The following is a 98,163-nucleotide window of genomic DNA, read 5'->3' on the forward strand; positions in this document are numbered from 1 at the left end:
ACTCAAAACGAAATGGCCGAGTGGGATGGGAAAGGCTGTGGCAAGGATGGTTCATGTTACAAACCATCCTTGAAGGTTATTTACTGTCCAAGTCTCTTGATCTATGAAATATGATCAAGAGACAGATCTGACAATGGGGCTTTCTGAGCTTTTGATGATTAATTACAACCAAGAAAGGCTATTATTGAGCAGATTGTGCTTGAGTAACAACCTCTTTAGTACCTTGAATTTCGATCTCTACACGACGATCTGGTGCCAGGCAGTTGATTAGGTTAGGTTTGCGAACCTTATCACAAGTAGAACCAGTGACTGGGTTTGCTTTACCGTGACCTTCCGCGCTGATGCTGCCGGCAGGGATACCTTTAGATACCAGATAGTCAACTACGCTTTGAGCGCGTTTCTGAGACAGTTTCTGATTGTAAACATCTTTACCGATACGGTCAGTGTAGCCTAAAACCAGTACTTTGCCCTGATTTGGGTCGATATTTGCTAACTCAGTATAGAGTTGATCCAGATTGTGCTTACCTTCGGCTTTCAGCTCAGAACTTGCAAATTCGAACAGCACATCAGAACGCAGGGTAAAACGTTTATTTTCAACAACGGGTGCTGGAGCTGGCGTTGGAGCAACAATCGGAGCTGGAGCAACAATCGGGGCTGCTGCTTCATCTTGGCCGAAGCGATAAGAAACACCTACGCTCAACAGACCGTTATCAGGACGTGCGCCTACTGAACCTGCATCTCCGACATTGTTAACCCACTGGTAATCCAGACGAGTAGCCCAGTCTTTAGTTATCGCATACTCAACGCCGATAGCTGCCAGTGGAGAAACACCGGTGTCGTGATTTTTCAGATGTCTGTTGGTTGCGCCGTAAGTTGCTTTGGAATCTGCCCGCCAAACCATACCACCCAGACGGGTATAGATATCCAAGTCATCCATAATTGGATAACTGAGTTTGGTTGCCAATTGGAAACCGTGAGCTTTGAAGGCACCATTATTGACGCTGCCTTTGTAAGACATACGACCTAACCAGTCATAACCTATTTCAAAACCTAGGTACGGATTGGCTTGATAACCTAAGAAAGCACCCGCACCCAGTTGGTTTTTGTGAGTAGGGCCATTACCGATTGCATTGGTATAATCGTTGCCGTAGAAATTTACGTCATGGTATTGGGACCAACCCAACTTACCACCGGTATACCAAGTGTTGTCTTTTGGAGCTGCTTGCGTTGCAGTTGTGAAAGCGGCCACTGTCACTGCTACCGCGATAGCTGTCTTTTTCATTTTAACGCCTCGTTATTATCATCACCCAATAGGCAAGTGGCTTTGGGAGCCTTTTTACTTACTGCCTACCCCATTAGGCTATTTCATTTGCCATCTTCGTAATAAAAGCAAACGCTGAGTTGGGCTCAAATTCTTCGGTACCCTTATTGTGTGTACGTTTTGAATTTTACGCATTTTCGTGTTCACTATTTATCCATAAGAATGGCCTGCACTAAATTTAATATCTACTAAGATAGGTTGTTGAGCCATATTGATTAAAAAACTCAGTTAGGAATACTGCACTATCATAAAACCGATAGACCAAACAATACCGCGGTACTAAGTGCAGTAACCTTTAATGGTGTAAAGTCTACAACGAAGTTAAAAAGTTACAAGTGCCCCTTGATTAATAGAGTAAAAAATTTAAAAGATAATGTATGATTTCAAAAAAACTTTACTATTCTTTACAACTAATCTTACCTTAATTAATTGATTTTAATTGTGATTAGTGGTTCTTGGTCTGAATTGGTTATTTTGTGTTATGAATATTGCAATAATTTCTAGCTTTGGTCAATGATAGTGAATGGAATGGATTTTTAGTAAATCTGATCGCGATTCAGCACGGTTAGTTTCTTTATTTGTATCTTGTGGGCGCATAATAAAGCCCAGTGCATTACCTTTTTGTGCCGCAGCCCGTAATCTTACGGTATCTTTTTCTGATAACTTTGGTAGCCAGCCAAGTACCACGCTGTAATTACCACTCGCCAATGCTCTTTCCATTGCCTCTACCGTTGTAATGGAGCTAATGCGATTTAATTGGATAACCTTATCTAAAGGTAATCCAGAGTTAATTAACCATTGGCGGCTCAGTTTTTTATGTGGACTAACCCATAGCAACCAGCGGGCTTCATTTCCTGATTGGCGTAACAACGGTAGTAATATACGATTAATGACCGCTTGGTTATCGCTATATTGGTTATCACTATAAATCAATTCACTCACTATGCCTTCTTTACCTTCTTTACCCGCTTTCACTACCCCATCTCTTTTGGCTGAATCATCTTGTACAGGTGAAGAGAGTGATAGCCGCTTTTTGGTTGACTGGTGTTTAGAAGGGTAAACCCAGGATGATTGAACGCCCATAATGAACCTCGCCACAATTAACTGTATTAATATACAGTATCTTCATGTCAGGCTAAGATCAAGTCTATTTTTTCAAAGAGCTTCGCAAATATTGATTGTAAATGGCTGTAAACTCATTTAACCATTGGCAGATAAAATTGGATTGCGTATGTTTTTAATTGCTTGTTCCTGTTATTTATTTTACTAGTAATTGGGACAAATCTATGGATAAGAGATTTATTTGCACAAAACTCATGGAGTGATCTGTATGTTTTTGTCTGAGGTACGTTTTACTCAACTCAAAAATGGTTTTTCTTCGTTTGGGGCATTGACAAGGAAGCCACAGTTTGGTGGTTACAGCCTGTTAGCTGATGGGATTATGTTCGCTATTATTGCTGATGGAGAATTATATTTAAGAGGAAATGGCCATGCTGAAGTATTATTTAAAGCCAGAGGAATGAAAAACTATATTTACTCGAAAAAAGGAGTGCCTGTAACTTTGCGTTATTATCAAGTTGTTGAGTCACTTTGGCAAGATCAAGAGTTGTTATCTCAATATGCGTATTTGGCTTATCATTACTCATTTATTGAAATGGCAGGTAAAAAGAAGATGCCAGAGCGTTTGAAGGATTTGCCTAATCTTGGAATGTCTTTGGAACGTCAGTTATGGAAAGTCGGAATATGTAAAGTTGAAGATTTGCGGTTGTTAGGTGCGAAAGCCAGTTATTTAAAACTGCATCAATATAAAAGAAATTCTAATGTTAGTTTATTACTTGCTTTGGCTGGTGCAATTGAAGGATGTCATTCAGCCGTTTTACCGGTACAGATCCGTAATGATTTATTACGCTGGCACAAAGAATTGGCTTGTTAGATCTTTATCGTGAACAGCTAAAGGAAGGGGCAGTCAACTGCCCCAGTATGTCAATCTGGTTATAATTGATTAATTCTTTTAATGATATTGGCGATTTTAGGTAGCAATTCTATTAATAAACTGATTTGTTGCAGTACCAGTTGTTCTTTACTATTTCTTTCTACCGGCGCTTGCTCAATTCTTTTCACTATGTTGACAGGTATTTGCTTAATTCTATCATCGTCTATTAATATCGATTTTAATGCTGTATCGACATAACAAACAGCATCATTAAGAATATCCAAAATAGCTTTATTATCCAATTTATCTCGATGTGCTCCCAGCGCAGAGATGTAACTTAGCATAGTGTGATTTAGGCACAATAGCCGGAATGCTTTTTCTTGAGAAGTCTGGTCACTTTTCGGCTCGGCAGACATGTTTGAAATAACGGATACCAGTTCTGCATCACTATTATGGGCATCACGGCGGGCAATTCGATAGGTCAATCCATTATCTTTTCCCTGATAATATTGAACTAAAATGGCATCAAGGTAGCGACAGTTGGTATTCATCGTCCGGTTTATCACTTGTGATAACTGGCGGAATTTCCAGTCTGGCCAAATGAAATTTACCGCTAACCAGGCGCTACCACAACCGATTAATGTATCAATAATTCTTGGTAGTGCGACTTCAAAGCCTTCACCTAACAAATTGAAGCATAATAATACCAGTAATGTGATAAACAGGGTTGCATGCGCATACTGGGTATTGCGGAAGGTGAAGAACAATACGCCAGAAATAACAATTAACACCAGTTGCCCCTCAATAGATGGCACAAAGTAAAGGATTGGCAAGCCGATCAATACGCCAGCAACAGTTCCTATGATTCTCAGTATCAAACGGCGGCGGGTAGCGCTGTAGTTGGGTTGGCAAACCAATAGACTGGTTAGTAAAATCCAATATCCATGTTGTAAATCTAGCAACTGGATCATGGTGTAACCACTACATAGCAGAACAGACATACGGATTGCATGACGGAACAGGGCTGATTGTGGGGTTAGGTGACGGTTGAGCCTTAAACAGATATCACGCCAGCCAGTCAACGTTTCGTCAGATAGTTGAGTCTCATCTTTTCTATCTCTGGAAAGATTGTATCGTCCAGAACTCATGCTTGCTAATTGTGCATCAATTGCGCGCAGGTTTTTCAGCAAGTTATATAAGGCGTTAATCTTGAGGTTGTGTTTCTGTTGTTTACTGAGTTGTTGTAGGGAACTTTCCAAATAGTTAAATGCACGTTCGACATGCGGATTGTGTTGGTATGGTTTGTGCCAAAGTATCGATTGAGCAATTTGTTCACATACACGGGCTTGCATAGAGAGAAGACGTTGAAAGCGAAACAGAATATCGCTGTAACGAAAAGTATGTAGTAAGCTCTGATATTGCACATGGGATGAACTTGCATGTTCGTGAATATCTTGTGCAACGAAGTAATAGTGCAGAGTGTGGTCGGTTCCTCGTTGGCTGCTATCGCCTTTCAGACGGGTCAGTAGGGAGGCTTTGGCTTGATTTAGCGTGTTAACTAAGACACTGTTGGCCATTGCCACATTAACGACGGATTGCTGGTATCCTTCTTCTATTATATCGGGATCAAACAGATTAGCTTTAGCATCAAGGTAAATTGCAAGTTGTTGGTAACAACGCGCTAGATTGTCTTGTAACGGACGGATGGGGAACAGCAAATGACCGGTTAGGGTTAGCAGGTTATACCAGATTGCACCTGTCAGCAGTAATAGAGGTTGTTGATACCATAGAGGGAAAATAGACGAACCAAGCATGGTATAAATCGCGATCAACAACGCACCAAATGCAATAGTGGCATAACGTTGTCCGAGGGCTCCCAGTAAGATAAAACTGCAAGTGGATAACGCCAGTCCAATGGTAAAAAGCCAAGGATAAGGGAACAGTAATTCAATAGAGGCTGAAGCGATAAAGAAAGAAATCAGCGTGATCACTAGGTTACGTAAACGGCCAGTCAGACGATCATCAAGATCAGCGAGTGCTGCGGCAACAACGCCCAAGGTCAATGAGATAGTTATTTTAGGCTCTTTATTCAGAAGCCAAGGCACTAGTGTTGTTCCAGCCAAGGCGATTAGGATACGGTTATAGTAGAGAAAATGACTGTTATAAAGAAAACGGCGCAGACCGGAGAAAACAGTTAGCACAAGATACCTCTGAGGTAATAATAACGGCCATAAATAACTATTATGATAAAAGGTTTATTGGTGATAAAAAACTCTTATAAGACATAATTCAACTATTTTTTAGATACGGCGCTCGATAATGGAACTTAAAGCAACACAAATTGGCCAACGCCTTGCTCAGCATCCTTATAATCGGGTGCGCTTGCTGAATGCAGGTATTGAAGTCAGTGGTGAAAAGCATCAATACCTGATCCCATTTAACCAGTTAACTAATATTCAGTGTAAACGGGGTATCATCTGGGGTGAGTTAGAGTTTGAACTATCCGATAGACAAACGGTTCGTCTTCATGGCACTGAATGGCAGCAAACTCAGCGTTTTTACCATTATCTGCTTAGTGAATGGCAGAAATGGAGCCAGGAAATGAGTGATATTAGTGCTAATGTACTGGCAACTCAGGTTAGTGAAATCAACAGCATTGACCAACAGAATCGCTGGCTTAAAAAAACGGATTTGTTCCATTTGCAACAGCGGATTCAGGCAGTGTTGCAGGCTTTACCATTGCCGTTACAACGTCTGGAACAATTTGATAGTTGCCGGGATGGGTATCAAACGTGTTTGCGCTGGCTTGAGAATGGTGAAAAGCTTGTTGAAAAGATGAACCTGCAATGGACAGAACGTATGTTGGAGCAGCATCGTGACTTTTTTCAGCGGGTAGAAACATCTCCGTTAAATCTTTCTCAGAGTTTGGCTGTTATTAATGGTGAAAATTCAGTTCTGGTTCTTGCTGGTGCGGGGAGTGGAAAAACATCTGTGTTAGTTGCGAGAGCGGGCTGGTTATTACTTCGCCAACAGGTAATTCCCGAACAGATATTGCTGTTGGTGTTTGATAATCAGGCTGTAAGTGAGGTGAATGAACGGATTCATACCCGTCTTGGTGTGAATGATATTAAAGTAAAAACGTTTCATGCTCTGGCGTTGCATATCATTCAGCAAGGAAATAATAAAGTACCAAAAATCAGCGAACTGGAAACTGACGAGCAAAAAAGAAGAGATTTTTTGGTTAAACACTGGCAACAACAATGCAGTGAGAAGAAAGCACAGGCCAAAGGTTGGCGGGAATATCTGACGGAAGAGTTGCAATGGGAAGTGCCGGAAGGTGAATTTTGGCATGATGAACAGCTTGCTAATCGCTTGTCAGACCGGCTTGAGCGTTGGTTGGGTTTGATGCGTATACATGGTGGTAGTCAGAAGGCGATGATAGAGCAAGCTCAGGAAGAGTATCTGAATCGGTTTCAAAAATGTATTCGCCTGATGGGGCCTTTATTAAAAGCATGGAAATCTGAATTAAAAACAGAAGGTGCTGTTGATTACTCAGGGTTAATCCATCAGGCCGTGAATATTCTGGATAAAGGGCGGTTTATCAGCCCTTGGAAGCATATTCTGGTCGATGAGTTTCAGGATATTTCACCATTAGGGGCCAAATTGCTCACTGCATTGCGAGCACAAAACAGCCAAAGCTGTCTGTTTGCAGTAGGGGATGATTGGCAAGCAATATATTGTTTCAATGGTGTGGAGCCGATGTTGACTACCGTATTTGCTGATTATTTTGGTAAAGATGCTGAATATGTATTGGATATCTCTTATCGATTTAATGAAAGGATTGGTGAAGTTGCTAATGCGTTTGTGCAGCAAAACCCAAATCAATTAAGGAAGCCATTAAATAGCTTGATTAAGGGTAATAAAAAATCAATTGTTATCCTGCCAGAAGATCAGCTTGAATCTTTATTGAATAAAATGAGTGGTTATATCACTGAGCAGGAAACGATTTTATTACTGGCACGTTATCACTATTTGAAACCTGAATTACTGAGAAAAGCAGGAACTCGCTGGCCTAAACTGAAAATAGAGTTTATGACTATCCATGCTTCCAAAGGGCGACAAGCGGATTATGTAATTATTCTTGGTTTGCATCAGGGGCAAGATGGTTTTCCTACACCAGCAAGGGAATCTGTGATGGAGCGGGTTTTATTGCCGCCGCCGGAAGATTTTCCGGATGCGGAGGAGCGTCGCCTTTTGTATGTTGCATTAACACGGGCGAAGAAGCAGGTGAGGTTGATGCAGAATAACAAGAATCCATCGGTGTTTGTGCGTCAATTAGAGCGGCTAAATGTGCCTGTTCAACGTAAACCTTGAGGTTTTGCTTTGGCTGAAATATTCAGGGCTATCATGGGATATCTTTGCTGGAGATCCTACTTTGTTTTTTCTTGGTATCTGACTTGGAGAAAGCACGTAGTTATAGGTATATACCCGTTATCTTTCAAGTTGCCTCTTTGTTGGCTGCACTCGCTCACCCCGGTCACATAGTTTGCTATGCTCCCGGAGATTCACTCCCTTGCCGTCGCGATGCATCTTGAAATCCATAGGGTATATATATGTTGTAAAGACTTATTTCAGACGGTCATTCAAATAGTGTTGATAATCAGGTATTTGAATATTTACTGATTCAGAAAACAGAGGGGAACCAACAATAAAATCCGCAGACGCCAGATTGGTTGCAACTGGGATATTCCATACTGTAGCAAGGCGCAGCAGTGCTTTTACATCAGGATCATGAGGCACGGAATTAAGTGGATCCCAGAAAAATATCAACACATCAATTTTCCCTTCTGAGATTAGAGAACCAATTTGTTGATCTCCCCCCATTGGGCCACTAAGCATATTGGTAACGGGTAATCCGGTTTTGTTCTGAATCAGATTACCGGTTGTGCCGGTAGCGTATAAATGATGTTTCTTGAGTAAATTCTTATGTTTTTTGGACCAGGTTAATAGCGAAGTTTTACAGTGGTCATGCGCAATAAGCGCTATATTTTTAGCGGTTGCCATTGTGCGGGTTGTCAATTCCATGAGGATACCTTAGTGATCATTATTATGTTTTCGAATGCAGTGAACTCAATTGATAACAATATTTATCATATACATTGTAATAAATAAACAAAGTAAAAATATCGAATTTAAGGAGGAGTAAATGAGTGACCGGAAAATTGCAGACATCTTAAAACGAGTAAAAACAATCGCTCTGGTCGGTGCGAGTGAAAAAACGACTCGTCCAAGTTATAAAGTTATGGCTTATTTACTGGAACAAGGTTATCAGGTGATTCCTGTCAGCCCGAAGCTTGCCGGACAAACACTGCTTGGGCAACGAGTGTATGCACAACTGGCAGATATTTCACAAGTTGTTGATATGGTTGATGTGTTCCGTAATGCTGAAGCTGCATATGACATTGCGCAAGAAGCTATAGATATCAAGGCAAACGTTCTTTGGTTGCAACTTGGTGTAATTAATGAGCAGGCAAAAGTGTTGGCAGAGGAAGCAGGTCTGGATGTTGTTATGGATCGTTGCCCAAAAATTGAAATTCCAAGATTAGGACTCGAAAAATAATATTTTTCAGCTTGTAGTTATTTGGTTTCTAATCAATGGATGAATGGAGCCTTGGCACTAATATCTAATGCAAACTTAAAGTGTTGGATGAGAAGCGGTGTCTGGGTTCCAAGAGTTCAAATCGTGTCTGAGTTGGATATTGAGTTTATTTTTCTAGACATCTTATAAAATCTACTTTCACAGTTATTACAATATGTTAAGGCAATTTTAATTGCTCTTATGGCTACTAAATTTTGCCAGAATCTACACTTTTATTGCTATAAGATATGGTGCTTTTGCTGTACCTCAGTTTTGACCCTTTTTTATCATCAAAAAATAATTTATTGATTTAAAAAGAAAATTAGATATCTCCTAAAAAAAGGGTTTTTTCATTTTTTATCACTATATTCTTTAACAGTCAGCAACTTAAGGTTAATATGTAACAGTGCACTGCCGTACAGGCAGCTTAGAAAATTCCATTTGCTTGTTGCGCATGTTGTGTGCTGTGCACTGCCGTACAGGCAGCTTAAAACACGATAACTGCCCTAGGTTGTTTAGGTATAAATGGAGGATTAATTGCGCAGCCTTGGGGCCAATAGCTGATTGCGGATGGATTCTGCTAGCTCATCGAGAGAAGGTTGCTCTGGATGTTCATCGGATGTTTCATAGGCTAATTGTGCTTCAGCCAAATAAGTATGTACAGGTTGACCATTGTCATCTTCCATCACAACGTGATACCAGGGAGCGGAACGCAGGGTAGCATTAGATGCAATGTCATCCTCTTGGGGTTGCTCCAGAGAGTATTCCACATCAATATCCACGATGACTCCCAAATAACCCAGAAGCTTGTGACGTACTTGTTGGCCGATACCGAATTTGCTGGCGATAATCATAGTCACCTCCAAAGAAGTCTTGTATTGACATTGATATAAGGGCAGTAAGGTGAATTACAAGAGCCGTACCCGGTGGTTGAAGTCTTTTTTTGCTTTAATTGCGAGTGTGACTTCATCTATTTCAGGTTAGCGGTAGTAAATATAAAATACAACCAACAGTCGTGTGCTTAACTATATATGTGAGCGATACCGCAAGGTGATTGGGTTGATAGGGGGTAATTATGATTAAATATGGGATAACAATTTATGTTTATGGCCGGGTTCAGGGAGTTGGATTCCGCTATCAAACTTTTCGTTGGGCGAAATTTAATAAGCTGGCAGGTTATGTCTGTAATTTGCATGACGGTAGTGTCAAAATCGTAGCTTATGGTGACAGTGAACAACTAAATAAATTAACCCATTGGCTGGAACAGGGTGGTCCACCCGGAGCACAAATAGATAACCTTTCTTCTCACCCCTGCGCAGTGGAGGATGTTGCAGATTTTAGTGTCCGCCACTGAGCTGGATTATTGATCAGATACATTTTACCGGTTTCGGCAGTCCGGCAATTTTAGTTGCCTGTTTTGCCGGCCCTTTGGGAAACAGACGGTAAAGGTAGCGGCTATTGCCTTTTTCTTCGCCATACTTTTGTGCGATTGCTTTTACTAACATACGGATAGCCGGGGATGTATTAAACTCCTTATAAAATTCCCGGATAAAACGAATGACTTCCCAATGCTGTTCAGTCAAAGTGATTTCTTCTTGTTCGGCGAGGAGTAAAGCTATTGCTTCCTGCCAGTCACTACTGTTTTTCAGATAACCTTGCGCATCGGTTTCGATTTCTTGACCTTCGAATACCAACATAATCATTAATAACCATCAAAGAAAAGTAGCCGTAATTTAGCAAAAATCACTTCTGTACCCAAGGATAGTATGCACATATGCGGATAAAATAAGCCAACGATAGTGAAAAAGGGTAAATTTACGGCAATCGAACAGAAGGATACTTTACATCTGTTTCGGTGCTGTTTATAGTGCACGCCATTGCGGAGGGGTGGCCGAGCGGCTTAAGGCAGCGGTCTTGAAAACCGCCGATGGGAAACCATCCGAGAGTTCGAATCTCTCCTCCTCCGCCACTTCTGCTTCTACTCACATCTTGTAAATTCTACTTTTCCAATAAAATTAAAGAAATATCCCAGACCAGGCTCTACTCTTGTCTACCCGTATCTATTCAATGTACCTCTATAGCTGTGAGGGAATTTATGAAGCTATCTGATGGTGGTAGCTTGTATCTATTAGTAAAGGCAAGCACAAGAGAAAGCACTATCCTCACCTTAGTATCAATGAACTTCCTGATTTTCTGAAATTTTACCCTGAAACTTAAATATAGAAGGAGTTGCAGGAAGATATGGATTGGAAAAGAATGGATAGTTGATAAAAACCTCTTAAAATCTCATCAAATCAACGATGCAAAACAACAGCAAGCAGAATTGTTACAACAAGAAAATGAAACACTTCATTGCTACACTGAAAGAGATTCAGTCTATAACCTGAAATAAAAAAATTGTAGTAAGAAATGAAAGAGGGGAGAGAATAGTAACTGCTTGATATTGAATTGCTTATTGTAACCAATTATACAAAATTAGTTAACCTTATAAGGAATAAGAACAACACATTATTATTTTTCTAAACTAGACTTTGATTGGCATGAGTTGCAAGGGGATTATTTTTACAATGATTTAAATATATTGATTATGAAATATACCCTATGGATTTCAAGATGCATCGCGACGGCAAGGGAGTGAATCCCCGGGAGCATAGATAACGATGTGACCGGGGTGAGCGAGTGCAGCCAACAAAGAGGCAACTTGAAAGATAACGGGTATAGCATTATTTGATTTAAGGAAGGTGTATGAACCAACAAAATGATTTTAAAGCATTTTCTATTATTGATGATGCTAATGTAGTGAGTCAGGAAAAATATGAAGAAAGTCAGAGTTTACAGATGGGGTTTCCACCAGAGAATGTTTCTACTCATGTATTAAATAAGGTATTACGCCAATCCTCAACAATATCATCTGTTGTAGCTGGTTTTATTGCGGAACAATCTGGCGCTGATATTTTGGATAATGGAGACATAGCCAAACTTACTGAGCAATTAAATCGAGCATTAGAACAAAAAATTACAACAGATATTCCCAACGCTTCATTAACACAAGAAGGTGTAGTCCAGCTTACAAATGTGATTGGCGATAGTGACACATTGGCAGTTACACAAAAGCTTGCTCAGGAAATAGTAAATTCATTACGTGAATATACAGATAATCGAATTAAAACAGCCAGTGAAGTTCCTGTTGGTTCTCCTATTCCTTGGCCATTGTCCCATCCACCTGTTGGCTATTTCACTTGTAACGGTTCAGCTTTTGATAAATTACAGTACCCAAAGTTAGCAGAAGCTTATCCTGACGGTAAATTGCCCGATTTAAGAGGAGAATTTATTCGAGGTTGGGATGATAAACGAGGTGTGGATAGTGGCCGTAGAATTTTAACTTCTCAGGGAGATGCTATCAGAAATATTCAGGGCTCGTTCGCCGGCATGATAGCAACAAACTATCATTTGGCAACAAGAGGGGTTTTTTATGCCAGCCAAGTTCTTGGAATAGCTACAGATGGCAGTTTCAAATCGCTAAATGTTTCTGATACGGATACTCCATACGGTTTTGGATTCGAGGCGTCAAGGGTTGTTCCTGTAGCCTCAGAGAATCGCCCTCGCAATATCGCATTTAACTATATTGTAAGGGCAGCATGATGATAGGGCCATTTGGCCCTTATTGCTTACAGCGATAACAGCTTACTTTCCCATTATTCAATAATTTCTCTCTTTTCTTTCAGGTAGTCGTAATTTAATAATGATATTTTTTATCATTTCAGTTAGTTATTTGTTATAATATATTACAAGTGGTTTTATCTGTAAAATTAATGTTTATTCTGAATGCTTAAATGCTTAAATGCTTAAATGCTTAAATGCTTAAATGCTTAAATGCTTAAATGCTTAAATGCTTAAATGCTTAAATGCTTAAATGCTTAAATGCTTAAATGCTTAAATGCTTAAATGCTTAAATGCTTAAATGCTTAAATGCTTAAATGCTTAAATGCTTAAATGCATTGATGATGTAAAAGTGGTTTAGTGAATATAATTAGATGTGGAATATATTCAGGAACTCACAAATATAATATTTGTTGACTTAATTGATAGGGTTTTAATTAATCGATTTAATAGTGAAATATGTACATTGTATCCAAAATTATTTATTTTTTTCATAATGATATTGATGCTTGATAACCGTCTATTCTATTAATCCTTATGTGTATACCCGTCATCTTTCAAGTTGCCTCTTTGTTGGCTGCACTCACTCACCCCGGTCACATAGTTATCTATGCTCCCGGGGATTCGCTCCCTTGCCGCCGCGATGCATCTTGAAATCCATAGGGTATAGTAAATTCAAATAATATTTTTATAATTAAATTTTAATTGGAATGCATGTGATTTTTTAGAATTAAAAATAGGTTTTTGTTTTTTAACGCAAAGGATTAATTTGATTTTTACATAAAAAATTAATTTATTTAAATGGTTTTTACTTGCAATAATATGGATGATTTAAAATTATCTTTTTAAAATGTCAGGGTTTAATAAAGTTTTTGGCTGATGGGTGAACTTATTTATAAGCGGATTTAATAATTTACTATAAAAACATGGAATGGAAAAACTAATGAGTTATTTAAAGGAATATGAAATTGTTTATTCATAGAGTAATAATATTGCGGTTGTTAGTTAAAACCGGAGTGGTTTAATTCTATTTTCATACAATAACTATACCAAAGGAGATTGAAACATGATGTATTCAATTAAAGGTGTCCAATATCAAACGTTGGTAAATATCCCTAAAAATATTGGGTTAGGATATTCGAAATGGAGTGATGGTAAAGTTCACCTTATTAATGGTGACTTCCTATTTTATGGCTCTATTGATATTAAAGGTGAGAATGGGCCTATCAATAAAGAAACGGAAGTTGATGCTAACTGGACAGTGAAATTTAATGAAATGCCTTGTGATAGTCAGGGTAATATCTTGCTCAAATCTCACTGGCTTAGTCCGGCGAGCAATGATAGCTGGCTTATAAAAGATAAAATGCGGCTCATGATCCTTTGCTCAAAAGAACCAACTCATCGATTGATTCTTGAGACCGGTGAAATCATTGATAATAAAGTTGACAACGATTATCTTCGTGACATGATATTTTCCTACACCATACTACGGCGCTAATAGAAAACAATGTGTTGAATTTAAAAAATGCTCTGATATTTTCAGAGCATTTTCTTAATTATAGAGATAATCCACCATTGTTCAGATAGAGTGGAATATGAGATACATGAGAAAACAACCTAATGTTTTTATTTAATGATGGAAATGGCTACTGAAATGGTTTATATAAGTGATTGATGTAATGGTTATATTTTGGAGGTGAGTCATTATAATCTTATTGGCTAATAAGATAAGTGAGTAGAAATAAAATAACTCATGATTAGGGAACGAGATGACACAGGGGAATGTTCACCTTTTCAGAACTTAGTCGATCTTGAACATCAACGTTTGTGGGAGGAGCTTCAAGGTGGTCCTGATGATGAATATCGTTACTGTGCTGCTTTTTGGTGGCGTAAACAAGCCTCGTGGTGTGCGGAACTCCAACGTTATAAGCCATTTCGTCAGTCAGAACCTGACGAATTACATTATTTGTGGCTTGAAGAAGAAGGTGAAGAAGCGAAGTTTATGGCTCTGGACAGCGGTCCGGTAGGGATAAAAGAAAGTGGGGCGTTTGATTATGTGCCTGAATTAGAGTTCGCACCAGGTGTGAGTGCCTGGATTGAACTTGATACTGAGACGATTTACCAGAATTTGGCTGATACCAATGATATGGAGTTAAAAAATGTAAGCCAACATTTTGGTGAGATTCGTCTTAGGAAAAAAGATAGCGGAGAAGCATGGCGCTACCACCCATTTTTAGGGGTGTTTAGAGAAGTTAGTTGAATAATATGCGGTGTTTTTAGGTAATGATCGTGGTGATTGTTGTTCGATTCGATCAAACTAAGCGAATCGAACGATATTTGCGAAACTACAAATATGTATGCACTTTCTGCCAATGAAGCTAAAACTCACTTTGGTGATATGTTGTTAAGAGCACAGCGTGCCCCGATCCAGATTAATAAGAACGGCAAGCCGGTCGCTGTTGTTTTATCAATGGATGAATATGAAGACATTGAAGCGCTTAAGCTTCAGCTTTTGAAATACAGAGCAGTCCAAGTCAAAGCTGATATTGAGGCAGGTAACCTAGTTGATGGTGAATCGTTTTTTGATGAACTAGAGACAGGTAAGTACGACTAATGTCGCTCTTCTATTGTTTAACACCGGATGCCCAAAGAGATCTATTCGAAATCCGCCGATTCGAGTGAGAAGTGATTTAATGTGGCTGATTGTTTTGAATTGAGGCTAGAGATGGAAAACATTAAATGTATTTTCCTGTTCGTATGGTAGTCGAAGAATTTTATGCTCGTCTGAGCTTAATGCCTATGGATAACGCCCAGTGTTTTGTATTAAGCCTATTTAGAACGAGCAGTACTATGAAAATTCTATATAAAATTGCGAGTTGCCCCTTAAAAGTACTTAAAAGAGGGAGACTTTTTTAAAATAAATTGAACGTTTAAAGAGATAAACTATCCAATGAATATGTCATTGATGATGAAATGTTTCATGGGTATATTCATCTTGAATTGGCAGAAGAAATAATTTTTATTGCTAACCAATACCATGACTTGATTTATACCCTATTTCTCATTATCACAGCGATAATTTTGGGTGAGAATATAGTGATCTTTAGGTATTTTGTTGTGAAATATACAGAGGCAAAATCTTGGCAAAGGGAATGAACGGAGTAAATTAAAATACCTTGGTTAGGGTGATGAATGCAGGACTGGAGTATTTATTGGTCGGTGGTGATGTACCAAATCATGTTTTCGCGCTAAATTTAGCAGGCAACCAGATAATCATTTTGATAAGGTAGGTAAGAGCCTATGAATGAAAATGGATTGAGTCGATTTATTGTCGATTATATTGAAAGCCGTAAACAATCAAAGCTGGAGGCTTTTGATAAAGAGGCTGAAAAAAAATTGTCAAAACTAACCTCTATGGAGGATATTACGCTAGTTAAACAAAAGTTAGCTGAACAGCGTAAGGAATTGGAAGAGCACTATGAAGTTAGAAATTGGCTGGATGATGCGGTTAGCCGAGTAGATCAAATCCGCTTAGTGACACATGTTCTGAAATTTACCCATACTTATGCAAGAGGTAGCAGTATTTTCGCGGTACAATCAAAAACAAATGTAAAAAAAGATATTAAATATCTTACCACGGCAGCTTTAGACAAACCTGCCATAGATGCGGCGGGAAATGCGGCTGCTCTTGATATTGCGAAATTATTATTAACAGAATATCGGGAAGGTGATTCATTACTGGCAAATATAAATCGGGCAGACTATTCAGCACTAGCTGAACTGGCGAAAAATGAGCAGCAGCTTGAATTATGGGTCAATGGGTTTAGGCAAATTTTATCAGATAAACGACTTTCTTCACATAGACTAGCAAAACAGCTTTATTTTCCTGTCGGCTATGATAAATATCACTTATTAGGCCCACTATTTTCTTCATCTCTGGCGCATACCATACATCAGCGTATTACTGAAGCACGCTTTGGTGAATTATCTAAAGAAATTAACAAAGCGAGAAAGGAAGAATCTTGGCGTTCTGAAACTATCATGATTTATCCTAATACTGCTGTGCAGTACTTTGGTAGCACTAAGCCACAAATTACCTCTTATCTTAACAATATGCGGGGTGGACGAGTTTATCTTTTACCATGCTCAGCTCCTGAATGGAAAAATATAACTAAACCACCTATGAAGCACAGGTCTATTTTTGATCTGGGCTGTGAGTTTGTATCATTAGTCCGTAGCACTATTTGGCAGATGCAACGGTATTTGTTGAATGTACAAAAATATGAAAACACGTTAGAGATCCGGCAATGTCGTCAGGAATATGTTAATGAAATTATTGATATTTTGTTTAACTATGTCGTCGACATACAAAATTTGATTGAGCTTAAAGGCTGGAGTGCTAATGAAGATTGTGAGTTAAAACGTGCTCAACAGCTTTGGCTTGATCCTTATCGCTGTCAGCAAGATGAAACGTTTAAATTTGAACGCGAAGGTGGTGATTGGAAAAAAGAAATAGCCGCAGATTTTAGTTACTGGCTGAATCAGAATTTAAAACATGAGCGGTTAGAAATGGGGTTATCTGAACGTCGTGAGTGGGCTTCTGTGTTTAAAGAGCGGCTACGTGAATTTGAGGATGAATTGCCAGAGGTACAGTTATGAGCCATTTAATTATTTTACATCATATTCGAGTAGAGAATGCTAATGCTATTACTGGCTTAACCTATGGTTTTCCAGCAATTACTCACTTTCTTGGATTTACTCATGCTATCTCACGTAAGCTACAAAAAAGCCATAATCTAAAACTGGAAAATTGTGGTGTAATTTGCCATAACCACCAACTTCATGCATATCGGTCCGATCCAATTAAAGATAAAGTTTTTGCATTAACTCGCAATCCGTTAACTAAAGAAGCAAAAACGGCAACGATTAATGAAGAAGGTCGTATGCACATGATAGTTTCTTTATTAGTAGAATGTTCTGGTGAAATTGCTGGTGATGCAGAGGCTAACGACTTGGAACAATATTTACTAGAAATATGTCCAACTCAGCGACTAGCAGGTGGTACTATTACTGAAATTACTAAAGTTAATGTTATTGCTTTTCCGCAGGAAGAACGGGAAACCCGTAAGTTAATGCGTCGTTTATTGCCGGGTTTTATCTTGTTAGATCGCTCTGAATTGTTAGCTAAACACTACGAAGAATTAAAACAGAATAATTCTCAGATAGAAATGATTGATGCCTGGCTTGATTTTTCAACGATAAAAATGCGGGCTATTCCTGTTCGTGAAGATAAGCAACCTGAAATTGGTGATTCTGCCTATTGGGAATATATTCCTAAACCCGGTTCTGGATATTTAGTTCCTCTGATGACAGGTTATCAGACAATATCACCGTTATATCCCGCCGGGAAAGTAGATAAAACCCGTGATCCTAATACTCCATTTTGTTTTGTAGAAGCAATTTACGGAGTAGGTGAATGGAAAAGCCCACACCGTATTGATGATATTCGCCAGTTACTCTGGTGTTATGACTATCAAGAGGGAGAGGGTGTCTACAGGTGTTGTAATCAACAGACTATTTCCCGTCAATCCAAACCCAATAAGAAAGTAAGAATAATCGACTGATTAATTTAAAGAAGGATATCTACATGTCTAAATCAACAATTAAAACGGCCTCTGTACTGGCATTTGAACGTAAATTTTCTAATTCTGATGCTGTTATGTTTGCTGGAAATTGGAAACAAATTGACGGCGAATGGCAACCTATCGCTATTCAGGAAAAAGCTGTCCGGGGGACGATTTCTAACCGCTTGAAAAACGCTTTAACCAGCGATCCAGCTAAATTGGATGCAGAGATCCAAAAAGCAAACCTGCAACGTGTCGATGTTGCCGCATTGCCTTTTGATACTGATACCCTAAAAGTCAGTTTCACATTACGGGTTTTAGGCAATCTTTCAACACCATCAGTATGTAATGACCAGGATTATCAAGCTGAACTGGCAAACGTGATCAACGGTTATATTGCTGAACAGGGTTTCAAAACGCTTGCAGCACGTTATGCAGAAAATCTGGCTAATGGACGGTTCTTATGGCGTAACCGAGTTGGAGCAGAAGAAATTAAGGTTCGCGTAAGTGGTAAGAGTGGCAAATGGTGGGAGTTTGATTGCGAAGATTTTAGCTTACGTGAATTCAGTCAGGTGGAAGGTGATTTAGCTAAACTTGCTGCTGAAATTGAGGAAGGATTGGCTGGCGATAGATCAACATTTTTCAACGTTGAAGCTTTTGTTCGTTTGGGGCATGGGCAGGAAATTTTCCCTTCTCAAGAGTTGATTCTCGATAGTAACAGTAAAAAAAGCAAAGTGTTGTATCAGGTCAATGAAATTGCTGCATTGCATTCGCAAAAAGTGGGTAATGCGCTCCGAACTATTGACACGTGGTATCCAGATGCTACGGAGTTGGGCCTTGGCCCAATAGCGGTTGAACCTTATGGTTCTGTCACCAGTCGTGGTAAGGCTTATCGTCAACCTAAAGTAAAAATGGATTTTTATACTTTGTTAGATAACTGGGTCGTTAAAGGAAAAGTACCAGAAGTAGAGCAACAACACTATGTTATGGCGACGTTAATTCGTGGCGGTGTTTTCGGTGAAAAAGGTGAATAAGGGGATCAGATGGATTATTACTTTGAAATCCGCGTTCTTCCTGATCTTGAATTCAGTCAGCAAGATCTTATGGCGGCGCTGTTTGCTAAACTGCATCGGGCTTTGGGGCAGTTAGGAAATGGACAGGTTGGTGTCAGTTTTCCCCGAGCGGGGAAAACGTTGGGGAACACGCTGAGAATTCATGGCTCAAGTGAAACGCTGAATGATTTACAAACATTACCTTGGTTAAAAGGACTCAGGGATTATACTGAGGTGATTGATAGCCAGCCAATTCCTCAAGAAACTAAGTACCGTTGTGTCAGTCGAGTACAGGTTAAAAGTAGCGCGGAACGGCTTCGTCGTCGCGCTATTAAAAAGGGATGGTTAACGGAGGAACAAGCTCGGCAGCGTATTCCAATCAGCAAAGAGCAACGTTCTCATTTACCGTTTCTGAGTCTTAAAAGTTTGTCATCAGGTCAAAGCTTTCTGTTGTTTGTCGAACAAGGGCCCATAGAAGACAAACCAACGTCAGGCGTTTTCAGTTCTTATGGATTAAGTTCATCAGCTACCATTCCTTGGTTTTGACCCTTTTTTAGCGGCTAATTATAACTTATTGATTTTATTAAGGGATTGGCCGCTGCTAATAAAAAGGGTTTTTCTGCTTTTTATCATTATGTTCTTTAATAATCAGCAAATTAAAGTTAGTATCTAACAGTTCACTGCCGCACAGGTAGCTTAGAAATGTGCATATTGCAACATTAACTCAGCGTGCACGTTCACTGCCGTACAGGCAGCAAGAATAAAAGAGTTTTGCTTTAATGGCAGAACTCTTTTTTCCCTTGGATTTTGTATTAATAATACCTATTGACGTGTTTATCTTAAGAAATATTTAGGGGATTGAGGACGATGTGCCCGTAGGAAAATAATGTAGCTTTTCCTAATAAATGTATCCGATCTCCATGCAATTCACACATAATGTCTCCACTACGTTTTGACAATTGGCGTGCATACAATCTCTGTTTATTTAAACGGTCGCCCCAAAATGGGGCCAATACACAATGTGATGATCCTGTGACTGGATCTTCTGGCACGCCTTTGGCGGGTGCAAAATATCGGGAAACAAAGTCAATCTGTTGTTCACCATGTGCTGTTATGACAATTCCCGGTAAAGGTAAAGCCGCTAGTTTGTCAAAATTAGGTTTTGTATTTAGGACCTGTTCTGCGGTTCCAAGTAAACAAATGTAACGATTATGGGAGACAAAAAGCTCGGATATTTTCTGGCCCAATGCATTTTCAATATTTTCTTGCAGAGAAGACTCTTTTTTGTAAGTAGCTTTGGGTAAATCAAGTGTATAAGTATCGTTGTCATGATAAACGGCAATATCACCGGAGTGAGTTTGAAATACGATGGGATTATCAGTAACGGATAAATATTCAACCATTACGAAAGCTGTCGCTAATGTTGCATGTCCACACAAATCTACTTCAACTTTGGGTGTAAACCAACGTAAATGGTTACCGACAAGAAAAGCAGTTTCGGAGAGATTTATTTCCGTAGCAATAGATAATAGAGTTTCATCAGGAAGCCAATTATCTAATATAACAACGGCGGCTGGATTGCCAGAAAATGGGTGATCTGTGAATGCATCAACATGATAAATGGGTAATAAAGTCATTTGCATCTCTCTTAAACAGATTTAGCTATGAAAAGGGGGATTGATATTCTTATTCAAAAACTACTCGCGCTAGTTTATAGCAACTATACCCTATGGATTTCAAGATGCATCGCGACGGCAAGGGAGTGAATCCCTGGGAGCATAGAAAACTATGTGACCGGGGTGAGCGAGTGCAGCCAACAAAGAGGCAACTTGAAAGATAACGGGTATATATGTAATAGAAAGGGGAATGAGCTATGCAGCTTTAAGTTATTTAGTAAGTTTATTGAAGCGTTGAATATCATTATGTTAACCATATACAGCCAGCTTTTTTTGACCCTTTTTTAGCAACTAATTATAACTTGTTGATTTATTTAAGGGATTAGCTTTTGCTTATAAAAAAGGTTTTCTTAGTTTTTGTCAATTTACTCTTTAATAATCAGCAAATTAAAGTTAGTATCTAACAGTTCACTGCCGCACAGGCAGCTCGTGGCTGGCGACGTTGCATCTCAACGGTCTTCTCGGGTATGCCACAACCGCAGCACGTAGATCATCGAATCAAGAATTTCGTAACGTACCTCGTACTCGCCAACCAAAATACGCCTTACCTCGCGTGGCTCGAACTGAAATAGTTGCTCTCCAATACGCGGATTAGTTAGCAAAATCGTCGGTGCCTGGGTCAGCGACTGTACCGCCCGAGCGGCAGCTGGCTTATTAGCCAGAGCCAGAAATTCATACAAACGCGCCAAATCTGACAGCGCCTTAGTGGTCCACTTAAGCTCCATCAACGCGGCATCGGCAGTTGATGGTCGGTACCGAGGCTGTCAGCCCAAGCCTGCACCGCCTGGTGATCGATAACTCGACCGGTATCCACGTCTGCCAACGCTTCTTGGGTCAGACGATCACGTTCCTCTTCTTGGGCGATCCATGCGGAAAGAGCCTGTTTCATGATCCAGCCACGTGAGCGTTCAAGTCGGGCTGCCATCTGGTCAACTTTGTCAGCCATCGGGAGTGGCACGTGTGCGGTCAGTACCTTGGTTGCTGCTTGTGTCATGCTACTCTTCATTCTAATGACTCCTCTTGTTTTATTTTAATCAAAGTTAATCATAGTGATTGGCTTTGATTTGGTCAAGAGTGTCAAATTGAACTATAGTAATGAAATGACAGATTGGCTTATAAAAGAAGAGAATATATTTAAATTAAATGATTTAATAATTTCAAAAAACACGAATGAAAAGGATTCTTAATATGATTAACGTTGCTATTGCTGGTGTTGGAAATTGCTGTTCGTCTCACTATCAAGGGATTTATTTTCACTTAGATAGCGATCCAATAATTAATGATCTAGGTATTTCAATCAAAGATATCAATGTGAAAACTGCATATAATGTTGATTGTAGGAAAGTTGGTTTACCAATATCAAAAGCAATTTTTGCAAAACCTAATTGTGCAAGGGTATTCTGTACTGATTTGCCAGAAGGTCTGATTGTCGAGAAAATTGAAGTTTTTGATGGTGTATCTTCGTATATGAGCAATCAACCTGAAGATCGCGGGTTTCGTGTATCGAGTGATCAAAAACCAATTGACTTGGCTTCTAGCCTTAAAGAAAACGAAATAGATATATTGATAAACTATTTACCTGTTGGCTCTCAAAAGGCTACCGAGTACCTTGCTGAATGTTGTCTGGAATCTGGTGTTTCTTTGCTTAATTGTATTCCAGTGTTCATAGCGTCTGATCTTGAGTGGGATAGAAAATTCTACGATAAAGGCATCCCTATCATAGGTGATGATGTGAAGAGTCATTTAGGTGCTTCAATCTTGTCGCAAGTATACCAGGAATTAGCACATTCAAGAAGTCTAACTGTTGACTATCGCCAGCAAATTAGTATTGGCGGAAACACTGATTTCAATAATATGATGGTTCAAGAAAGATTAGCATCCAAAAAAATTTCGAAAGAGAACGTTATTAGAAGTCAAAATGAAATTTCCGGAGTGGGTGTTCCCGAGGATTCCCTGATTAAGTTCGAGGTAATTTATGTTTATGCTTCAGCATCTCGTAGTGGTGATTCTTAACGGAGTCTACAATTTTTGCCAGACTTTGCCTTTCTGGACCAATCTCCACCGCCTAATCCTTCACTTTCTCAATATCTTGCCACGAAGTAGTTTGGGGTTCAGGGTCATCTAAAAGATAGGAAAATAATAGTTCTAGGCTGTGTCCCTCAATTAAATAATCGTCTTAAGAAATAAACGGATACAACCTAATTTCACCATAGCTATATAGTTTCTTGCGGTTTTTTCATAACGTGTGCCAATGCGACGATACTCTTTGAGTCGACCAAAACCTCTTTCTACAACATTTCTTCTTCGATAGGTTTCATGGTCGAATTTAACCCGTCCATCTGTTCGGGCTTTTTCGTTTGATTTATACCCGTTATCTTTCAAGTTGCCTCTTTGTTGGCGGCACTCACTCACCCCGGTCACATCGTTATCTATGCTCCCGGGGATTTGCTCCCTTGCCGTCGCGATGCAACTTGAAATCCATAGGGTATATAGGGAATTATCACTTTTATTCCCTGACGTTTTAACCGGTTGCGTAATGAGTGGCTGGCGTAACCTTTATCAGCAATCACCGCTTTTGAACGCCGTTTCATAAAACCGTTTTTACGCTGAATACCCAGACCATCCAGCAGGCGTATTGCATATTGACTTTCGTGACATTGACTGGCACTGAGTACCACATTCAGTGGGTGTCCTTTTCCATCGACCGCCAGATGGATTTTGGAACCATAACCCCCCTGAGAGCGACCCAGGCCATGGTCTCCGGTGATATCGGGATGTTTTTTTGGGCGCCAGCCGCACAATGTACCTCATCCAGTATTGACAATAACTTATTGAAAATGAGATTAATTATTCCTGATTTTGACCACCGATTAAAGCGGTTATAGACGGTCTTCCAGGAACCATAACGTTCGGGTAAATCCCGCCAGGGGGTGCCGGAACATAGCACCCAAAACAGGCCGTTGATAACCCGGCGGTGTTCAACATAAGGGTGTCCTGGCCGTTGAGAATGTTCAGGGGGCAATAAGGGGAGCAGTAACGCCCATGCTTCATCAGGAAGGTCGTAACGAGCCATAACATGTTTTGTCCGAAAGTCAGAGCCAGATTGATTATCCTATCTCAATCTATTGCGGGACACAGCCTAGTATATTCACGACATAACGCTGTTCACTGCCGCACAGCACAGGCAGCGGCGCACTCGATTGAGTGCGCTAAAATTAAAATAAAGAAGTCTATTTTCTACCTGATGAGCATCAATTCTTATGCTTTTGAGCATATGTTTCACTATTAACCCATTGATGGTCTTTTTCCCAGGTAAATAACCACTTACGGGTTGGTCCGGCCATTACGTTGAGATAATAGTTGTTGTAACCGGCAATGGTTGCTACTGGGTGATAGCCTTTGGGGACCATGACCACATCTTTGTTGTAAACAGCCATTGATTCATCTAGTGTGCGGTCATCGGTATAGACGCGTTGCATGCAGAATCCTTGAGATGGGTTCAAACGATGGTAATAGGTTTCTTCCAAATAGGTTTCCTGTGGCGCATTGTCGGTATCGTGTTTATGGCTAGGGTAGGAACTGGTACAGCCTTCATCGGTAAAGACTTCAACCACCAACAAGCTATCAGCAGGTTTGTTATCCGGTAGAATGTTGTGAACATAGCGCTGGTTGTAGCCATTTCCACGTTGTTCTGCACCAATATCCTGTGGCGTAATCAGGCGAGTCGGGTAACTTCCTTTACCCGGTGCCTGGCATACCGCGAGTTCGAGAGCGGTATCGGCAATGATTTCAACAGATTCCCCCGCAGTGATGTAAACGGCATAAGGTTTTTTGCGTTCAAATGGCTGCATGCGATCGCCAATATGCTCAAATCGTTGATGTGTCGTCGTTACTGTGGCTTTTCCCGCCACCAAAACCAGACAGGTTTCATTTTTTGATGCGGGTAAAGTGATTTTTTCACCCAAGGCCAACTCATAAACATCAAAATGGACATACTTCCAATTGGCAGATTCTGGTGTGATATGTTGAGTTCGTCTATTCTGATCCGGTGCATGATATTTTGATAATAATTTGGACATATTACCTACCTCAGCATTGCTTTTGTATAAATCGAACGGCGACTATTAAAGTAATCCTGCATCTCTAGCTAGTTGATGTAAATTGTTATAACCCATTGTTGCGTAGGTGAGTGGATGGGCAATAGCAGGATCTTGTTCTGCTTCAACTACCAGCCAGCCTTTATAATTTTGTTTTTTCAACACTTGAAAAATTGCCGGATAATCAACGCAACCATCTCCCGGTACTGTGAATACACCACTCAGGACTGCATCAAGGAAGCTGGTTTTACGGTTTTTTATATCGTTGAGTACATCAGGACGGATGTCTTTACAGTGAACATGATTAATGCGTTTTGCCCAGCGTTCTGCGATAGCCAGTGGATCAGCGCCAGTAAAGGTTAAATGGCCGGTATCCAGCAATAATCCAACTTCATCACTGGTATTTTCCATCAGATGATTAATATCTTCCTCAGTTTCAATAACCGTTCCCATATGGTGGTGATAAGCAATTTGAACACCTTGTTCTTGGGTGTAGCGGGCAAATTCAGTTAATTTTTCACCGTATTCTTGCCAGCGGTTAGCTGGAAATTGAGGGCGAAGATGGACTGGCTTGTTTTGATCGCCATGAATGCAGTTTGTCACTTCCGCAAATACCATGACATTAGCCCCCAGCTCGCGTAGCAGGGTCAGGTGAGATTGTACCGCTTTAATCTCTTCCGCCACTGAACGGGTGAGTAATTTGCCAGAGTACCAGCCAGATACCAGCATGAGATCGTGGGCGGCAAGAATGGGGCCCAATATGTTGGCCTGACGAGGGAATTTGTTGCCCAATTCAAAACCGGTAAAACCTGCCTGGCGGCCTTCTGTTAAGCAGGTTTCCAGTGGCGTATCTGCGCCGAGGGTGGGTAAGTCATCATTAGTCCAAGTCAGAGGGTTGATACCAAGTTGAACAGCCATGATGGTGCTCCTAGTTGAATAAAATAATTTTATTATGTTGCTATCCGCGCTGACGCCATAAGCTAATCAGGTTGTGATAGTTGGTTTTTATTTTCTGGATCAAACGGTTATCATCAATCTCATTTTTTAGCCATTTTAGGGATGGTTGACCAAATAGGGTTCTTCCGACAGCAAAACCTTTGACGATGGATTTGCCGGCTGCGGCATTAAAGCCCATTTCCAGCTCTTCTTGTGGAGCATCAAGGCCAAGAATAACGACGCCACGGCAATAGGGGTCTCTCTGCTCGATGAGATAGTCAATGTTGTCCCAACTTTCAGAACTGAGAGGTGGGAGTTTCCACCAATCCGGTTTAACGCCAAGGTTATAAAATCGTCTAAGCGCGCGAATATAGAATTCATCTGAGTGTTTCATTTCCGCAGGTAGAATCACTTCCAGTAAAAGTTCGTGACCAGATTTACAGCATGCGGCATAAATTTCCCGAACTTTTTTCTCTTGTTCCAGACGGAGTGGGTGAGCGTCTTCTGGATGGAAAAACACCAGGCATTTGACGATGTGTTCCAGTGGCCAGTCAATAAGTTGGGAACCTATGTTGCCATGTTCCAGACAAAGCGGGCGAGAGCCGGGTAGCTCAATTGGGCGGCCTATCCACCAACCTTGACCGGTAATTTCGTTTAAAACATCCTGACCAAAAGTGCTGTCACATAACAGGCCTATTTTTCCTTGTAACCCTGCTTCTGTGGCAACTTCTTGGCTGGCGCGCAATAGAAGTTGTTTTAATGATGAAATACGCTTGATACTGGCATTTGCTTGTCGGGCTAATTCAATAAATTGAATACGATGATCAAATGCCATTACGCACAGTTCGTCCCATTGATTTTTACGGGCGCTGATACGGTGAAGGTGATTAAGTGTTTCATCCAAATCAGGGCGTAGTATTTGATTGGCGCGTGATAAATAGTTATCAAGCTCTGTTTTATCTGGCATTGCTGGCGCGCAGCCATGACGAGAAACAACTAATGCGCCACAAGCATTAGCGTAGGTACAGGCTTTTTCCCAACCTTCGTTATTTAGATAGCCGCGTAACAGGCCGGACATAAAAGCATCCCCGGCGCCGAGAACGTTAAGCACATCGACAGAAACGCCCTGTATGGTAATGCTATCATTCAGATCATTAGGAATTTCAGCGGTAAAAACAGAGCATCCCAGTGATCCCCGTTTGCAAACTAATGCAGCGGACGTGAGTTTACGAATGTTGTGTAGTGCTTCGATAGTATCTGTGGAACCACCGGCAATATGGAACTCTTCTTCTGTGCCAACAATGAGGTCAAATAGTGATAACACTTCCTGTAGCTGAGCTGTCACCTGCTCCGATGCGATATAACGTGTTTCACCATCTCCCAGAGAAGTTAACCCCCAAAGTACCGGGCGATAATCAATATCTATGACCGTTTTCACACGGTTACGGCGGGCGTAGTTGAGGGCCGTCAGCACCGCATCGCGAGTGTTAGGATGAGAAAGATGTGTTCCGGTGATAGCCAGACAACGAGCGGATGCAATGTATTCTTCACTGAAATCATCACGGGTAATTGCCATATCGGCGCAGTTATCACGATAGAAGATCAAGGGGAAAGTGGTCTTATCTTTGATTCCTAGCAGCACCAGTGCCGTAAGGCGTTCTTTATCCGTGGTTAGATGGCTGGTATCACAGCCAACACTTTGCAACTCTTCCCTAAGGAAACGTCCCATATGCTCATCACCGACTCTGGCTAGCATGGAAGATTTAAGCCCCTGACGAGCGGTACCATAGGCGACATTACCGGAAGAACCCCCAAGATATTTTGCAAAACTTCCCATGTCTTCCAGACGTGCTCCGATTTGTTGGCCGTAAAGGTCAACGGCGATTCGTCCCATGCAGATGACATCAAATTTTTTTTGCTGCTCCATTGAACAATTCCTTATTAAGTACAACATCAAGTGTTGCTATGATGAGCTCCGACAGTGGAAGATTGATAAAAATAATTAATTAATTTCAGTGACATTCACCCAACGTTGTTCTTGATAAGAATGAGCAATGGCATCCAGAATACGTGAGACTTTCCAACCTTCGGTGAAATCTGGCCATATCTCTTTATTGCTGGCGATACCATTGATCAAGTCTCTGATTTCCACTGTTTTTTGATCATTGAAGCCGATGCCGTGACCTGCACCGAGACAGAATGGTGCATAGTCAGGATGTTCCGGTCCAATAAGAATAGTTTTAAAGCCTTGGCGGTTTGCTGGTTCATCGTGACGGTAAAGTTTTAGTTCGGCCATTCTTTCTTGCGTAAAGCTCAAAGTACCTTTTGTTCCTGTAATGGTGTAGCTCAAACCCATTTTGCGGCCGCAGGCAATACGGGAGGTTTCAATAATACCCATTGCTCCACCGTTGAAACGCACCATAGCATGTGCTTGATCTTCGTTTTCTACCGCAACCATAATGTTAGAACCGGTTTTTTCCGGGCGTTGTTTGATGATAGTTGCCATGTCTGAGCAAACAGTTTGGATATCACCAACCAGGAACTGCGCCATATTGATGATATGAGCAGCAAGATCGCCTAATGCACCTAATCCAGCTTTATCTTTGAAGCAGTGCCAGTGAATAGGGATGAGTGGATCAGCCATATAATCTTCGTTATGAGTGCCGTAGAAGTGAATGACTTCACCGATTTCACCATTCGAAATGATCTCTTTAGCCAGTTGTGCGGTAGGGTTTTTCATATAGTTAAAACCGACTAATGTTTTCACTCTGGCTTTTTTGGCGGCTTCGACCATTAATTTTGCATCAGTTGAGTTTAGTGCCAGTGGTTTTTCACAATAAACATGCTTGCCATGTTTGATCGCTTCGAGAGCCATCTCTTTATGAAGAAAATTTGGTGAGCAGATATCAACAACATGAATATCGGGGTCTGCTACTAATTTGCGCCAATTATCAGTAAAGCGCCGGAAACCTAACTGTTCAGACCGTTTTGCGGCGAGTTCAGCAGAAACTTCGGCTACCATTTCACAAACTAGTTTGCCTGCCAGAGGGAAAACCGTAGGTGCTTGTGCGTAAGCAATGGCATGTGTGCGTCCGATGTAACCAGTACCGATTAGGCCGATACGAATCTCTTCCATATAGCTGTTTCTCCGAATAGAAGCGGATAGGTCGTTTGTTGTTGCAGTCAATTCTTTAGTGTTTGCCAGTTAGCCTTGGTTGCTGTCATACACCTGTTATAGGAAACATTTATTTCATTTTCAACTTAAATAAAAATATTGATTTCAAGTTGTGATCTGATAAGGGTTTTTTATGTAATTCATTGTTATATGGGGTTAATTTTATAATGAGTTAGGTGCCATTCAGTGATAAGAACAGAAAAAATAGAATATTAGAATTTTTATTTTATTTATGGCTTGGTATATACCCTATGGATTTCAAGATGCATCGCGGCGGCAAGGGAGCGAATCCCCGGGAGCATAGATAACGATGTGACCGGGGTGAGTGAGTGCCGCCAACAAAGAGGCAACTTGAAAGATGACGGGTATATATGGAGCGTGTGTTAGTTAGCAAAGGGAGCTGTTATCTCTCCAGGATTTCCTCTTTCAAATATAGGATGCAGGGAAATCCTGGCAGTGAGTTATTCTGATAATAATATTGGAGTAATAAAGTCAGTTATTTATTTTATTTACCTGATCTTTTTGGTGTACTATTTATTACAAGCTTCCTGAATAGCGTTTTACCTATCTGGTATAGTGCATAAGATAGTATTAATACCGCAGACAGGTAATAAATAATCATAATTACCTTGGGAACATTATGTGCGAGGAATATATATATCGAGATTGAACAGAGTGTAATTAACCATGCAACCGGTTTCACCATAGACCACGGCGTAATATTTACCTGTTCGGTATAAACATCTTCAAATGGTTTAGCTGGAAAAAAGTAGCCAATAGCCAACATGAAAATAACATTGAGGACAAATAAAATGCCAACCAGATGAAAAAAGTGCAGGTTAATTTTTAAAATGAAATTACAGACAATATAGGCAGACATACCGAATAATAGGCCAAGTTTAGCGGCAATAGGCGGCACTCGTTTAGTCATCAGACCAACTAATACCACGCTGAGAATTGGCGCATTAAAAATCCCCTGTAATTGTTGAATGAGATAGAACAGACCATCCGGTGCATTAGCGACTAACGGTGCGACGATCATAGTGATTAACGCTAGCCCGATCCCCAAATATTTACTCATAGCGACTGTTTGCGTTTCGGTGGCATTTTGATTGATTCGCTGTTTGTAAATATTGACGATAAACAGTGTCACAGATGAATTAAGTCCGCCGCTGAATGTGGAAAATACCGCACCGACGACCACAGCGGCAAAGAAACCAACCAATACTTCCGGTAGAATTAAATGTACTAATTCTGGGTAAGCGTTATCTGGATTATCTATTTGTCCTTTGAAAATATGGAAAGCAATAATGCCAGGTAGAATAATAATAGACGGCATGATGAGTTTAAGTAAAGCACACAACATGACGCCTTTTTGTCCTTCTGCTAGATTTTTCGCACCAAGAGCCTTCTGAACAATGGATTGATTGGTACACCAAAAAAACATATTGGAAACAATTAGGCCGGTAAATAGCGTAGAGAAAGGGACCAGAGAATCTTCACTGCCGATGGAGTTAAATTTATCAGGATTAGATTGATAAACTTCAACTAATCCTTGCCAGGCATTGCCATTACCGACATAGAGCAGGGCAAAAATAGTTACCATTAATCCGCCAACGATTAAGCCAATGCCGTTAATAGTATCCGCGGCGGCAATGGCTTTAATACCGCCAAAGATGGCATAGACCGCACCTAATCCACCAACGCCCCAAACCATAATCCATAGCGCTGTAGTTTTATCAATACTGAATACATTGGAAACCTGGAATAGACTTTCCAATGCAATCGCGCCGGTATATAGCACAATGGGGAGTAGTGAAATGATATACATGGCCAGGAAAAGAATTGAGGTAATAAGCAGCGTATTTTTATCAAATCGGCGTTCAAGATATTCCGGGATGGTTGAAATACCGAGTTTCAGATATTTAGGCAGAAAATAAATAGCGAATAGAACGATGGTCACAGCGGCTATTACTTCCCAAGCCATAACGATAAATCCGGTTCGGAATGCTAATCCATTCAAACCGATTAAATGTTCTGTGGACAGGTTCATTAATAACATAGAGCTACCAATATAAACACCTGTGAGAGATCGTCCGCCAAGAAAATAGCCTTCAGTAGATTCTGTCAGACGAGTATTATGGGTTTTGTAATAAGCGAAGCCAGCCACTAATAGGGTAAAACCAATAAATGAGAGAAAAGCTAACATACTATCCTCCAAGCCTGATTGACTGTTTTCAGGCAGCAATATGCTGACGGGAAAGTGGTCTTTCCCGTTTTTAGGGTGAAAATAAATGTGAGTCAGTTATTTAGAGATATGGAGCTGTTTTATAATCTGATTTCTTTACCTGAATGTAGGGATTCGAGAGCTTTATCGGCCAGATAAAGTGCCTGTTCGCCATCAGCGCCACTGCATTCTGGTGTGGCGCGACCAGCCATGACATCGACAAAATGGCCCCATTCAGTAATGTAGGCTTCCCGGTAACGTTGCAGGAAGAAATGCTCTGGCTTGGCAGTTAAACAACCGCTGTTTTCCCAGAGCTCAACGCTGTTTTCTTTGATATTACCGGCGCTAAGCAGCCCTTTTTCACCATGCAATTCAATCCGTTGATCATAGCCATACCCGGAACGGCGGCTGTTGGTAATGGTTGTCATTGCACCTGATGGGAATTTCATAACAATAAAGGCAGTATCGATATCACCTGCTTGCCCGATAGCAGGATCAACCAGGTTACTGCCTTGGGCGTAGATCGAGCAGGGTTCCTCACCGATAATAAAACGCGCCATATCGAAGTCATGTATTGTCATATCCCGGAACATACCACCAGAAACTTTGACGTATTCAGCGGAGGGAGGAGAGGGATCGCGGGAAATAATCAGCAGAGATTCGGCTTTTCCTATCGTACCAGCATCAAACAGGGTTTTTACTCGGCGGAATTGCGGATCATAACGACGGTTAAAGCCAACAAATAAGGGCACCTGATATTGTTTAACGATTTCAAGGCAATGACGAATACGTTCAATATCAAGATGAACCGGTTTTTCACAGAAGATTTTTTTATGATATTTTGCTGCGAGTTCAATTAGGTCTGCATGAGTATCTGTTGCTGAGGCAATAAGAACACCATCTATTTCAGGGTCAGACATTGCCTGTTCAATAGTTTGTCTTTTTGTTTGGTATTGCTGTACTAAAAGTTCAGCACTTTTCTGATCGGGATCGACAACGGAATAAAGACAAGTTTCTTTATGATGAGAGATATTCACTGCGTGTACTTGCCCAATTCGTCCAGCGCCAAATAATGCAATGTTGAACATGGATGCTCCTTGATACCTAAGTATCTGCTTATGAGATACTTTAAAATATATCAAATAAAATATTTATTTCAAATTATCAATATTTGGAAATTATATTTTTGAGTGTGGCGTAGCATTTTGTTAATAATAATATTAAATTTGTGTTAATTAGATCACGTAAAGTAAGATTGATACTGGATGGAGTGGAAAATTTGTCCTTTAAAAACAAATTATAATATGCATTCGACTAAGTATATGGTTACGCTTAGTTATAGAGATTAATGAAAGGAAAAGAGTAACTTATTTCCAGAATAAAAATTCCAAAAATGGCATTGAAAATGGTGAGGAAAGGGAAAATGGCCCGTAAGATAACAGGCCACTCACTTCTAGTACTGACGTACTCTGGTTGCAACCATCTCCTTTATTTTCTTTGCGGCAGATTCTATGGCTGGATTTTTGGCCACTTGTGCTGTGCCTACTCGCCACCATGATTCATAATCATGCGTCATTGTTTTAGGTAACACTTTGATATCTATGAGTACTGGTACCGTCTGTTTTTGGGCTTCCTGTAACGCACAAAGCAGTTGTTGCTCATCGTGGACTCGGTAACTTTTACAGCCGTAGCTTTCTGCATTTTTGGCGAAGTCGACTTTAATCAGTTTGCCATCCATGTTGCCGCTTTCTGGGTTACGATAACGATTTTCTGTTCCGAAACTGCCCATCCCTTGGCTCATTTGCAGATTATTGATGCAGCCAAATCCCGCGTTATCAAATAGCAACACGGTGATTTTGATATTTTCCTGTACTGCGGTTTGCAGCTCTGAATGAAGCATCATATAAGCGCCATCACCGACTATGGCATAAACCGGTTGGTTGGGGCAGGCTAGTTTAGCGCCAATAGCAGCGGCTATTTCATAGCCCATACAGGAATAGCCATACTCAAGATGATAGGTATCCGGTTGTTTGGGTTGCCATAATCGCTGTAAATCGCCAGGGAGGGAACCTGATGCACCAACAATAATCGCTTCGGGCTCAAGATATTTGTCTAATAATCCCAATACGCTGGTTTGTGTCAGGCGGGTTTGTAATGTTTGGCTGTATTCTTCCAATTTATCATCGAGATGACCGGGAATTTCTGGTGTGAAATCTACCTGATACTCAATATTGAACAGACGATTTAACTCTTTTCTCCATGTTTCCCGTGCCTGATGAATCTCATCTTGATAACCACTGTGATAATGCAATTGAATAAGTTGTTCTGCAATAGCGTTTAACCCTGCTTGGGCGTCTGATACAACGGGTATTGCATCCAGTTTGCAGGCGTCGAATTCCGCTACATTGATAGTGAGAAATTCAACTTCTGGGTGCTGAAATAGCGATTTGGATGCAGTGGTGAAATCAGTAAACCGGGTGCCAACACCAATAATTAAATCGGCCTCTTTGGCGATCAGGTTGGCAGCAAGACAGCCTGTTGTGCCTAAGCCACCACAATTAAGGGGATGGTCGGCAATTACGGCGCTTTTACCTGCCTGTGTTTCAGCAAAAGGAATATTGAAGTGTTCTGCGAATTGACGAAAAGCGTTATGAGCTTCTGAATAGCGCACTCCACCACCGCAGATAAGTAAAGGTTTTTTTTTGCGGTTTATGAGTGCCACCGCATCGTTAATCATGGCAACAGAAGCAGGGCGGCGTTCAATGCGGTGAATTCGTTTTTGGAAGAAATAGTCAGGAAAATCCCAAATCTCGCCTTGAACGTCTTGTGGTAGGCAAACTGTGACGGCACCAGTATCGGCTGGATCGGTCAGAACTCGCATCGCATTAATCATAGCGCTCATTAGCTGTTCTGGTCTGGAGATACGATCCCAATAACGAGAAACAGGGCGGAAACAGTCATTGGTGCTGATAGTATGGTCGTGGAACGGTTCAACCTGTTGTAAGACTGGATCAGGTTGACGGCAGGCGAAGAGATCACCGGGTAATAACAGCAGAGGAATGCGATTAGCTGTGGCAGTTGCCGCAGCGGTTACCATATTGGTGGAGCCAGGGCCAACAGAGGAGGTTACGGCAAAAATCTGTTTGCGCTTTTTCTGTTTAGCAAAACCTGTGGCGATATGGGCCATACCTTGCTCATTGCATCCTTGGTAAACGGTCAAGTGACCAGGATCTTGCTCCAGTGCTTGCCCCAATCCAACAACATTACCGTGACCAAAAATGGTAAAGATTCCTCTGATGAATGGGTATTGCTCTCCGTCTGCTTCCACATATTGCTGGTTCAGGAATTTCACCAATGCTTGAGCTGTCGTCATTGTTGATTTGTTCATGTTACAGGACTCCATTTTATTCCATTGTTGGCATCACAAAATTGCTGGAATGATGTTCTAGCCTGATACTTGCTGGCCAGCGGCTGGTAACAGTTTTCATGCGGGTGTAGAAGCGAACGCCATCATTACCGTGAACGTTAAGTGGGCCAAAAATTGAGCGTTTCCAGCCCCCGAAGCTGTGGAAGGCCATTGGTACCGGAATGGGGATATTGATGCCTACCATACCCGCTTGTACATCTTCGCTAAACTGGCGAGCTGTTTCTCCGTCGCGGGTGAATATCGCGGTACCATTACCATATTGATGGCAGTTAATTAATGTTAGCGCGGTGGCATAATCGGGTACACGGACAATTGACAGAACAGGACCGAAGATCTCTTCTTGATAGATTTTCATCTCTGGCGTGACATTATCGAACAGCGTCGGGCCAATAAAATAGCCATTTTCATAACCGGGAACCTTGAGTTGACGGCCATCAATTAACAAGCTGGCCCCCTGTTTTTCGCCATTATCGATGTAATCACAGATTTTAGCTTGGTGTTGGGCGGAGATAACGGGACCCATATCGTTTTCTGTAGTTGCGACAATACCGGGACCGACAGATATTTTGTTGATCTGTTGACGTAATTTTTCAATTAATGCATCTGCCGTTTCATCCCCAACCGCTAATACAACAGACAGTGCCATGCAACGTTCACCTGCTGCGCCAAATGCTGCACCTGCAATAGCACTGCTAGCCATATCGAGATCGGCATCTGGCATCAGAATACAGTGATTTTTTGCGCCTCCCAACGCCTGACAGCGTTTCCCGTGAGCTGAGGCGGTAGTGTAGATATATTCAGCGACAGGAGTTGAACCCACAAAGCTGACAGCTTGCACGTGTGGATCTGTTAGTAGTATATCGACAGCTTCTTTATCGCCGTTGATAACATTAAATATGCCATTGGGTAAACCGGATTGTTTAAGTAGTGATGCTAATTCAAGCGCGAGAGAGGGATCTTTTTCTGAAGGTTTCAATACGAAAGTATTCCCTGTCGCTAATGCGATAGGAAACATCCATATAGGAACCATTGCCGGGAAGTTGAAAGGGGTAATGCCAACACAAACGCCTAAAGGCTGCATTAATGAATGGCTATCCACTCCCGTCCCGGTATTCGCGGAATGTTCACCTTTTTGTAGATGAGGGATGCCACAGGCAAACTCAACGACTTCCAGACCACGAGTTAATTCACCAATAGCATCTGAATAGATTTTTCCGTGTTCTTCTGAAATCAATCGTGCCAGCTTGTCTATATTAGCTTCCAGTAATGTTTTGAACTGGAACATGACACGAGCACGTTTCAGTGGTGATACTTTAGACCATTCTCTGTAAGCTTGATGAGCGATTCCAATTGCCTGTTCAACTTCATGGGCTGTGCTTAGTGCTACCTGACGTATCTGTTTTCCTGTTGCTGGATTGAAAACCGGCGAAAAACGGGTGCTATAACTGAGAATAAGTTGCCCATTAACATAATTATGTACCTGTTCCATTCTGAGCCTCTTTTGCGGATTTGATGTTAGTACTGAATCGGAAACTTTGATAATAGATATATGAAATATATGTTTTATTTTCAATGTGATTTGGAACAAAAGGCAATTAATGTGATCGGAGTAAAGTTTTTATGAATTACCGATAATTAGGTGACTAATTAGATGTTAATCAATATAGTGGTAATAATAAATTATTACAATGAATGGATTATGTATTTCATTTTTAACTATAAAAATGAAATATGATTCAGCTTATACGGTAAAACGATTACAATTGCTGGCGATAAATTTTATGGGGGATTTATGTCTGTCGCATCGAATCTGAATGAATTTCAAGAACAAGTCCGTTCACGCTATAGTGAATTGAGTAAACGCCTGCAACAAGTAGCTCGATATGTGCTGGATAATACGAATAGTGTCGCTTTTGATACTGTTGCTGTGATTGCCAGAGAAGCTGATGTTCCTCCATCAACATTAATTCGTTTTGCTAATGCGTTTGATTTCAGTGGTTTTAATGAAATGAAACAGCTATTTCGTATGCATATGGTGGAAGAAACCGCCAGTTATGCAGACCGGGCCAGATTATTTAGAGAATTGGATGGCGAACAGGAACTGCCAGAAGACCCTCAGCATATTTTGCAGGAATTTGCTCGTTCAAATGTGCAGGCTATGCAACAGTTAGCTGCCAGAACAGCCCCCGAAGATTTAAGGAACGCGGTAGACTTATTGGCTCAAGCTAAGAATATTTACATTATTGGGCTGCGTCGTTCTTTTAGTGTGGCGGCTTATCTTTCTTATACATTGAATCACTTGGAATGTCGCCCTTTACTCGTGGATGGTTTGGGGGGGATGTTCAGGGAACAGATTAATTTAATTGGGGAAGAAGATGTTGTTGTTTCAATCAGTTTTACCCCTTATGCAGAAGAGACACTGATGGTCAGTGAACGGGCGGCAAAAGCCGGGGCAAAACAGATTGTGATTACAGATAGCCAGATTAGCCCGCTTGCCAGTTTTAGTGATGTTTGTTTTGTGGTTAAAGAAGCACAGGTGGAAGCATTCCGTTCTCAGTCTGCTACTTTGTGTTTAGTGCAATCTTTGGCGGTTTCTCTGGCTTATCGGCAAGGAAACTTGATTTAATTGTGATATAATGCCTTATATTCCCGACGAACCTCTAATGACTATTGACCCGCAAATTACGGCGGGTTAATGCTTTATCAGGTCAGTAGAAAGCACATATACCCGTCATCTTTCAAGTTGCCTCTTTGTTGGCTGCATTCACTCACCCCGGTCACATAGTTTGCTATGTTCCCGGGGATTCGTTCCCTTGCCGTCGCGATGCATCTTGAAATCCATAGGGTACAATTTAAATAGAGCGTAAACCTGATATTGATAACTGGTTTGTTAGACATAAATGTTGTTGATTCTTATTGGTGATAATTATTTAATAATTATTCTGAGTTATGGTTTTGAAAAGGGATCAATATGATGAGTAAAGGATCGCGTTACATTTTTGTCATTTTATCTGCAATTTCTTTCCAGGCATTTGCCTCAAATTTTGACTACAAAAGTGATATTCCTGCTGATAATAAGCCATCTACGGAATATTTAAAAAAACGGGAAAATCTTAAACCTAAGCATTGGAATGTGGATAGACTCATTACAGATAATAATGCGGCGGAGAAGCGGGAACTGGCAAGACAGATGAAAGAAGATGAACTTAATCGGAAGAGCCGAGAGTTTAATGATCGTGTCAATGATAAAATCCGTCGAGATCTTGAACGCGATGCTCGTATTAAAGAGAACGGGGGCATGACCAGAAGTAACTTTTTTGATCGGGAATAACCGTGACTTAAAGCAACTCGATAGTGAAGTGAATGACCTGTCGGGAAAAATAGGCAGTTTGTCGACAATTGTTGACGCTCTTTCGAAAGAATTTTCTCCATTAGCATGTGAGTATAATGACTTCGTACTAAAGGAGAAGAATATATGGAACAGATCGAATGGACTGACTTTGAGAAAGTTGACATGCGGGTTGGCACAATTATTTCAGTAGAATTGAATCGTAAAGCTAGCAAGCCTGCCTATAAATTACAAATTGATCTTGGCGTGTTGGGCGTTAAAAGCTCAAGCGCCCAGATAACTGTGCATTACACACCTGAACAATTAATTGGTCGTCAGGTTCTTTGTGTATGCAATTTTCCACCAAAACGGATTGCTGGTGTTAAATCGGAGGTATTGCTAACCGGCAGTGTGGATGAAAATGGTGCGGTGGTGATCGCAGAATTTACTCTTCCTGTCCCGAATGGTCATAAATTATTGTAAATCACGCTATTTTGTTGTCGAATGAATGGAGTGTATTTTAATCAGCGACAATGAATATGGCTCTTCAATTACCTTCATTACATTTACGCCGGTATTCTGCTGAAACTATTAGCCATAGCCATCAAGGGTTATGGCAGTTCGTTTTTGGCTATAACGGGCAACTTGAGTTAAACGTAGAAGGGCAACAACGTACCGTTAGTTTTGGAAATGTTGTTATGATCCCACCGGATGCGAAACACAGCTTTTGCGCTAGTGGTGAAAATCAGCAATTGGTGCTGGAGTTGCCTTCGGCACTGTTTAATCCATTACATAGTGATGCTTTCTGGCAACCATTACCTGATTCTGCGCTTGCTCTTATTAAGTGGTTGCATGATTACCCGCCGCCACCCGCTAATCACGCTGATGCTGCCCGTTTGCTGCTGGCTCAGCTACCACAAGTAGGTTCATCTTCAGCGTTGATAGTAAAACTACATCAAGGGCTTGTTGGGCGTCTGCATGAGAAAGTGACGGTGATGGATATGGCTGATATTTGCGCAGTATCTGCCAGTACCTTGCATCGTAAACTGTTTATTGCAACAGGGATGAGTCCAATGACTTATTTGAAAACGTGCCGGATGGAATTTGCCTATAATCTGTTGGCTTACAGTGATAGGCCTTTGGCTGACATTGCTTTTCTGTCTGGTTATGCCTCCCAGTCAGCTTTTACCTTTGCATTTAGTCAACATTATGGTTGTACTCCAGCTAGGTTACGTAAAGCCAAATGATATTTTCAGCATTTTATGACTTGATGCACAACATAATTGTGCGTAATATACAAACAACGAGGATGTTATGGCTGTTGAATTCAGGGATAGATGGTTAGAAAGATTTTATGAGCAAGATTTACCGCACAAATGTATACCTGCATCTCTACAGAGTGCGTTATACCGAAAACTACAAATTCTGGATGCTTCGGTTAAAGAGGCTGATTTGAGAATCCCTCCGGGAAACCATTTTGAGCACTTGAATGGCTATTTGAGGGGATGGTGCTCAATAAGAGTAAATAGGCAATATAGGCTTATTTTTCAGTGGACTGATGGTGTTGCGGTTGATACATATCTGGATCCTCATAACTATTAAACTGAGGGAAATAAATGATGAGAAATACAAAACGTCGCCCGGCAACAGTTGGTGAAATATTGGTGAGTGAGTTTCTGGTGCCCTTGAATATCGAAATTAATGTGCTTGCGGAAGCAATGGCTGTTCACCGTAATACATTAAGTCGAATTGTGCATGATAAAGGTTCGTTAACCGTTCCTATGGCGATTAAATTGGCAGCGGCTTTGGGGAACACTGCGGAATTTTGGCTTAATATTCAACATGCAGTCGAACTATGGGATGTGCGTAATCATGCATATCAAACGGAATTATTGAATGTAAAACAGATAGTTAAGCCATCCGCTACAACGGCAATGCACTAATGTGTTTGTTTTCAAGAGCACAAATGCGTTGAAATACGTAAAGCCATTTTATAGTGAGATGGCTTTACGTTAGCGGTAAATATTATTGAGCTTTCGCTTCTGACTTATCAGCATTATTAAGCAGGCGGCGAATGGGGACAATTAACACCATCAAGACGACTGCACAAATAACCAGAGCTAAAGATACACGGGAGAACAGATCAGGTAGGTTGTCCAGTTGATCAGCGCGTACATGTCCACCAATCAAGCCGGCAGCTAAATTACCTAAAGCGCTTGCACAAAACCACAAGCCCATGACTTGACCACGCATTCGAGATGGGGCCAGTAGCGTCATCGTTGCGAGACCAATGGGGCTAAGGCACAGTTCACCGAGTGTCAGCAATAGAATACTTGCGACCAGCCAGAATGGAGAAACGGTTTCACCTGTTGCGAGTACATTCTGTGCTGCCAGGATCATCAGACCAAAACCACCGGCACCGAACAGAATACCAATAATGAATTTACTGATACTGCTTGGATTGATATTACTTTTTGCCAATACGGGCCATAGCCAACTAAATACGGGAGCCAGTAGGACAATGAATAGTGCGTTGATTGACTGGAACCATACTGTTGGGATTTCAAATCCCATGACTAAGCGGTTAGTATAATCATTGGCAAATAGGTTAAATGAGGTTGGCTTCTGTTCGAATGCAGACCAAAAGAAGGCGGCAGATACCAGTAAAATAAAACAAACCAGTAGGCGAGAACGGTCACTACCGCTCAAACCAGCAAACAGGAACAGATAGACAAAGTAAAGTGTTACACAAGATGAGATGATATAGACCATCGTACTGGCTACAGCCACGGGATTAAATGGAATAATACCGAGGATAAGTAGGGCAATAATCGCAATCATAGCAATAATAGCGGTAAAAACCCATTTGCCGACATTTTTACGTTTGACTGTGGGGCGATCCCAGTTTGAATCCAATCCCCCCTCTTTGTCATAACGGCGCATCAGAGGAACAGCGTAAAATCGGAATATCAGTAGGGCAATCAACATCCCTAGCCCACCAATACCAAAACCCCAATGCCAACCATAATCTTGAATGAGTAAACCGGTAATTAATGGAGAGATAAAGGAGCCCAGATTAATCCCCATATAAAACAGAGAGAAACCACCATCACGACGTGGATCATCTTTTTTATACAGTGTGCCGACCATGACGGTGATACAGGTTTTAAACAGCCCTGTACCTAATACGATCAGTAGTAAGCCGATAAAAAACAGGTGATGACTCAAGAAAGCGGAAAGAGCGATAGACAAGTGCCCTAGTGCAATAATGATTGAGCCATACCAGACTGCTTGACGTTGACCTAACCAGTTATCCGCTAGCCAACCACCGGGTAGTGCGGTCAGATAAACACTGCCTGCAAAGATACCGACAATGGCAGCGGCCTGTTCACGAGGAATACCCATACCACCATCATAGATGGTTGCAGCCATGAATAAGATCAGCAGTGGACGAATGCCGTAGTAAGAGAAACGTTCCCACATTTCTGTGAAGAACAAAGAACTTAATGGATAAGGATGCCCAAAGAAAGTTCTGGTTTTCGTATTGTTAATGGAGGATTGCATCTAAGTTTTCCTATAAGACTACACTCTAAGAGTGCAGTGTGTGTGACAAATAAAGCTTTTAACAAGCTCTTTCAAATTTAGGTTTAGAGCAAACAAAAAAGCCACGTTTTTATTAAATGATGTCCTGTTTTGTTAATATATTTTTAACATATTTTTCGGTCAATTTTATTAACAAGTAAGATATCTCTTACTTTATATTTCATTTTTCAGAGCAAAATCCGACATAAATCTCATTTCTCATCATTGATTGGTTAAAATGAGGATAAGACCTATTGACTTACTTCTATTTATATTCGATGTCTTTTTATGGGGAAAATATTTTAAAATAATAAATTAAGTAATAACTATAATATATAAGACATCTTTTCAAAGGCTAGATATTAACGGTGATAATGAAAGATAAAGAAAGTAAAGTAACCTGATTGTCAACTTAGTATTTATTAGGAAATTTTAGATTAGTCCTTGTTTCTTATATAAAAATTGGAAATAAATTAGATTAAAAAATATGGCATCAGCATTAAGATGAGATAGTGAATTATTGGGGGGATACGAAAGTGATTATGGCTGTTTCCTGGATGAAGAAACAGCCATGAATAAATTTAATGGACTTTATCAGCTTGTCCGTACAGAGAAGGCATACCCTTAGGCCGGGTTTTAAAGCGACGATGCAACCACATATATTGATCAGGTGCCTGTAAAATTTCCTGTTCGACAACTCTATTCATGAAAGCAGCCGCTTTCACTTCATCATCTTTTGGAAATCCTGCCACTGCTGGTTGAATAATCAGTTCATAACCTTTTCCATCAGGCAGACGACGGGGAGTAAATGGGATCATTGCCGGATCAGCGAGGCGTACAAGTATCGACGTGCCTGTGGTGGTTGCAGCGTGTTCTACAGCAAATAGTGGTGCAAATACGCTTTTTCGTGGGCCGTAATCATGATCGGGGGCGTACCAGACAATTTCGCCATTTTTCAGACAGCGGATCATGCCTTTGACATCTTTTCTATCCAGCATATATTTGTTGGAGCGCAGTCGTCCCCATGTTTGTAGCCAATCCATAACTGGATTATCATTTGGTCGGTAGACTCCAATTCCAGGATTGAGCAAACCGAGAATGCGGGCACCGAGTTCCAGCGTCAGGAAATGGATACCAATAACAATAATTCCTTGCCCAGTAGTTTGAATTTTCTGAATATTTTCTCGCCCAATAACTTTAAACCAGCGTTCTATCCGCCAGTCAGGCCAAAACCAAGCCATACCCGTTTCAAATATTCCCATTCCGACGGATTCAAAGTTTTTTATTAATAGCGCGTTGCGCTCCTCTTGTGGCATATCAGGAAAACATAGCTCAAGATTTCTTTCGGCAACTTTGGCACGTTTTTTCAGAAAGCGCATAGAAAATCTGCCCAGACGAGTGCCTATCCGGTAAATAATGGGGTAGGGGAGCAGAACCAGTAAGTAAAGCAGGCTGATACCAAACCAAGTAGGCCAATAACGGGGATGAAGTAGTGAACGTTGAAAAGAAGGTGCTTGTATCATGGATTCTCAGGTTTTTATAGTTCCAATAAGATGGACAAAACAATTTTTCTATTGTGACATTTTTTAACGGGATATCGAAGTTTTCAAGTATGAAATGTTTATGATCTCAATTTTGGTGCACTTAGCTCTTGTCATTGGTAAAGAATGATAGCTCATAATTTACTGATAAATAAAAATTAAAATAGTTTTACAGAGCTATTTACAATTCATGTAGATAATATTACTGTTTATATGAACAGTGTTGTTTGTGGAGGGAAAAATTATGCATGTAGAAGTCACTATCGATAAATCTAAAAAACTGCCAAAAGGTGCCGTCCCTGCGCTTGCTGTAGAACTGGATAACCGTCTTAAACGTCGCTGGCCTGATATTAAAACCAATGTGAAGTTGGCAAGTCATGATGGGCTATCTATTCGTGGTGGCACTCCTGATGACAGGAAAGCCGTTGAAGAGATTCTACAAGAGACATGGGAAAGCGCTGATGATTGGTTCCAGCCTTGATAGAGATTAAGCCATTGCCAGTTAAACTTGCTGGTTGCTAGTCGTTTGGCGTATCTATCTTTGTCCTGTGAGCAAAGGGCTGCGTAATCAATTGATGGGAGGAGGGCCCTCCCGTTTTATTATTACTGATTTCCTATCATTGCGTTACAAATGACTACTCGTTGAAAATCATTTTCGTTATCATATTACGCTTGATAGCGGAGGCTATCACTTATATACCCGTTATCTTTCAAGTTGCCTCTTTGTTGGCTGCACTCGCTTACCCTGGTCACATAGTTCGCTATGCTCCCGGGGATTCGCTCCCTTGCCGTCGCGATGCATCTTGAAATCCATAGGGTATACATCCCTATTTTATGACTTGAAATTCAGGAAAGTACACCATGTCAGTGTTACACAACCGCATTTCTAATAAAGAGCTGAAAGCACGTATGTTGGCGGAGACTCAACCTCGTACGACCATCTCTTTTTATAAATATTTTAACATCTTAGATCCTCTGGCTTTTCGCAACAGCTTGTATCAACAATTTACTGATCTTTCAGTATTTGGCCGGGTTTATATTGCTAAAGAGGGGATCAATGCTCAGATAAGTTTACCAACTCATAATTTAGAAGCATTTAAAGCTTTGCTGTATAGCGTTGATCCTGCATTGGATAATTTGAGGCTGAATATTGCGCTTGATGATGATGGGAAATCTTTCTGGGTTTTGCGTATGAAAGTACGTGACCGCGTAGTGGCTGATGGGATTGAAGATGAAACTTTTGATCCATCAAAAACCGGCGAGTACCTTAAAGCTGAGCAGGTCAACCAGATGCTGGATGATCCTGATACGCTATTTGTTGATATGCGCAATCACTATGAATATGAAGTCGGGCATTTTGAAAATGCAATTGAAATTCCTTCTGATACATTCCGTGAACAGCTGCCAATGGCTGCGGAAATATTGCAGGATAATAAGGATAAAAATATTGTAATGTACTGCACCGGTGGTATTCGCTGTGAAAAAGCCAGTGCTTATATGCTGCACAATGGCTTTAAAAACGTCTATCACGTAGAGGGCGGTATTATCGAATATGCCCGTAAAGCGAGAGAACAGGGATTACCGGTACGTTTTATTGGTAAAAACTTTGTCTTTGATGAGCGGATGGGAGAGCGTATTTCAGACGATGTGATTGCTCATTGCCATCAATGTGGCGTGTCTTGCGACAGCCATACTAATTGTAAAAATGAAGGTTGCCACTTGCTATTTATTCAGTGTCCAGAGTGTGCAACTAAATTTGAAGGCTGTTGTAGTGAAATGTGCAGAGAAGAAGTCAGGTTACCGGAAACCGAGCAGCGTGCTCGCCGTGCCGGTCGTGAAAATGGAGCAAAAATATTTAATAAATCCCGGCATCGTCTACAGGATGGGTTGAACAGTACTTCACTACAGTCTGTTGAATAACGTGATTAATCGCTGGCACAGCGATCAATGTGCCAGTTTATTTGATTTATACCCGTTATCTTTCAAGTTGCCTCTTTGTTGGCTGCACTCACTCACCCCGGTCACATAGTTATCTATGCTCCCGGGGATTCGCTCCCTTGCCGTCGCGATGCATCTTGAAATCCATAGGGTATAGTTAATAGAATACTTTAATAGAGGTATTTAAATACATTGTAAATAAAGCAGAGTTCAATTCTATTATGCACATTTATTTTTTCAGTAATGTGTCTTTTATGAGAATAGACTGTGCTATTACTGATTTTTAACTTTTTTGATATCTGGTAATTAGGGATTTCTTGCATCCAGTAATCGATAACTTTGTGCTCTTGAGGGCTGAAAATAGAACAGCATTGGTCAACTGTTGTTTTATGTCTCTGAATTTCCTGTAATGTAATTTTGCTAATCTTATTAAGCAGGTAGGTAAGATTTCTCTTTGCCAGAATAAAAACACTATCCTTCAATGTAATATAATGGTCACAATAAGGATAGGCGCTATCGAGGTATATATAAATACGAGTGTTATCTATAAGTGTAATGAATTTCTGTAAATCGGAACAGTAACTGGCATGATGACAATAATGTGTCAAATTAGCTAAAACAATATCAGGAGCAAAATGAGTGACAATATTTATAGCCTCATTAATTGACGGTGAGTCAACAATTTCAAGATCTTCGGCATTATCATTTTTCTTTAAAAACTCTCTGATACCTGAACGGGTATAATAGCACTCTTCAACAATTAAGATTTTCATTATTGTACATCCCTGTTCCTGTTTGGCCAAACTCACAATAAACGCCCCATCTATTAGTAGTCAACTCGGCAATTGTGATGGTTAAGTTAACTTAATCCGAAATTATTATATAGTGATATGGTATTCCAGACAAAATCTTTGAGATGAATTGATGTGTCTCCTGCCCGGACACCCATTTGTACGGGTGTCCGGGTTTAAGATTATTAATGTTTCGTATGGGTTAGATCACTGTATTCTGAAGATTCGATCTTTTCAATTCCTGCTTGGAGGATGTATATCAATTGCTTTGCAATGTCAGTTGTCAACCATAAGGTTCGATCTACCATGACATGTTCTGGTGTTTGATCTTGGGAGGACAAATAGTGAAGGCGTAGCATCATTGCATCATATGTATCAACGGTACTGACATCCCAACCTACAACAGGATGCGTTTGAATAACCTCATCTTTACTGCCCATAAAACCTCCTAATCAGATCACTGCATTATTTATTAATATCATTGACTAAGAGCAAACTACCTCATTCTTGAATGAGTCATTAGTTAGTATATGCTTTTTAATGAAAGTAAGAAGGTTTTTTGTTAGGAATTGTAAGTCAATTTGTTGGTGTGTTGATAACTATGTAAATTAATGGGGATGATGACCATCCCCATGTTATATCAGTCTGCTACTTTCACATCCCAACGGGCATCTTCGCCAGCCAAAAATGGAATAAGCCTTTCATTATTACAATCGATATATTCAATGATGGTAGAGGATTTGCGAGTCAGTTCGATAAAGCCCTCATTGACAGGTAGCCCGTAAAATTTAGGGCCATTAAGTGAACAGAAAGCTTCAAAATGCGGTAATGCATTCATCTCCTCAAACACTGTTGCATAAGCAGGTAACGCTGATGGTGCGTTAAAGACGCCGGCACAACCACAGGAGGATTCTTTCTTGTGTTGAGCATGTGGTGCCGAGTCTGTGCCCAGGAAGAAGCGATCACAACCACTGGCGATGGCTGCTCGTAAAGCTTCTTGATGCACATTACGTTTCAGCACAGGCAGACAGTACAGATGTGGACGGATCCCACCAACCAGCATATGGTTGCGGTTGAACATGAGATGCTGTGGAGTTAATGTCGCTGCCAGATTGTTATCGCTTTCCAGCACATATTGCGCAGCTTCTTTGGTCGTTATATGCTCAAACACAACTTTCAGTGCCGGGAACTGGTTACGTAGTGGTTCCATAACTTGTTCAATAAAACGGGCTTCTCGATCAAAAATATCAATATGAGAAGCAGTAACCTCACCGTGGACGAGTAGAGGCATCTCTAATTTTTCCATAACGGCTAATAGTGGATAAATATTCTTTATATCAGAGACGCCGTGGCTTGAATTGGTTGTGGCATTGGCAGGGTAGAGCTTACAGGCGGTAAAAATGCCTTCTTTATAACCTATTTCTATCTGAGAACTTTCAGTAGTGTTAGTAAGATAACAGGTCATAAGGGGCTGGAAGTTATGCCCTTCGGGAATGGCTGCCAATATTCTGTCTCTATAGGCCTTAGCACTGACCACTTCTGTAATCGGCGAAAGCAGATTAGGCATGACGATAGCACGGCCAAAGTAACGACTGGTATAGGGAACGACAGTTTTTAACATTTCACCATCACGAAAATGAATGTGCCAGTCATCAGGGCGGCGGATTTTTATTGTGTATGATTCAGTGGTCATGAGAAACCGGCTCCAGTATATATGATAGGAACGAAAGATGCTGAGTTCAGCATATCCAGGCCGGGAATGGATGATAAAGCTAAAATGGTTGAATAGCTATTAATGAATATAATTTTTAGAAAAAAATTCAGCCAAATCAATTAGATTAGGGTAGTCAGAGGTGGATTTTCTTATAACAAAGGAAAAATAAAATATGAGGGTAAAAAAGAGATGAAGTTGGCTCCTCCAACTGGATTTGAACCAGTGACATACGGATTAACAGTCCGCCGTTCTACCGACTGAACTATGGAGGAACTCCTTCACAACGGGGCGTATATTAGTGATATGTTTCGGCTTTGTCAAAGTATAAAACAATAGAAAAAGTTTGTTTGCTGGCAAAATGCACTTGTTGTTATATTTTTATGCTAGTTACTTGAGATTTGATGGAATTTTATTCCATTAACGTAAGTTGAATAGAACTACCGTGCTTATGTTATGAGTAAATAGTTGGGAGAATTAAGTAGAGAAGTCAGAATAGCAAAAATCCCGCATTAAGCGGGATTTTCATAATTTGGCTCCTCCAACTGGACTTGAACCAGTGACATACGGATTAACAGTCCGCCGTTCTACCGACTGAACTATGGAGGAACTCCTTCACAACGGGGTGAATATTAACGATATGCTTTTGCTTTGTCAAAGCAGAAAATAACAAAAATGGTCTGTTTGCTGTCAAACTGAACTTTTTGATCTATTTTTATGCCAAATAAGGCTTATTTGCTGGAGATGTATGCTATAGAAGCGGATTGATGTTGATTAGAATTGTTATATTACGTTGTAAGCGACGGGTGGAATTAGGAATGCAAGAAGCCCGCACTTGGCGGGCTTCTTATGAATTTGGCTCCTCCAACTGGACTCGAACCAGTGACATACGGATTAACAGTCCGCCGTTCTACCGACTGAACTATGGAGGAATTGTCCTTGACAACGAGGCGAATAATATCTGGGTATTTTGGGCTTGTCAAAGGGGAAAAGTAAAAATTGAGTTTGATTGGTTAACTGATGTTCAATAATGATGTTTTTTACCATTTTTTTGTCAATTAAATTTTTCAGCGCAAGAAACACGAGAGTTAACTGATATTTACCCATGATAATTAGATGGTGAAAATACCATCTATATTTTTATTTAGAAAATAATTAATTATGAGCATTAAAAATATAATTAAATATATATTAGATAATTTTTTCTTTGTGTTATTTATGATATTTTTATATTTCATGGTAATTTTCCTATTTTATCTGTTTTAACAGATCACTTATTGTATTTTGATATTTATTATCGGATTTACTTGTCTATAATTATTAACTGAAAAAGTAATTTATTATTTAATATCTGATTTGGCAAACATGATATTAATCCACGCCAAAGCGAATGATAAAGAGTTTGACATTAATAATGAAATCTCATTTTCTGCTAGTATACTAAGATATTCTCGATCTAATAATGTATTTGCATATGCATATAAAATGCAATGAAATGAATAAAAACTATTTCAAAAAATATTTTAAATTAAATAATTGGTAAGGAGGTGGAAATAATTTTAAATATAAAACAAGCAGATAATATTCCCCCCGAAAAGAGTGGTTAATTTTCTGGTGATTTTTATAAAACAGATGAGGAGAAGTCATGAAGTTTTTAATTAATACTGATGTAACTAACTGGGTTTCACATAAAGACTGGTTTAACGTTCCATTACGATTGTTTGTAGTTCTACAGGATGATGATGGTTCTGTATCATTAGAAAATTACAAAAGTAAAATTGTGGTGAATGGCTTGAATGAAGGCGAATATGAAATCGTAAATAACAATAGCATATTTGATCCCATTAGTAGAGCATCTGAAATATTAGTAAAAATCAAGACAGATCAGAGAGTTAATGCAACAATTGGCTTTGATGCCGAAGTAACGGATGCGAGTGGTGGTGTGGTAGCGAAAGCCGCTCTGAGTCGATTTAAACTAAAGTCAGTGGGATTGGCAGCACCTGTATATCCGGCACATTATGATAATGTTATTAGCGGTGATGATATAAAAGCAGGAGTTAGAGTACTTTTTACTGATTCTAATATTTTAGATAAACATGAACTGAAATTTGTTTTTGATAATGATAATGTTGAAGTTGTTCCTGGTGTGCAAAATAGCGGTGATATTCGTAGTTTGCCGGTGAAAAATGATCTCCTTACTGAAGGTAAACATGATAGCCTTTATTATACTATTAGCGAAAGCGGTACTGCTAGATTTTCTGCTATTCAACGTGTGCTTGTAGAGCTTGATGAAGATTCTGCAACAGTCCAGGTCCGTCGTGATTTAGAAGTGCCTTATATTGAAGAGTATGATGAAAATAGGGGCCGACCAATTGGTGAGAGTATTATTGATTATGACATCAATATTTTGGTCAACGATGTAAAACTTAAAGATAAGGAGTTGAAAAAAGGTACAGTACACATAAGAGGGTATTCTGCTGACAATCGAGATACAGGGGAATTAGTATTAAAGATAGATTCTTTACAAGGTAGTGAAGATAATATTTTTCGGTTAGCTGTAATTAAGCCTGAAGAAAATGCAGATGGTCAGCCGGGTGGAGTTGATTTCTTTAATTATATAGGTAATGGTCAGGTAAGAATTCACTACGAAATATCATTTGTTGGTGAAGTGAATATATTGCATAAATCTAAAGAGAAGATTTATAAGGTAGTTCTGGATTGATTATTTTGGTGCCGGCGAATGTGTTGTTGCTTACATAGAAAAAAAGCCCAATTCTTATTGGGCTTTTTTGCATGCTAGCCATATTTTTTGTATACCAGCTATTCTATGCGTACTAGAGATTCTCTTTAACATCTCCAGGCTTGAATTTGGCTCCTCCAACTGGACTTGAACCAGTGACATACGGATTAACAGTCCGCCGTTCTACCGACTGAACTATGGAGGAATCGTTCTTGAGAACGGGGCGCATACTAGCGATCAATTGAAACGCTGTCAACGCAAAAAAGCTTACTAGTTTATTATTTGCTTGCCATATGAGCGCATTGTCTTATAACTGTGCTATTTCACTGAAGTTGAGTACTTTTGTTCATTTTATCGGCTATTCATGATCGGTAACGATGTTGCTATATGTGATTGCTCAGGAAACACCATGATATAAACATCATAAAAATGAATTTCACCTTTCATTTGTATAATGCGCTTGATTTCATCTTTTATTGCCAATGGAACATGAGGGTGGGAACAAAGCTCTTTGATTGCGCAGTCTGAGATTTTTTCGCTGACGAACCATTCGCCGTTGTAACATACCCGTAGATCAAGTACGCCGATATCATCAAACCGATACACAGGTTTGATTTCGAGTAATAAAACCGCCGACATAATAATGAAGAGTACTGTAAAAGCTAGCAGTGAAAGTAAACTAAAATATGGGGCATACCAGATAAGTGCAGCGAGAAACAGGTAGGATACAAGCATAGCCAGGCAGAGATAAGGATGGTTGCTGATAAATTGGCTGTTAAAACGGGGTTTACCATCACGTTGTTCTTCGATGTTGATTCGTTCAAGATCCTGAATCAGTATCTGTTTAATGATATTCATATATTGACCTGATTAAGCAAAAGAAAAGTGAAATATTTTCATAACTATACCCTATGGATTTCAAGATGCATCGCGGCGGCAAGGGAGCGAATCCCCGGGAGCATAGAGAACTATGTGACCGGGGTGAGTGAGTGCAGCCAACAAAGAGGCAACTTGAAAGATGACGGGTATATATTGCCCTTAAGGCTAGCATGGGGGAGGTGATCTTACGTAGATCAGTTGTTTTATTTTAATCTGCCAATTGTTATTGACTAAGATTAACTCTAATGCTTTCATTAAGATAAAGGTTGAATAAATCAAAAAAATTTATAACTAATGACATTGTTTGTTAAATTATTGCTTTAATAATGAGCATAAATATTTTTTTTAAAACACCAATGCATAAAAAGGTTGCTATTCCTTTTCTATCATGAGTTAATGCAGCCGGCCTGATTAACAGACCTACTTTATGTACGACATCTTGAGTTAATGAGTTATGTGTAAGTGTTATCCTCAGATAGCCTTTGTTGACGCGTTTCCTTCTTAGTGCCTCCATAAGTAATAGCTGATATAACTGGCCAATACATGCCCAATGGTGGCAAAATTTTTTTGATATATAGGAAAGTCACAATGTCTGACAAAATGAAAGGTCAAGTGAAGTGGTTCAACGAGTCTAAAGGCTTCGGTTTCATCACCCCAGCTGACGGTAGCAAAGACGTATTCGTTCACTTCTCTGCCATTCAGGGTAACGGTTTCAAAACTTTGGCAGAAGGCCAGAACGTAGAATTCACCATTGAAAATGGTGCAAAAGGCCCAGCAGCAGCAAACGTAATGGCTATCTGATTGCTTGGATGATTTTGAAGCCCGTCACTATTTTCTATAGTGACGGGCTTTTTCTTTGCTAAAGCCATATCCTTCTTTACTTATTAATTACTCCTGATTATACTTCGTACGAATTTTATTGGAGAGATAGCCATTGGATAGTCAAAGTTTTCGGTTAAATAGACAATAAAACGGCAAGCTATTTATTTCCTTCCGATTTGCTGCTTGCCAAATAAAGCGGGCAGTACCACTCAAAATATCTGAGCTGTACTTACTCAAAGAATGATGTTATCCGGTTTTGGTCAAATAACCGGGATAGTATGTTGGGTTTTTATTATGCTGTTATATATTTACGCTTTGTTACCTCCAGGTATGGACAGAAAATAGGGCTGAATTAAATATTCAGCATACATTTCTGTGTGCAAAACAAATGCACATGATTATTTATCCATTTGGTTGTATGGAGAATGTCATGTTAATAACTCCTTTTGTCTTTCATTTATTATCGGCTATGTGTTTTGGCGCATTAATTGGTGCTGAGCGCCAATGGCGTCAACGTATGGCAGGTTTAAGAACCAATGCATTAGTTGCGACCGGTGCAGCAGTTTTTATCCTCAGTTCAATAACAACTTCACCCGATAGTGCTGGTCGTATTGCTGCACAAGTTGTTTCAGGTATTGGTTTCCTTGGTGCGGGTGTCATTATGCGGGAAGGTATGAACATTCATGGATTAAATACCGCAGCAACTTTATGGTGCTCGGCTGGAATTGGTGTGCTGTGTGGCTTGGGACAATATTGGCTAGCAGGGATAGCGACAGCGATTATTCTTTGCGCAAATATATTGTTACGTGAAGCAGCTTTGCGCATTAATTTACAACCCAGGCAGCAGGCTATTGATCAAGTACAGTGTTATAAAATTCACATAGTGTGTGACAGTGATGACGAAATTCTGGTGAGAACTTTGGTGTTACAGGCTCTCAATGGAGTCGCTGTGAGGCTACGATCACTGAGTTTCGCTGCTAGAGTTCAATCTGGAAAATTTGAAGTGTGCGCTGAAGTGTTAGCAACTCTGGATGAGCAAAAAGAGATTGAAGCAATTGTTTGTCGTATAAGTCTGGAAAAGAGCGTTAGCTCAATAAACTGGAAAATTGTTTCTGAACTACCGATCTGAAAGTCTTTTGTGTAAAACAGTTATCACTAATTTGATAAGGAATCATAATTTTCGTCATAAGAAACAAACAAAGCGTTGCCTATGGTGTGTTTCCCCAGTTAGGCAACGTATAATTAAGAAATTATTTAGAACTATTTTCCAAATAATTAAGGTGAATATTTCGTCCGTAATGCTTTTATTTATATGCTGGTGATTTTGGCAAGGATAAATTATAAACAAAGCTGTGAAGCTTGTGATTAGAGTGGTGGTAACAGTACTGCGTTGTAGTTTTACAGATCCTGGTACTCAGAATGATTGATCGCATATCTTGTACCAAGAGAGATTATGTTCTTGCTGCTATTTGAGGCAGATACGCGAAGTGGTATTGGTCAAATAGTTACTATTGTTACAATTAAATCTATTGTTGATTAATGGCTTCTCCAAGTAAAAATCGTTCGATGCGGTATTTTTAGCCTTGGTTTTGTCACTGGACTGACTGTTGAACATTGCTATTCTCATATCAGAATTTAGCCGTGGTAAACCTGATATAGGTATCATACGCGGGTACAGAAAAATTGATGAGTTGATATTTAATTTGGTTCTCCATCAGCTGCTCATTATTGCTCAGAATTTTCAGTGAAAATATCAATTATTTTCAAAGGGTAAGTAGAAGAAGTGATCTAAGTTTGTTCTTATATAAGAGTAAAATAGATAATAATTCTGCTTGATGGAGAATGTCGTGAAAAAATAATGGAAGTGGCTGATGGTTACCATCAGACAAAATTTTAGAGTATTAATTTAACAGTTCGATATTTATCCGATGATAAAGTAAAAACGTTTGTCATCTTTATGGTGATGAAAGAGTGATGATATTACAGGAGTTGCTAACTTTCCTTGATCCAGTGGAGGGGAGTGTGGTCCCTGTTATTTCTGTATTAAGAAAGAGTAACACAGCAGCAGGAGTTCTTACCGTGGATAATTCTGCTATTACTGTCAGGATTTGTCATGATGTAGGGTTAGAACTCAAAGTTATTTTAGCATTCTAACAAACAGAGTTGATGGTGACTGAAATCTTGAGAAATGAAATCAGATTGGTATTTAGCAAACTGTGTATCGTAAAAATCCTGTATTGCAAAAGAACGGGCATACAGTTGGTTTCTTGATGATAACATTAATGGTGCTGTGGTATTGAGATACGCTGATGTAGGAGTTTTTGTTAGCAAAGGTACAGATAGTGCAAAAAAAGCGATAGATATTACTAGGCTTGATAAGAGTTTAGGGGTGTCAAATGAAGGGCCGTTAAGAGAAGAGAGGCGAGTGGGAGTATTATCAAGTGCTTGAATATAACGGCAAGTTTGAATTTTGGAATGTTTTTTCAATATTGGTTACCAGAGTCTTTATTCCATTCTTTTTGGCGCAAAATATTCATTTACTAGTACAAGATCTGATGTGTGATATTTCTTGGTTTTTTTACATTGAGGTAAAATGGATTAAACGGTTCTTGAGAAGATCATTATAAATGAGGTATTAAAAATGTTGGATATTCTATGGTATTGGTGGAGCTAGTTTGTTTTATTTTTATCTTATAGATATATATGTTGATATTTATAATTTTTTAGTGAAAAATTTTGTTCATCAGGTTTTATTTTAGCCAGATTAGTGTATTGAATTGTTATTTTTTCAGATATCTTTTGTTCATATATTGTGCATATAAAGGATGTGTTTTGTCCAAAAAACAGATGCATTTCCAGTGTTATTGATTACATAATTGATAATGATTCTCGATAGCTATATTCCCTTCTTGTTTGATGAACTATTGGGTTTAGTGCCTTTGTTCTGAGAGTGTTTCTGTGATTAGGTTAGGTTGTAATCTGTTGTTGCATTAACTGTCATATTTGAGGAATAGTTATAATTACTCGGAAAATTATCACTATTATTTATATAGGAAAATAAATTTCTTATCAAAATCCTATTTTTTCATCTTTTTTATGGAATATCAGGATATTTATATCACCAATGATTATTGATTTCATTATTCTGATGGGAAATGATATTGATTTTTATCTCTATTCCTATTAGTTATTTGTGCGGTAAATCTCAATTAATTATTTTGTTCCTATAGAGTTAATTGTTTTATCTATTCTTATCATTTAAGAAAATGACATTTTTGATATATGTTAATGACATTATTAGCTGTGTTTTTTATATGTATAAATAATGTTTTTGTGATGATAGTCGTAAATATTACATGAAATAATGAAAAATGGAAAAAATGACTTTTAATATTTCACTTGATTTGTATCATAAGAATATGAATTGGGAAATAGCGTGTGTTTTTATTTAAATATTAATGTGTAAACTATTCATTTCTTGTATTATATAAAGAGTGGTAATTTAATTTATGATAGGTATTTAATAGGATTATATATTTATGTGGTTTGGAGGTTTTATTTCTGGAATTGTATTTCTTATATAGAACTTTAAAGCAGATTGTAGGGATAATAAATCATATTCAATTCGTTTAAAATGCCTAATGTTTTTAAAATATATATATTGACCATGTGTAAATTTAATTAATGGTTAATTTTAAGTATGAAGACTAAAGATGAAAAAGATAAAGTAATTGATAGAGAGGTTTTGCGTATTATTATATTATGAAATACAATATTTGATAAGTTTTTCTAATTAATTTTGCTGCTATTTGGGTTGTCAGGAGTCGAAATAGGCCGATTTTTCTGGCTATCTCTGTGCTGGATATTGATTGTTATGCAATCAATAAAATGTTGTTATAGTTGTTTTTTTATTCATTATCTTACTGTATTTTATGCTATTTTTGTATGGTTAGTGTTATCTGTGCATTGAGGTATGCATTTTTAGTTAAACCTTTTGGTTAAAGAAAGTACAAATCTAAACGAAAAGTGATCATACCAGTATCTTTTTTACAACCAAATTTTACATAAACCCAATCTGTTTTATCGTACAAATGGAGATTCTGGATCTCAGAATAAGATTATTGTTTACACTTATTACTCAGGGATAAAACTGTCTTTTTTAGTGTTAGTTTGACTCAGGATAGGATTTTTTATCGTTATTTTAAATTTATAAGTTTAATAGATCGTATAAAATCAAAAAATATATCTAATATTTTTATTTAGATAATTTAACTTATTAAAATTGAGAATTCGGATTTTATTTAATTGTTTGAATAGTTAATGAGCAATTCATCGATTAAATGCATATTAAAAGCCCTTGTTTTTGTGAGTTATGTCACATAGTATTTAAAATTGCGCCCTCTTTCCGTTGTATAAGTTGATGATTCAGGAGTAAAGTTGTTCTGCATTAAGAATATTCTTAATCGCTAATGAAAAATGTTATATCAGGTAACGCAATAATACTTTTGCAGCTCACTACCGCAATATTTTTGAAGTTGGATGAATCAAAAGTAATACAAAGGATGGTTACTGCTCTGACTAAGCCTGTATATTTTAGTTATGTAAGAGATTATTAATCCCTAAGCTATTTTAGGAATTTTGTCACGAGTGGTTTTTCGAACACTTAACTGATTTTTTAATGTAATCGGACGGGATAGAGAAATGAGTACGGTTGAATTGCTCAAACATATTTATGACATAAATTTATCGTATTTGCTTTTAGCTCAGCGATTAATTAACCATGAAAAAGCGTCAGCGATGTTCCGTTTAGGTATTAGCGATTCTATGGCTGATACGTTGTCTGAATTGTCATTACCTCAGTTGGTCAAGCTCGCTGAGACTAATCAATTAGTCTGTAATTTCCGGTTCGAAGACAGTGAGACTATTCAGCAGCTTACTAGGGAATCTCGAGTGGATGATTTACAACAAATACATACAGGCATTTTGTTATCTACTCATTTATTTCAGAAGTTATCTTCGAAAGACGATACGTCAGTGAAAAAAAGAGCATAAGAGATGGCCGAGAAAAGTATAGTTCAAGAAGCTAAGGATATACAGTTGGCGATGGAACTCATCACTTTGGGGGCACGGTTACAAATGCTTGAAAGTGAAACGCAATTGAGCAGAGGGCGACTAATTAAACTTTATAAAGAATTGAGGGGGAGTCCTCCGCCAAAGGGGATGCTGCCTTTTTCAACAGATTGGTTTATGACGTGGGAACAGAATATTCATTCATCGATGTTCTATAATGCCTATCGTTTTTTACTCAAGAGTGGTTATTGTGAAGGTGTAGAGGCTGTTGTTAAAGCGTATCGACTCTATCTTGAACAATGTCCTCCTGTTGAAGGGGACGCACCGGTTTTGGCGTTGACTCGTGCCTGGACGTTGGTACGTTTTGTGGACAGTGGCATGTTGCAACCTTCACAATGTCGGACCTGTGGTGGAACTTTTATTACTCATGCTCATCAACCTGTGAATAGCTTTGTTTGTAGCCTTTGCCAACCGCCATCACGTGCAGTAAAAAAACGTAAACTTTCCTCTGAGTCTGCCGATACTAATTCACAACTGCTGGATGGACTTGCTCAGCACGCAGTGTGAATTTAAATGGGAAAATTATTCCTACAGGTTACAGATTTTACTTTTTCTCCTGTAACCTGTATTGAAACCACAACCATTCTGGATTCAAACTGCTCAACTTCCCATCCGCTCACCAACTTAGCTAAAGGATATCGCGTGTTAGTACTTTTAGGATATATCGTAGTTTTTGGTGCGGTAATCGGTGGTTACCTGATTGTAGGTGGTCATTTGGGCGCACTTTATCAACCCGCTGAATTTTTAATTATCACTGGTGCTGGTATCGGTGCTTTCATTGTTGGTAACAACGGAAAAGCGATTAAGGCAACATTACGTGTTTTGCCAAAGGTAATGCGTAGATCTAAATATAACAAGGTGATGTATATGGATCTGATGGCGTTGCTTTTTCGATTGTTAGCAAAATCTCGCATGCAGGGTCTCTTAGCATTAGAGCGAGATATCGAACATCCTCAGCAGAGCGATATTTTCACCCAGTATCCGCGTTTGCTTAAGGATAAGCATTTGATGGATTTTATCACTGACTACATGCGATTGATTGTCAGCGGCAATATGAATCCCCATGAAATTGAAGCTTTGATGGATGAAGAAATTGAAACTTATGAGCAGGAAAGCGAGATTCCGGCAACCAGCTTGATGATGGTTGGAGATTCTCTTCCTGCTTTTGGTATTGTCGCTGCTGTTATGGGGGTTGTTAATGCTTTGGGTTCGGCAGATCGCCCGGCAGGAGAACTTGGCGTGCTGATTGCTCATGCAATGGTTGGGACATTCCTCGGTATTTTGCTGGCATATGGTTTTATCTCGCCATTGGCAACATTGTTACGTCAGCGCAGCGGTGAACATCTTAAAATGATGCAATGCATTAAAGTGACATTATTATCCAGCCTGAATGGTTATGCTCCGCAAATTGCGGTTGAATTTGGCCGTAAGACACTGTATCTCACAGATCGCCCTTCTTTCACTGAGTTGGAAGAACATGTTCGCCGGGTAAAATCACCTGTTCAACAAGAAACTGAAGAACAGGCATGAAGGCGCGTAACGTCTCTGTCATTAGGGTAAAAAGACGTAAAAGGAATGGCATCAAACATCATGGTGGTTCATGGAAAATTGCTTATGCTGATTTTATGACCGCCATGATGGCATTTTTTCTGGTTATGTGGTTGTTGGCAATTTCCAGCCCACAAGAATTGACCCGAATTGCAGAATATTTTCGTACCCCGTTACAAGTTGCAATCAATAAAGGGGAGCGTAGCAGTGATAGCTCGAATCCTATTCCCGGAGGGGGGGAAGATGTGCTTCATCAGGAAGGCGATATTTTGCGTCAGGTTGAAGTCGTTGAAGCTAATGATGAGGCTCGCAAGTTAAATAGGCTGCGTGAGCAACTCGATCAGTTGATCATTACTGATCCTCGCCTTAAAGCATTACGTCCACATCTGTTGATTGACATGATGGATGAAGGGTTACGTATCCAGATTATTGACCGGGAAAACCGGCCAATGTTTATGGTTGGCAGTGCAAAAGTTGAAAGTTACATGAGTGACATTTTGCGGGCTATTGCACCAATCTTGAACGATATTCCCAATAAAATCAGCCTATCAGGTCATACTGATGACTTGAAATATGCTAATGGTGAGCGTGGTTACAGTAACTGGGAACTCTCCGCAGATCGGGCGAATGCATCAAGGAGAGAGCTGTTGATAGGTGGGCTGGATGAAGTAAAGATATTGCGGGTGGTTGGTATGGCTTCAACGGTTCGTCTGAAACAGGAAGATGCCAGCGCACCGGTTAACCGTCGCATCAGTATTTTAGTGCTCAATAAACAAGCGGAAGAGCGGATTGAACAGCAAAACACCGGCAGCGATTCCTTGATTATTAATGATAGTAAGGAAATTCACGAGGTGATTGGAAAGGATTCAGCTGAAAGTAGGCCAACACAACAGTCCAATGAAATCACAGTATTGGCCCAGCCAGCACCAGCGTCGTTGAGTGCTGAGCCTAATCGTGTACCGACCAAGGTGACAAAGTAACGATGGATATTACCGCGTTTTATCAGACTTTTTTTGATGAAGCAGACGAATTGCTGGAGGATATGGAACAGCATCTATTGCAGCTCGATCCTGATGCGCCAGATCAGGAGCAATTGAATGCTATTTTTCGTAGTGCTCACTCAATAAAAGGTGGCGCTGCGACTTTTGGTTTTATCAAACTACAGCAAACCACGCATGTTCTGGAAAATTTGCTGGACAGTGCCAGACGAGATGAAATGAGTCTGACGACTGATATTATCAACCTGTTTTTAGAAGCGAAAGATATTATGCAGCAACAGTTGGATGCCTATAAAAGTTCTCAGGAGCCGGATGAAAGTGCGTTTACCTACATCTGTGAGACTTTGCGCCAGCTTGCATTGGAAGTACAGAGAGAGAATGAAGGCGGGGTTGAGTCTGTCATAGATGCGGTGATGCCAGAGGTGACTGAATCTGAACCAGAATTAAAATCGGAGCCTGTTGCGACTGAAAATCAGCAAGGTAGAGTTCGGGTTCATCTTTCTGGTCTGAAAGAGCGTGAAGTTTCTCTGATGCTTGATGAGCTGAGTAATCTGGGGGAGGTTTATGATGCTGAACAGACTAGGGATAGTGTTGAAGCATCATTGGTAACATCAGCCACAGAGGATGATATCACGGCAGTTCTCTGTTTTGTTATTGAACCGGAACAGATCACTTTCTTGCCGGTAGCTGAACCCAAAGACAAAGTTAAAAATAAAGATACAGCTAAAGTCGTTAAAACAACTACGCCGGAGAAAGGTTCCACACCGCCTGCCGGGCGTCCTGCGCCGATACCACCGGCTGGATCGCCACGTCAACGGGCAGAATCTTCCAGTATTCGGGTTGCGGTTGAGAAGGTTGATCAACTGATAAATCTGGTTGGTGAACTGGTTATTACTCAATCTATGTTGGCTCAGCACTGTAACGCTCTTGAACCGACTTTGCATGGCGATTTGCTAAATTGCATGGTTCAGTTACAGAGAAATTCCAGAGATTTGCAAGAATCTGTGATGTCTATCCGTATGATGCCGATGGAATATGTGTTCAGCCGTTACCCGCGTTTAGTCAGGGATCTTGCTAGCAAGCTGAATAAAAAAGTGGATCTCACTTTGGTTGGCAGTTCCACAGAATTGGATAAGAGTTTAATCGAGCGCATTATTGATCCGCTGACTCATCTAGTCCGTAACAGTCTAGATCATGGTATTGAAGAACCAGAAGCTCGGCTTGCTGTGGGTAAACCTGAAACGGGCAACTTGACACTTTCTGCTGAACATCAGGGTGGGAATATTTGTATTGAAGTTGTAGATGATGGCGCCGGGTTGAACCGTGAAAAGATTCTGGCCAAAGCGACATCACAAGGGCTTTCAGTCAGTGAAAACATGAGTAACGAAGAGGTTGCGATGTTGATTTTCGCGCCTGGTTTTTCCACGGCTGAAGTTGTAACAGATGTATCTGGCCGCGGTGTAGGAATGGACGTAGTTAAGCGAAATATTCAGGAAATGGGAGGGCAAATCCAAATTAACTTCCAGGCAGGTAAAGGGACAGTGACGCGGATTTTGTTACCTCTGACACTGGCAATCCTTGATGGTATGTCAGTGAAAGTGAATGACGAAGTGTTTATTTTGCCGTTAAGTGCAGTAGTAAGTTCTCTTCAACCGCAGGAAGAAGATATTTATCCCTTGGCGGGAGATGAAAAATTATTGCATGTCAGAGGAGAATACTTGCCACTCATTAAGTTATATCGAGTTTTTGATATTCCTGATGCAAAGACAGATCCGACGAAAGGGATTATTGTGATTGTACAAAGTGCCGGCCGTCGTTATGCCTTGCTGGTTGATCAATTAGTTGGGCAGCATCAAGTGGTTGTGAAAAATATCGAAAGTAACTATCGCAAGGTACCCGGGATCTCCGCTGCCACAATTATGGGTGATGGCAGTGTGGCGTTGATTATTGATATTTCTGCCTTGCAGCAACTCAATCATGACCAATTGGCACTCAACAAAGCTGAGTTATTAGCAAAAAATAAGCACTGAATGGGGGGATCCCCATGAAAAATCGTCAATCTCACAGTAAAAGGTAAGATCATGTCGGCCATAGAAGCGTTTAATAAATTGTCAGGAGAAACTGCCGGGGAAGGATATTTAGTTTTTACCCTAGGTGATGAAGAGTATGGTATCGAAATACTGAAAGTACAGGAGATACGGGGCTATGATCAGGTTACCCGTATTGCAAATACGCCGGCATTCATTAAAGGGATAACCAATCTGCGTGGCGTTATTGTGCCTATCATTGACCTGAGAATTAAATTTGCTCAGGAAACGGTTACCTATAATGATAATACCGTTGTTATTGTTTTGAATCTGTTAAACCGGGTGGTAGGTATTGTAGTTGATGGTGTTTCGGATGTTTTATCGCTCAAAGCTGAGCAAATCTGTCCGGCGCCTGAATTTGCAGTAACATTATCTACCGAATATCTAACAGGATTGGGTTCACTTGATGATCGCATGCTGATTTTGGTGGATATTGAGAAGTTGCTTAACAGTGAAGAGATGGCTCTGGTAGATTCAGTAGCTAAAAGTTAATCATTAAATATCACTGCCATCATCGACATCGACAGATGGCAGCTACTTTTTGTCTATCCCTCGTTAATTTCGTCAGAAAAAATATTCAAATTTCTTTTATACGACCAGTAAAGTTTCCTTTGATGATGCCGATAACAGAGCCATGCTGATCTATTGTAAAAAGGGAAAACATGTTTAACCGAATGAAAATAGTGACCGGACTGATGGCGGTCATCATATTATTTGGTGCTCTGCAATTTATATCTGGAGGGCTTTTCTTCCATGAGTTGAAAAGTAACAAGGAAAATCTAGAAATACTGGATAAAATGCGGGAACAGCAGACATTTTTGAATGACACTTGGGTTAATTTGTTACAGGCCCGTAACAACTTGAACCGTGCTGGCATTCGTTACATGATGAAAAAAGATGAGGGAGTCGATAATTACTACACATTGGAGCAGTTACTGACAGATGCCAGAAGTAACCTCTCTATCGCAGAGCAGCGTTTTGAACAATACGAACAGACCGCTAAATTGCCTATTCATGAATCAGAAAGTCTTAATCGCCTTAAAAAAGCCTATGATGTTTATATTTCAGCGCTTCATGAGCTTATTGTTCTGCTTGAACATGATCGGGCGGTAGAATTTTTCAACCAGCCAACGGGCAAATATCAGAGTGCTTTTGAGGAAGAATATAACTTCTATTTGACCCAAAACGATCATCTCTATTCTGATGTGGTATTTGATGCAAGTATCTCTTACAGAAATGCGGTGATTATGTTGGGTATTATCATGCTGATTCTGGTTTCAGCCATGATTTTTAGTTGGGTTAGCATTAAACATAGTTTGCTGAATCCGTTAAACAAATTATTGGAGAATATTAAGGCACTTTCTACCGGTGATTTAACACAAAATGTGACTGTTTCAGGCAGAAATGAGATGAGTACGCTGGCTGTTGGCTTGAAGCATATGCAAAAAGAATTTATCACTACTGTCAGTAGTGTTCGTCAAAGCAGTGAAAGTATTTATAACGGAACCAGTGAAATTGCTGCTGGAAATAATGATCTTTCTTCTCGCACTGAGGAACAAGTTGCTTCTTTGGAAGAAACCGCCGCCAGTATGGAGCAATTGACAGCAACTGTACGCCAAAATGCGGAAAATGCTCGTCAGGCAAGTAACTTAGCTGATAGTGCTTCTGAAGTTGCACGCCAGGGTGGAAAAGTCGTGGCGAATGTTGTACAGACAATGCGTGAAATTGCCGGTAGTTCTCAGAAGATTTCCGATATTACCAGTGTTATTGATGCTATTGCGTTCCAGACTAACATTTTGGCGTTGAATGCCGCAGTGGAAGCAGCACGTGCCGGTGAACATGGGCGAGGTTTTGCTGTTGTGGCAGGAGAAGTGCGTAACCTTGCACAGCGTAGTGCTGAGGCGGCAAAAGAGATCAAAGCATTAATAGAAGATTCAGTAAGCCGCGCAGATACCGGTTCTGTCTTGGTTGAAAGCGCTGGTGAAACCATGAATAACATTGTCAGTTCAGTCACCCGTGTCACTGACATTATGGGTGAAATTGCATCTGCATCCGATGAACAAAGCAGAGGGATAACTCAGGTTGGCCTGGCTATCTCCGAAATGGATCGTGTAACACAGCAAAATGCTGCTTTAGTTGAGCAATCCGCGGCAGCAGCGGCTGCACTGGAAGATCAAGCTGCTGGATTGAAGAAACTAGTTTCTCTGTTCCAATTGCCGAATCTTGACGATAAATCTCAACCCGAAATGAAAATTGAGCATTTACCTGTGGCTAAGACTCCTCCTGCTAAATCGAATCCACTGGTGTTGAAGAAAGCGAACAATGTGGAAGAACAAGCTAATTGGGAAACATTTTAAAACACTAAGCGATAACTACGGCTGCACATGCAGCCGTTAACAGAGGTGATTACATGTTAGGCAGGCTTCGTATATCAACCAGTTTATATCTGTTACTGATGATGTTTTGTGTAATGCAGATAATCTCAAGTGGTTTATCACTTGAAATCATTCACGCAGATCAGTCTTATATTGAACGGATTGATCTGGGAACACAGAAGAGGGATACCTTAGGGTTGAGCTGGGCAGCTCTGCTGCAATCGCGTAATACACTTAATCGAATCGCTGTAGGGAAAACGCTGCAACAATCTGAGGATCATATTGGCAGTATGGTTGCTAATGTTAAGGAGACCTTAGATAGGGCTGAGATGCATTTTGCTGAGTTTATTGCGCTGCCTAAATTGAATGACGAGGATGGTAGTAGTGTATTGCTGGCCTCGGTAGAAACCAGTTATAAGGAATATATCAAAGCGCTTAGAGAACTCTCGGCTTTTTTAGAAAGTGGTAATTATGATGCATTCTTAGACCAGCCGACAGAAAAGTATCAGCAGCAACTTGAATCTGATTTCAATCATTATATGCAATATATCGGTGAGGAGATTACCACCGCCGTTCAAGATGGTCGTCTTTATTACCAAATTTCAGTTGCCATGTTTGCAGGTGCGATATTAATGGTACTGGTTGTTGCCTGGGCGGCTCATTGGTGGTTGAAAAAGAATCTGCTCAGACCTTTTGCCAATATGCGTAGCCACTTCCAGAATGTTGCGGAAGGAAAACTCAATAAAGAAGTTTCTGTTTTCACTCAAGATGAAATTGGTGAAGTGTTCCTAAAATTACGTGAAATGCAACGTTCATTGGTTAATTCCATTACTTTGGTAAAAGAGAATACTAACTTGATGTATAACGGTATTCAGGAAATTACTCAGGGTAATACCGATCTCTCTTCCCGCACTGAAGAGCAAGCTGCATCACTGGAAGAAACGGCAGCCAGTATGGAACAACTGACTGCAACTGTACGTCAGAATGCGGAAAATGCTCGCCAGGCCAGTGAATTGGCGGTATCTGCATCGAAAACAGCCTCTAAAGGGGGCGAACTGACAGTTGATGTTGTGGAAACAATGGATGCAATTGCCAATAGCTCACAGAAAATCAGTGCCATTATCAGCGTCATTGATGGTATTGCATTTCAGACCAACATTTTGGCATTGAATGCGGCAGTAGAAGCCGCACGGGCAGGTGAACAAGGCCGAGGTTTCTCTGTTGTTGCTGGTGAAGTGAGGGATCTCGCTCAGCGAAGTGCCGAAGCAGCGAAAGAGATTAAGACATTAATTAGTGAATCCGTTCAGCGGGTAAGCCAAGGTTCCGAGTTGGTTAGTCATGCAGGGAAGACCATGAATGAATTGGTCGTTTCTGTAAACCAGGTTACGGATCTGATGGCTGAAATTGCTGCGGCATCTGATGAACAAAGTCGGGGAATTCATCAAGTAGCACAAGCTGTTACACAGATGGATCAGGTTACTCAGCAGAACGCGGCATTGGTTGAACAGTCAGCGGCGGCGGCGGCGGCACTTGAAGACCAGGCCGATATTTTGGTGCAAATAGTGGCACAATTTGAGTTACCCAATAATTCAGAAAATAAGCTTGAAAATGAACTTTCACTGACGCTGAAGTCTGCGGATAGCGAATGGGCAGTCAATCAGACTCGCTGAGGCCAGATGAAATCAAATTTAATTGCTTCAGTGACAAGTTTGCCATCTTCACCACTGCATCACATGATTCAGCGTTACACCATGTCAGATGCGCATTTTGAGCGCATCTGCCAGCTCATATATCAACGTGCGGGTATTGTGCTGGCTGCACATAAACGGGAGATGGTTTACAACCGTTTAATTCGGCGTTTGCGTACCCTTGAAATACGTGATTTTGGGCAATACCTGTTCGTTCTTGAAAATGACATGAATAGTGAGGAGTGGCAGGAATTTATCAATGCATTGACAACTAACCTGACGGCGTTTTTCAGGGAAGCTCATCATTTTCCTCTGTTAGCTAAACATGCAAGTAAAAAAAATGGATCGTACCGGGTATGGAGTGCAGCGGCATCGACAGGAGAAGAGCCATATTCGATTGCAATGACGCTAAGTGATGTCTTAGGGGAGCATTTTCACCGGGCAAAAATTATTGCCAGTGATATTGATACCCATGTATTGGAAAAAGCACGCAGAGGGGTTTATCGACTGGATGAGTTGCGTCAACTGACCGATCAACAGAGAAAACGTTACTTTTTTAAAGGTATTGGATCTTATGAGGGTTATGCTCGTGTCCGGCCCCAACTTGCTGACATGGTGACATTCCAGCATCTAAACCTGTTAGATCCCAATTGGCCATTTGAAGAGAAATTTGATGCCATCTTTTGCCGTAATGTTATGATTTATTTTGATAAAAAGACTCAGGAACGGATACTGCGCCATTTTGTTGCTTTGTTAAAACCCGATGGATTGCTCTTTGCAGGGCATTCTGAAAATGTCACTCAAATAAGCCGGGAATTCTACTTGCAAGGACAGACCGTTTACGGTGTAGGCCGGGCAAGGAGAGGTCATGAATAAAATAACTGTTCTTTGTGTCGATGATTCAGCGCTTATGCGTCAAATCATGCGAGAGATCATCAATAGTCACTCGGATATGGAGGTAGTGGCTTGTGCGCCAGATCCACTGGTAGCACGTGATCTGATTAAAAAGCATAATCCACAAGTGCTCACACTGGATGTTGAAATGCCACGCATGGATGGTATTGATTTTCTGGAAAAATTAATGCGCTTACGGCCAATGCCGGTGGTTATGATCTCTTCTCTAACAGCCAAAGGTTCTGAAATCACATTAAGGGCATTGGAACTTGGTGCTGTTGACTTTGTAACCAAACCTCAATTGGGTATTCGTGAAGGCATGCTGGCTTACAGTGAACTTATCGCGGAGAAAATACGGACAGCAGCACAGGCTAAATTATCTGTACCAATAATCACACCCGTAAGTTCTGCTCCTTTAAGTTTTAAACCTTTGTTATCCAGTGAAAAACTGATAGCAGTAGGCGCTTCTACTGGAGGAACGGAAGCAATAAAGAATTTGTTGCAACCGTTACCTGTCACTAGCCCGGCACTACTTATTACCCAACATATGCCACCTGGTTTTACCCGTTCTTTTGCTGAACGGCTGAATAAACTTAGCCAAATTACTGTAAAAGAGGCTGAAAATGGTGAACGGATTTTGCCGGGGCATGCTTACATTGCTCCGGGTGATCGTCATATGGAACTATGTCGTAATGGTGCTGATTACCAGGTTCTGATCTCCGATGCACCGGCTGTTAATCGTCATCGTCCGTCTGTAGATGTGTTGTTTCGATCAATTGCTAAATTTGCCGGGAAGAATGCTGTCGGAGTGTTACTGACCGGCATGGGCAGTGATGGCGCAGCGGGTTTACTAGAGATGAAGCAAGCGGGAGCGTACACATTGGCGCAGGATGAAGCAAGTTGTGTGGTATTTGGTATGCCAAGAGCGGCAATACAAATGGGGGCGGTGGATGAGGTCATGGATATACTCAAAATGAGCAAGAGCATGCTGGCAAAAATAAGCTCGGGGCAAGCTGTCCGTATTTAACGGCTATCGGATATACCCTATGGATTTCAAGGTGCATCGCGACGGCAAGGGAGCGAATCCCCGGGAGCATAGATAACTATGTGACCGGGGTGAGTGAGCGCAGCCAACAAAGAGGCAACTTGAAAGATGACGGGTATAAATTTAATTTTTTAAGCGGCTCTGCGCTGACTGGTAAATAATTTCAAGGAGTTTTTATGGCGAATAAGGATCTGAGATTTTTGGTGGTTGATGATTTTTCAACCATGCGTCGCATCGTTCGTAACCTTTTAAAAGAATTGGGCTTTAATAATGTAGAAGAAGCTCAAGATGGGGCAGAAGCTCTGGCTAAGATTCGTGCATCGCAATTTGACTTTATCATCTCTGATTGGAATATGCCCAATATGGATGGTTTAGAGTTGCTAAAAATCATTCGTGAAGATGCCCAATTGGCTAAGATACCGGTTTTGATGGTGACCGCAGAAGCGAAGAAAGAAAATATCATTGCAGCCGCACAAGCCGGGGCCAGTGGCTATGTTGTTAAACCTTTTACCGCAGCTACTCTGGAAGAAAAGCTCAACAAAATATTTGAAAAACTGGGCCTCTAAGGAGACATAATGAGTGTAAATCCAGTCATGCCAAGGGATGAGACCATTAGTGCCAGTGAAATTATCAGCCGTATCGGCCAGCTTACGCGTATGTTGCGTGATAGTTTACGTGAATTGGGATTGGATCAAACCATTGCCCAAGCTGCTGAGGCAATACCCGATGCGAGAGAACGCCTGGACTATGTTGTGCAGATGACAGCGCAGGCGGCGGAAAGGGCGCTTAATTGCGTTGAAGCGGCGCAACCTCGTCAGAATGAGTTAGAGTCATCGGCAATATCACTGAAAAAACGTTGGGATGAGTGGTTTGAAAACCCAGTTGAGATGCCTGTGGCACGCTCGTTGGTTATGGATACCCGGAATTACCTCAATTCGGTACCTGAACATACTGCTTTCACTAACGCTCAACTGCTGGAGATCATGATGGCACAAGACTTTCAGGATCTTACCGGTCAAGTTATCAAGCGGATGATGGATGTTATTCAGGAAATAGAAAAACAGTTGGTGATGGTATTAATGGAAAACATGCCGGCTGATCAGATAGCGAAAACTAAGAAAGAGGCTGACAGCTTACTAAATGGTCCGCAGGTGAACCAAAACGGCGTGGGTGTTATTGCTAATCAGGCTCAGGTTGATGATCTACTGGATAGCTTAGGTTTCTGAATAAACGTGGCAGGGGTAAACCTGCCACTCAGGATTAAAGATTTTCCGGAAATATGATTGATGGTATTAATCTTATTCTCTTCACCTTCTCCTTGGAAGCTAGACTAATAAAACAAGAGCGTAGCGATAATATCTATACCCTTCATCTTTCAAGCTGCTGCTTTGTTGGCTACTTTCACTCACCCCAGTCACATAGTTATCTATGCTCCTAGGGATTCGTTCACTTGCCGCTGCGCTGCAACTCGAAATCTATTAGGTATAAACCAAATACAACATCCAGAGAACACTAAATTTTTATTACAGCGATATCCTACTTAATGAGGCACTGCAAATTTAAAGTAATCGCTGAGGAGAACTATTTTATCGTCCATAATTTCGATTAATGTCACGCCCATATTGCTATAAATATCACTATTTTTACGGCGCCCTTCATTTTCCCAAATAACGCAAGCCTGGTTATTACTAGCAATGAAACCAGTTTGCCTAAAATGTAAATATTCAAAATTTGAGAAAAGCTTCTTGAGAAAAATAATCGACATCTTTTTACCTACCATTGGAGGAAGGCCCGGATAATAAAGTGAAATATCTTCAGAAAAAATATTATCCAGTCGTTTAAGGTCATACTGATTCATTGAGCTAAGAAGTTCTGCGGTTAACTCATCTATTCGGTTCATTATGTTTTGCCCTCTGTTTTATTTACTTGCCAGCATGATCGCGTTAAAAATTTAGGTCTGGCTGATTACTTCATTTTCCTGCTGCAAAACGTTTAATCGCTGCGCCAGTTGTCTAACCCTCGGTGCGTTAAATAGATCGCGTAACGTTATTTCAACGCCGAAGTCACTACGCACTCTTGCTATTACCCGCATTGCAACTAAAGATTCGCCGCCGAGCTCAAAGAAATTATCCTCTGGAGAGATATTTTCTAATCCCAACAACTCAGCAAACAGACGACAAAGCGAGAGTTCCTGTGGGCTGAAGGTGCCACTTTCATTGACTACTACACTGTTCCACGTGGGTTTCGGTAACGCTTTACGATCTAACTTTCCGTTAATGGTCAACGGGAAGTGATCAAGCTGCACTATTGCTGCTGGAATCATCGCTTCCGGCAAGCATGTGGTCAGACTGGACCGTATTAACTGTGATTCAAGCGTAATACCCTTATGAGCAATGACATAACCCACCAACCGCTTCTGTTGACCTTCATCTTCACGCACAATGACCTCAGACTGCACGATATCAGGGTGCGCATTTAACGCTGCCGCCACCTCGCCCAATTCAATACGGAAACCGCGGATTTTAACTTGATCGTCAGTGCGGCCAAGGAAGTCCAGTACTCCATCCCGACGCAATCTTGCCAGGTCACCCGTGCGATACATGCGTGCATCTGTGCCGATAAAAGGATCAGCAATAAAGCGTTCAGCAGTGAGTTCAGGACGATTCAGATAACCACGCGCTACCCCTGCACCTCCCACATATATCTCACCCACAAAACCTACCGGAACCGGGTGCTGAGCCTCATCAAGAATATAAATACCGAGATCATCAATAGGTTCACCAATAAGACTTGAAGCAGGCTGAGCAACGACTTCACGTGAAAGAGGGAAATAGGTCACATGTACAGTGGTTTCAGTAATACCATACATGTTGATCAACTGAGGTGCGTTGTCATCGTGCCTTTGATACCACTCCTCCAGAATATGCGCATTCAGCGCTTCTCCGCCAAAAATCACCGTGCGTAGCACCAAACTCTGCCCAAGCTTAGGGGCTTCGCGATCAGCATGGATCAGCGCCTGAAACGCTGAAGGTGTCTGATTCAACACCGTCACTTTTTCGCTAACTAAAAGCTGCAAAAAATCTGTAGGTGAACGGCTGACTTCCCAGGGAACAATCACCAATCTTCCGCCATTCAACAATGCTCCCCAACACTCCCAGACAGCAAAATCAAAAGCATAAGAGTGAAACATTGTCCAACAATCAGTTTCAGAGAAATTAAACCAGCGCTGAGTACTTTGTAGCAAACGCATCACATTATGATGAGTCACTACCACGCCCTTGGGCACACCGGTGGAGCCAGAAGTGTAAATGATATAAGCAGGATGCGCTGACATCAGCGGTTGCAAGCGCTCTTTGTCAGACAGATCAGCAACACTTTGCATTTCCAGATGGGTGATCAATTCGGGATCATCTAGCAATACCATGGGGGTATTGGTTGTCAGGCGTTGCGCAATTTCACTGCTGGTGATCACACAAGCAGGTTCAGCATCGTCAATCATAAAATTAAGACGACTTTGCGGATAATCCGCCTCCACTGGCACGTAAGCAGCACCAGCCTTGATGATAGCCAGCAGTGTCACCATCATCTCAATAGAACGAGGTAAGCAGACCATAACACGCTGTTCCGGGCCTATTTGCCGTGATACCAGATAGCGCGCCAGTTGGTTAGCACGTTGGTTTAATACCGTATAACTAATATTCTCCTGCTGATAAGTCAGCGCTACACTATCTGGCATTGTAATTGTTTGTTGTTCAAAGCGCGAGGTCAGAGTTTCCTCATTTAATACTGTGCGCCGTGCAGGTAATAGGCTGCCTCCTATGTGCCAACCTGGCAATGTCAGTTCACCAATGGGGCGTGATATATCCGCCAGCAATTCAGTGATGAAATGCTGAAAAAGAGATTTTTGAAGGTTAATATCGTGGGGAGTGTAGAGGTTATCATTGGTATCGAGCGTAAACTGCGAACTGTCGCCTTCGCCATGATAATAAATGGTCACAGTGAGGTCCTCTACCGGTCCACTGGACAAATTTTTGGTACGCCCCAAATTACCCGCAAAGCTCACATTGCTGTTAAACAGCATCACATTGATATTCTGTGCAAACAAGCGGGGGGCAGAACCATTTCGCTGTAAATCACGATAGATATCTTCAGAACGATACTGCTGATGTTTGAGTAACTGGCGGATTTCCTGGCTGACCTGCTTACTAATGTCACCTATGGAATGAGCAGGATCTATTGTCAGACGCAGAGGTAATACATTGGATACCATACCTGGAATACTACGTAACATACGCCCTGAACGCGCAGTTACTGGCATACCCAAAGTAATATCCTGCTTATCGGTCATACGAGAAATCCAGGAAGCAACGATTGCAATAATAATTTGAGCCATACTACTTCCACTCTCTTCACTCAGAGTACGCAGAATATCATTGACCTTTGCCGGGATTTTACACTGGGTGCAACTGAACGAACCCAAATCGGCGAACTGACCAGGTTTCGCCCCTACGGCAAGGCTCTGTGGCTCACTTCGGCCTGCCATATACTGTGACCACCACTGACGGTCATGTTGAAAATTTTCCGAGCGGCGGTATTCTTCGTCAAAAGCCAACAGATCGCTAAGAGGCCTGAAAGGATTTTCCAGTTCAGCAGCGCCAGTCAATTTCTGGGTATACAGTTCAGCAAGCCGCTGAATCAGCAATGTAGTGCCAAAAGCATCACTAGCCAGATGATGGACACGGATAAACAAAAAATAGTGGTCATCACTGATTTTTAGCAGCGCAAAACCAAACAACGGCCCCTGTGTTAACTCCATCGGCCGCACCAATTCAGCTTTCATCCAGATTTCAGCTTCTGTTAACGCATCCGCATGGTTAGATAAATCAATAAGCGGACATTTCCATTGCGGAGAGGTAACAATCTGTTGTTGTAGTCCTTGTGGGTGCGGTACAACCACCACTCGTAAACATTCAGCTTCATCTATCAACTGGGACAATGCCGAGTTAAGTGTCTCAATATCGATAGCGCCTGAAATATCGATATAACAACCCGTGTTATAAATTCCTGCGCTTACATTTAATTGTTCAGCCAGCCAAATTTCCTGCTGTGCTGCGGTCAGGGGGTAATAGCTCCCTTGATGTTGTTTCATAATTAATCCTCACAGGCTGGTGATATTTTTATTTATATAAATTGCGTAATGTGATGTCTGCCTGAGAACCACGTAGCAAAATCAATATGGCGCAGAAGCAAACAACGACAGCAATAACAAAGGGAAACCCTTGAAAATAGAGAGATTGTCCTTGGCTAGATGAAAAATGCAGCAATAATGCTCCCAACAGCGGTGAAGCAGTGATAGCCAGACCCAACATACAGTTCTGTGCTCCCAGATATTCCCCTTGTCGCTCATTACCGGCACGCAATGAAATCAAAGCACGAAGCGTTGAATCGCTGATCAACGCCAGTGCATGCAAAGCAATTGCACCAGCAACAATAAGTGGTGATACCGCCAGGCTATAAGCGATAAACGCCAACATATAGAGTCCGTAACCGATGATCGCTGTGCGGTATTCGTTACAGTGCGCTACGAACATTTTTAGCAACCAAGTTTGCGTTATGATGATCCCGACGCCGAGCCCGGTGAGAGCCAGACCGTTTTCACGTGGTCCCCAGCCCAAACGCATTTCATTGAGTAAGACAAAACAGGCCAGAAAAATGCCATAAGCCACCATGCCAAGAGCTGAAGCATAAACCAGTCGTCTCAATACCCCATCCGTCGCCAGTAGTTTCAGGCTGCCCAAAGGGTTGGCACGGCGCCAGTCGAACGAACGCCGGTTCTCTTTGGTCAGACTTTCGTTCAGAACGAACATAGCGGCAATAGCGTTCACGGCTGCCAGTGAACCAGCAATCACAAACGGAAGGCGTGGTGCAATCATGCCCAATAACCCTCCGAAGGCTGGCCCGGCAACCATGCCGAAGCCAAGAACACCGCTGACCAGACCGAAACGCGCTGCCCGCTGTGCTTCTGGTGTCACATCTGCTACGTAAGCTGATGCAGCGGAAGTACTGGCGGCAGTGGAGCCTGAAAGAAATATACCGGCCACCAGCCATCCTAGCGACGGTGCTGTCGCCACCAGCGTATAGCTCAGCGCTGTGCCAAACAGTGTTGAAAGCAATACCGGCCGCCTTCCCCAAGCGTCGCTAAGCGCCCCTAACAATGGGGCGAAAAGGAACTGTGCAAAAGCATATAGTGAGACAAATAACCCGATTAACGGCACACCCGCTTCCGGTGGTTGAGGGGCAACCTCCCGCAACAGATCGGGTAAAACCGGGAGTACAATCCCGATACCCAAAGCATCCACAGCCAATGTCATTAGGATCACGGCCAATCGGCGTTTATGCTGGCGGTTTTCAGGAAGGTGAACCGTTGGGGAAGAATCATTCATACCTGTCCTCCTTTTATTATTGACGGAAAGTGATGGATTATCGCCCGCGATACATGTGCTACGTGCTCTTCCATCAGGCAGCTATAGTGATTCCCCGGCACTTCTGCGATACGAATGGGAAGGCTGGAGAACTTCTCCCAACCCCAGGCATTGGTCTCGCGGATCTCCGGCACAACAACCCCTTTCGGTAGTGGTTCCACCGCTTTTACTAACAGCATAGGAATTGGCAACTGTACGGGTATTGGACGATATTTCGGTGACATATCCGACGCAGCCCGATAGACATTGAACAATCCGTTAATTGAGCCCATATCATTCTGCGCCTGAATCAACGAGAAACGTTTTAGCTGCTCTTTGATATAGCTTAGTAACGCCTCGCGGGGTAATGCACGCATTTCGTCGTCATCCAAGCTGTCGATCATTTCCAGTCGGTCAGTGTAGTAGGCAAAAATACCAAGAATAACTTTGGCAATATCAGCATCTTCCTGATACGGAACCGGTGCATAGGGTGGCGCGGCAGAGTCGAGTAGCACCAGAGAACCGATGCTTTCTCCCTCAGCATGAAGCTGCCGTGCCATTTCATAAGCCACTTTGCCGCCCAATGAATGACCTCCGATATGATATGGCCCCTGTTTTTGAGCCGAGCGCAAACAGGCAATATAATGTGTTGCTATCTCTTCCACCGATTGGTGCGGCGCAGTTTTTCCATCAAGCCCCAAATATTGCATACCGATAAATGGCAGTTCTCGTGGTAATGCCGCGGCCAGGGGCATAAATTGGGTAACATTGCCTCCCATACCCGGCACACAAAAGAAAGGTGAATAATTACCATTACCGCCGTGATTAATTGGTACCAGGCAGTAGCGGATATGAGCATTTTCAGGAGCCAGGCTCTTTTTATCGTCAGATAGTGAACGGACAACACGTGCCATCGTCGGCTGTTCGAGAAACTCCGCCAGCGTCAGACAGTGCTGGAAATGGTCACGCAAACGGGAGATCATCTGCGTTGCCAACAGCGAATGACCGCCCAGCTCGAAGAAATCATCTTCCAGGTTAATCGTCTCTTCACCCAGTAGCTCATACCACAATTGACGAACTGCTTCCTCTGGGCTGGCAGAATCAGATATCGCCGATGAATTCTGCAATTGTACGCGCCGAACAGGAGTAAATTTACTGACAACGACCTGTGCTTCCCTTCCGGCAATAGCCAGATCGAAAATAGCGCAGCCTTCTTGATTACTGAGACCAATCACACTTTCTTGACGGCGTGCAGCATAATCCACGGCCATACCCACTTCTGCCCAGGTATCCCAGTTAACTGACGTTACCGGTATAGTCTGCTGTCGCCAGTAGTGTGCCACAGCATCAAGATAACGGTTCGCCGCCGCATAGTCTGCCTGACCCATTCCACCTACCAATGAGGCAAGTGAAGAGCACAACAGAACAAAGTCGAGAGAGTCCTGACTCATCGCCGTCATCAATTGCTGTGTACCACTGACTTTTGCCGCCATCACATGCCGCCAATCCTGCGACGTGCCATGCTCCAGCAATCCACTGGCTTCAATACCCGCTGAATGAATCACACCGTTGATAGCACCAAATCTTGCTCTCATCTGTGCCAATGCTTCATTTAATGCCACACCGTCAGCAACATCAGCGCACAGCATCATGATTTCAGCACCAGATTTCCGTAACACATCGAGTAAAGCTTCACTTGCCGCATTAGTTCCCCGGCGGCTCAAAATACCGAGTTTAACCTTACTGCATTTATTGCTGATGTGACGCGCCAGTGACTGACCGATACCTCCCAGCCCACCAGTAATTAGATAAACACCGCCATCACGCAGAATTTGCCGGTGCGGGATCTCATCAAGCTCAGTAAATGTCTGCAATTCACGCTCACCCTGCTTAAGCGTAATGCTGGTAACCGGTATTCCTTCTGTTGCTTCTTCCGGTTGCATATCCGTATACAGTTCCGCAATCAGCGATTGATATGTAGCAATAGTGTCATCATCCAGATCGATATGACGTGCAGAACACCCTGGGTACTCGGCCGCCAATATTCCGATCAAACCAAGCGCGGGTGCGGCATTACAGGCTTCCAGCACCTTGGCTGCCTGTAACCCACGGGAAATTAGGGTAATATTAAAAACCCTGTGATGACCGGTAAGCGCTTTAATTGCAGCCGCCAGTTGTTCAAATGCAGCCTCTGGTTGAGAAATTCCTGCCGCAGTCCAGCACCAGATAATACGTTCTGGTAGCATTTGTTGCTGTATCAGACAATCTATCAGTCGTTGATAATCTTCGGGCTGATCCTTACGCAAACGAAAGCGGTAGGTACTCTGTTGCAGAAATTCATCAGCATCTTCAACAACGATACTGCCGGGCGCCGCCGCTTCCCATAAATCACTCAGCTCAGCGGCTTGGGCACCAAAAATCAACCACGGCGCATGATTCTGTTTTGCTTCGCCTAGAGGCTTCGGCAACCATCGAGGGTAACGACACCACCGTACTACATTCGACTCGCTTGCTGGCTGGAATGGTAAAGAATTGAACTGCCGTAAATTGTAACCGTGGATTTCAACCAGCACCTGCTTGCAATTCTGGCTCTCATCCCAACTAAATAGCGTTATGTCATAAGTCCGTGGAGCCGTTTCAACCGCCAGACTGTAAAATTCGGCGCATAATGGCTGGTGCAGCGTCAGCGAACCATAATGGAACGGTATTGAAGCATCACCCGGCAACAGACAGGCATGTAAGAACACCGTGCCTAAGTCGAGCAAAGCCGGATGTAATGCAATATCAGGCAAATCATCGATAAATGCCTGATTGAGTCGCAACTGTGCCAACGCACAGCGATCACCCATCCACACACCTGCAATGCATTGCCAGCGCGGTCCATAGTCAGCAAATGCCTGATTGAACCGCTCCGGCGCCTCTGCAACTGCTTCAAGCTGCAAATTCCGACGTAACTCATAAGGTGAAGCAATCTCTGCTGGTGGAGAGCATACGGCAGTAACGTTGCCGTTTGCATGAAGTTGCCACATATCATTACCATCATCGCGAGACTCCAGCGTAAAGGCAAAGCTACGATCAATGGTGGTCAAGCTGATGCGTATCTGACGTTCAACACCTGACGATAGTACCAACGGTGAGGGGAAGTAAACTTCACTGAAAGTAGCTGTGCCCCCGGGTTGCAATTCGTGAAAAGCACGGCGCACTAATTCCAGGCAACCTGTGCCCGGTAATACACCTTTCCCTGCGAAAATGCGATGTTCATCAATAAACCAGACATTATCATCTAGCTTACAAATAAACTGTGTGACTCCCTCTCTATCTGATAACTGTGTGAAAGCCGGTAGTGTATTCATTACTGCGGCTGATGTAGTGACAGGAGGTGCCAGCCAGAGATGTTGGCGTTGGAAGGGATACACAGGCAGTATAACCCGATGTAATTTGTGTGAATGACCAAATGCAGCCCAATCGATAGCGACTCCTTGCTGCCATAATTGCCCGATGGTATTGAACAGTACCTCTTCATCCAGTTTCTGCTGGTGAGTATGGCGCATCGTGGTTAGTGTCTGAGCCTGGCCTTTCTGCTGTAGATCTTTCAGCATGCTGGTCAGTGCACGCCCTGGACCGACTTCAAGCAGGATTGGATTGTCAAAATGGTTCAGCAACGTAAGAATACCATCATAAAAGCGTACCGGCCGACGCAGATGATCTCCCCAATAACCAGAATTATCGCGATCTTGTTCACTGAACCAACTGCCACTGATATTGGATATCATCGGAATGGTACTGGATTGTAGCGTGAAGCCTGCGCTGAATTCCCGCATCTGTTGCGCGGCAGCATCCATCAATGAACTATGAAATGCATGTGATGTCGTTAGTCGCCGGCAAGAAATATCTGCCTTGTTGCATTGCTCTTCCAGTACCGCAATATTGTCATGGCTGCCAGTTATCACGCACTGTTCAGGCCCGTTGAGCGCTGCAAATTCACACTCTGGTGCCAGCGAAACCATACGTTCAGATGATGCCTGTACCGCCAGCATTGCCCCTGTGGGCTGGCGCTGCATGATTGCAGCTCGATTTGCTACCAATGCCAGTGCATCTTCCAGCTCAAGCATACCCCCTACACAGGCCGCAACCAGTTCACCGAGGCTATGACCAATCATTGCTTGGGGGGTAATACCCCAAGCTTGTAGCTGGCGGGCCAGCGCATACTCAACAGTGAACAGCGCAGGCTGAGTATAACGTGTAGCATTTAACCGGCTGACAGCATTGTCGCGTTCCGATTGCGGATAAATTAACTGCCTGATATCCAGTTTGATGTGTGGCTGTAGCAGTTCGGCACAGCGATCAAATTGCTGGCGGAATACACCATTACGTAGATAGAGCGATTGACCCATTTCAATAGACTGACTGCCTTGTCCCGGAAACATAAAAATCACCGATCGAGGCTGTTGTTTGCGACTCATAGTCTTAGTCTGTGGTGATAGTCGGCGTAGTTGATTGATTAATTGCTCCCGATCTCTTCCCACAACAAAAGCACGCTCACTGAAAGCGCTGCGTCCTTGCTGCAAAGTCCCGGCAATATCCGCCAATGGCTCATTACCGGTAGTCAGTGCGACTGCCAAGCGTTCCCCTTGCTGAATTAGCGCTTGTGGCGTTTTCGCTGAAATCGGCAGCAGATGCCAGCGCTCGTTATCTAATATACGGACATCTTGCTGACGCGGAGCTTCCTCCAGAATAAGGTGCGCATTAGTGCCGCCAATGCCGAAAGAACTTACACCGGCACGACGTGGCTTACTTGTTTGCGGCCAAGGGCATGCTGTATTGATTACAGAAAACGGGGTCTGTTCGAAGTGGATCGCAGGATTGGCTTGATGATAGTGAATACTTGGTGGCAAAGTCTGGTGACGCAGCGCCAACACGGTTTTGATTACACCGGCTATACCGGCAGCAGCATCAATATGTCCTATATTTCCTTTCACAGAGCCTATTGCACAACTCCCTACAGGTAACACTTCACCATCAGATTGTTCCAGGAAAGCCTGAGTCAGCGCACGTATTTCTACTGGATCGCCTAAAGAGGTCGCCGTACCATGTGCTTCGATATAACTGATGCTGGCAGGCGATACCCCGGCATTACGTAGTGCGTCTTTGATCACTGAAGATTGGCCGTCAATACTTGGTGCCGTGTAACTCACCTTTTGTGCACCATCATTATTGACAGCAGAACCTTTAATTACCGCATGGATGGTATCGCCATCTTCTAAAGCAGCGGACAGACGTTTTAGTAATATCATCCCACCGCCACTGCCGCTGGCTGTACCGTTGGCCGCCGCATCAAATGGTCGGCAAAGGCCATCTGGAGACATAATTCCACCACTGACATGGACAAAGCCAACCTGTTGCGGGTCCAGCGCTACAGCACCTGACAATGCCATGTCACATTCACCGCGTCGTAAGCTTTCGCAGGCAAAGTGAATAGCGGTGAGTGATGACGAACAAGCGGTGCCAATACTGACAGCCGGTCCGCTAAGGTTCAGCTTGTAAGCAGTACGTGTAGCGATAAAATCCTTGTCATTACCTATTTGCCACTGACCGGGGTCGAGGTGCATCCGGTCTTTATTTGGCATGACGTTTTCCAGCAGGTAATAATTGAAGCCACTGCTACCAAAGACAGCTACTGAACGCGGTGTACTATCATTGCCATAGCCAGATAGTTCCAGCGTTTCCCATGCCATTTCAAGAAACAACCGCTGTTGCGGGTCCATCACCTGCGCTTCACGTGATGAATAACCAAAGAAACGTGCATCAAACTCCGCACAACCCTCCAGCAAACGTGCGCGTCTGACAAACTGTGGGTGACTTAACAGCGTTGGATCGACGCCACGTTGTAACAATTCCTCGTCAGACAACTCCACACTGGCATCGTAACCTGCCAACAACTGCTGCCAAAAAGTGTCGAGATCTGGCGCTTGTGGGAAGCGGCCAGTCATACCAATGATCGCAATGGCATTGCTATCCTGAGTCGAAACATCCAACGTTGGTCTTGCTCTCTTTTCAGTGACTATCAGCGGTGTGACTGCGACTGCAACAGGTGTTTTTTGCTGCGATAGCGTGTCCAGTAGTTGAGCCTGTTGTCGAATGGTGGGATGAGCGAAAATATCGGTCACAGACAAGCCTCCACCAAACGCCTCATTCAATTGCTGGAATAGCGCCATAACCCGTAGTGAGTGGCCGCCAGCATCGAAAAAGTTTTCGTCATAACCGATCTCATCCCTCTCCAGCAGTTCACGCCAGATAGCCTCAACGCGACTGAGTGATGACACAACTTTGGCTGGCAAAGGAGAAGATTGATGCTGACCGGCACGTGTCAGTTTCATTTCAGCCAACGCTTTCAGATCGACTTTTCCCGTAATACCGGTAGGCAGGGCATCAAGGAAGAACAGCGCTGTTGGCACCATCACTTCATTAACCTGTTGGCGTAATTCGCTCAGGATCTCACTGCGGCTGGTTTCGCCGACAATGTATCCCGCCAACTCTTTATTCCCTTGGCTATCGGTGATCGCCAGCGCTTCGGCCTGACGTACACCCGGTAACGCACTTAGGGCGGCACGCACAGCATTCAGTTCAATTCGATGACCACGGATTTTTACCTGACGGTCAACCCGACCAACAAACTCCAGTGTGCCATCCATGCGTTGGCGCACCATGTCGCCGGTACGGTACATACGAGCCTTTAATTGTGGTGCAAAGCTATCGGGTAAAAACACCTCAGCGGTTTTTTCATCCATACCCAAATAGCCCTGTGCAACACAGGTTCCCGCTAAATAAAGTTCACCCATTTCCCCCGGTGCCACGGGCTTTCTCTGTTCATCAAGCAGATGGAAGCGGACATCGCCCATTGGACGCAGCACTAGATTTTGTCCTTCGGCATGATAATCGGTAAGGGATACCACAATCGCACATTCAGTAGGGCCGTATCCATTCATCAGCCTGCGCCCTACAGACCAACGTTGGGCGACTTCGGGCATACAAGGTTCACCGGTTACGATAAGCACCTGGAGATTAGGCAGCGGTACTAACGGCACTATCGCCAACGCGGAAGGTACAATCCACATATGCGTAATCTGTTTATGTGCCAGCCACTCTGTCAGATCACTGCCAGGCAACAGTTGCTGTTTCTTACCGAAGACCACGCAAGCACCCGCTACAAGCGCTGGAAAAATTTCTCCCAACATCACATCAAACACGGGCGAGGAGTACTGCACTATGCGAGAAGAAGGTTCAAGCCTCAGCTCATCGCGGATTGCCAGAATGTTATGGCAGACACTGCGGTGGGTGACAGCAACACCTTTCGGTTTACCCGTTGAGCCAGAAGTGTAAATAACGTAAGCACAATCATCCGGCTGACAGATCGCCTCCATAGTCATATAGGGTGCATTGGCTATATCTAACTCATCGATATTAATTGCCGCCAGACCAAGACGCTGGCACAGAGGCGCTGTTTCATTTCGGCACAATATCGCTTTTATTTCCGCATTATTAATCACATACCGATTTGCTGGTTCGGCGTTATCAGGAGCCAGCGGCACAAACACCGCACCGATCCGGTTAATTGCCAGCATCGCCGTGACATTATGTGGATGGTGCCCCATCAGAATGCCAACTCGATCACCACGGCCTACACCTGCTTGTTGTAGTCGCTGCGCCACATATGCCGTCAATGTATCAAGCTGCTGATAACTCAGACTTAATTCATCACTTTCCAGCGCCACATGTTCACTATACCGGGACAGGTTCTGCTGAAATAACTGAAACAGCCCCTGTGGTTTATCAACAGCGAGTTCTGGTTGAGCAATATCGCCAGAATTAATCGCCAACAAATCAGCCAATGCAGTATCTGGTTTTTCAATGATTTGTGGCAACATAGCCAGCAAATGCTTACTCATCCGTCCCAGAGTAACGGCAGATAACACCCCCGGCATTGCCATAAAGTGAGCGTAAACCTGACCATTTACCCGGTTAATAGCCAGTTCCAAATCAATTTTGGCGCGATAGTCCCCCAACTCGACGTCTGAAACCTTCATGTCCCCCAATGTTGCATCGTTTGATTGATCCAATTCACAGGAAAAAATAGTTTGGAAAACAGGATTTTTACCTGCCATACGAGGCAAATTGAGTGTTTTTACCAAATAATCGAACGGCAAATCACGATTTTCAAGGATGTCGAGACTAACCCGTCGCGTATGCATCAAGAGTTGCTGAAAAGTTTGCAACTTACCGCTATTGATACGTACCGGCAAAGTATTAGCAAAGTAGCCAATCAGTGCATCCCATGTAGGTATGGTGCGCAGTGACACCGGTGTTCCGACTATAAGATCCTGCTCACCACTTTGCTGGCGCAACAGGAGTGCAAATAAACTCAACCAGACCATAAACGGTGTACAGTTTTGCTCGCGAGCCAGTTTCTCTACACCTTCAACATACACCTGGGGAACAACACAACTTATTGCAGCCGCTTCGTCAGTTGGCGCAGCCATCTCATTCAGTATCAGAGTCGCTGGCGCATCCGCCAATTGTTGACGCCAGAAATGAATCTGTTGCTGTACCGCTGGTTCAGTCAGTCGAGTGCGCTGCCAGGTAATGAAATGCCCATAGTTTGCTTCCAACACGGGTAGTGTGGGGACCTTACCGACCAGACGTGCCTGATAGCAGTGCCGTAACTCATCAAAAAGTATTGCCAGCGAACGGCCATCGGAAATAATGTGGTGCAGAGTAATACAAAGCACATGCTCTTGCGGGGATAACGTAAACAGTACTGCACGGATGAGTGGCCCATTGGCGAGATTGAAACTTGCCATCACTTCTTCCCGCAACTTCGGTGCCAGAGCTGACTCATCGCCGGCGATATTTTGCTGGCGCAGGGTTAGCGTTAATGCAGACGCAACCTGATAACTGGGTTCAAAACTGGATGTTCCATCCGGCCCGCTTACTTTGCTGACTTGGCTAGAGAATGTGGTACGCAATACATCGTGACGTTGCATGACGTCATTCAGCGCTTGCATTAATGCACTAAAATGCAGATTACCATGCAGTCGCAATGTGAAAGGCAAGTTGTAACTGCAATCATCCGGCCGTTGCATGGCAATCAACCACAAACTGCGCTGACCGAATGAGAGTAAATCACTGACCTGCGAAACGTGTTGCACAGTAATACTCTGTTTCGCACCGCTCTTTTTAACGCTGTCCTTTTCAATACTGTCCAGTAACGAGGCTAACCCGACGATAGTCGGATGATTGAAAATAGTGGAAAGCTTAAGCTGAACATTAAATGTCTTATTGATCTGTGTAATCAGATTGGCAGCAATTAATGAATTGCCACCACAATAGAAGAAATTATCTTCCGTACCGATGACCTGAACCCCTAATGCTGTTCTCCATAATGCCAGCAATTGTTCTTCACAGGCGTTAGTCGGTTCTGCCATAGATTCCTGATTTTCTGGTAGCGAAAAATCTGGAACTTGCAAGCGCTTGCGATCAACCTTCCCGTTAGGGGTGGTTGGTAATTTATCGAGAAACACCAAAGCACGCGGCATCATATGGCTGGGTAGCCGCAGGGACAAATAACCACGTAACTTGTCAGTATCAGCCGATGACACAACATAGGCGACCAGCACTTTATTATTTGTACTGTCATTACAGGCGACAACCGCACACTGGTGCACATCTGTGTGTTCCAGTAATGCACTCTCCACCTCGCCTAACTCGACGCGAAAACCGCGAATTTTAACCTGATGATCACTGCGTCCCATGAAATCAATAGTGCCGTCAGCCAGGAAACAGCAAATGTCTGAGGTACGATAGAATCGCGTACTGCTATTATTGTTATTGTCTGCCACAAAACGGCCTTGGCTATCGAATTTGCCGGTAATAAATTTCTCTGCCGTGAGTTGAGGATTATTGAGATATCCTTTTGCTACGGTAACACCCGCAATCAATAATTCACCACTAACGCCAATCGGCACTTGTTGCAGGTGTTTATCAACAATGAATAGCTCACAGCTAGCCAGCGGCCTACCTAATGGAATTACTCGCCCGGCTTCCAATGGATGTGTTTCTGGATCAAAAACAGTGCTATCAATGGTTGCTTCAGTTACACCGTAAGAACCCAGAATACGCGCGTCTGGGCGGCACAGCGCTTGTGCTGTATGCAGCTCATGACCAAACCAGACATCAGCACCACATACCAGTGTTGATAATCCATCCAGACGTTTCCCATTATCCTGACAGAACTGAATTAATTGACGCAGTACCACAGGAGGAAAATCACCGAAGGTCACGCCTTCGCTCATCATTAAGCGGTGCATTTCAGGGGCATCTAGCAACCACTCACGCGGACACATAACCAAGCATCCACCACAGCCCAGAGTACGACTGAAATCCCCTATACTGAGATCGAAAATAGGTGCAGCAAGTTGTAGTGATACCGGCTCACCGGGTTGGGTGAAACGATAGTCATGGCACCAGGCATGGAACGATGCATGCAGACTACCGTGGCTTACCTCTACTCCTTTTGGATTACCGGTTGAACCAGAAGTGTAAATAACATAGGCTGAATCACTCTCCTGAACTGACCAGATTGGTTGCACATCCGGCGGCGCTGGTTGACGAAACAGCCCATCAACTTCCAGCACAATGGCACGAAAATCAAGCAAATTAACAGCATCCTGTTCACTGGTGAGGATCAGTACTGGCTGTGCATCATTTATCTTATCGGCGAAGCGAGGATCAGAGGGGGACAACGGCACATAAACCGCACCGGCAGAGAGAATAGCGTAAAAAGAGATGACAATTTCTGGCCGGTAGCTCATCAATACTGCAACCCGGCTACCCGGCCCAACGCCACACTGGCGCATCTTCGCGAGCAGGCATTGCGCGTACTCGTCCAGTTGAGCATAGGTGAAACGTTGATCACGCCAAACAATCGCTCGTGCATCTGGATTATTACGCACCTGTGACTTGATGCGTTCAGCTACTGAAATAAATTCCAATATAGGTAGAGGTTCTGCCGGCCGAGAGAAGCGAGCCAGTGTTTCCAGCTCTTCTGGCGGCAACATGCTACATGTGGCGACAGAACGTTCAGGTTCACTTAACAAGGAATCCAACAATTTCTCATAGTGATTCACCATGCGAATAATGGTGAGGTTATCAAACAAATCGGTATCAAATTCAACCAGACAGAGTAGTGAGGTCGGGGATTCTTCTATCGATAACGTCAAATCATATTTAGCAGTATCAGAATGGATAAATTGTATTTCTGCTTCTAATCCACCCAGTTGCAATGCTTGTCCCGGACTCTTCAAATAATCAAACATAATCTGAAAAACAGGGGGATGGCTCAGAGAACGCAGGGGCTGTACCACATCGACAATCTCATCAAACGGCAAATCAGCATTTTCATATGCATCAAGCAATATATCGCGCGCTTGGACCAATAGATCACTGAAACTTATCCCTTTATTAAAGCGAAAACGCAGTGGTAACAAATTGATAAAAAAGCCAAGACGGACATGTTCATCAATACTGTGACGATTCGCAAATGGGCTGCCAATAACGATGTCGTCATCGTGTGAATAACGATTCAGTAATACTGCAAAAGCGGAAATCGCCACCATATAAGGTGTTAATCCATAACGTTGGCAGATTTTAGAAATACGTCCAACGAAAGATAGAGGAAGTGACGTCTGATATACCGCGCCACATCCCCGTTGTTCCAATAGCCGCGGCCGATCTGTGGGTAATTTATGTAATTCAGGCAATTCCGCTAACTGTTTTCCCCAATAGTCGCGTAAGCGTTGCCGACGGGCGCTATTCATATGAATATCTGTTACAGAGTCACTGACATGCGGGTAGGTAATTGCTGCCAACTTAGGTTGTTGACCGATTTTATACTGGTTATAGGCATGGCTAAAATCATTAAGAAAAACGTGAGTAGACCAATCATCAAATACAATATGGTGAAGCGTAAATATCAACTGATGATCGTTTTCTTGCCGACGAAGCAATAAACAACGAAAAGGCAAATCGTTACTGAGATTAAAACAATATCTGGCTTCGTTATTATAGATTGACTTTATTTTGGTTTCGCATTCTTCCGGGGAGTAATAGCTGAGATCACTGATACGTAATTCAGGCCACTGCGGATGCAACGTTATCTGCAATTCTCCATTGAGAACATGAAATTGTGAACGCAACACGGGGTGACGCTCAATCATAAAAATAATAGTTTGTTCAAGCGCTTTCCTATCTAACGTACCACGCAAACGTAACGAAAATGGCACGTTATATAATGCTGAGTCCATATTTCCTTGGCTAATAAGCCATAGCCTGCGTTGAGCAGGTGTTGGCAATAAGAACGGAACATTTGATGAGGTGTTTGAATGATTACTCACAACATTTTTCCTAAGATAAAAGGGTTCTTGAAGCTTAGTGATTGCCGTAAAAACTATCGTTCCTGGTTGTCGGCCGTTTTCGTGACAAAAGCGCTACTGGGAACACGTGTCACTCTGTTCTAGCGGGGTGAAATCAATCAGAATGATAGTACGGACTCCAACGCTGGAGTTTTCATCGCAAGTTACGGGATTGATGTAATGACAAATCGCTGCATCGTCGATGATGTAGCTATCAAGGGGATCATTAAGGGTAAAGCGAGTTATCTTATGAGCAGGGACTTCTTCAAGCTGGCAATTTGCATAAAAAGGCGGCGCGATATGCGTTGCACCGCCTTCGACATTGTAACGTTCAATCAAATGTACAGCGGTGAACGGCTGACCATCACGATGGAAACAGTTAGGCGTAATTTTTGCCGGTTTACCAGGTAGTGCTTGCATTCGGATCAAATGTACACCACACAGCAAACGGGAATAATGCTCTGCCATGCCGGTTAGACTCAGATCGTGCCAAATGAGTTTATTAAGCAGTCCTTTATTCAGTATTTCATCAGGCATGCGCAGGAATTTACGTACCACGCCACCAAATTCAGGTTGATATTCACTTCCCTGATGATAATCAATCTCTATACTACCATCTGGCTGCTGATGACCTGTTTTCCAATCAATAGTTTCTGTTTCACGGCTCCACACTCCTTCACAATAACTGCGGTGACGACCATCTTCACCAAATCGATCTAACGGCAGTGACTTCGATAATTCACACAGAGAGATAAGATCGATTTTTTCACTGTCAGAAAGGTCAAGATCGGTGGCATTGAAAGTGGCAAACCCTTGTTGATGCAAGCTGTTGCGGATATGTGCGGTAGTAAGACGGTAACTATCTGGTGCGTTAATAAATATATTCCAGCCCATTGTAATATCTCTTTATTAGGGTGAACTACGATGACATCGTATTAAATTAATTACGATATCTTAGGAAAAACCAGTTAATACTAATTAACTTAAAAGATTATTTAGTTATATTTAATGATTTAAAAAAACACCTATAAATAAGAATATCTCGATTTCGCATAGTAAGTACAACAACATTGCCATGCTTTTTGTCGATCTACAAAATCAATCAATCAATTTCTGACAAGTCAGATAGTAAAGAATATTGCTAGATAAATGAGAGAGATAGTTTTAAATCAATAGGCCATTAGACAAATCTACTATAGTATAACAACCGTTTTTTGAGTGAATTAATCACCTCAATAGCATTGCCTTTCTTGCTGGGTGAAACAATAGCGTCCTCCGACAATACTTTGACATCCATCTTTCCTTTATCATCCCTGGCTAGCAGCGCATAAGGATTAGTAAAGTCAATTTTTTTATCTAAATTCTTCACTGATCATTTCATGACTCGAAAATCCTAACTCATTATTAAACATCATTATTTTAACCCTTTTTTAATGGGTGAAGCGCCTTTGCTGTAACTTCCGCCAATCATATAAACAGCCTAACAATAAAAATATTTTCATTAAAATTTAATTAGAAAATAGATCGCAGAATATACAATGTCAACTTGGGTTTTTATTTTTTATTTGTCAAAAAAAATTTACATATAAAGGGGTGTTAGAATATTATATTATTTTTAATTGATTTTAAATCTGGTATATCATCAACTCAAGAAATTAATGGACTATCTAGTGCCAGTTTAGCTAGTAAAGGCTTGTCAGTAATAAAATTCTGCCATTTATATTTTTTGAATATAAATAGATTGCCAATTTTTCAAATATCCATCAATTCTTACTATCTTCGGAAGAAAACGTGGATTTAATTTTTCATGCTAATCTTTTATTAATACGATCTTTGTCTGATTATTCCTTGTAGGAACGGCACTATACTCATTAAATTCTATCTTCCATTTATCTGTTTTACGGATTTTAGTATTAATACTGGTACTCAACATGGATTAAAATAGATCTTTAAACCATATGAATAATTGGGGAATTATAATAAAATTGGGGTAATGGTACTGAACGTGGTGTGTTTAATGGTAACTAATATGCTTTAAAAGTACTTATAATATAATTATTAATTTTTTCAATAAGTTAATTTAATAGGAGATATATTTCTACGTTATTTGTTTTTATTTTTTTTTAGATTAAATATAATGCTAAAATACATAATCAAGGTGAAGAATGTAATATATTATTGATGTGTCTTTATCTCTCAGGGATAAACTTTTGATAGAACCAGTCGTGGACCAACTCAAGAAATATTTCTCAGATAGAGCATTTAAGACACTGTAATCAGATCGGTTTTTTATTGGAAATCGTCGCTGGACTAATTGCTTATACATTCCAACCTAAAAACCGAGCTTGAGTTTACGGGATTGTGATATCGCTATTTTTAAACGAAACCGAGATTAATTAAACCAAAGTGCCGGATAAAAAACAGCACGTTGTCAATGATCTGAAGAAAGTCCGCTCTGCGGACTTTCTTCCTTAAAGGTGGAAAGCTATGCGCTTACCTGTTGGAAGAGTCACCTCAAGGCTCAATTCACCGCCCAATGCTTTCACATAGCGCTTAAGTGTTGATAGCCTTGGATCATTGTCAGCTTGTTCCATCCGAGCAACGGAAGGCTGTTTAACCCCTATAACAGCGGCCAATTCTGTTTGTGAAATTTTTAACTCATCACGCAGTTGGCTAAGGGCGATCTGGATACTGGCTTCTTCGACCCGTTCCGCGACTCGTGCCTGCATTTCAGGACTTTCTTTAGCCAACAGTTCTCTGTAAGTAGCCATGATTATTTTTCCAGTTTCGCAAGATGTTTTATGAACCCAACCGTAGTGGATAGTTGGAGACATTGCTCGTCTTGGTCCTGCACACCCATTAGTTTGCAATTAGAAGAAATATTTAAATCTGGCGCGTGCGCCGTAGCGTCGGTCATTATTACTGTTGGCAATTTTGTTGTTGGCATTTGCTTCCAGCATAGAGACGTAGGCGCCAAGATAGAGATTAAAGTTTTTCATATTCATAATATTAGGAATCTGATATGACATATGGATGGTATTTATATCGTATTTACCCGGCTCATTGAATGGGTGATTAATATATGCGGTTGTATCGTCAGTATTGAACGTTTTGATATTGTTATGGGCATAGATATAACCCAGTTCGAAACGATGCCACATCACATTAATTCCGGTAGTGAAATTATGTTCATCTGAGGCATCCAGATAGGCGGTATTCAGGTTAGCGACAATGCCATCATCAGGATCGGTCTCCAGACCGTTCCAATTTAATGTCATGCCGTAACCATTGCGTCTGGATTGATCGACCCATTGCCCTTGATTATTCTGGTAGCCATAGGCGTTATTGACGACATTACTCTCCATCGCTATGGCTGCACTAAACTGATCTTTTTTCCAGGCTGCTACCGGGCGCAAATAGGCGACATTTTTTTTATTTTCCAGTGTGTTGCCGTGGTAAGTGTTATCTCGGAATAGCGAAGTGCCATCTTCAAGTAGAGTATTGAGTTCGAAATACCAGTTGCCAGCGTATTTGCTCAGCATCAAGTTGCCCCCGCTGTTACTGCGGCCACGTCCTTCTTTCATCATGTAGATATAGCCGAAACCATCGGCATACAAATCATTGGCGGTATTACCAGAATACTGAATAAAAGTATCTTGGTTGAGTGGGAACATATCGTAAGCTTCAAAACGCCCGATTTTTACCTGCCAGTTTTTCTCATTGCCGAAGAAAAAAGCGGCGTCGTCGAGATTCATTTTGCCAGTCATGTCTGCTAATGGTTGCACTCTAAAGCCGGCAAAGTTGTTGTTTTGATCACGGCGGTAACCGTCCAGCCCGATCAAAATGCGGCCATTAACATTCCAACGCTCTTTGTCGCCAGGTTTCCAGTCTTTATTATCGCTGGTTTTAAGTGAAGTAAGCTGACCGGTTCGGCTGGCGCTATCGAGATTGAATTCTACATCGCCGTACAATTTTAGATCGCCAAAATCATTCAATTTCAAGTTGCTGGTTGATGAAGCACTGTTTTCCAGCGGAGTGGTGCTTTGTGCTATTTGTATGGTCTGTTGTTTGGTTTCGATAGCGCACTGTTCTAGTTGCTGCGCGCGTTGCTCGGCGGCAGTGGCTCGTGCTTCTGCTTGTTGCAGTCGCTGCTCCAGTGCATCCAGGCGTGCCTCGATGCTATTGGTGGGTGAAGCAAGGGCAGAGGCTGAAAATATTAATCCTGGTGTGACAATCAGATAGTGAAGGTTTTTCATGATATGCTACCCTTTTGGGATATGAGTTATTATATCGTAGTTAAATTATCAAGCTGGTTTTTGGGCTAAAAGATAATTGAGTTGATTAGCAGATCGCAATCAACTCTACTAACCAGATAAAGCTATTGTGATCGAATACTCAAATTCGGTATGAAAGATAAGTAACGGTGGAATGGATTTCCACCACCGAGTGGTCAAGGTTGCGTTTTCAAGATCAACAGGAATGATTGGCATGGTACGAAAGTGCTGGAATTGTTTGTCAATGTTAAACAAAGGGGGCTGTCAAAGTTGTTGTTATTTGAAATGAGAAAGAGTATCTGAAGTAGAAATAATTGCATGAATTAATCATTTTTCGAAGTGTGGAAATGATACATTTGATTCTATTATTTATAGAGATAAATTCATTAAAATCAATCTGTTGGGAATTATATTTTATCTTATCATTTTTTAAATTTACTATTTGAATGATTGGTAATATATTCAAAAGGTTATGAAATATATTTTTATATGTTGATATCCTACTGATTGCATTATAATATCAGCGCTGTTTGGGATGATAACTTCATAATAATCATATAGTTAAATTTTTTGCTACCCTTTTTGTGATCATTCCCGCATTACTACAGTTTTTTTTATGATAAAACATAAGAGATAATAAGCTAAATTTTTATAAAATATCAGGATTGATGCTGGATGATGTCGTCAATTCAGCTTTATCTATTGTTTGATATGAGGAGGTCATTATTGATATTCATCACAAAACATAATGAATTCTAATGTGAGCATAAAGGCTCAAGTTCGATTGATATAATACGTGTTATTATTGAGGCTATGTCTTGGTTAAACATAAAAATACCTAATGAAAAGCTTGTCGAAAAAATCTGATTATCAAAATAATTTAGCAAAGTAATGAATTATTCCTATGTCTTATCATTGCAGAGCTCAAAGATATAGGTAAGAACCTATTTTTTAATTGTATTGTGATTATATTGTATTGTAATCATGGAAATGCCGGTGCTTGTTGGCCCTACTCTTAACGAATGGCGGTTGTTCATCGGTTGGAGTTTTTTAAATGGTGTCACATTATGTTCAGGACAATGATAAAAATTTAGGGAATACCATGACGACCGAAACTATTTCTGGTTATGGAGATAATTTTTCCCCCTATGTTAGGTGTATATACCCAATGGATTTCAAGATGCATCGCGACGGCAAGGGAGCGAATCCCCGGGAGCATAGCGAACTATGTGACCGGGGTGAGTGAGTGCAGCCAACAAAGAGGCAACTTGAAAGATGACGGGTATAAACGTAATTAAAAATTGTGACCGTATACCTCTGTCTTTTGCAATTCGTGTAGGCAATAGCCCTACATTCACTTCTTATATCGGGATCTATAGTCTCTCAAGTAATCATGAACGGGACTACCCCGTATTCGCTTTTTTATCAAGCATTAAGCGCAATAACGACAACTACCACGTTAACTATTTGTGAGGAAAAAGAGAGTGATAGACGTACAGATCAATGAAGTACCTCTTAAGGAACACAGCCCTTCAATTAATGATTGTTTGGATGAGCAAAAGTTACTTTATGACATGCTGCTGTCACGGGAATTTGATAATCGTAGTGCGATAGTCACACGACAAGGTCGAGCTTGGTTCCATGTGTCGGCTGCTGGACATGAAGGGTTGGCTGTGTTGCCTCAGCTTATGGAAAAGAATGATGTACTGGTTCCTTACTATCGTGATCGGGCATTAGTATTAGCGCGTGGTATGTCTATTGTTGAAATGACAAGGGAACTTATGGGTAAGGCCACTTCTCACTCGGCCGGCCGAACCATGTCGAATCATTTCTGCTCCAAAGAGCATAATATCTTCTCGGTAGTCAGCTTGACCGGAACCCAATGTATTCCCGCGGCTGGAGCCGCCTGGGCAAGCGTGTTGGACAATAAAAATGGGCTTGTCGTGTGTGGTGTCGGCGATGCGGCGACTCGGCAGGGAGAATTTTATGAAGCGGTCAGCTTTGCAGTTGAAAGGCGTTTGCCGGTAGTCTTTGTGGTTTCCGATAATAAATTGGGTATTAGTACCTCAACGGAGAAGATGGCGCCGTATCGGTTGGGAATATTTAACGAGTGTTTGATTCGCCGTGTTGATGCCCGCAAACCGGAAACTTTGTTTCCTGTTGCACAGGAGGTATTCAATAAGGCGAGATTTGAGCGGACTCCCTGCATATTGGTTTGTCGTATGGATCGGTTAGATTCTCATTCCAATTCAGATTCTCACAAACTGTACCGTACCCCGGATGAACTGGAGGTACTACAGGATCCTATTGAAAATTATGTCGCTTATTTAAAGGAAAAAGGAGCGATTACTGAGCAAGCTCTGGCTGAACAAAAAGAGCGCATTAAAGCGGATGTCGCGGAAATATTTGAGCGTGTTTACTACGAAGAAGAGCCGGATCCTGCAAGTGTCAGTACCTATTTATGCAATCGTGAAGGAACGCCTACCGTACATGTTGAGATGGAAGCCGAAGAGACACAGGTCAAAGCGGTAAATCAGGTTTTGGACGAGGCATTGAGTCAGCATCCGAATGTGCTGCTATTTGGTGAGGATATTGAAGATCCTAAAGGTGGTGTTTTTGGTTTCACCCGTGGCTTATCCACTCGCTATCCTGATCGTGTTATTAATGCTCCCCTTTCAGAAGCCACAATTATTGGCTCGTCTGTTGGATTGTCCGCCTGTGGTTGGCGTCCGATTGTTGAACTGCAATTTATTGACTTTGTTGGGCTAGGTCTCAATCAGTTACAGTCACAACTTGGCACTTTAAGTTGGAGAACGGTAGGAAAATGGCGCTGTCCGGTAGTGATATATGCTCCTTATGGCGCTTATCTCCCTGGCGGCGGTATATGGCACAGCCAAAGCTCGGACGGTATCCTGGCGCATATTCCCGGTATTAACGTTCTTGTTCCAACGACACCGGCTGATACCGTCGCATTGTTCCGTACCGCGTTAAGTCTGGATATGCCGAGTCTGATCCTGATCCCTAAACACCTTATGAGAGAGCGCCATGAGCGTCGGTTGGTGAGTCCGGTGTCGCTTGGGCAGGCAAATATCGTCAGGGCAGGAAAAGATATTACACTGGTTGCTTGGGGAAATACGATTCAACTTGCGACTATGGCAGCTCTTCAGGCGGAAAAAGACAATATTGACATTGAAGTGATTGAATTACGTAGTCTGGTACCTTGGGATAAACAACGGATTGCGGAATCTTTACGCAAAACCGGGCGGCTTATCGTTGTACAGGAGGATACCCGGACGGCCAGTGTTGGTGCATCCATTATTGCTGATATTTTGGATGAGAATGACAATTTCTTCTCTTTATTGGCACCTCCGCGCTTGGTGACGCGTGAAGATATTCATATTCCTTTTAATCCTTGTTTAGAGAAAGCTGTTTTACCCGGCACGGATGACATTTTGGCCTCCGTCTATGCGGTAATGAGCTAAGGAGAACTTATGGCACAGTTGCTTATTCCCCCGATGGGAGAAGGAACCACTGAAGTCGTCATCATCCAGTTACTTAAGCAGGTGGGGGATCATGTCAAGCGTGATGAACCTGTTTATGAAATGGAGACGGATAAGGCCGCCTTTACTATTGAGTCTGATGTTGAGGGGATCTTGGAAAAATGGTTGGCGGCGGAAAATGATATTATCCCTGTTGGATCGCCTATTGCAGTCATCAGAGCTGTTGGAGAGATGGCAGAGCCTTCCTCTGTCAGTGAAGAGTTAACGCCTCCGCCGGAGAAAATGGAGAGAGTGGCGGAGGAAGTAGAAAAAATAGAGAAAGTGGAGGCGGCTCCAGAAGTATCCGCTCCTCCTGCGCGTATTCCGCCAAAAACCCGTCAGTACGCACAAGAACACCAAATTGAGCCGCACATTCTTAGCCAACTGGCGGAAAAACATGGGACATTATTGCCTGGTCATATAGATGATTACCTCCAGCAGTACCGTGAAACTAAGCCGTCAGAAAAGAGCAATGCAGAAAATGACAATGTGGGTTTTCTGTCCAGAGATCAGCAGCGTCTTAATCGTGCAATACGGTTAAATAGTGCTACGGTACAACCTTGTTGGGCAGCTAAACCACTACCGATTGAGCTTGTTGATAACGCCATTCATCATTTAACGGAAACCTCCGGGCAACAGGAATGGATAACGCCATTTCAGGTCATCACTTATGCGATTTCTCAGGCATTGAAAAAATTCCCGATGTTGCGTTCGAGAGCGCTGGATCAAGAGCGTTATCACACTTATACGGATATCAACTTGGGTATTGCTTTTCTGGATGAAAAAGGCGATTTGAGCTCGTTAAAAGTACCGGAAACGCAGACCATGAGCTTTTTTGAGTTCAGGCAACACTTGAATGGTGTTCTTGATCCCGATGTGGAAAAACTGCCCGTTGATATTGATGTTCCTATGATGATCTCGTATACCGGCAACGATGGTGCTACCTTTGCTGTACCTGTTATTGTGCCGCCATCTCAGTCAACATTGTTCATCGGTGCGCCTCACAACAAAGAGATGAACCTCGTTCTGGCATTTAATCATTATCTGCTCAATGGGGTAGAGGCGTCTGAATTTATTACCGAGATTATTACTCAGGTTCGTGTTCTGTCTGGGCCACGATCTACCGCGCATCAGATAGAAGGTAAATCAGGTAAATCGGTTTCCGGGCAATTACGCACGCTGCTGGCGGATTTCCTGAATTGGGACGAAGATTTTACTGAATCAATGATGCAGCGCACTTGGGCTGATTTGGGCATTGATTCGCTCAAGGCAGTAAAACTTGCAGAGTTGATGTCGGCGCATTTTCGTCGAAAATTATCGCCGACGCTGTTCTGGCGTTATAGCTCGCCGCATCGATTGATTGAATATCTGGACGTTTCCAAAACTGAACTGACTGAGAATAAACATTCCTTAGATGACTTTATTAATGCGATGCGTAGTCTTGATGGCGAAGCAGCATTAAGGTTACAGCGCCTCATAGAAGGAGGAAAGCATGGATAATCTGTATCACATATATCATTCGCTTAGTCCGGATGAACAACGGATAGCTAAATCTGCCTTGTTGGAGCATTTAAGTTCCATGACTTCCTCAGTAAGTAGTGCGGGTGATACGAAACAGATGCCTATTGCTATTGTGGGCATGGCTTTCCGACTTCCTGGGGCGGAAGATTCTCCAGAGCAGATGTGGGAGATCTTAAGATCTGGACGCAGTGTGATAGAAGAGATTCCAGAGCAGCGGTTTGCATCCGGAAAACCTTACGTCATTCCGTTACCTAAAAAAGCCCTGAAAGCGGGGTTACTCAATAGTATTGATGGTTTTGATGCGCCATTCTTTGGTATTTCTCCGCGAGTTGCGGCCATGATGGATCCGCAACAGAGAATGCTATTAGAGCTGACCTGGCAAGCGATCGAAGATAGTGGCGCCAATCCGCTTGGCTATTCAGGATCAAAGACGGGTGTTTTTATTGGTTCGTGCAGTAATGATTATCGTGAACTTGTTGCGGCCGATATGGCGATGGCAAATGCTTATGCAACGACAGGGACACTGAATTGCCTTCTGGCTAATAGATTGTCATTTTATTACAACTTTATTGGTCCAAGTTTGCAAATTGATACCGCGTGTTCAAGTGGATTGACGGCACTGACTCAAGCGGTGAATTCATTGCGTTCAGGGGAATGCCAACAGGCGATAGTTGGCAGCGTTAACCTATTGAGCAACACATTCAACATGGCTGCTTATTACCGGGCGGGAATGTTATCTAAAGATGGCTGTTGTAGGGTTTTTGACGCGGATGCTAATGGTTTTGTCCGTGGTGAAGGGGCTGTCTGTCTATTCTTGAAAACGCAAAAACAGGCCTTAGAGGATCGGGATCCGATTTATGGATACGTTCGGGCATCGGCAGTCAATCATGGCGGACGTGCTAATTCATTGACTTCACCTAATCCTGAGCAGCAAATTGCGTTGGTTAAAGATTGCTTGCTACAGGCTGGAATTTCTGCGGAACAAATCAGTTACCTTGAAGCACATGGAACGGGAACCTCGTTGGGTGATCCCATAGAATTTAATGCGCTTAATGAAGTCTTTAATCGTGATGAATCAGGAGAAACGCCACAACCTTGCTATATTGGTTCAGTAAAAGCCAACATTGGGCATTTAGAAGGCGCTGCGGGGTTAGCTGGCATCGTTAAAGTTTTATTAATGTTGCAGCATAAATCTATTGTACCTAGCGCCGCGTTTCAGCGTTTGAATCCTGAAATTGATAGTGTGGGTTCGCGTTTACAACTGGCTACAGAGGAAAATCCTTGGCAGGTTGGGATAGGGCAAAAACGTTTCGCTGGACTTAGCTCTTTTGGATTGGGTGGCAGCAATTCACATGTCATTCTGGAAGAGGCGCCAACTCAAGTGCAGCAACAGATTAAAGCCAATTTAGAGGGGTATTATTATCCCATCTCGGCTAATAGCCAGGCATCGTTACAAAAAATGGTGGCTATGCTAGGGGATTTTATTGAGAACGATGAAGGCATTGAACTGCCAGCGGTTAGCTGGACATTACAGTTTGGTAGGGCAGCGTTATCTTATCGGGCATTATTTGTTGCAACATCACGGCAGGATCTTCTGAAGCAGCTACGGGACTTTGCTTCGTCTGCTTCAACTAAAGAAGATCAATGGCTTCATATGGCAGAGGATGACTCTCGATTTTTATGGTTACGAGGTCAGGATATAGATTGGCGTACCTGCTGGCCTTCCGGGCAGAAACCGTTGCGTATTCGATTACCCAAATATGCTTTTGAACATCGGCGTTACTGGTTACCTCACAATGAATCCGTGGTTGCAAAACAGTAGGCAGTGAAGCGAGACAGGAAAACCAGAGAGCATGATGAAATAATTGTAGAAACCCCACAATCTCGGCAGAGGTTGTGGGGTTTCTTTTGTTATGGCTTTAGCCAGTTTAAGTAGCGTAAGCTTCTTAAACATAAAACCCCCCGCTATGCGGGTGGAGGCCAAGGGTTATACCAAGAAAAACACCTTTCCGTTACGATATAGATGTTCAAGCTAATA

Annotated in this window: 71 protein-coding genes, 5 tRNA genes and 3 pseudogenes; 42 read left to right on the top strand and 37 right to left on the bottom strand. The window is 41.9% G+C overall.

Annotated features, from left to right (window positions below; translation table 11 throughout):
- Positions 1-181 precede the first annotated feature (181 nt).
- Together ompA and sulA are read right to left on the bottom strand one after the other, a co-directional pair.
- Complete coding sequence (gene ompA / locus AACQ83_RS11775) at positions 182-1,282, bottom strand: porin OmpA (protein ID WP_112877854.1); 1,101 nt, start codon at positions 1,280-1,282, stop codon at positions 182-184.
- 549 nt (positions 1,283-1,831) lie between these two features.
- Positions 1,832-2,404 carry an SOS-induced cell division inhibitor SulA gene (gene sulA / locus AACQ83_RS11780; RefSeq protein ID WP_112877855.1) on the bottom strand — a complete coding sequence of 191 codons (573 nt, stop codon included), beginning with the start codon at positions 2,402-2,404 and terminating at the stop codon, positions 1,832-1,834.
- Between the two features lie 247 nt (positions 2,405-2,651).
- On the opposite strand from sulA, the gene AACQ83_RS11785 reads away from it, so the two are divergent.
- Positions 2,652-3,254: a TfoX/Sxy family DNA transformation protein gene (locus AACQ83_RS11785; protein WP_112877856.1), complete on the top strand. Its 603-nt coding sequence runs from the start codon at positions 2,652-2,654 to the stop codon at positions 3,252-3,254.
- 59 nt (positions 3,255-3,313) lie between these two features.
- On the opposite strand, the gene yccS is transcribed toward AACQ83_RS11785, so the two are convergent.
- On the bottom strand, positions 3,314-5,455 hold the full coding sequence (gene yccS / locus AACQ83_RS11790) for a YccS family putative transporter (protein WP_112877857.1): 2,142 nt from the start codon (positions 5,453-5,455) through the stop codon (positions 3,314-3,316).
- A 118-nt stretch (positions 5,456-5,573) separates the two neighbouring features.
- Here yccS and helD point away from each other — a divergent pair, with 118 nt between their 5' ends.
- The gene (gene helD / locus AACQ83_RS11795; RefSeq protein ID WP_112877858.1) at positions 5,574-7,628 is read left to right on the top strand and encodes a DNA helicase IV; all 2,055 of its coding nucleotides are present in this window, start codon (positions 5,574-5,576) and stop codon (positions 7,626-7,628) included.
- A gap of 252 nt (positions 7,629-7,880) precedes the next feature.
- Here the strand turns inward: helD and mgsA are convergent, their stop codons facing one another.
- Complete coding sequence (gene mgsA / locus AACQ83_RS11800) at positions 7,881-8,339, bottom strand: methylglyoxal synthase (protein ID WP_112877859.1); 459 nt, start codon at positions 8,337-8,339, stop codon at positions 7,881-7,883.
- Between the two features lie 121 nt (positions 8,340-8,460).
- Between mgsA and AACQ83_RS11805 the strand changes: the two genes are divergently transcribed.
- Positions 8,461-8,874, top strand: coding sequence for a CoA-binding protein (locus tag AACQ83_RS11805; RefSeq protein ID WP_112877860.1), 414 nt, complete (start codon positions 8,461-8,463; stop codon positions 8,872-8,874).
- Between the two features lie 551 nt (positions 8,875-9,425).
- On the opposite strand, the gene hspQ is transcribed toward AACQ83_RS11805, so the two are convergent.
- Positions 9,426-9,746: a heat shock protein HspQ gene (hspQ, locus tag AACQ83_RS11810; protein WP_036807155.1), complete on the bottom strand. Its 321-nt coding sequence runs from the start codon at positions 9,744-9,746 to the stop codon at positions 9,426-9,428.
- A 221-nt stretch (positions 9,747-9,967) separates the two neighbouring features.
- Between hspQ and yccX the strand changes: the two genes are divergently transcribed.
- The gene (gene yccX, locus AACQ83_RS11815; RefSeq protein WP_112877861.1) at positions 9,968-10,246 is read left to right on the top strand and encodes an acylphosphatase; all 279 of its coding nucleotides are present in this window, start codon (positions 9,968-9,970) and stop codon (positions 10,244-10,246) included.
- 13 nt (positions 10,247-10,259) lie between these two features.
- Here the strand turns inward: yccX and tusE are convergent, their stop codons facing one another.
- A complete protein-coding gene (gene tusE, locus AACQ83_RS11820) occupies positions 10,260-10,589 on the bottom strand; it encodes a sulfurtransferase TusE (protein WP_036783230.1) in 330 nt (109 codons plus the stop codon).
- Positions 10,590-10,773: 184 nt separating this feature from the next.
- Between tusE and AACQ83_RS11825 the strand changes: the two genes are divergently transcribed.
- From AACQ83_RS11825 to cas6f, 9 genes are all read left to right on the top strand, one after another.
- Positions 10,774-10,861: transfer RNA gene (locus tag AACQ83_RS11825), tRNA-Ser, on the top strand.
- Positions 10,862-11,637: 776 nt separating this feature from the next.
- Positions 11,638-12,534 carry a phage tail protein gene (locus AACQ83_RS11830; protein WP_112877862.1) on the top strand — a complete coding sequence of 299 codons (897 nt, stop codon included), beginning with the start codon at positions 11,638-11,640 and terminating at the stop codon, positions 12,532-12,534.
- Between the two features lie 1,084 nt (positions 12,535-13,618).
- Positions 13,619-14,050: a hypothetical protein gene (locus AACQ83_RS11835; protein WP_112877863.1), complete on the top strand. Its 432-nt coding sequence runs from the start codon at positions 13,619-13,621 to the stop codon at positions 14,048-14,050.
- Between the two features lie 255 nt (positions 14,051-14,305).
- Entirely contained in the window at positions 14,306-14,812 is a 507-nt protein-coding gene (locus AACQ83_RS11840; protein ID WP_240000783.1) for a hypothetical protein, read from the top strand.
- A gap of 93 nt (positions 14,813-14,905) precedes the next feature.
- Positions 14,906-15,166 (top strand): type II toxin-antitoxin system Phd/YefM family antitoxin, encoded by a 261-nt coding sequence (locus AACQ83_RS11845; RefSeq protein WP_112877914.1) that lies wholly within the window; start codon positions 14,906-14,908, stop codon positions 15,164-15,166.
- A gap of 686 nt (positions 15,167-15,852) precedes the next feature.
- Positions 15,853-17,211, top strand: a complete 1,359-nt coding sequence (gene csy1, locus AACQ83_RS11850; RefSeq protein WP_112877865.1) for a type I-F CRISPR-associated protein Csy1 — start codon at positions 15,853-15,855, stop codon at positions 17,209-17,211.
- Entirely contained in the window at positions 17,208-18,176 is a 969-nt protein-coding gene (csy2, locus tag AACQ83_RS11855) for a type I-F CRISPR-associated protein Csy2 (protein ID WP_112877866.1), read from the top strand. Before csy1 ends, csy2 begins: the two co-directional genes overlap by 4 nt.
- Before the next feature lie 23 nt (positions 18,177-18,199).
- On the top strand, positions 18,200-19,210 hold the full coding sequence (csy3, locus tag AACQ83_RS11860) for a type I-F CRISPR-associated protein Csy3 (protein ID WP_112877867.1): 1,011 nt from the start codon (positions 18,200-18,202) through the stop codon (positions 19,208-19,210).
- Positions 19,211-19,219: 9 nt separating this feature from the next.
- Positions 19,220-19,774, top strand: coding sequence for a type I-F CRISPR-associated endoribonuclease Cas6/Csy4 (cas6f, locus tag AACQ83_RS11865; protein WP_112877868.1), 555 nt, complete (start codon positions 19,220-19,222; stop codon positions 19,772-19,774).
- A gap of 293 nt (positions 19,775-20,067) precedes the next feature.
- Here cas6f and AACQ83_RS11870 read toward each other — a convergent pair whose 3' ends face one another.
- From AACQ83_RS11870 to AACQ83_RS11880, 3 genes are all read right to left on the bottom strand, one after another.
- Positions 20,068-20,865 carry a PhzF family phenazine biosynthesis protein gene (locus AACQ83_RS11870; protein ID WP_192881016.1) on the bottom strand — a complete coding sequence of 266 codons (798 nt, stop codon included), beginning with the start codon at positions 20,863-20,865 and terminating at the stop codon, positions 20,068-20,070.
- A gap of 488 nt (positions 20,866-21,353) precedes the next feature.
- Positions 21,354-21,629, bottom strand: a complete 276-nt coding sequence (locus tag AACQ83_RS11875; protein WP_112877870.1) for a type II toxin-antitoxin system RelE/ParE family toxin — start codon at positions 21,627-21,629, stop codon at positions 21,354-21,356.
- Positions 21,629-21,910, bottom strand: coding sequence for a CopG family ribbon-helix-helix protein (locus tag AACQ83_RS11880; protein WP_370446061.1), 282 nt, complete (start codon positions 21,908-21,910; stop codon positions 21,629-21,631). Before AACQ83_RS11880 ends, AACQ83_RS11875 begins: the two co-directional genes overlap by 1 nt.
- A 182-nt stretch (positions 21,911-22,092) precedes the next feature.
- On the opposite strand from AACQ83_RS11880, the gene AACQ83_RS11885 reads away from it, so the two are divergent.
- A complete protein-coding gene (locus AACQ83_RS11885; protein WP_240000784.1) occupies positions 22,093-22,917 on the top strand; it encodes a Myo-inositol-1-phosphate synthase in 825 nt (274 codons plus the stop codon).
- Positions 22,918-23,067: 150 nt separating this feature from the next.
- Here the strand turns inward: AACQ83_RS11885 and AACQ83_RS11890 are convergent.
- From AACQ83_RS11890 to AACQ83_RS11935, 10 genes and pseudogenes are all read right to left on the bottom strand, one after another.
- A pseudogene (locus tag AACQ83_RS11890) lies at positions 23,068-23,271 on the bottom strand (transposase); the annotation flags it as partial.
- 125 nt (positions 23,272-23,396) lie between these two features.
- A pseudogene (locus AACQ83_RS11895) lies at positions 23,397-23,977 on the bottom strand (IS5 family transposase); the annotation flags it as partial.
- Positions 23,978-24,155: 178 nt separating this feature from the next.
- Positions 24,156-24,983, bottom strand: a complete 828-nt coding sequence (gene iolB / locus AACQ83_RS11900) for a 5-deoxy-glucuronate isomerase (RefSeq protein ID WP_112877873.1) — start codon at positions 24,981-24,983, stop codon at positions 24,156-24,158.
- A 45-nt stretch (positions 24,984-25,028) separates the two neighbouring features.
- The gene (gene iolE / locus AACQ83_RS11905; RefSeq protein ID WP_112877874.1) at positions 25,029-25,919 is read right to left on the bottom strand and encodes a myo-inosose-2 dehydratase; all 891 of its coding nucleotides are present in this window, start codon (positions 25,917-25,919) and stop codon (positions 25,029-25,031) included.
- Between the two features lie 40 nt (positions 25,920-25,959).
- Positions 25,960-27,864, bottom strand: coding sequence for a bifunctional 5-dehydro-2-deoxygluconokinase/5-dehydro-2-deoxyphosphogluconate aldolase (locus tag AACQ83_RS11910; RefSeq protein ID WP_112877875.1), 1,905 nt, complete (start codon positions 27,862-27,864; stop codon positions 25,960-25,962).
- A 75-nt stretch (positions 27,865-27,939) separates the two neighbouring features.
- Positions 27,940-29,073, bottom strand: coding sequence for a Gfo/Idh/MocA family protein (locus AACQ83_RS11915; protein ID WP_112877876.1), 1,134 nt, complete (start codon positions 29,071-29,073; stop codon positions 27,940-27,942).
- Between the two features lie 544 nt (positions 29,074-29,617).
- Entirely contained in the window at positions 29,618-31,321 is a 1,704-nt protein-coding gene (locus AACQ83_RS11920) for a solute:sodium symporter family transporter (protein ID WP_112877877.1), read from the bottom strand.
- A 119-nt stretch (positions 31,322-31,440) separates the two neighbouring features.
- Positions 31,441-32,427: an inositol 2-dehydrogenase gene (gene iolG / locus AACQ83_RS11925; RefSeq protein WP_112877878.1), complete on the bottom strand. Its 987-nt coding sequence runs from the start codon at positions 32,425-32,427 to the stop codon at positions 31,441-31,443.
- Positions 32,428-32,792: 365 nt separating this feature from the next.
- Positions 32,793-34,727, bottom strand: coding sequence for a 3D-(3,5/4)-trihydroxycyclohexane-1,2-dione acylhydrolase (decyclizing) (gene iolD / locus AACQ83_RS11930; RefSeq protein ID WP_205068655.1), 1,935 nt, complete (start codon positions 34,725-34,727; stop codon positions 32,793-32,795).
- A 16-nt stretch (positions 34,728-34,743) separates the two neighbouring features.
- Positions 34,744-36,255: a CoA-acylating methylmalonate-semialdehyde dehydrogenase gene (locus AACQ83_RS11935; protein ID WP_112877880.1), complete on the bottom strand. Its 1,512-nt coding sequence runs from the start codon at positions 36,253-36,255 to the stop codon at positions 34,744-34,746.
- 303 nt (positions 36,256-36,558) lie between these two features.
- On the opposite strand from AACQ83_RS11935, the gene AACQ83_RS11940 reads away from it, so the two are divergent.
- The 6 genes from AACQ83_RS11940 (at position 36,559) to AACQ83_RS11965 (ending at position 40,037) form a co-directional block, all read left to right on the top strand.
- Positions 36,559-37,392: a MurR/RpiR family transcriptional regulator gene (locus AACQ83_RS11940; RefSeq protein ID WP_112877881.1), complete on the top strand. Its 834-nt coding sequence runs from the start codon at positions 36,559-36,561 to the stop codon at positions 37,390-37,392.
- Between the two features lie 345 nt (positions 37,393-37,737).
- Positions 37,738-38,097 (top strand): hypothetical protein, encoded by a 360-nt coding sequence (locus tag AACQ83_RS11945; RefSeq protein WP_112877882.1) that lies wholly within the window; start codon positions 37,738-37,740, stop codon positions 38,095-38,097.
- A gap of 144 nt (positions 38,098-38,241) precedes the next feature.
- Positions 38,242-38,577: a tRNA-binding protein gene (locus AACQ83_RS11950; protein WP_112877883.1), complete on the top strand. Its 336-nt coding sequence runs from the start codon at positions 38,242-38,244 to the stop codon at positions 38,575-38,577.
- A gap of 56 nt (positions 38,578-38,633) precedes the next feature.
- Complete coding sequence (locus AACQ83_RS11955; RefSeq protein WP_112877915.1) at positions 38,634-39,341, top strand: helix-turn-helix domain-containing protein; 708 nt, start codon at positions 38,634-38,636, stop codon at positions 39,339-39,341.
- Between the two features lie 67 nt (positions 39,342-39,408).
- A complete protein-coding gene (locus tag AACQ83_RS11960; RefSeq protein ID WP_049582084.1) occupies positions 39,409-39,696 on the top strand; it encodes a type II toxin-antitoxin system RelE/ParE family toxin in 288 nt (95 codons plus the stop codon).
- 14 nt (positions 39,697-39,710) lie between these two features.
- A complete protein-coding gene (locus AACQ83_RS11965; protein WP_205068656.1) occupies positions 39,711-40,037 on the top strand; it encodes a HigA family addiction module antitoxin in 327 nt (108 codons plus the stop codon).
- An 82-nt stretch (positions 40,038-40,119) separates the two neighbouring features.
- Here the strand turns inward: AACQ83_RS11965 and AACQ83_RS11970 are convergent, their stop codons facing one another.
- Positions 40,120-41,658 carry a peptide MFS transporter gene (locus AACQ83_RS11970; protein WP_112877884.1) on the bottom strand — a complete coding sequence of 513 codons (1,539 nt, stop codon included), beginning with the start codon at positions 41,656-41,658 and terminating at the stop codon, positions 40,120-40,122.
- A 599-nt stretch (positions 41,659-42,257) separates the two neighbouring features.
- On the bottom strand, positions 42,258-43,199 hold the full coding sequence (locus tag AACQ83_RS11975; protein ID WP_112877885.1) for a Kdo(2)-lipid IV(A) acyltransferase: 942 nt from the start codon (positions 43,197-43,199) through the stop codon (positions 42,258-42,260).
- 262 nt (positions 43,200-43,461) lie between these two features.
- Here AACQ83_RS11975 and AACQ83_RS11980 point away from each other — a divergent pair, with 262 nt between their 5' ends.
- Positions 43,462-43,698, top strand: coding sequence for a DinI family protein (locus tag AACQ83_RS11980; RefSeq protein WP_112877886.1), 237 nt, complete (start codon positions 43,462-43,464; stop codon positions 43,696-43,698).
- A 380-nt stretch (positions 43,699-44,078) separates the two neighbouring features.
- Positions 44,079-45,137: an oxygen-dependent tRNA uridine(34) hydroxylase TrhO gene (gene trhO, locus AACQ83_RS11985; protein WP_112877887.1), complete on the top strand. Its 1,059-nt coding sequence runs from the start codon at positions 44,079-44,081 to the stop codon at positions 45,135-45,137.
- 188 nt (positions 45,138-45,325) lie between these two features.
- Here the strand turns inward: trhO and AACQ83_RS11990 are convergent, their stop codons facing one another.
- The 6 genes from AACQ83_RS11990 to AACQ83_RS12015 form a co-directional block, all read right to left on the bottom strand.
- Positions 45,326-45,928: a response regulator transcription factor gene (locus tag AACQ83_RS11990; protein ID WP_112877888.1), complete on the bottom strand. Its 603-nt coding sequence runs from the start codon at positions 45,926-45,928 to the stop codon at positions 45,326-45,328.
- Positions 45,929-46,131: 203 nt separating this feature from the next.
- The gene (bssS, locus tag AACQ83_RS11995) at positions 46,132-46,386 is read right to left on the bottom strand and encodes a biofilm formation regulator BssS (protein ID WP_112877889.1); all 255 of its coding nucleotides are present in this window, start codon (positions 46,384-46,386) and stop codon (positions 46,132-46,134) included.
- Positions 46,387-46,586: 200 nt separating this feature from the next.
- Positions 46,587-47,639 (bottom strand): dihydroorotase, encoded by a 1,053-nt coding sequence (pyrC, locus tag AACQ83_RS12000; protein ID WP_112877890.1) that lies wholly within the window; start codon positions 47,637-47,639, stop codon positions 46,587-46,589.
- A 217-nt stretch (positions 47,640-47,856) separates the two neighbouring features.
- A tRNA-Asn gene (locus AACQ83_RS12005) sits at positions 47,857-47,932 on the bottom strand.
- 258 nt (positions 47,933-48,190) lie between these two features.
- A tRNA-Asn gene (locus tag AACQ83_RS12010) sits at positions 48,191-48,266 on the bottom strand.
- Between the two features lie 247 nt (positions 48,267-48,513).
- Positions 48,514-48,589: transfer RNA gene (locus AACQ83_RS12015), tRNA-Asn, on the bottom strand.
- Between the two features lie 713 nt (positions 48,590-49,302).
- Here AACQ83_RS12015 and AACQ83_RS12020 point away from each other — a divergent pair.
- Positions 49,303-50,379 (top strand): hypothetical protein, encoded by a 1,077-nt coding sequence (locus AACQ83_RS12020; RefSeq protein ID WP_112877891.1) that lies wholly within the window; start codon positions 49,303-49,305, stop codon positions 50,377-50,379.
- A 147-nt stretch (positions 50,380-50,526) separates the two neighbouring features.
- Here the strand turns inward: AACQ83_RS12020 and AACQ83_RS12025 are convergent.
- Together AACQ83_RS12025 and AACQ83_RS12030 are read right to left on the bottom strand one after the other, a co-directional pair.
- Positions 50,527-50,602, bottom strand: a tRNA-Asn gene (locus tag AACQ83_RS12025).
- A gap of 146 nt (positions 50,603-50,748) precedes the next feature.
- Complete coding sequence (locus AACQ83_RS12030; RefSeq protein WP_112877892.1) at positions 50,749-51,255, bottom strand: YlaC family protein; 507 nt, start codon at positions 51,253-51,255, stop codon at positions 50,749-50,751.
- Positions 51,256-51,864: 609 nt separating this feature from the next.
- Here AACQ83_RS12030 and cspE point away from each other — a divergent pair.
- The 15 genes from cspE (at position 51,865) to cheZ (ending at position 69,089) form a co-directional block, all read left to right on the top strand.
- The gene (gene cspE, locus AACQ83_RS12035) at positions 51,865-52,077 is read left to right on the top strand and encodes a transcription antiterminator/RNA stability regulator CspE (RefSeq protein WP_011146114.1); all 213 of its coding nucleotides are present in this window, start codon (positions 51,865-51,867) and stop codon (positions 52,075-52,077) included.
- A gap of 451 nt (positions 52,078-52,528) precedes the next feature.
- Positions 52,529-53,227: an MgtC family protein gene (locus tag AACQ83_RS12040; RefSeq protein ID WP_192881017.1), complete on the top strand. Its 699-nt coding sequence runs from the start codon at positions 52,529-52,531 to the stop codon at positions 53,225-53,227.
- A gap of 842 nt (positions 53,228-54,069) precedes the next feature.
- Positions 54,070-54,252 (top strand): hypothetical protein, encoded by a 183-nt coding sequence (locus AACQ83_RS12045; protein WP_112895063.1) that lies wholly within the window; start codon positions 54,070-54,072, stop codon positions 54,250-54,252.
- Positions 54,253-56,799: 2,547 nt separating this feature from the next.
- Complete coding sequence (gene flhD / locus AACQ83_RS12050) at positions 56,800-57,150, top strand: flagellar transcriptional regulator FlhD (RefSeq protein ID WP_112877894.1); 351 nt, start codon at positions 56,800-56,802, stop codon at positions 57,148-57,150.
- Positions 57,151-57,153: 3 nt separating this feature from the next.
- The gene (flhC, locus tag AACQ83_RS12055) at positions 57,154-57,735 is read left to right on the top strand and encodes a flagellar transcriptional regulator FlhC (RefSeq protein ID WP_112877895.1); all 582 of its coding nucleotides are present in this window, start codon (positions 57,154-57,156) and stop codon (positions 57,733-57,735) included.
- A gap of 135 nt (positions 57,736-57,870) precedes the next feature.
- Positions 57,871-58,758, top strand: coding sequence for a flagellar motor stator protein MotA (gene motA / locus AACQ83_RS12060; protein ID WP_112877918.1), 888 nt, complete (start codon positions 57,871-57,873; stop codon positions 58,756-58,758).
- Positions 58,755-59,756 (top strand): flagellar motor protein MotB, encoded by a 1,002-nt coding sequence (gene motB, locus AACQ83_RS12065; RefSeq protein ID WP_112877896.1) that lies wholly within the window; start codon positions 58,755-58,757, stop codon positions 59,754-59,756. The genes motA and motB overlap by 4 nt, the downstream gene beginning before the upstream one ends.
- Before the next feature lie 2 nt (positions 59,757-59,758).
- Positions 59,759-61,804 (top strand): chemotaxis protein CheA, encoded by a 2,046-nt coding sequence (gene cheA, locus AACQ83_RS12070; RefSeq protein ID WP_112877897.1) that lies wholly within the window; start codon positions 59,759-59,761, stop codon positions 61,802-61,804.
- 51 nt (positions 61,805-61,855) lie between these two features.
- Entirely contained in the window at positions 61,856-62,353 is a 498-nt protein-coding gene (cheW, locus tag AACQ83_RS12075; RefSeq protein WP_011146122.1) for a chemotaxis protein CheW, read from the top strand.
- 170 nt (positions 62,354-62,523) lie between these two features.
- Complete coding sequence (locus AACQ83_RS12080) at positions 62,524-64,218, top strand: methyl-accepting chemotaxis protein (protein WP_112877898.1); 1,695 nt, start codon at positions 62,524-62,526, stop codon at positions 64,216-64,218.
- Between the two features lie 53 nt (positions 64,219-64,271).
- Complete coding sequence (locus tag AACQ83_RS12085; protein ID WP_112877899.1) at positions 64,272-65,906, top strand: methyl-accepting chemotaxis protein; 1,635 nt, start codon at positions 64,272-64,274, stop codon at positions 65,904-65,906.
- A gap of 6 nt (positions 65,907-65,912) precedes the next feature.
- The gene (gene cheR / locus AACQ83_RS12090) at positions 65,913-66,800 is read left to right on the top strand and encodes a protein-glutamate O-methyltransferase CheR (protein WP_112877900.1); all 888 of its coding nucleotides are present in this window, start codon (positions 65,913-65,915) and stop codon (positions 66,798-66,800) included.
- Positions 66,793-67,845: a protein-glutamate methylesterase/protein-glutamine glutaminase gene (locus tag AACQ83_RS12095; RefSeq protein WP_112877901.1), complete on the top strand. Its 1,053-nt coding sequence runs from the start codon at positions 66,793-66,795 to the stop codon at positions 67,843-67,845. Before cheR ends, AACQ83_RS12095 begins: the two co-directional genes overlap by 8 nt.
- A 194-nt stretch (positions 67,846-68,039) precedes the next feature.
- The gene (gene cheY, locus AACQ83_RS12100; RefSeq protein ID WP_011146127.1) at positions 68,040-68,429 is read left to right on the top strand and encodes a chemotaxis response regulator CheY; all 390 of its coding nucleotides are present in this window, start codon (positions 68,040-68,042) and stop codon (positions 68,427-68,429) included.
- Positions 68,430-68,438: 9 nt separating this feature from the next.
- Positions 68,439-69,089, top strand: a complete 651-nt coding sequence (gene cheZ / locus AACQ83_RS12105; RefSeq protein WP_112877902.1) for a protein phosphatase CheZ — start codon at positions 68,439-68,441, stop codon at positions 69,087-69,089.
- A 314-nt stretch (positions 69,090-69,403) separates the two neighbouring features.
- Here cheZ and AACQ83_RS12110 read toward each other — a convergent pair whose 3' ends face one another.
- The 6 genes from AACQ83_RS12110 to AACQ83_RS12135 form a co-directional block, all read right to left on the bottom strand.
- Positions 69,404-69,763: a nuclear transport factor 2 family protein gene (locus AACQ83_RS12110; protein WP_112877903.1), complete on the bottom strand. Its 360-nt coding sequence runs from the start codon at positions 69,761-69,763 to the stop codon at positions 69,404-69,406.
- 51 nt (positions 69,764-69,814) lie between these two features.
- Positions 69,815-73,012 (bottom strand): non-ribosomal peptide synthetase, encoded by a 3,198-nt coding sequence (locus AACQ83_RS12115; protein ID WP_112877904.1) that lies wholly within the window; start codon positions 73,010-73,012, stop codon positions 69,815-69,817.
- 28 nt (positions 73,013-73,040) lie between these two features.
- Positions 73,041-74,306 (bottom strand): MFS transporter, encoded by a 1,266-nt coding sequence (locus AACQ83_RS12120; protein ID WP_112877905.1) that lies wholly within the window; start codon positions 74,304-74,306, stop codon positions 73,041-73,043.
- A complete protein-coding gene (locus AACQ83_RS12125; RefSeq protein WP_112877919.1) occupies positions 74,303-86,731 on the bottom strand; it encodes a hybrid non-ribosomal peptide synthetase/type I polyketide synthase in 12,429 nt (4,142 codons plus the stop codon). The genes AACQ83_RS12120 and AACQ83_RS12125 overlap by 4 nt, the downstream gene beginning before the upstream one ends.
- Positions 86,732-86,866: 135 nt before the next feature.
- On the bottom strand, positions 86,867-87,685 hold the full coding sequence (locus AACQ83_RS12130; RefSeq protein ID WP_112877906.1) for a 2OG-Fe dioxygenase family protein: 819 nt from the start codon (positions 87,683-87,685) through the stop codon (positions 86,867-86,869).
- Between the two features lie 286 nt (positions 87,686-87,971).
- Positions 87,972-88,160 carry a hypothetical protein gene (locus AACQ83_RS12135; protein WP_112877907.1) on the bottom strand — a complete coding sequence of 63 codons (189 nt, stop codon included), beginning with the start codon at positions 88,158-88,160 and terminating at the stop codon, positions 87,972-87,974.
- Between the two features lie 826 nt (positions 88,161-88,986).
- Between AACQ83_RS12135 and AACQ83_RS24635 the strand changes: the two are divergent.
- Positions 88,987-89,187, top strand: a pseudogene (locus tag AACQ83_RS24635) (transposase); the annotation flags it as partial.
- Between the two features lie 75 nt (positions 89,188-89,262).
- On the opposite strand, the gene AACQ83_RS12140 reads toward AACQ83_RS24635, so the two are convergent.
- Positions 89,263-89,562 carry a helix-turn-helix domain-containing protein gene (locus tag AACQ83_RS12140; protein WP_112877908.1) on the bottom strand — a complete coding sequence of 100 codons (300 nt, stop codon included), beginning with the start codon at positions 89,560-89,562 and terminating at the stop codon, positions 89,263-89,265.
- Positions 89,563-89,661: 99 nt separating this feature from the next.
- Positions 89,662-91,047: a carbohydrate porin gene (locus tag AACQ83_RS12145; RefSeq protein ID WP_112877909.1), complete on the bottom strand. Its 1,386-nt coding sequence runs from the start codon at positions 91,045-91,047 to the stop codon at positions 89,662-89,664.
- A gap of 1,502 nt (positions 91,048-92,549) precedes the next feature.
- Here AACQ83_RS12145 and AACQ83_RS12150 point away from each other — a divergent pair.
- Genes AACQ83_RS12150 through AACQ83_RS12160 form a run of 3 tightly spaced genes read left to right on the top strand, consistent with a single transcriptional unit; the run spans position 92,550 to position 97,947 of the window.
- Positions 92,550-94,547, top strand: a complete 1,998-nt coding sequence (locus AACQ83_RS12150; protein ID WP_240000786.1) for a dehydrogenase E1 component subunit alpha/beta — start codon at positions 92,550-92,552, stop codon at positions 94,545-94,547.
- A gap of 9 nt (positions 94,548-94,556) precedes the next feature.
- Positions 94,557-96,104: a biotin/lipoyl-containing protein gene (locus tag AACQ83_RS12155; RefSeq protein ID WP_112877912.1), complete on the top strand. Its 1,548-nt coding sequence runs from the start codon at positions 94,557-94,559 to the stop codon at positions 96,102-96,104.
- A complete protein-coding gene (locus AACQ83_RS12160; protein WP_112877913.1) occupies positions 96,097-97,947 on the top strand; it encodes a type I polyketide synthase in 1,851 nt (616 codons plus the stop codon). The genes AACQ83_RS12155 and AACQ83_RS12160 overlap by 8 nt, the downstream gene beginning before the upstream one ends.
- Positions 97,948-98,163: the final 216 nt, after the last annotated feature.

Origin of the sequence: Photorhabdus sp. S10-54, assembly GCF_963878145.1 — a bacterium.
Lineage (GTDB): Bacteria > Pseudomonadota > Gammaproteobacteria > Enterobacterales > Enterobacteriaceae > Photorhabdus > Photorhabdus kayaii.

What these genes read in the sequence shown, in the direction of transcription:
- ompA (WP_112877854.1), bottom strand. Translation starts at nt 1,282, where the DNA reads ATGAAAAAGACAGCTATCGCGGTAGCAGTGACAGTGGCCGCTTTCACA.
- sulA (WP_112877855.1), bottom strand. Translation starts at nt 2,404, where the DNA reads ATGGGCGTTCAATCATCCTGGGTTTACCCTTCTAAACACCAGTCAACC.
- AACQ83_RS11785 (WP_112877856.1), top strand. Translation starts at nt 2,652, where the DNA reads ATGTTTTTGTCTGAGGTACGTTTTACTCAACTCAAAAATGGTTTTTCT.
- helD (WP_112877858.1), top strand. Translation starts at nt 5,574, where the DNA reads ATGGAACTTAAAGCAACACAAATTGGCCAACGCCTTGCTCAGCATCCT.
- mgsA (WP_112877859.1), bottom strand. Translation starts at nt 8,339, where the DNA reads ATGGAATTGACAACCCGCACAATGGCAACCGCTAAAAATATAGCGCTT.
- AACQ83_RS11805 (WP_112877860.1), top strand. Translation starts at nt 8,461, where the DNA reads ATGAGTGACCGGAAAATTGCAGACATCTTAAAACGAGTAAAAACAATC.
- hspQ (WP_036807155.1), bottom strand. Translation starts at nt 9,746, where the DNA reads ATGATTATCGCCAGCAAATTCGGTATCGGCCAACAAGTACGTCACAAG.
- yccX (WP_112877861.1), top strand. Translation starts at nt 9,968, where the DNA reads ATGATTAAATATGGGATAACAATTTATGTTTATGGCCGGGTTCAGGGA.
- tusE (WP_036783230.1), bottom strand. Translation starts at nt 10,589, where the DNA reads ATGTTGGTATTCGAAGGTCAAGAAATCGAAACCGATGCGCAAGGTTAT.
- AACQ83_RS11830 (WP_112877862.1), top strand. Translation starts at nt 11,638, where the DNA reads ATGAACCAACAAAATGATTTTAAAGCATTTTCTATTATTGATGATGCT.
- AACQ83_RS11835 (WP_112877863.1), top strand. Translation starts at nt 13,619, where the DNA reads ATGATGTATTCAATTAAAGGTGTCCAATATCAAACGTTGGTAAATATC.
- AACQ83_RS11840 (WP_240000783.1), top strand. Translation starts at nt 14,306, where the DNA reads ATGATTAGGGAACGAGATGACACAGGGGAATGTTCACCTTTTCAGAAC.
- AACQ83_RS11845 (WP_112877914.1), top strand. Translation starts at nt 14,906, where the DNA reads ATGTATGCACTTTCTGCCAATGAAGCTAAAACTCACTTTGGTGATATG.
- csy1 (WP_112877865.1), top strand. Translation starts at nt 15,853, where the DNA reads ATGAATGAAAATGGATTGAGTCGATTTATTGTCGATTATATTGAAAGC.
- csy2 (WP_112877866.1), top strand. Translation starts at nt 17,208, where the DNA reads ATGAGCCATTTAATTATTTTACATCATATTCGAGTAGAGAATGCTAAT.
- csy3 (WP_112877867.1), top strand. Translation starts at nt 18,200, where the DNA reads ATGTCTAAATCAACAATTAAAACGGCCTCTGTACTGGCATTTGAACGT.
- cas6f (WP_112877868.1), top strand. Translation starts at nt 19,220, where the DNA reads ATGGATTATTACTTTGAAATCCGCGTTCTTCCTGATCTTGAATTCAGT.
- AACQ83_RS11870 (WP_192881016.1), bottom strand. Translation starts at nt 20,865, where the DNA reads ATGACTTTATTACCCATTTATCATGTTGATGCATTCACAGATCACCCA.
- AACQ83_RS11875 (WP_112877870.1), bottom strand. Translation starts at nt 21,629, where the DNA reads ATGGAGCTTAAGTGGACCACTAAGGCGCTGTCAGATTTGGCGCGTTTG.
- AACQ83_RS11880 (WP_370446061.1), bottom strand. Translation starts at nt 21,910, where the DNA reads ATGAAGAGTAGCATGACACAAGCAGCAACCAAGGTACTGACCGCACAC.
- AACQ83_RS11885 (WP_240000784.1), top strand. Translation starts at nt 22,093, where the DNA reads ATGATTAACGTTGCTATTGCTGGTGTTGGAAATTGCTGTTCGTCTCAC.
- iolB (WP_112877873.1), bottom strand. Translation starts at nt 24,983, where the DNA reads ATGTCCAAATTATTATCAAAATATCATGCACCGGATCAGAATAGACGA.
- iolE (WP_112877874.1), bottom strand. Translation starts at nt 25,919, where the DNA reads ATGGCTGTTCAACTTGGTATCAACCCTCTGACTTGGACTAATGATGAC.
- AACQ83_RS11910 (WP_112877875.1), bottom strand. Translation starts at nt 27,864, where the DNA reads ATGGAGCAGCAAAAAAAATTTGATGTCATCTGCATGGGACGAATCGCC.
- AACQ83_RS11915 (WP_112877876.1), bottom strand. Translation starts at nt 29,073, where the DNA reads ATGGAAGAGATTCGTATCGGCCTAATCGGTACTGGTTACATCGGACGC.
- AACQ83_RS11920 (WP_112877877.1), bottom strand. Translation starts at nt 31,321, where the DNA reads ATGTTAGCTTTTCTCTCATTTATTGGTTTTACCCTATTAGTGGCTGGC.
- iolG (WP_112877878.1), bottom strand. Translation starts at nt 32,427, where the DNA reads ATGTTCAACATTGCATTATTTGGCGCTGGACGAATTGGGCAAGTACAC.
- iolD (WP_205068655.1), bottom strand. Translation starts at nt 34,727, where the DNA reads ATGAACAAATCAACAATGACGACAGCTCAAGCATTGGTGAAATTCCTG.
- AACQ83_RS11935 (WP_112877880.1), bottom strand. Translation starts at nt 36,255, where the DNA reads ATGGAACAGGTACATAATTATGTTAATGGGCAACTTATTCTCAGTTAT.
- AACQ83_RS11940 (WP_112877881.1), top strand. Translation starts at nt 36,559, where the DNA reads ATGTCTGTCGCATCGAATCTGAATGAATTTCAAGAACAAGTCCGTTCA.
- AACQ83_RS11945 (WP_112877882.1), top strand. Translation starts at nt 37,738, where the DNA reads ATGATGAGTAAAGGATCGCGTTACATTTTTGTCATTTTATCTGCAATT.
- AACQ83_RS11950 (WP_112877883.1), top strand. Translation starts at nt 38,242, where the DNA reads ATGGAACAGATCGAATGGACTGACTTTGAGAAAGTTGACATGCGGGTT.
- AACQ83_RS11955 (WP_112877915.1), top strand. Translation starts at nt 38,634, where the DNA reads ATGGCTCTTCAATTACCTTCATTACATTTACGCCGGTATTCTGCTGAA.
- AACQ83_RS11960 (WP_049582084.1), top strand. Translation starts at nt 39,409, where the DNA reads ATGGCTGTTGAATTCAGGGATAGATGGTTAGAAAGATTTTATGAGCAA.
- AACQ83_RS11965 (WP_205068656.1), top strand. Translation starts at nt 39,711, where the DNA reads ATGATGAGAAATACAAAACGTCGCCCGGCAACAGTTGGTGAAATATTG.
- AACQ83_RS11970 (WP_112877884.1), bottom strand. Translation starts at nt 41,658, where the DNA reads ATGCAATCCTCCATTAACAATACGAAAACCAGAACTTTCTTTGGGCAT.
- AACQ83_RS11975 (WP_112877885.1), bottom strand. Translation starts at nt 43,199, where the DNA reads ATGATACAAGCACCTTCTTTTCAACGTTCACTACTTCATCCCCGTTAT.
- AACQ83_RS11980 (WP_112877886.1), top strand. Translation starts at nt 43,462, where the DNA reads ATGCATGTAGAAGTCACTATCGATAAATCTAAAAAACTGCCAAAAGGT.
- trhO (WP_112877887.1), top strand. Translation starts at nt 44,079, where the DNA reads ATGTCAGTGTTACACAACCGCATTTCTAATAAAGAGCTGAAAGCACGT.
- AACQ83_RS11990 (WP_112877888.1), bottom strand. Translation starts at nt 45,928, where the DNA reads ATGAAAATCTTAATTGTTGAAGAGTGCTATTATACCCGTTCAGGTATC.
- bssS (WP_112877889.1), bottom strand. Translation starts at nt 46,386, where the DNA reads ATGGGCAGTAAAGATGAGGTTATTCAAACGCATCCTGTTGTAGGTTGG.
- pyrC (WP_112877890.1), bottom strand. Translation starts at nt 47,639, where the DNA reads ATGACCACTGAATCATACACAATAAAAATCCGCCGCCCTGATGACTGG.
- AACQ83_RS12020 (WP_112877891.1), top strand. Translation starts at nt 49,303, where the DNA reads ATGAAGTTTTTAATTAATACTGATGTAACTAACTGGGTTTCACATAAA.
- AACQ83_RS12030 (WP_112877892.1), bottom strand. Translation starts at nt 51,255, where the DNA reads ATGAATATCATTAAACAGATACTGATTCAGGATCTTGAACGAATCAAC.
- cspE (WP_011146114.1), top strand. Translation starts at nt 51,865, where the DNA reads ATGTCTGACAAAATGAAAGGTCAAGTGAAGTGGTTCAACGAGTCTAAA.
- AACQ83_RS12040 (WP_192881017.1), top strand. Translation starts at nt 52,529, where the DNA reads ATGTTAATAACTCCTTTTGTCTTTCATTTATTATCGGCTATGTGTTTT.
- flhD (WP_112877894.1), top strand. Translation starts at nt 56,800, where the DNA reads ATGAGTACGGTTGAATTGCTCAAACATATTTATGACATAAATTTATCG.
- flhC (WP_112877895.1), top strand. Translation starts at nt 57,154, where the DNA reads ATGGCCGAGAAAAGTATAGTTCAAGAAGCTAAGGATATACAGTTGGCG.
- motB (WP_112877896.1), top strand. Translation starts at nt 58,755, where the DNA reads ATGAAGGCGCGTAACGTCTCTGTCATTAGGGTAAAAAGACGTAAAAGG.
- cheA (WP_112877897.1), top strand. Translation starts at nt 59,759, where the DNA reads ATGGATATTACCGCGTTTTATCAGACTTTTTTTGATGAAGCAGACGAA.
- cheW (WP_011146122.1), top strand. Translation starts at nt 61,856, where the DNA reads ATGTCGGCCATAGAAGCGTTTAATAAATTGTCAGGAGAAACTGCCGGG.
- AACQ83_RS12080 (WP_112877898.1), top strand. Translation starts at nt 62,524, where the DNA reads ATGTTTAACCGAATGAAAATAGTGACCGGACTGATGGCGGTCATCATA.
- AACQ83_RS12085 (WP_112877899.1), top strand. Translation starts at nt 64,272, where the DNA reads ATGTTAGGCAGGCTTCGTATATCAACCAGTTTATATCTGTTACTGATG.
- cheR (WP_112877900.1), top strand. Translation starts at nt 65,913, where the DNA reads ATGAAATCAAATTTAATTGCTTCAGTGACAAGTTTGCCATCTTCACCA.
- AACQ83_RS12095 (WP_112877901.1), top strand. Translation starts at nt 66,793, where the DNA reads ATGAATAAAATAACTGTTCTTTGTGTCGATGATTCAGCGCTTATGCGT.
- cheY (WP_011146127.1), top strand. Translation starts at nt 68,040, where the DNA reads ATGGCGAATAAGGATCTGAGATTTTTGGTGGTTGATGATTTTTCAACC.
- cheZ (WP_112877902.1), top strand. Translation starts at nt 68,439, where the DNA reads ATGAGTGTAAATCCAGTCATGCCAAGGGATGAGACCATTAGTGCCAGT.
- AACQ83_RS12110 (WP_112877903.1), bottom strand. Translation starts at nt 69,763, where the DNA reads ATGAACCGAATAGATGAGTTAACCGCAGAACTTCTTAGCTCAATGAAT.
- AACQ83_RS12115 (WP_112877904.1), bottom strand. Translation starts at nt 73,012, where the DNA reads ATGAAACAACATCAAGGGAGCTATTACCCCCTGACCGCAGCACAGCAG.
- AACQ83_RS12120 (WP_112877905.1), bottom strand. Translation starts at nt 74,306, where the DNA reads ATGAATGATTCTTCCCCAACGGTTCACCTTCCTGAAAACCGCCAGCAT.
- AACQ83_RS12130 (WP_112877906.1), bottom strand. Translation starts at nt 87,685, where the DNA reads ATGGGCTGGAATATATTTATTAACGCACCAGATAGTTACCGTCTTACT.
- AACQ83_RS12140 (WP_112877908.1), bottom strand. Translation starts at nt 89,562, where the DNA reads ATGGCTACTTACAGAGAACTGTTGGCTAAAGAAAGTCCTGAAATGCAG.
- AACQ83_RS12145 (WP_112877909.1), bottom strand. Translation starts at nt 91,047, where the DNA reads ATGAAAAACCTTCACTATCTGATTGTCACACCAGGATTAATATTTTCA.
- AACQ83_RS12155 (WP_112877912.1), top strand. Translation starts at nt 94,557, where the DNA reads ATGGCACAGTTGCTTATTCCCCCGATGGGAGAAGGAACCACTGAAGTC.
- AACQ83_RS12160 (WP_112877913.1), top strand. Translation starts at nt 96,097, where the DNA reads ATGGATAATCTGTATCACATATATCATTCGCTTAGTCCGGATGAACAA.